This window comes from Phytobacter sp., assembly GCF_059074235.1.
On record NZ_JCACPZ010000004.1, the window covers coordinates 1 to 113,788 of the forward strand.

120 protein-coding genes, 2 tRNA genes, 1 other RNA gene, 2 pseudogenes and 1 other annotated feature (1 of these 126 cut by a window edge) are annotated in these 113,788 nt (G+C 51.8%); of the genes and pseudogenes, 44 read left to right on the forward strand and 81 right to left on the reverse strand.

Features of this window, described 5'->3' with window-relative positions; translation table 11 throughout:
• The coding region (locus AC5JPW_RS03770; protein ID WP_494238333.1) for a fumarate hydratase at positions 1-1,089 on the reverse strand (1,089 nt) is incomplete at its 3' end.
• Between the two features lie 197 nt (positions 1,090-1,286).
• Here AC5JPW_RS03770 and manA point away from each other — a divergent pair.
• Complete coding sequence (gene manA, locus AC5JPW_RS03775; RefSeq protein ID WP_494238334.1) at positions 1,287-2,465, forward strand: mannose-6-phosphate isomerase; 1,179 nt, start codon at positions 1,287-1,289, stop codon at positions 2,463-2,465.
• Positions 2,466-2,564: 99 nt separating this feature from the next.
• Entirely contained in the window at positions 2,565-4,115 is a 1,551-nt protein-coding gene (locus tag AC5JPW_RS03780) for a YdgA family protein (RefSeq protein WP_494238335.1), read from the forward strand.
• A 35-nt stretch (positions 4,116-4,150) separates the two neighbouring features.
• Here the strand turns inward: AC5JPW_RS03780 and malI are convergent, their stop codons facing one another.
• Entirely contained in the window at positions 4,151-5,179 is a 1,029-nt protein-coding gene (malI, locus tag AC5JPW_RS03785) for a Mal regulon transcriptional regulator MalI (protein WP_494238336.1), read from the reverse strand.
• 154 nt (positions 5,180-5,333) lie between these two features.
• Here malI and malX point away from each other — a divergent pair, with 154 nt between their 5' ends.
• The 3 genes from malX (at position 5,334) to add (ending at position 9,258) form a co-directional block, all read left to right on the forward strand.
• Positions 5,334-6,926: a maltose/glucose-specific PTS transporter subunit IIBC gene (malX, locus tag AC5JPW_RS03790; protein WP_494238337.1), complete on the forward strand. Its 1,593-nt coding sequence runs from the start codon at positions 5,334-5,336 to the stop codon at positions 6,924-6,926.
• Between the two features lie 48 nt (positions 6,927-6,974).
• The gene (locus AC5JPW_RS03795; RefSeq protein ID WP_494238338.1) at positions 6,975-8,147 is read left to right on the forward strand and encodes a MalY/PatB family protein; all 1,173 of its coding nucleotides are present in this window, start codon (positions 6,975-6,977) and stop codon (positions 8,145-8,147) included.
• A 109-nt stretch (positions 8,148-8,256) separates the two neighbouring features.
• On the forward strand, positions 8,257-9,258 hold the full coding sequence (gene add / locus AC5JPW_RS03800) for an adenosine deaminase (protein WP_494238339.1): 1,002 nt from the start codon (positions 8,257-8,259) through the stop codon (positions 9,256-9,258).
• A 50-nt stretch (positions 9,259-9,308) separates the two neighbouring features.
• On the opposite strand, the gene AC5JPW_RS03805 is transcribed toward add, so the two are convergent.
• A complete protein-coding gene (locus AC5JPW_RS03805) occupies positions 9,309-10,349 on the reverse strand; it encodes an oxidoreductase (protein WP_494238340.1) in 1,041 nt (346 codons plus the stop codon).
• Between the two features lie 223 nt (positions 10,350-10,572).
• Between AC5JPW_RS03805 and blr the strand changes: the two genes are divergently transcribed.
• The 10 genes from blr (at position 10,573) to nth (ending at position 18,019) form a co-directional block, all read left to right on the forward strand.
• Entirely contained in the window at positions 10,573-10,710 is a 138-nt protein-coding gene (gene blr / locus AC5JPW_RS03810) for a division septum protein Blr (RefSeq protein ID WP_494238341.1), read from the forward strand.
• Between the two features lie 244 nt (positions 10,711-10,954).
• Positions 10,955-11,170, forward strand: a complete 216-nt coding sequence (gene ydgT, locus AC5JPW_RS03815) for a transcription modulator YdgT (RefSeq protein WP_494238342.1) — start codon at positions 10,955-10,957, stop codon at positions 11,168-11,170.
• Between the two features lie 72 nt (positions 11,171-11,242).
• Positions 11,243-11,680: a DUF2569 family protein gene (locus AC5JPW_RS03820; RefSeq protein ID WP_494238343.1), complete on the forward strand. Its 438-nt coding sequence runs from the start codon at positions 11,243-11,245 to the stop codon at positions 11,678-11,680.
• 77 nt (positions 11,681-11,757) lie between these two features.
• Entirely contained in the window at positions 11,758-12,339 is a 582-nt protein-coding gene (rsxA, locus tag AC5JPW_RS03825; protein ID WP_494238344.1) for an electron transport complex subunit RsxA, read from the forward strand.
• Entirely contained in the window at positions 12,339-12,917 is a 579-nt protein-coding gene (gene rsxB, locus AC5JPW_RS03830; protein ID WP_494238345.1) for an electron transport complex subunit RsxB, read from the forward strand. Before rsxA ends, rsxB begins: the two co-directional genes overlap by 1 nt.
• Positions 12,910-15,006 carry an electron transport complex subunit RsxC gene (rsxC, locus tag AC5JPW_RS03835; protein WP_494238346.1) on the forward strand — a complete coding sequence of 699 codons (2,097 nt, stop codon included), beginning with the start codon at positions 12,910-12,912 and terminating at the stop codon, positions 15,004-15,006. The genes rsxB and rsxC overlap by 8 nt, the downstream gene beginning before the upstream one ends.
• Complete coding sequence (rsxD, locus tag AC5JPW_RS03840; protein WP_494238347.1) at positions 15,007-16,059, forward strand: electron transport complex subunit RsxD; 1,053 nt, start codon at positions 15,007-15,009, stop codon at positions 16,057-16,059.
• 9 nt (positions 16,060-16,068) lie between these two features.
• On the forward strand, positions 16,069-16,689 hold the full coding sequence (gene rsxG, locus AC5JPW_RS03845; protein WP_494238348.1) for an electron transport complex subunit RsxG: 621 nt from the start codon (positions 16,069-16,071) through the stop codon (positions 16,687-16,689).
• Positions 16,690-16,691: 2 nt separating this feature from the next.
• Positions 16,692-17,384: an electron transport complex subunit E gene (locus tag AC5JPW_RS03850; protein ID WP_494238349.1), complete on the forward strand. Its 693-nt coding sequence runs from the start codon at positions 16,692-16,694 to the stop codon at positions 17,382-17,384.
• The gene (nth, locus tag AC5JPW_RS03855; protein WP_494238350.1) at positions 17,384-18,019 is read left to right on the forward strand and encodes an endonuclease III; all 636 of its coding nucleotides are present in this window, start codon (positions 17,384-17,386) and stop codon (positions 18,017-18,019) included. The genes AC5JPW_RS03850 and nth overlap by 1 nt, the downstream gene beginning before the upstream one ends.
• Positions 18,020-18,031: 12 nt before the next feature.
• On the opposite strand, the gene AC5JPW_RS03860 is transcribed toward nth, so the two are convergent.
• A complete protein-coding gene (locus AC5JPW_RS03860) occupies positions 18,032-18,463 on the reverse strand; it encodes a CopD family protein (RefSeq protein WP_494238351.1) in 432 nt (143 codons plus the stop codon).
• 742 nt (positions 18,464-19,205) lie between these two features.
• Here AC5JPW_RS03860 and dtpA point away from each other — a divergent pair.
• Both dtpA and gstA read left to right on the forward strand, forming a co-directional pair.
• A complete protein-coding gene (dtpA, locus tag AC5JPW_RS03865; protein WP_494238352.1) occupies positions 19,206-20,711 on the forward strand; it encodes a dipeptide/tripeptide permease DtpA in 1,506 nt (501 codons plus the stop codon).
• A 108-nt stretch (positions 20,712-20,819) separates the two neighbouring features.
• A complete protein-coding gene (gstA, locus tag AC5JPW_RS03870) occupies positions 20,820-21,422 on the forward strand; it encodes a glutathione transferase GstA (protein WP_494238353.1) in 603 nt (200 codons plus the stop codon).
• A gap of 118 nt (positions 21,423-21,540) precedes the next feature.
• Here the strand turns inward: gstA and tnpA are convergent, their stop codons facing one another.
• From tnpA to anmK, 5 genes are all read right to left on the reverse strand, one after another.
• Positions 21,541-21,999: an IS200/IS605 family transposase gene (gene tnpA, locus AC5JPW_RS03875; RefSeq protein ID WP_494238354.1), complete on the reverse strand. Its 459-nt coding sequence runs from the start codon at positions 21,997-21,999 to the stop codon at positions 21,541-21,543.
• 192 nt (positions 22,000-22,191) lie between these two features.
• Positions 22,192-23,466 carry a tyrosine--tRNA ligase gene (tyrS, locus tag AC5JPW_RS03880; RefSeq protein WP_494238355.1) on the reverse strand — a complete coding sequence of 425 codons (1,275 nt, stop codon included), beginning with the start codon at positions 23,464-23,466 and terminating at the stop codon, positions 22,192-22,194.
• Positions 23,467-23,590: 124 nt separating this feature from the next.
• The gene (pdxH, locus tag AC5JPW_RS03885; RefSeq protein WP_494241115.1) at positions 23,591-24,247 is read right to left on the reverse strand and encodes a pyridoxamine 5'-phosphate oxidase; all 657 of its coding nucleotides are present in this window, start codon (positions 24,245-24,247) and stop codon (positions 23,591-23,593) included.
• 57 nt (positions 24,248-24,304) lie between these two features.
• Positions 24,305-24,628 carry a C-type lysozyme inhibitor gene (mliC, locus tag AC5JPW_RS03890; RefSeq protein ID WP_494238356.1) on the reverse strand — a complete coding sequence of 108 codons (324 nt, stop codon included), beginning with the start codon at positions 24,626-24,628 and terminating at the stop codon, positions 24,305-24,307.
• Between the two features lie 95 nt (positions 24,629-24,723).
• Positions 24,724-25,848, reverse strand: a complete 1,125-nt coding sequence (anmK, locus tag AC5JPW_RS03895; protein WP_494238357.1) for an anhydro-N-acetylmuramic acid kinase — start codon at positions 25,846-25,848, stop codon at positions 24,724-24,726.
• A 282-nt stretch (positions 25,849-26,130) separates the two neighbouring features.
• Here anmK and slyB point away from each other — a divergent pair, with 282 nt between their 5' ends.
• A complete protein-coding gene (gene slyB / locus AC5JPW_RS03900; RefSeq protein ID WP_437430451.1) occupies positions 26,131-26,598 on the forward strand; it encodes an outer membrane lipoprotein SlyB in 468 nt (155 codons plus the stop codon).
• A gap of 75 nt (positions 26,599-26,673) precedes the next feature.
• Here the strand turns inward: slyB and slyA are convergent, their stop codons facing one another.
• A complete protein-coding gene (gene slyA, locus AC5JPW_RS03905; protein WP_494238358.1) occupies positions 26,674-27,114 on the reverse strand; it encodes a transcriptional regulator SlyA in 441 nt (146 codons plus the stop codon).
• A 175-nt stretch (positions 27,115-27,289) separates the two neighbouring features.
• On the opposite strand from slyA, the gene AC5JPW_RS03910 reads away from it, so the two are divergent.
• Genes AC5JPW_RS03910 through AC5JPW_RS03920 form a run of 3 tightly spaced genes read left to right on the forward strand, consistent with a single transcriptional unit; the run spans position 27,290 to position 30,401 of the window.
• Complete coding sequence (locus AC5JPW_RS03910; RefSeq protein WP_494238359.1) at positions 27,290-27,526, forward strand: DUF1656 domain-containing protein; 237 nt, start codon at positions 27,290-27,292, stop codon at positions 27,524-27,526.
• 2 nt (positions 27,527-27,528) lie between these two features.
• A complete protein-coding gene (locus tag AC5JPW_RS03915; RefSeq protein ID WP_494238360.1) occupies positions 27,529-28,386 on the forward strand; it encodes an efflux RND transporter periplasmic adaptor subunit in 858 nt (285 codons plus the stop codon).
• 2 nt (positions 28,387-28,388) lie between these two features.
• Positions 28,389-30,401 carry an FUSC family protein gene (locus tag AC5JPW_RS03920; RefSeq protein ID WP_494238361.1) on the forward strand — a complete coding sequence of 671 codons (2,013 nt, stop codon included), beginning with the start codon at positions 28,389-28,391 and terminating at the stop codon, positions 30,399-30,401.
• Here AC5JPW_RS03920 and sodC read toward each other — a convergent pair.
• From sodC to AC5JPW_RS03935, 3 genes are all read right to left on the reverse strand, one after another.
• Positions 30,391-30,915, reverse strand: a complete 525-nt coding sequence (gene sodC, locus AC5JPW_RS03925) for a superoxide dismutase [Cu-Zn] SodC (RefSeq protein WP_494238362.1) — start codon at positions 30,913-30,915, stop codon at positions 30,391-30,393. The genes AC5JPW_RS03920 and sodC overlap by 11 nt on opposite strands.
• A gap of 78 nt (positions 30,916-30,993) precedes the next feature.
• Positions 30,994-31,890, reverse strand: a complete 897-nt coding sequence (locus AC5JPW_RS03930; protein WP_494238363.1) for an aldo/keto reductase — start codon at positions 31,888-31,890, stop codon at positions 30,994-30,996.
• A 48-nt stretch (positions 31,891-31,938) separates the two neighbouring features.
• Entirely contained in the window at positions 31,939-32,178 is a 240-nt protein-coding gene (locus AC5JPW_RS03935; RefSeq protein ID WP_494238364.1) for a DUF1289 domain-containing protein, read from the reverse strand.
• A gap of 123 nt (positions 32,179-32,301) precedes the next feature.
• On the opposite strand from AC5JPW_RS03935, the gene AC5JPW_RS03940 reads away from it, so the two are divergent.
• The 4 genes from AC5JPW_RS03940 to rnt all read left to right on the forward strand — a co-directional run bounded on the left by AC5JPW_RS03940 (position 32,302) and on the right by rnt (position 35,281).
• Positions 32,302-32,898, forward strand: a complete 597-nt coding sequence (locus AC5JPW_RS03940) for a TetR/AcrR family transcriptional regulator (RefSeq protein ID WP_494238365.1) — start codon at positions 32,302-32,304, stop codon at positions 32,896-32,898.
• A gap of 53 nt (positions 32,899-32,951) precedes the next feature.
• On the forward strand, positions 32,952-34,046 hold the full coding sequence (locus tag AC5JPW_RS03945; protein ID WP_494238366.1) for an alkene reductase: 1,095 nt from the start codon (positions 32,952-32,954) through the stop codon (positions 34,044-34,046).
• Between the two features lie 84 nt (positions 34,047-34,130).
• Positions 34,131-34,538 (forward strand): lactoylglutathione lyase, encoded by a 408-nt coding sequence (gene gloA / locus AC5JPW_RS03950; protein WP_494238367.1) that lies wholly within the window; start codon positions 34,131-34,133, stop codon positions 34,536-34,538.
• Between the two features lie 92 nt (positions 34,539-34,630).
• Positions 34,631-35,281, forward strand: coding sequence for a ribonuclease T (rnt, locus tag AC5JPW_RS03955; RefSeq protein ID WP_494238368.1), 651 nt, complete (start codon positions 34,631-34,633; stop codon positions 35,279-35,281).
• Positions 35,282-35,321: 40 nt separating this feature from the next.
• On the opposite strand, the gene grxD is transcribed toward rnt, so the two are convergent.
• Entirely contained in the window at positions 35,322-35,669 is a 348-nt protein-coding gene (gene grxD, locus AC5JPW_RS03960; RefSeq protein WP_494238369.1) for a monothiol glutaredoxin 4, read from the reverse strand.
• Positions 35,670-36,007: 338 nt separating this feature from the next.
• Between grxD and AC5JPW_RS03965 the strand changes: the two genes are divergently transcribed.
• Together AC5JPW_RS03965 and sodB are read left to right on the forward strand one after the other, a co-directional pair.
• On the forward strand, positions 36,008-36,853 hold the full coding sequence (locus AC5JPW_RS03965; RefSeq protein ID WP_494238370.1) for a C40 family peptidase: 846 nt from the start codon (positions 36,008-36,010) through the stop codon (positions 36,851-36,853).
• Positions 36,854-36,973: 120 nt separating this feature from the next.
• Positions 36,974-37,555 (forward strand): superoxide dismutase [Fe], encoded by a 582-nt coding sequence (sodB, locus tag AC5JPW_RS03970; protein ID WP_494238371.1) that lies wholly within the window; start codon positions 36,974-36,976, stop codon positions 37,553-37,555.
• 32 nt (positions 37,556-37,587) lie between these two features.
• On the opposite strand, the gene AC5JPW_RS03975 is transcribed toward sodB, so the two are convergent.
• Entirely contained in the window at positions 37,588-38,757 is a 1,170-nt protein-coding gene (locus tag AC5JPW_RS03975) for an MFS transporter (RefSeq protein WP_494238372.1), read from the reverse strand.
• Positions 38,758-38,924: 167 nt separating this feature from the next.
• On the reverse strand, positions 38,925-39,014 hold the full coding sequence (gene cydH, locus AC5JPW_RS03980) for a cytochrome bd-I oxidase subunit CydH (protein WP_494238373.1): 90 nt from the start codon (positions 39,012-39,014) through the stop codon (positions 38,925-38,927).
• 298 nt (positions 39,015-39,312) lie between these two features.
• On the opposite strand from cydH, the gene purR reads away from it, so the two are divergent.
• A complete protein-coding gene (gene purR, locus AC5JPW_RS03985) occupies positions 39,313-40,338 on the forward strand; it encodes an HTH-type transcriptional repressor PurR (RefSeq protein ID WP_494238374.1) in 1,026 nt (341 codons plus the stop codon).
• A 19-nt stretch (positions 40,339-40,357) separates the two neighbouring features.
• On the opposite strand, the gene punR is transcribed toward purR, so the two are convergent.
• Entirely contained in the window at positions 40,358-41,269 is a 912-nt protein-coding gene (gene punR / locus AC5JPW_RS03990; protein WP_494238375.1) for a DNA-binding transcriptional activator PunR, read from the reverse strand.
• Between the two features lie 113 nt (positions 41,270-41,382).
• Between punR and punC the strand changes: the two genes are divergently transcribed.
• Positions 41,383-42,582 (forward strand): purine nucleoside transporter PunC, encoded by a 1,200-nt coding sequence (gene punC, locus AC5JPW_RS03995; protein ID WP_494238376.1) that lies wholly within the window; start codon positions 41,383-41,385, stop codon positions 42,580-42,582.
• A 295-nt stretch (positions 42,583-42,877) separates the two neighbouring features.
• Positions 42,878-44,026: a cyclopropane fatty acyl phospholipid synthase gene (gene cfa / locus AC5JPW_RS04000; RefSeq protein ID WP_494238377.1), complete on the forward strand. Its 1,149-nt coding sequence runs from the start codon at positions 42,878-42,880 to the stop codon at positions 44,024-44,026.
• 41 nt (positions 44,027-44,067) lie between these two features.
• On the opposite strand, the gene AC5JPW_RS04005 is transcribed toward cfa, so the two are convergent.
• A complete protein-coding gene (locus tag AC5JPW_RS04005; RefSeq protein ID WP_494238378.1) occupies positions 44,068-44,712 on the reverse strand; it encodes a riboflavin synthase subunit alpha in 645 nt (214 codons plus the stop codon).
• Between the two features lie 225 nt (positions 44,713-44,937).
• Here AC5JPW_RS04005 and mdtK point away from each other — a divergent pair, with 225 nt between their 5' ends.
• Entirely contained in the window at positions 44,938-46,311 is a 1,374-nt protein-coding gene (mdtK, locus tag AC5JPW_RS04010; RefSeq protein ID WP_494238379.1) for an MdtK family multidrug efflux MATE transporter, read from the forward strand.
• Positions 46,312-46,359: 48 nt separating this feature from the next.
• Here the strand turns inward: mdtK and clcA are convergent, their stop codons facing one another.
• Complete coding sequence (clcA, locus tag AC5JPW_RS04015; RefSeq protein ID WP_494238380.1) at positions 46,360-47,751, reverse strand: H(+)/Cl(-) exchange transporter ClcA; 1,392 nt, start codon at positions 47,749-47,751, stop codon at positions 46,360-46,362.
• 307 nt (positions 47,752-48,058) lie between these two features.
• Between clcA and AC5JPW_RS04020 the strand changes: the two genes are divergently transcribed.
• Positions 48,059-48,135 (forward strand) — tRNA-Val (locus AC5JPW_RS04020).
• A gap of 10 nt (positions 48,136-48,145) precedes the next feature.
• Positions 48,146-48,222: transfer RNA gene (locus AC5JPW_RS04025), tRNA-Val, on the forward strand.
• A gap of 80 nt (positions 48,223-48,302) precedes the next feature.
• On the opposite strand, the gene AC5JPW_RS04030 is transcribed toward AC5JPW_RS04025, so the two are convergent.
• Complete coding sequence (locus AC5JPW_RS04030; RefSeq protein WP_494238381.1) at positions 48,303-49,358, reverse strand: NAD(P)-dependent alcohol dehydrogenase; 1,056 nt, start codon at positions 49,356-49,358, stop codon at positions 48,303-48,305.
• Positions 49,359-49,590: 232 nt separating this feature from the next.
• Between AC5JPW_RS04030 and AC5JPW_RS04035 the strand changes: the two genes are divergently transcribed.
• From AC5JPW_RS04035 to AC5JPW_RS04050, 4 genes are all read left to right on the forward strand, one after another.
• On the forward strand, positions 49,591-50,382 hold the full coding sequence (locus tag AC5JPW_RS04035) for an inositol monophosphatase family protein (protein WP_494238382.1): 792 nt from the start codon (positions 49,591-49,593) through the stop codon (positions 50,380-50,382).
• A gap of 294 nt (positions 50,383-50,676) precedes the next feature.
• Positions 50,677-50,877: a protein YnhH gene (ynhH, locus tag AC5JPW_RS04040; RefSeq protein ID WP_494238383.1), complete on the forward strand. Its 201-nt coding sequence runs from the start codon at positions 50,677-50,679 to the stop codon at positions 50,875-50,877.
• A gap of 7 nt (positions 50,878-50,884) precedes the next feature.
• Positions 50,885-52,297, forward strand: a complete 1,413-nt coding sequence (pykF, locus tag AC5JPW_RS04045) for a pyruvate kinase PykF (RefSeq protein ID WP_494238384.1) — start codon at positions 50,885-50,887, stop codon at positions 52,295-52,297.
• A 308-nt stretch (positions 52,298-52,605) separates the two neighbouring features.
• Positions 52,606-52,842 carry a major outer membrane lipoprotein gene (locus AC5JPW_RS04050; RefSeq protein ID WP_437430426.1) on the forward strand — a complete coding sequence of 79 codons (237 nt, stop codon included), beginning with the start codon at positions 52,606-52,608 and terminating at the stop codon, positions 52,840-52,842.
• A 68-nt stretch (positions 52,843-52,910) separates the two neighbouring features.
• On the opposite strand, the gene ldtE is transcribed toward AC5JPW_RS04050, so the two are convergent.
• From ldtE to zinT, 10 genes are all read right to left on the reverse strand, one after another.
• Complete coding sequence (gene ldtE, locus AC5JPW_RS04055; RefSeq protein WP_494238385.1) at positions 52,911-53,927, reverse strand: L,D-transpeptidase LdtE; 1,017 nt, start codon at positions 53,925-53,927, stop codon at positions 52,911-52,913.
• Positions 53,928-54,024: 97 nt separating this feature from the next.
• Positions 54,025-54,441 (reverse strand): cysteine desulfuration protein SufE, encoded by a 417-nt coding sequence (gene sufE, locus AC5JPW_RS04060; RefSeq protein ID WP_494238386.1) that lies wholly within the window; start codon positions 54,439-54,441, stop codon positions 54,025-54,027.
• Positions 54,442-54,452: 11 nt separating this feature from the next.
• The gene (sufS, locus tag AC5JPW_RS04065; RefSeq protein ID WP_494238387.1) at positions 54,453-55,673 is read right to left on the reverse strand and encodes a cysteine desulfurase SufS; all 1,221 of its coding nucleotides are present in this window, start codon (positions 55,671-55,673) and stop codon (positions 54,453-54,455) included.
• The gene (gene sufD / locus AC5JPW_RS04070) at positions 55,670-56,941 is read right to left on the reverse strand and encodes a Fe-S cluster assembly protein SufD (RefSeq protein ID WP_494238388.1); all 1,272 of its coding nucleotides are present in this window, start codon (positions 56,939-56,941) and stop codon (positions 55,670-55,672) included. The genes sufS and sufD overlap by 4 nt, the downstream gene beginning before the upstream one ends.
• On the reverse strand, positions 56,916-57,662 hold the full coding sequence (gene sufC, locus AC5JPW_RS04075) for a Fe-S cluster assembly ATPase SufC (protein WP_494238389.1): 747 nt from the start codon (positions 57,660-57,662) through the stop codon (positions 56,916-56,918). The genes sufD and sufC overlap by 26 nt, the downstream gene beginning before the upstream one ends.
• Before the next feature lie 16 nt (positions 57,663-57,678).
• Positions 57,679-59,163 (reverse strand): Fe-S cluster assembly protein SufB, encoded by a 1,485-nt coding sequence (gene sufB / locus AC5JPW_RS04080; protein WP_494238390.1) that lies wholly within the window; start codon positions 59,161-59,163, stop codon positions 57,679-57,681.
• A gap of 8 nt (positions 59,164-59,171) precedes the next feature.
• Positions 59,172-59,540, reverse strand: coding sequence for a Fe-S cluster assembly scaffold SufA (sufA, locus tag AC5JPW_RS04085; RefSeq protein WP_494238391.1), 369 nt, complete (start codon positions 59,538-59,540; stop codon positions 59,172-59,174).
• A 388-nt stretch (positions 59,541-59,928) separates the two neighbouring features.
• Positions 59,929-60,165, reverse strand: a complete 237-nt coding sequence (locus tag AC5JPW_RS04090; protein ID WP_494238392.1) for a DUF1272 domain-containing protein — start codon at positions 60,163-60,165, stop codon at positions 59,929-59,931.
• A gap of 171 nt (positions 60,166-60,336) precedes the next feature.
• Positions 60,337-60,975 carry a leucine efflux protein LeuE gene (gene leuE, locus AC5JPW_RS04095; RefSeq protein ID WP_494238393.1) on the reverse strand — a complete coding sequence of 213 codons (639 nt, stop codon included), beginning with the start codon at positions 60,973-60,975 and terminating at the stop codon, positions 60,337-60,339.
• A gap of 112 nt (positions 60,976-61,087) precedes the next feature.
• A complete protein-coding gene (gene zinT, locus AC5JPW_RS04100) occupies positions 61,088-61,738 on the reverse strand; it encodes a metal-binding protein ZinT (RefSeq protein WP_494238394.1) in 651 nt (216 codons plus the stop codon).
• 177 nt (positions 61,739-61,915) lie between these two features.
• Between zinT and AC5JPW_RS04105 the strand changes: the two genes are divergently transcribed.
• Positions 61,916-62,137 carry a hypothetical protein gene (locus AC5JPW_RS04105; protein WP_494238395.1) on the forward strand — a complete coding sequence of 74 codons (222 nt, stop codon included), beginning with the start codon at positions 61,916-61,918 and terminating at the stop codon, positions 62,135-62,137.
• A 342-nt stretch (positions 62,138-62,479) separates the two neighbouring features.
• Here the strand turns inward: AC5JPW_RS04105 and lpxP are convergent, their stop codons facing one another.
• The 3 genes from lpxP to ydiJ all read right to left on the reverse strand — a co-directional run bounded on the left by lpxP (position 62,480) and on the right by ydiJ (position 67,072).
• Positions 62,480-63,397, reverse strand: a complete 918-nt coding sequence (gene lpxP, locus AC5JPW_RS04110) for a kdo(2)-lipid IV(A) palmitoleoyltransferase (RefSeq protein WP_494238396.1) — start codon at positions 63,395-63,397, stop codon at positions 62,480-62,482.
• Between the two features lie 211 nt (positions 63,398-63,608).
• The gene (menI, locus tag AC5JPW_RS04115; protein WP_494238397.1) at positions 63,609-64,019 is read right to left on the reverse strand and encodes a 1,4-dihydroxy-2-naphthoyl-CoA hydrolase; all 411 of its coding nucleotides are present in this window, start codon (positions 64,017-64,019) and stop codon (positions 63,609-63,611) included.
• The gene (ydiJ, locus tag AC5JPW_RS04120; protein WP_494238398.1) at positions 64,016-67,072 is read right to left on the reverse strand and encodes a D-2-hydroxyglutarate dehydrogenase YdiJ; all 3,057 of its coding nucleotides are present in this window, start codon (positions 67,070-67,072) and stop codon (positions 64,016-64,018) included. Before ydiJ ends, menI begins: the two co-directional genes overlap by 4 nt.
• Before the next feature lie 193 nt (positions 67,073-67,265).
• Here ydiJ and ydiK point away from each other — a divergent pair, with 193 nt between their 5' ends.
• Together ydiK and rprA are read left to right on the forward strand one after the other, a co-directional pair.
• Complete coding sequence (ydiK, locus tag AC5JPW_RS04125) at positions 67,266-68,381, forward strand: AI-2E family transporter YdiK (protein WP_494238399.1); 1,116 nt, start codon at positions 67,266-67,268, stop codon at positions 68,379-68,381.
• A 189-nt stretch (positions 68,382-68,570) separates the two neighbouring features.
• Positions 68,571-68,678: antisense sRNA RprA (gene rprA / locus AC5JPW_RS04130), an RNA gene on the forward strand.
• A gap of 77 nt (positions 68,679-68,755) precedes the next feature.
• On the opposite strand, the gene AC5JPW_RS04135 is transcribed toward rprA, so the two are convergent.
• The 3 genes from AC5JPW_RS04135 to ppsA all read right to left on the reverse strand — a co-directional run bounded on the left by AC5JPW_RS04135 (position 68,756) and on the right by ppsA (position 71,806).
• A complete protein-coding gene (locus AC5JPW_RS04135) occupies positions 68,756-68,959 on the reverse strand; it encodes a hypothetical protein (protein ID WP_494238400.1) in 204 nt (67 codons plus the stop codon).
• 38 nt (positions 68,960-68,997) lie between these two features.
• The gene (locus AC5JPW_RS04140) at positions 68,998-69,189 is read right to left on the reverse strand and encodes a hypothetical protein (RefSeq protein ID WP_494238401.1); all 192 of its coding nucleotides are present in this window, start codon (positions 69,187-69,189) and stop codon (positions 68,998-69,000) included.
• 238 nt (positions 69,190-69,427) lie between these two features.
• The gene (gene ppsA, locus AC5JPW_RS04145) at positions 69,428-71,806 is read right to left on the reverse strand and encodes a phosphoenolpyruvate synthase (RefSeq protein WP_494238402.1); all 2,379 of its coding nucleotides are present in this window, start codon (positions 71,804-71,806) and stop codon (positions 69,428-69,430) included.
• 332 nt (positions 71,807-72,138) lie between these two features.
• Between ppsA and ppsR the strand changes: the two genes are divergently transcribed.
• The 3 genes from ppsR (at position 72,139) to hemP (ending at position 74,512) form a co-directional block, all read left to right on the forward strand.
• Positions 72,139-72,972, forward strand: coding sequence for a posphoenolpyruvate synthetase regulatory kinase/phosphorylase PpsR (gene ppsR / locus AC5JPW_RS04150; RefSeq protein ID WP_494238403.1), 834 nt, complete (start codon positions 72,139-72,141; stop codon positions 72,970-72,972).
• 153 nt (positions 72,973-73,125) lie between these two features.
• Positions 73,126-74,169 carry a 3-deoxy-7-phosphoheptulonate synthase AroH gene (aroH, locus tag AC5JPW_RS04155; RefSeq protein WP_494238404.1) on the forward strand — a complete coding sequence of 348 codons (1,044 nt, stop codon included), beginning with the start codon at positions 73,126-73,128 and terminating at the stop codon, positions 74,167-74,169.
• Positions 74,170-74,314: 145 nt separating this feature from the next.
• Positions 74,315-74,512, forward strand: coding sequence for a hemin uptake protein HemP (hemP, locus tag AC5JPW_RS04160; RefSeq protein ID WP_494238405.1), 198 nt, complete (start codon positions 74,315-74,317; stop codon positions 74,510-74,512).
• A 7-nt stretch (positions 74,513-74,519) separates the two neighbouring features.
• Here hemP and selO read toward each other — a convergent pair whose 3' ends face one another.
• From selO to thrS, 14 genes are all read right to left on the reverse strand, one after another.
• A complete protein-coding gene (gene selO, locus AC5JPW_RS04165; RefSeq protein ID WP_494238406.1) occupies positions 74,520-75,962 on the reverse strand; it encodes a protein adenylyltransferase SelO in 1,443 nt (480 codons plus the stop codon).
• A 61-nt stretch (positions 75,963-76,023) separates the two neighbouring features.
• Positions 76,024-76,737 carry an EAL domain-containing protein gene (locus AC5JPW_RS04170; protein ID WP_494238407.1) on the reverse strand — a complete coding sequence of 238 codons (714 nt, stop codon included), beginning with the start codon at positions 76,735-76,737 and terminating at the stop codon, positions 76,024-76,026.
• Between the two features lie 325 nt (positions 76,738-77,062).
• On the reverse strand, positions 77,063-77,527 hold the full coding sequence (locus tag AC5JPW_RS04175) for a C40 family peptidase (protein ID WP_494238408.1): 465 nt from the start codon (positions 77,525-77,527) through the stop codon (positions 77,063-77,065).
• A 76-nt stretch (positions 77,528-77,603) separates the two neighbouring features.
• The gene (btuD, locus tag AC5JPW_RS04180) at positions 77,604-78,350 is read right to left on the reverse strand and encodes a vitamin B12 ABC transporter ATP-binding protein BtuD (protein WP_494238409.1); all 747 of its coding nucleotides are present in this window, start codon (positions 78,348-78,350) and stop codon (positions 77,604-77,606) included.
• Positions 78,350-78,901, reverse strand: a complete 552-nt coding sequence (locus tag AC5JPW_RS04185; RefSeq protein ID WP_494238410.1) for a glutathione peroxidase — start codon at positions 78,899-78,901, stop codon at positions 78,350-78,352. The genes btuD and AC5JPW_RS04185 overlap by 1 nt, the downstream gene beginning before the upstream one ends.
• Positions 78,902-78,936: 35 nt before the next feature.
• The gene (gene btuC, locus AC5JPW_RS04190) at positions 78,937-79,923 is read right to left on the reverse strand and encodes a vitamin B12 ABC transporter permease BtuC (RefSeq protein ID WP_494238411.1); all 987 of its coding nucleotides are present in this window, start codon (positions 79,921-79,923) and stop codon (positions 78,937-78,939) included.
• 99 nt (positions 79,924-80,022) lie between these two features.
• Complete coding sequence (gene ihfA, locus AC5JPW_RS04195; RefSeq protein WP_001229266.1) at positions 80,023-80,322, reverse strand: integration host factor subunit alpha; 300 nt, start codon at positions 80,320-80,322, stop codon at positions 80,023-80,025.
• A 4-nt stretch (positions 80,323-80,326) separates the two neighbouring features.
• Complete coding sequence (pheT, locus tag AC5JPW_RS04200) at positions 80,327-82,714, reverse strand: phenylalanine--tRNA ligase subunit beta (RefSeq protein WP_494238412.1); 2,388 nt, start codon at positions 82,712-82,714, stop codon at positions 80,327-80,329.
• Between the two features lie 15 nt (positions 82,715-82,729).
• Positions 82,730-83,713: a phenylalanine--tRNA ligase subunit alpha gene (gene pheS / locus AC5JPW_RS04205; RefSeq protein ID WP_458043320.1), complete on the reverse strand. Its 984-nt coding sequence runs from the start codon at positions 83,711-83,713 to the stop codon at positions 82,730-82,732.
• Positions 83,714-83,764: 51 nt separating this feature from the next.
• Positions 83,765-83,888 (reverse strand) — a sequence feature (Phe leader region).
• A complete protein-coding gene (pheM, locus tag AC5JPW_RS04210; protein ID WP_001386830.1) occupies positions 83,839-83,883 on the reverse strand; it encodes a pheST operon leader peptide PheM in 45 nt (14 codons plus the stop codon). (Overlaps the previous feature by 45 nt.)
• Before the next feature lie 121 nt (positions 83,889-84,009).
• Positions 84,010-84,366 (reverse strand): 50S ribosomal protein L20, encoded by a 357-nt coding sequence (gene rplT, locus AC5JPW_RS04215; protein WP_032617738.1) that lies wholly within the window; start codon positions 84,364-84,366, stop codon positions 84,010-84,012.
• Between the two features lie 51 nt (positions 84,367-84,417).
• Positions 84,418-84,615 carry a 50S ribosomal protein L35 gene (rpmI, locus tag AC5JPW_RS04220; protein ID WP_003030583.1) on the reverse strand — a complete coding sequence of 66 codons (198 nt, stop codon included), beginning with the start codon at positions 84,613-84,615 and terminating at the stop codon, positions 84,418-84,420.
• 94 nt (positions 84,616-84,709) lie between these two features.
• Positions 84,710-85,252: a translation initiation factor IF-3 gene (infC, locus tag AC5JPW_RS04225; RefSeq protein ID WP_437430553.1), complete on the reverse strand. Its 543-nt coding sequence runs from the start codon at positions 85,250-85,252 to the stop codon at positions 84,710-84,712.
• Between the two features lie 3 nt (positions 85,253-85,255).
• The gene (gene thrS, locus AC5JPW_RS04230) at positions 85,256-87,184 is read right to left on the reverse strand and encodes a threonine--tRNA ligase (RefSeq protein WP_494238413.1); all 1,929 of its coding nucleotides are present in this window, start codon (positions 87,182-87,184) and stop codon (positions 85,256-85,258) included.
• A 257-nt stretch (positions 87,185-87,441) separates the two neighbouring features.
• On the opposite strand from thrS, the pseudogene AC5JPW_RS04235 reads away from it, so the two are divergent.
• Positions 87,442-87,777, forward strand: a pseudogene (locus AC5JPW_RS04235) (SOS response-associated peptidase family protein); the annotation flags it as partial.
• 127 nt (positions 87,778-87,904) lie between these two features.
• Here AC5JPW_RS04235 and AC5JPW_RS04240 read toward each other — a convergent pair.
• From AC5JPW_RS04240 to AC5JPW_RS04390, 31 genes and pseudogenes are all read right to left on the reverse strand, one after another.
• Positions 87,905-88,528 carry a hypothetical protein gene (locus AC5JPW_RS04240; RefSeq protein WP_494238414.1) on the reverse strand — a complete coding sequence of 208 codons (624 nt, stop codon included), beginning with the start codon at positions 88,526-88,528 and terminating at the stop codon, positions 87,905-87,907.
• A gap of 96 nt (positions 88,529-88,624) precedes the next feature.
• Positions 88,625-88,738: pseudogene (locus AC5JPW_RS04245) on the reverse strand (DUF4113 domain-containing protein); the annotation flags it as partial.
• Between the two features lie 44 nt (positions 88,739-88,782).
• Positions 88,783-89,115, reverse strand: coding sequence for a tail fiber assembly protein (locus AC5JPW_RS04250; RefSeq protein ID WP_494238415.1), 333 nt, complete (start codon positions 89,113-89,115; stop codon positions 88,783-88,785).
• On the reverse strand, positions 89,105-90,511 hold the full coding sequence (locus AC5JPW_RS04255) for a hypothetical protein (protein WP_494238416.1): 1,407 nt from the start codon (positions 90,509-90,511) through the stop codon (positions 89,105-89,107). Before AC5JPW_RS04255 ends, AC5JPW_RS04250 begins: the two co-directional genes overlap by 11 nt.
• Before the next feature lie 56 nt (positions 90,512-90,567).
• Entirely contained in the window at positions 90,568-90,804 is a 237-nt protein-coding gene (cor, locus tag AC5JPW_RS04260) for a phage exclusion lipoprotein Cor (protein ID WP_494238417.1), read from the reverse strand.
• Positions 90,805-90,912: 108 nt separating this feature from the next.
• A complete protein-coding gene (locus AC5JPW_RS04265; protein ID WP_494238418.1) occupies positions 90,913-91,590 on the reverse strand; it encodes a hypothetical protein in 678 nt (225 codons plus the stop codon).
• Positions 91,590-91,901 (reverse strand): hypothetical protein, encoded by a 312-nt coding sequence (locus tag AC5JPW_RS04270; RefSeq protein ID WP_494238419.1) that lies wholly within the window; start codon positions 91,899-91,901, stop codon positions 91,590-91,592. Before AC5JPW_RS04270 ends, AC5JPW_RS04265 begins: the two co-directional genes overlap by 1 nt.
• A 12-nt stretch (positions 91,902-91,913) precedes the next feature.
• Complete coding sequence (locus tag AC5JPW_RS04275; RefSeq protein ID WP_494238420.1) at positions 91,914-95,069, reverse strand: TipJ family phage tail tip protein; 3,156 nt, start codon at positions 95,067-95,069, stop codon at positions 91,914-91,916.
• Between the two features lie 9 nt (positions 95,070-95,078).
• Positions 95,079-95,606, reverse strand: coding sequence for a tail assembly protein (locus tag AC5JPW_RS04280; protein ID WP_494238421.1), 528 nt, complete (start codon positions 95,604-95,606; stop codon positions 95,079-95,081).
• Complete coding sequence (locus AC5JPW_RS04285) at positions 95,549-96,268, reverse strand: C40 family peptidase (protein WP_494238422.1); 720 nt, start codon at positions 96,266-96,268, stop codon at positions 95,549-95,551. Before AC5JPW_RS04285 ends, AC5JPW_RS04280 begins: the two co-directional genes overlap by 58 nt.
• The gene (locus AC5JPW_RS04290) at positions 96,268-96,972 is read right to left on the reverse strand and encodes a phage minor tail protein L (protein WP_494238423.1); all 705 of its coding nucleotides are present in this window, start codon (positions 96,970-96,972) and stop codon (positions 96,268-96,270) included. The genes AC5JPW_RS04285 and AC5JPW_RS04290 overlap by 1 nt, the downstream gene beginning before the upstream one ends.
• Before the next feature lie 54 nt (positions 96,973-97,026).
• Positions 97,027-97,743: a YnfC family lipoprotein gene (locus tag AC5JPW_RS04295; RefSeq protein WP_494238424.1), complete on the reverse strand. Its 717-nt coding sequence runs from the start codon at positions 97,741-97,743 to the stop codon at positions 97,027-97,029.
• A gap of 69 nt (positions 97,744-97,812) precedes the next feature.
• Positions 97,813-98,166, reverse strand: coding sequence for a phage tail protein (locus tag AC5JPW_RS04300; RefSeq protein ID WP_494238425.1), 354 nt, complete (start codon positions 98,164-98,166; stop codon positions 97,813-97,815).
• Positions 98,166-101,603 (reverse strand): tape measure protein, encoded by a 3,438-nt coding sequence (locus AC5JPW_RS04305; RefSeq protein WP_494238426.1) that lies wholly within the window; start codon positions 101,601-101,603, stop codon positions 98,166-98,168. The genes AC5JPW_RS04300 and AC5JPW_RS04305 overlap by 1 nt, the downstream gene beginning before the upstream one ends.
• A 64-nt stretch (positions 101,604-101,667) precedes the next feature.
• On the reverse strand, positions 101,668-102,210 hold the full coding sequence (locus AC5JPW_RS04310; protein WP_494238427.1) for a DUF4823 domain-containing protein: 543 nt from the start codon (positions 102,208-102,210) through the stop codon (positions 101,668-101,670).
• 129 nt (positions 102,211-102,339) lie between these two features.
• A complete protein-coding gene (locus AC5JPW_RS04315) occupies positions 102,340-102,828 on the reverse strand; it encodes a type II toxin-antitoxin system death-on-curing family toxin (protein ID WP_494238428.1) in 489 nt (162 codons plus the stop codon).
• Positions 102,829-102,838: 10 nt separating this feature from the next.
• Entirely contained in the window at positions 102,839-103,018 is a 180-nt protein-coding gene (locus AC5JPW_RS04320; RefSeq protein WP_494238429.1) for a hypothetical protein, read from the reverse strand.
• A gap of 313 nt (positions 103,019-103,331) precedes the next feature.
• Complete coding sequence (locus tag AC5JPW_RS04325) at positions 103,332-104,024, reverse strand: DUF6246 family protein (protein WP_494238430.1); 693 nt, start codon at positions 104,022-104,024, stop codon at positions 103,332-103,334.
• Positions 104,025-104,444: 420 nt separating this feature from the next.
• Entirely contained in the window at positions 104,445-105,185 is a 741-nt protein-coding gene (locus AC5JPW_RS04330) for an Ig-like domain-containing protein (RefSeq protein WP_494238431.1), read from the reverse strand.
• A gap of 56 nt (positions 105,186-105,241) precedes the next feature.
• Positions 105,242-105,625, reverse strand: a complete 384-nt coding sequence (locus AC5JPW_RS04335) for a phage tail termination protein (protein ID WP_494238432.1) — start codon at positions 105,623-105,625, stop codon at positions 105,242-105,244.
• Positions 105,622-105,990 carry an HK97 gp10 family phage protein gene (locus tag AC5JPW_RS04340; protein ID WP_494238433.1) on the reverse strand — a complete coding sequence of 123 codons (369 nt, stop codon included), beginning with the start codon at positions 105,988-105,990 and terminating at the stop codon, positions 105,622-105,624. Before AC5JPW_RS04340 ends, AC5JPW_RS04335 begins: the two co-directional genes overlap by 4 nt.
• Positions 105,991-106,359 carry a hypothetical protein gene (locus AC5JPW_RS04345; protein ID WP_494238434.1) on the reverse strand — a complete coding sequence of 123 codons (369 nt, stop codon included), beginning with the start codon at positions 106,357-106,359 and terminating at the stop codon, positions 105,991-105,993.
• Positions 106,360-106,432: 73 nt separating this feature from the next.
• Positions 106,433-106,810 (reverse strand): DUF7370 family protein, encoded by a 378-nt coding sequence (locus AC5JPW_RS04350; RefSeq protein ID WP_494238435.1) that lies wholly within the window; start codon positions 106,808-106,810, stop codon positions 106,433-106,435.
• Positions 106,811-106,812: 2 nt separating this feature from the next.
• Positions 106,813-107,178 (reverse strand): hypothetical protein, encoded by a 366-nt coding sequence (locus AC5JPW_RS04355; RefSeq protein WP_494238436.1) that lies wholly within the window; start codon positions 107,176-107,178, stop codon positions 106,813-106,815.
• A 9-nt stretch (positions 107,179-107,187) separates the two neighbouring features.
• Positions 107,188-108,264: a major capsid protein gene (locus AC5JPW_RS04360; protein ID WP_494238437.1), complete on the reverse strand. Its 1,077-nt coding sequence runs from the start codon at positions 108,262-108,264 to the stop codon at positions 107,188-107,190.
• A 10-nt stretch (positions 108,265-108,274) separates the two neighbouring features.
• Positions 108,275-108,715: a hypothetical protein gene (locus tag AC5JPW_RS04365; RefSeq protein ID WP_494238438.1), complete on the reverse strand. Its 441-nt coding sequence runs from the start codon at positions 108,713-108,715 to the stop codon at positions 108,275-108,277.
• A 3-nt stretch (positions 108,716-108,718) separates the two neighbouring features.
• Positions 108,719-109,912, reverse strand: coding sequence for a DUF2213 domain-containing protein (locus AC5JPW_RS04370; protein WP_494238439.1), 1,194 nt, complete (start codon positions 109,910-109,912; stop codon positions 108,719-108,721).
• A 90-nt stretch (positions 109,913-110,002) separates the two neighbouring features.
• Positions 110,003-110,680, reverse strand: coding sequence for a hypothetical protein (locus tag AC5JPW_RS04375; protein WP_494238440.1), 678 nt, complete (start codon positions 110,678-110,680; stop codon positions 110,003-110,005).
• 13 nt (positions 110,681-110,693) lie between these two features.
• Positions 110,694-111,677: a phage minor head protein gene (locus AC5JPW_RS04380; protein ID WP_494241121.1), complete on the reverse strand. Its 984-nt coding sequence runs from the start codon at positions 111,675-111,677 to the stop codon at positions 110,694-110,696.
• A complete protein-coding gene (locus AC5JPW_RS04385; RefSeq protein ID WP_494238441.1) occupies positions 111,631-113,082 on the reverse strand; it encodes a DUF1073 domain-containing protein in 1,452 nt (483 codons plus the stop codon). The genes AC5JPW_RS04380 and AC5JPW_RS04385 overlap by 47 nt, the downstream gene beginning before the upstream one ends.
• Before the next feature lie 11 nt (positions 113,083-113,093).
• A protein-coding gene (locus tag AC5JPW_RS04390; protein ID WP_494238442.1) for a terminase crosses the window boundary here: on the reverse strand, positions 113,094-113,788 show its end. The gene runs 853 nt beyond the window's last position; 695 of the gene's 1,548 nt are visible here — the last part of the coding sequence; the start codon falls outside the window, past its right edge; its stop codon occupies positions 113,094-113,096.

Below are 113,788 nucleotides of genomic sequence, written 5' to 3' on the forward strand. Positions count from 1 at the left end.
GAGGTTAACCTTGATGGCTTCACCCTCACCTGCTGCACGCAGTGATTCGGGGATAAATTTACCGGGATTTTGCTCCAGCTTTTCCAGCCAGATACCTTCACGGTTAATTTTGCCTTTGATATTGCGGTCTGCTGAACAGGATACCCCCATGCCGACCGGGCAGGATGCACCGTGGCGCGGTAAGCGCACTACACGTATATCGTGAGCGAAATATTTGCCACCGAATTGTGCCCCGAGCCCCAACTGCTGGGCTTCAAGTAGCAGTTCATTTTCAAGCTGTACGTCGCGGAAGGCCTGACCGTGTTCATTCCCCTCTGTCGGTAAACCGTCGTAGTACTTAGTTGAAGCAAGCTTCACGGTTTTTAGGGTCGCTTCAGCGCTGGTACCACCAATCACAAAGGCAATGTGGTATGGCGGACAAGCCGCGGTACCGAGGGTGCGCATCTTATCCACCAGGTAACTTTTCAGTTTACCGGGGCTCAGCAGCGCCTTGGTCTCCTGATAGAGATAGGTTTTATTTGCCGATCCGCCGCCTTTGGCAATGCAGAGGAATTTGTACTCATCGCCGTCCACGCTGTACAGGTCGATCTGCGCCGGCAGGTTGGTACCGGTATTGACCTCTTTGTACATATCCAGCGCCGCGTTTTGCGAATAGCGCAGGTTATCTTCGATATAGGTATTGTAAACACCCTGCGAGAGCGCAGCTTCATCGCCCCCGCCCGTCCAGACGCGTTGCCCTTTCTTACCCATAATGATCGCCGTGCCAGTGTCCTGGCAGGTGGGCAGAATACCTTTTGCGGCTATCTCAGAGTTTCGCAGAAACTGCAGGGCGACATATTTGTCGTTTTCGCTGGCATCCGGGTCACTCAGGATATCGGCGACCTGCTGCTGATGGGCGGGTCGCAGGAGAAATGAGGCATCATGGAAGGCATGCTGGGTCAGTAATGTCAGCGCTTTCGGGTCAACTTTGAGGATCTCCTGACCATCAAACTCTGCCACGGAAACATAATCACTACTGAGTAAATAATATTCGGTATCGTCCTTTTTCAGCGGAAAAGGATCTTGATAAGTAAAGGCTTTAGTCGACATTGTTCTCTCACTTACTGCACGATCTGGTTATTATTCGGCAGGACATCCATCTGCCACAAAAAAGCGAGTCCGCATATCCTACACAATTATTTAACAAAAACTGAGACTAGTACGACTTTTTACATGCGTTGATTACTTCAAGCGGGTTTATTGCTTTAATACCCGCACTTACGTTGAACATGATTAAGGGCGGGATAATGCAAAAACTCATCAACTCAGTGCAAAACTATGCCTGGGGAAGTAAAACTGCGTTAACGGAACTCTACGGTATCCATAACCCTGACAATCTGCCGATGGCGGAATTGTGGATGGGCGCACACCCGAAGAGCAGCTCAAAGGTGCAGGATGCCGCAGGCCAGCCGCAGTCACTGCGCCAGGTGATTGAAAAGGACAAAACCGCCCTGCTGGGTGCGGCGGTCGCCGGGCGTTTTGGCGAGCTACCGTTCCTGTTTAAAGTCCTCTGTGCCGACCAGCCACTCTCCATTCAGGTCCACCCGAACAAACAAAACTCCGAGATTGGCTTTGCAAAAGAGAATGAGGCGGGAATCCCTCTGGACGCCGCCGAGCGCAATTACAAAGACCCGAACCATAAGCCTGAGCTGGTCTTCGCCCTCACCCCCTTCCTCGCGATGAACGCTTTCCGCCCCTTTACTGAAATTGTTTCCCTGCTGCAACCAGTGGCCGGTGCACATACGTCCATCGCCCATTTTCTGCAGGAACCGGGGGCGGAACGACTGAGCCAGTTGTTTGCCGCCCTGCTCAATATGCAGGGTGATGAGAAATCCCGTGCCCTTGCCGTTCTGAAGGCCGCCCTGAACAACCAGCAGGGTGAACCCTGGGAAACCATCCGCGTCATCTCTGAGTTCTACCCGGATGACAGCGGCCTGTTCTCACCTCTGTTACTGAACGTGGTGAAACTCAACCCGGGCGAGGCCATGTTCCTGTTTGCCGAAACCCCACATGCGTACCTGAAAGGCGTGGCACTGGAGGTAATGGCCAACTCCGATAACGTGCTGCGCGCCGGTCTGACGCCTAAATACATTGATATCCCGGAACTGGTAGCTAACGTGAAATTCACGCCCAAACCTGCGGATGAATTACTGACTCAGCCAGTTAAAAACGGCACAACGCTGGACTTCCCCATTCCGGTCGAGGATTTTGCTTTTTCCCTGCATGATCTCAGCACCCACCCGGCGGAACTGGCGCAGCAAAGCGCAGCCATTATTTTCTGCGTAGAGGGTGAAGCCGTACTGAGCAAAGGCGAAACCCGCCTGGTGCTCAAGCCTGGCGAATCCGCTTTTGTCAGCGCCAATGAATCACCGATAACCGTAAGTGGTGTGGGTCGTGTGGCACGGGTCTATAATAAGCTGAACTAAGTTACTGAACTTTTTAACAAGGGTTGCTAAGATTTATTCAGCCTTTTCGTCTATCCAGGCGGGTTGTCCCGCCTGGTTTTATTTTTAGGGATAAATCGAATGAAAAAATCGCTGGTTGCTGCAGGCGTTGTGATTGCTTTGGGTGTGGTCTGGACCGGGGGCTCCTGGTATACAGGGAAACAACTTGAAGGCCGTCTCGCCGAGATGGTGACAGAAGCCAATAGCCAGATTGCCCGTGTTGCACCTGAAGCAAGTGTGGTGGTCTCCTCACAAAATTATCACCGTGGTCTGTTCTCCAGCCAGCTGGAACTGGTCATCAAACCGGTTGAAGGTAAAGATAATCCGTGGCTGAAACCAGGGCAAAGCATTGTTCTGCATGAAACGGTCGATCACGGCCCTTTCCCACTGGCGCAACTGAAGTCATTCAGTCTGATCCCGTCGATGGCCTCCGTGCATTCAACGCTGGTGAACAACGATGTCACGAAACCGCTGTTTGATATCGCTAAAGGTGAATCACCTTTTGTGGTTGAAACGCGCATTGGCTACGGCGGCGATTCTCGCAGCGACATTTCATTGCGCCCATTGAACTCTGAAAAAGAGGGTGAGAAAGTGGCCTTCAGTGGCGGTGAGTTCCGTCTCAGCGCTGACAAAGATGGCAATGTGGTGACCTTAAGCGGCCAGGCACAGAGCGCACTGGTTGATGCCGTCAATGAATACAACCAGCATGTTCAGCTCTCTTTCAACAACCTGAAAACAGAAGGGACCACCGAACTTTCCAGCTTTAATGAGCGCGTGGGCAACCAAAAACTGATGCTGGATAAACTGGCGATCGCGGTTGAGAACAAAGAGATGGCCGTGCTGGAAGGCATGAACCTGAATGCAAAATCCGAGGTCTCGACCGACAAGAAAAATATCGACAGCCAGATTGATTACGCGATTGGTAGCCTGAAAGTTCAGGGCCAGGACATGGGCAGCGGTAAACTGACCCTGAAAGTGGGCCAGATTGATGGCGAGTCCTGGCATCAATTTAGCCAACAGTATAACGCCCAGTCTCAGGCGCTGATGGCGCAGCCAGACGTGATGAAAGACCCGGTGCTCTACCAGCAAAAAGCAGCAGAAGCGTTCTTTAATGCCGTACCGTTGCTGCTGAAAGGCGAACCGGTCATTACAGTTGCACCGTTGAGCTGGAAAAACGCCAAAGGTGAGAGCGCTTTCAACTTGTCGTTGTTCCTCAAGGATCCAACTAAAACCACAACCCCTGCGCAAACTCTGGCACAGGAAGTGGATCGCAATGTGAAATCCCTGGACAGCAAACTGACTATCCCAATGGATATGGCCGTTGAGCTGATGACACAGGTGGCGAAGCTTGAAGGTTACCAGCAAGCCGAAGCCGAAAAACTGGCAAACCAGCAGGTTAAAGGTTTAGCGGCAATGGGCCAGATGTTCCGCATTACAACCATGGAAAACAACACCATTGGCACCAGCCTGCAGTACGCCAACGGGCAGGTTACGCTGAACGGCGAGAAGATGCCGCTGGAAGAGTTTGTCGGTATGTTTGGTTTGCCTTCACTGGGCGCGCCAGGTGCGGATGAACCGGAAGAGCCTGCCGACCCGGCAGAGCCTGCGCCACCAGCTGTACCGCAACAGTAATCATGAAAGCATAAGCCCCTCTTCGGAGGGGTTTTTTATGCGTTTACCACAAGGCCGGGAGACAGCACCAGATGATGCAATGTACGTTCCGGCTCTTCGACGCGTTGTAAAATCCGCTCAGCCAGCAGATATCCCATCTCTTTGCCTGAGAATGTCGCCCAGGTCACCGGAATATCATATTGCCCTTGTTCCCATGCATCGGCGAAAGCCGCCAGAGATACCTGCTGTTCAAAATAACGATCCAGACCTGATCCCGCTTGTCGTCCCGCGCGCGTTAGACCAAACCAGGCCCCCACCGCCGTCGGCCCGTTGAAACACACAATGGCATCAATAGTCGGATTATGGCTAAGCAACAGCTGGACGGCCTCTGCTGCCTGTTTCTGGCTGGCATCACACTCCACCACCCAGTCGCTATGAAACGGCAGGCCGTATTTCAGTAACGAGGCGCAGTATCCGCCCACACGCTCCGCTCTGATCAGTGATGAGCTCTCTCCACCCAGCCAGGCAATACGCTGATGTCCTTGCTGAATAAGATGTTCGGTCACCCGTTGAGCCGCCAGGGTGTTATCGGGGCGAACGGTGTCATTGTCATCGGGGGAATTCGCGCGTGAGGCAAAAATCAACGGAACGCCCGCTTCCTGAGCCCGGGCACGTAACGCCGCCCCCTGCTCTCCGGGTACACCCGCGACGATCACGCCATCCACACCCTGTGCGAGCAAGGTGTTCAGACGAGCCAGCATGTGCTCGCCGTTACGACCACCATGGAGAAGAAAGACCATTCGGCCTTCGCTTTCCAGCGCTTCGCTGAGCCCGGAGGTAGCCTCGGCATAAAAAGTTTGCGCAAGATCGCAGACAATCAGCCCCACGACCCCTGTCTGCCCACCGCGCAGCGCGGATGCCTGGCGATTGCGTACAAATCCCAATTCTTCAATTGCTTCATGCACGCGCTGCCCGGTCTGGGCGGAAATGCGTCCTTTGCCACTGAGTACCAGCGATACCGTCGTAACGGACACACCGGCGGCCAGCGCCACATCGTTGATGGTGATCTTTTTTGCTATCGACATAGAGAGGGATTAATACCAGATAAAACGATTTATCAATGGTGATAGTTATAAACCATAGGAAGGTTAAATTATGTGATTTATTTCGCACTAAAATTAGGTAAAACGTTTTATCTTTCTGCTGCATTCACCCTCACCATAAAAATCAGGAGCACGCATGTCCGGTAAGAAAAGGCAAAAAATTTCGCTTTGGGAGTTTTTTCAGCAGTTAGGAAAAACATTTATGTTGCCGGTCGCACTGCTCTCTTTCTGCGGGATCATGCTGGGTATCGGCAGCTCATTGAGCAGCCAGAGTGTGATTACGCTGATTCCGGCACTGGGTAATCCTGTTCTTCAGGCCATTTTTATCTGGATGGGCAAAGTCGGATCTTTTGCCTTTAGCTTCCTGCCAGTGATGTTCTGTATAGCTATTCCTTTAGGCCTCGCGAGAGAGAATAAAGGCGTTGCAGCCTTCGCTGGGTTTGTAGGCTATGCCGTAATGAACCTGGCCGTTAACTTCTGGCTGACCGCCAAAGGCATTCTGCCCACCACCGATGCCGCTATCCTGAAAGCGAATAACATCCAGAATGTCCTCGGGATCCAGTCCATTGACACCGGGATTTTGGGTGCCGTCATCGCCGGGATTATTATCTGGAATCTGCACGAGCGTTTTAACACTATCCGCCTGCCCGATGCGCTGGCATTTTTTGGCGGCACCCGCTTCGTACCGATTATTACCAGTGTGGTGATGGGGCTGGTGGGGTTAATTATCCCGTTGGTGTGGCCGTATTTCGCTATGGGGATCACCGGGCTGGGTCAGATGATCAATGGCGCAGGGAATTATGGTCCGATGATTTTTGGTACCGGCGAGCGTTTGCTACTGCCCTTCGGTCTGCAGCACATTCTGGTCGCGATTATTCGTTTCACGGAAGCAGGCGGGACGATGGACGTCTGCGGGCATAGTGTGAGTGGTGCGCTAACCATTTTTCAGGCGCAGCTTAGCTGTCCGACCACGCAGAGCTTCTCTGAGAGCGCGACCCGCTTCTTGTCTCAGGGAAAAATGCCGGCCTTCCTCGGGGGTTTACCGGGTGCTGCGCTGGCGATGTACCATTGCGCCAAACCGGAAAACCGTCACAAAATTAAAGGGCTGCTGATCTCCGGCGTGATTGCCTGCGTGGTCGGCGGAACCACTGAACCGCTGGAATTCCTGTTCCTCTTTGTTGCTCCGGTCCTGTACGGCATTCATGCGCTATTGACCGGTCTGGGCTTCACCGTGATGGCCGTTCTGGGTGTGACCATTGGTAACACTGACGGCAACGTCATTGATTTTGTGGTCTTCGGTATCCTGCATGGTCTGGCAACTAAGTGGTATCTGGTGCCTGTCGTCGCAGCTATCTGGTTTGTGACCTACTATGCGATCTTCCGTTTTGCCATCCTGCGTTTCAATATCAAAACGCCAGGGCGCGAGACTGAAAGCACCAGCAACATTGATAAAGCCATCAAAGGCGCAACCGGTAAATCGGGTTACAACGTGCCGGCCATTCTTGCCGCACTCGGCGGTAGCGAGAATATCACCAGCCTGGATAACTGCATTACCCGTTTACGTCTGTCGGTTAAAGATATGTCTCTGGTAGACAATGAAGCACTGAAAGCCAACCGGGCAATCGGGATTATCCAGATTAACCAGCATAACCTGCAGGTGGTGATCGGGCCTCAGGTCCAGTCCGTCAAAGATGAGATGACCGAGTTAATGAACTCCGTACACGCTTAGTCCTGCCGCCCTCACGTTGGTGGGGGCGTTTGTCAGAAGGAAAGAGGAATGTTTGATTTTTCACAGACGGTCGATCGTCATGGAACCTGGTGCACACAATGGGATTATGTGGCCGATCGTTTTGGTGAGGCGGATCTGCTCCCTTTCACCATATCCGACATGGACTTTGCCACCGCGCCTTGCGTACTTTCTGCGATGCAGACGCGACTTCAACATGGTGTGCTTGGCTACAGCCGCTGGCAAAATGAAGAATTCGGTGGCGCAGTTAGCCACTGGTTTGCCAGCCGCTTTAACACGCAAACTGACTTCGGCACATTGGTTTATGGCCCTTCAGTTATCTACATGGTCGCTGAGATGATCCGCCAGTGGTCACAACCCGGCGATGGGGTGGTGGTGCATACTCCGGCCTATGATGCGTTTTATAAGACGATTGCCGAAAATCAGCGCCAGCTTGTATCAGTCGCACTGCAACAGACAGAAACGGGCTGGCGGTGCGATATGGCCGAACTCGAGTCAGCACTGGCACGACCGGAGAATAAGATCCTGCTGCTGTGCAGCCCGCACAACCCCACGGGTAAAGTCTGGACGCACGACGAACTCAGCGAGATGGCGGCATTATGCGAACGCTATGGCGTGAAGGTGATCAGCGACGAAATTCATATGGATATGGTATGGAGCTCGCATCCGCATATTCCCTGGCAGCAGGTGGCTCTTAGTCCGTGGGCGCTGTTTACCTCGGCGTCCAAGAGTTTCAATATTCCGGCACTGACAGGTGCCTACGGTTTTATTGCTGATGAGCCTTCCCGAAGCGGTTATCTTTCTGCCCTGAAAAACAGAGACGGTCTCTCCTCACCTGCTGTCCTTGCTTTAGTCGCACACATTGCCGCCTACCAGGACGGTGCCCCCTGGCTAGACGCGCTTCGAGGCTACTTGCGTGAGAATCTGCGCTTTATTGCCGATGAACTCAATCGCGCCTTTCCACGGCTGGCCTGGCAAGTGCCTGAATCCACCTATCTTGCCTGGATCGATCTCTCTGCGCTGGGCATTGATGACAAAGCTCTTCAGCAGAAACTGATTCACCGGCAAAAGGTCGCCATAATGCCCGGTTCAACATACGGTGCCGATTTTCAGCACTTCATCCGTCTGAATGCTGGCTGCCCACGCGCAAAACTCGAACAAGGCGTAGCACGACTGATTGCCGGAATAAACGCCATTCGCTAAGCAATCATGTTGCGCAAACAACATTATTTTTGCGCAACATGCAACATGGCTTTTTATACTGGTTTCTTTTTATAATGGACAGCACTTTACCTAAAACAAGAGTGCGACCATGATTGATAACAACCTGCCTTTAACCGATATTCATCGCCACCTGGACGGCAACATTCGGGCACAAACCATCCTCGATCTTGGCCGTGAGTTCAATCTCACCCTTCCTGCAAACACGCTCGAAACCTTATTGCCGCACGTTCAGGTCTCCGCTAATGAGCCGGATTTGGTGAGCTTCCTGTCTAAACTGAACTGGGGTGTAAAGGTGCTGGCTTCTCTTGACGCCTGTCGCCGGGTCGCTTTTGAAAACATGGAAGACGCTGCACGTAACGGCCTGCATTACGTTGAGCTGCGATTCTCTCCTGGCTACATGGCGATGACCCACAACCTGCCTGTCACGGGTGTGGTAGAAGCCGTTATTGCCGGCGTACGCGAAGGCAGCAAAGCCTTTGGCGTGGAAGCGCGTCTGATTGGCATTATGAGCCGCACATTTGGCGAAGCGGCTTGTCAGCAGGAACTGGGAGCCCTCCTGGCTCATCGTGACGGCATCACGGCCCTTGATCTTGCAGGTGACGAACTGGGCTTCCCGGGCAGTCTGTTCCTGCCACACTTTAACCGTGCCCGTGATGCAGGCTGGCACATTACCGTTCATGCGGGTGAAGCAGCGGGCCCGGAGAGTATCTGGCAGGCCATTCGTGAGCTGGGCGCAGAACGTATCGGGCATGGGGTGAAAGCCATTGACGATCCGGCACTGGTGGCGTTTCTCGCCGAACAGCGTATTGGCATTGAATCTTGCCTGACATCCAATATTCAGACCAGTACCGTGGCGTCACTGTCGCGCCATCCGCTGAAAGCGTTCCTGGAACAAGGCGTGCTTGCATCCATTAATACAGATGATCCGGCAGTTCAGGGCGTGGATATTGGCCACGAATACACTATTGCGGCCCCGGCTGCGGGCTTGAGCCCTGAACAGATTCGCCAGGCGCAAATCAACGGTCTGGAGATTGCATTTTTGAGCGCAAGTGAGAAACAGGCACTTAAGGCAAAAGTCTTGCGCGGATAAATGTGGTTAACACAATCAAAGAGACGCCGCTCGAATGAGCGGCGTTTTTATCAGGTCAGACTCAGCGTCGCACGGTGCTTCGCGGATTCGATACCCAGTTCAATTAATTCCATTATTTTAATCGCCTGGCTCGCCGGGACAGGGTTCTCACCCACGCCATTAAGCGCATCGCGGATACCCGCATAGTAAGCTGGATAGTTGCCCGGCACTGTCAGCCAGGTCTCTTCTACGCGCTCTTCGCCTTCAACGCGGGTCAGCACACCATCGCGCATATCGTATCCCCAGTCTTCCTGAGGCAGCCTGGCACCGCTTTTCAGTCGTTCTTCTTGCGGATCGAGACCAAATTTCACGAAACTCCCTCTCGTACCGTGGACGATATAGCGTGCGGATTCCGCCGCCGCCAGCATTGTGCCATGCAACACGACCCGACGCTGCGGATAAGAGAGCACGGCGTGGAAGTAGTCCGTCGCCTGCGCCCCGGGGCGCAATTGTGCTAAATCAACAGTCAGGGATACCGGCAAACCAAAAAGGTCAACGGCCTGGTCGAGCAAATGCGGAGCCAGATCGTACCAGATACCGCTGCCAGGGCCGGCCTGTTCGCGCCAGCGATTGCGGATCTCAGGACGATAGCGGTCAAAGTGCGACTCAAAATAGGTGACTTCGCCTAACGCGCCGTCTGCAAAAATACCTTTGAGGGTAAGGAAATCGCTGTCCCAACGGCGATTATGGAAAACCGACAATACGCGCCCGAGGCTTTTTGCAAGTGCATCCAGCTCTCTCGCCTGTGAAAGCGTAACGGTGAAAGGTTTATCGACCACCACATGCTTGCCGGCCTCCAGCGCAGCTTTCGCCAGTGGGAAATGGGTATCATTCGGCGTTGGGATAACAATCAGATCAATTTTGGGATCGTTAAATAAGTGCTTCGGCTCAGAGACAACCGGCACACCCGGCCAGTCCGCCTTCACTTTTGACGCATCACTACTGGAAATGGCTGCCAATTCCATTCCTGCCGTGCCCGCAATAAGCGGCGCATGGAAGGTTTTGCTGGCATAACCATAGCCTATTAATCCAACACGGATATTGTCACTCATATAGCAGCCTCTTATCAGTGGAAAATCTATTTCACACCATCCATCATTCCGTCACAACGTCTGTTTAGCCTGTAAACATAACCGGACGTCCAGGAATATTCTCATGCACTAACCTTCAGTTATGAAAATTGCTGAAAAACAGATGCAGTATCTTGTCGTTATGCTTTCTCATGGGTAACATCCCACGGTTAATAAGGAAGTAGTACCAGGGAGTTGTGAACGTATGGTCTCGATTTTCAATCGTATTATCGAATTAATGGGCTGGGTTGTGCTGGGGGTTTCGACCGTTCTTTTAGTCTTCGCCAGTCATATTGATAATTACCAGCCACCAGAGCAGAGTATCATCACGCAGAAAAAATAAAGCGCGACGGTAACGCCTGCCCATTTAAATATAGCAACCCGTTGCGTATTGCCAGGCGTTACGAAGAGCGCTAATCTTCATCACCAGATGCCGTTCTGGTGTCCGATGTTACCTTTAAAGAAAATTCTTAATTAATGGCGGCAGTGCACACAGTGACAAGGGTGCCCTGATAAACCCGTTTATTATTCGACCGAAATACCCGCGAATGTTTTATTGTCTTTCTATTATATGGATAACGCTTAACATGACCGTTCAGGACTATTTATTAAAATTTCGCAAAATCAGTTCACTTGAAAGTCTGGAAAAACTGTTCGATCACCTCAACTACACTCTGACAGACAACGAAGAAATCATTAACATGTATCGCGCCGCCGATCACCGTCGTGCCGAACTGGTGTCGGGCGGCCGTCTTTTCGATATTGGCTGCGTACCCAAGTCCGTCTGGCATTACGTTCAATAGCATCAGTAGCATTCGATACATAATGCTTTATACTCCTGGCCGGAAAACCGTTTTGGGCTACGAGGAAAAAGTATGACAACGATACACGCAGAGAGAATTGGAGGCTGGCTACTTGCCCCTCTGGCCTGGTTGCTGGTTTCGTTACTCGGCCAATCAATCAGTTTAGTGTTTGCCATCCGGTTGCAATTCCCGCAATTTGTGGCGGCTATTGGCGCAGTCCCAGTGGCAAATTTGTTGATTTGGTTTATTTCATTCGCCTTTGCGTCCGCAGTCTGGTGTTACACGCTGTGGCTGGTGGTGGCTTTTTTCAAACGCCGCCGCAGCGTCTTAAAACAGATGATTATCTGGCTGCTTATCACGCTACTCCTGGCACTGAAGTCTTTTGCTTTCTTGCCAGTCTCCGACGCGATAGCGGTTCGCGATCTACTTTTTGCACTGGCTGCCACAGCGCTGATCGTGCCCTATTTTAAACGTTCTGAGCGCGTAAAACAGACGTTTGTGAACCCGTAATAACCTTACAGTTATTCAGTTGTCGCCTGCTGTCGTTTGACGGATAATAGGCGGCTTTTTTTATTTCAGGCCATCTAATGACAGACTATCTGCTGCTCTTTATCGGAACCGTTCTGGTCAACAATTTCGTGCTCGTGAAGTTTCTTGGCTTATGCCCGTTTATGGGGGTGTCCAAAAAGCTGGAAGCCGCTATGGGTATGGGGCTGGCAACCACCTTCGTGATCACGCTGGCCTCAATTTGTGCCTGGATAATCGACACTTGGTTGCTTATCCCGCTGGATTTGGTTTATCTGCGCACCCTGGCCTTTATTCTGGTTATTGCCGTTGTGGTGCAGTTCACCGAAATGGTGGTACGTAAAACCAGCCCGGCGCTTTATCGCCTGCTGGGTATTTTCCTGCCACTGATCACCACCAACTGTGCGGTGCTCGGTGTGCCACTGCTCAATATCAATCTTGGGCATAATTTCCTGCAATCCGCGCTGTACGGTTTTTCCGCCTCCGTTGGATTCTCATTAGTCATGGTGCTGTTTGCCGCCATTCGTGAACGCCTTGTCGTCGCCGATGTGCCCGCACCGTTTCGCGGTAACGCTATTGCGCTGATTACCGCCGGTCTGATGTCTCTGGCCTTTATGGGCTTTAGTGGTCTGGTGAAGTTGTAATGAATGCAATCTGGATTGCCATTGTTGCCCTGAGCGTACTTGGGCTGCTGTTTGGCGTCATTCTTGGCTATGCGTCACGCCGTTTCGCCGTTGCGGACGATCCGGTTGTCGAAAAAATTGACGATTTACTTCCGCAAAGTCAGTGTGGCCAGTGTGGCTACCCTGGCTGTCGTCCCTATGCTGAAGCCGTTGGCCTTCAGGGGGAGAAAATTAACCGCTGTGCACCTGGTGGCGAAGCGGTAATGCTAAAAATCGCCGAAATGTTGAATGTGGAGCCACAACCCATCGATGGTGACGAGGTCGCACTGGAACCCGTGCGTATGCTCGCCATTATTGATGAAGCAAACTGTATTGGCTGCACAAAATGTATTCAGGCCTGTCCGGTCGATGCCATTGTTGGCGCGACGCGCGCCATGCATACGGTCATGAGCGACCTGTGTACAGGCTGTAATCTCTGTGTGGATCCGTGCCCGACGAAATGTATTGAATTGCGTCCGGTTGAAACGACCACGGCCAGCTGGAAATGGGACCTGCACACGATTCCGGTGCGTATTATTCCCGTGGAACAACATGCTTAAGTTATTCTCCGCTTTTCGTAAAGACAAACTGTGGGATTTTCACGGTGGAATTCATCCGCCTGAGATGAAAACGCAGTCGAATCATACGCCTCTTCGTCAGTTACCCCTGGCGACGCGTTTTGTTATTCCCCTGAAACAGCACATCGGTGCTGAAGGCGAGTTGTGCGTCAGCGTGGGCGATCGTGTCCTGCGCGGTCAGCAATTGACACGCGGTCGCGGGCGTATGTTGCCCGTTCACGCGCCAACTTCAGGCATCATTGCGGCGATGGCCCCCCACTCCACCGCACACCCTTCTGCCCTGCCGGAGCTGAGCGTTATCATTGATGCCGACGGGGAAGACCGTTGGATTGAACGTGATGGCTGGAGCGATTATCGCACCCGTGAGCGTGCGGCGCTGATTGAACGAATCCATCAGTTTGGCGTCGCCGGATTAGGCGGCGCAGGCTTCCCGACCGGTGCGAAGCTTAAAGGTGGCGGCGATCTCATTGAGACATTGATCATCAATGCCGCAGAGTGTGAACCTTACATCACCGCAGACGATCGCCTGATGCAGGATTGCGCAGCACAAATCATTGAAGGTGTGCGCATCCTGATGCACATCCTGCAACCGCGCCAGGTATTGATTGGCATTGAGGATAATAAACCTCAGGCAATCTCTATGCTGCGTGCGGTGCTGGCAAACTCACATGACATTCAGTTGCGCGTTATCCCGACCAAATATCCGTCCGGTGGAGCAAAACAGCTCACGCAGATCCTGACCGGCAAACAGGTTCCGCACGGTGGTCGCTCGTCAGATATTGGCGTTCTGATGCAAAACGTCGGTACGGCTTATGCAATAAAACGCGCCATTATTGATGGTGAGCCACTCACCGAGCGCGTAGTGACGCTGACCGGTGAAAGCGTCAGCCAGCCCGGCAACGTCTGGGCGCGACTGGGAACGCCGGTGCGTCATTTGCTGGACAATGCCGGTTTTTGCTCATCAGCAGAACAGCTGGTCATCATGGGTGGTCCGCTGATGGGCTTCACGCTGCCGTGGCTTGATGTCCCGGTGGTCAAAATCACCAACTGCCTGCTCGCCCCTTCCGCCGGTGAAATGGGTGAGCAGTCAGAAGAGCAAGGCTGCATTCGTTGCAGCGCCTGTGCCGATGCCTGTCCGGCGGACCTGCTTCCGCAGCAGCTTTACTGGTTCAGTAAGGGACAACAGCACGACAAAGCCACCGCGCACAATCTGGCAGATTGTATCGAATGTGGTGCCTGTGCCTGGGTCTGCCCGAGCAGTATTCCGCTGGTCCAGTATTTCCGCCAGGAGAAGGCGGAAATCTATGCCATTGTGGAGGAAGAGAAACGTAACGCCGAAGCGAAAGCCCGCTTTGAAGCACGCCAGGCTCGCCTTGAGCGAGAAAAAACCGCCCGTGCTGAACGCCATAAACAGGCCGCAGTGCAACCCGCCGCCAAAGATCAGAAGGCAATTGATGCTGCTCTGGCCCGGGTGCGAGAAAAACACGCAACGGCAGCACAAACACTCGTCGTCCAGGCGGGCAGTACGCCGGACAACAGTGATGTGATTGCCGCACGTGAAGCACGTAAGGCCCAGGCGCGAGCCCGTCAGGCTGAAAAAGCACTGCAGGCGGAACAGGTTGTTGAGACTGATACTGTTGCCACTGAGCCAGTTGATCCGCGCAAAGCTGCGGTCGAAGCCGCCATTGCCCGTGCGAAAGCCAGAAAACAGCAGCAATCCGGCGAAACGCAAACCCCGTCACCGGTCGTTGAACCGGTGGCTGTAGAACCGGTTGATCCGCGCAAGGCCGCCGTTGAAGCCGCCATTGCCCGTGCGAAAGCCAGAAAATTGCAGCAGCAGGGCGTAACCGAAGCCCCGGCACCGGTCGCTGAGCCAGTAGCTGCAGAACCGGTTGATCCGCGCAAAGCCGCGGTTGAAGCGGCCATCGCCCGTGCGAAAGCCAGAAAATTACAACAGCAGTCCGCCCCGGCAGAGGCTGCTAATGACGATCCCCGAAAAGCGGCAGTAGCGGCAGCTATCGCTCGGGTTCAGGCAAAAAAAGCCGCACAGCAAGCTGTTAACGAGGATTAAATGGTTTTCAGAATCGCAAGCTCCCCTTATACCCATAACCAGCGTCAGACATCGCGCATCATGATGCTGGTTGTGCTCGCGACCCTACCGGGTATCGCGGCTCAACTGTGGTTTTTCGGCTGGGGAACGCTGGTCCAAATCATCATCGCTATCGCCACCGCACTCGCTGCTGAAGCGCTGGTACTGCACCTGCGTAAGCAAAATGTGAAGGCAATCCTTGCAGACAATGCCGCCCTGCTGACCGGGTTATTGTTGGCTATCAGTATTCCGCCGTTCGCCCCCTGGTGGATGGTCGTTTTAGGCACCGTCTTTGCCGTGATTATCGCTAAGCAGCTTTACGGCGGTTTAGGACATAATCCTTTTAACCCGGCAATGATTGGCTATGTGGTGCTGCTGATCTCCTTCCCTGTCCAGATGACAAGCTGGCTGCCGCCGTTTGAAATTGCCAAAACGGTGCCGGGCCTGATGGATGCCGTGCAGATCATTTTCACCGGGCATGCGGCAACGGGCCATACGATGGACAGCCTGCGTATGGGTATTGATGGCATCAGCCAGGCCACACCGCTGGATACCTTCAAAACCTCTCTGCACGCCGGTCATAGCGTCAGTGATATTCTTAACTACCCAATCTACAGCGGTGTTCTGGCCGGTGCGGGTTGGCAGTGGGTCAACGCAGGTTACCTGCTCGGCGGTGTATTCCTGTTGGCGAAAAAGACCATTCGTTGGCACATCCCGCTCAGCTTCCTGATCTCGCTGGCAGTTTGCTCGTCTCTCGGCTGGATTTTCTCACCAGAAAGCCTCGCCTCACCGCAACTGCACCTGCTCTCTGGTGCCACAATGCTGGGCGCCTTCTTTATTCTGACCGATCCGGTTACCGCTTCAACGACCAATAAAGGTCGCCTGATTTTCGGTGCACTGGCGGGATTGCTGGTCTGGCTTATCCGCAGTTTTGGCGGTTATCCGGATGGCGTGGCGTTCGCCGTATTACTGGCAAACATTACCGTGCCTTTGATTGATTACTTCACACGCCCACGTGTGTACGGCCATCGTTAAGGAGTCGCTATGCTAGATACCATGCGCAAATATGGCATGACGTTGACGCTGTTCGCGGCGGCTTCAACCGGCATGACTGCGGCCATTAACCAGTTGACCAAATCCACCATTGCCGATCAGGCTGTCATGCAGCAAAAAGCGCTCTTCAGTCAGGTATTGCCCGCTGACAGCTATAATAATGCGTTGCAGAACAGCTGTTATCTGGTGAATGCGCCTGAGCTGGGTAAAGGTCAACACAAAATCTATATCGCCCGTCAGGACGATACCCCGATTGGTGCGGTCATTGAAGCAACGGCCCCTGATGGGTATTCCGGTGTAATTCAGTTGCTGGTCGGTGCCGATTTTAAGGGTACCGTGTTGGGTACGCGAGTCACCGAACACCATGAAACACCAGGCCTGGGTGACAAAATTGAGCTGCGCATTTCCGACTGGATCACCCGCTTTGCAGGTAAGAAAATCGACGGTGCCAACGATACACACTGGGCGGTGAAGAAAGACGGCGGTGATTTTGATCAGTTTACCGGCGCGACCATCACACCACGTGCAGTGGTCAATGCTGTTAAGCGAGCAGGCCTTTATGCCCAAACGCTACCGGCCCAGCTTTCCAGTTTGCAAACCTGTGGGGAGTAACCATGAGCGAAATTAAAGAGATTATCGTCCAGGGGTTGTGGAAAAATAACTCTGCACTGGTTCAGTTGCTGGGCATGTGTCCACTTCTCGCCGTCACCTCCACCGCCACCAACGCCCTGGGGCTGGGGCTGGCGACCACGCTGGTGCTGACGCTGACCAACCTGACCATTTCACTGGTGCGCCGCTGGACACCGTCAGAGATCCGAATCCCGATTTACGTGATGATCATCGCCTCGGTGGTAAGTATCGTGCAGATGCTGATCAACGCCTATGCCTATGGGTTGTACCAGTCACTGGGGATTTTTATCCCGCTCATCGTCACCAACTGTATTGTTGTTGGGCGCGCCGAAGCCTTTGCGGCTAAAAAAGGACCTGGGTTATCCGCGCTGGATGGCTTCTCCATCGGTATGGGAGCAACCTGCACCATGTTTACGCTGGGCTCCATTCGCGAAATCCTCGGTAACGGTACGCTGTTTGACGGTGCCGATAGTCTGCTCGGTGGGTGGGCGAAAGTGCTGCGTGTCGAAGTGTTCCATACTGACTCTTCTTTCCTGCTGGCCATGCTGCCACCGGGTGCATTCATTGGTCTTGGCATGCTGCTGGCGATTAAGTATCTGATCGACGAACGTTCGAAAAAACGCCGCGCCGCGGTAGTGGCAAACGAAACAGCGCAAACTGTGCCCGGGAAGGCCTGATGAATAAAGTCAAACGGCGGGAAATTCTCACCCGCCTGCGGGACAACAATCCGCATCCCACGACGGAACTGAACTTCAACTCACCTTTTGAACTGCTGATTGCCGTATTGCTCTCTGCACAAGCGACGGATGTGAGTGTCAACAAGGCAACTGCCCTGCTCTACCCGGTTGCCAACACCCCGCAGGCGATGCTGGACCTCGGTGTCGACGGCGTGAAGGGTTACATTAAAACTATCGGCCTGTTTAACACCAAAGCAGAAAACGTCATCAAGACCTGCCGTATCCTGCTTGAAAAACACGCGGGTGAAGTCCCGGAAGACAGAGTCGCGCTGGAGGCCCTGCCCGGCGTCGGACGCAAGACGGCCAACGTGGTGCTTAATACCGCTTTTGGCTGGCCAACCATTGCTGTAGATACGCATATCTTTCGGGTCTGTAATCGCACCCATTTCGCACCGGGTAAAAATGTTGAACAGGTTGAAGACAAGCTGCTCAGCGTGGTTCCCGCGGAATTTAAGGTCGATTGCCACCACTGGCTGATTCTGCACGGCCGCTATACGTGTATTGCGCGCAAACCCCGCTGCGGCTCCTGCATTATCGAAGATTTATGCGAATTCGAGAGCAAGACAGAGCTCTGAATTCGCTGTCTTTCAGAACGGCCTGATGATAGCGAGCAGAATCATCATCGCCACTGCCACCACGACCACAGCAGTGGCCTGAGAGACCATCCCCGAAATACGGGTGCTTGTGCCCGCGGCCAGGCGGCGTAGCGTGCCGGTCAGTACGCCGTGGATCCCGGAAAGCCCCACAACCACCAGGATTTTGAGTACCAGCCAGAGGTGCGGCATCTGGCCGTGCAGAACCACCATCGCAATCCCCATCAGCCAGAGCAGGACCATTGCGGGCGAAGTGACCTTACGGCTCCACTGACGCACAAATTCCAGCATAGCGATGGGTAACGGTGCTTTTTGACTCTGTAGATGGTTACACCATCCGGCCGTCACCGCCATCACCAGAATTCCGCCGATCCAGATAATGGCCGCAATGATGTGCACAGCATTTAGCCATGGGTGTAAATTCATGGGGCAAACTCCGAAAAAATGAGAGAGATAAAGTCTGACAGTGTCGAATGAGACTGTCATCGACTACAGACATGCAAACAAAAAAATCCGCAAAAACATTGATCTGCGGCAGACTCGACGCGAACGTCGTTGTTCAAACCTTACAGTAAAAGTGGAGAAAAATCCTGGCCTTACCCCCCCAACACTGAAATGCCTTTCTTTTGACGTTATTTATTCCATCCAGCAACTCAATCCTCGCGATAAAAGCCACTTATGAGCATTCACTATGGTACATAGTTTTTTTATGCCAAAAAAATTCTACCACCGCGTGATTATTATCACATTGCTAATAATGTGTTAATTTCTTGCTTCTTCCTACGTTATCGTTTGCGCGTCACGACTTTTAATATGGCAAAAACCAACACATACAACCGAAAAATTAAATCATATTGGTCTGATTAACTGCACTTCAAGCAAAACAGCAGAATATATCACCAATTATCACCACCACCCCATCATGGATAGTGAAAAAAACTGCAATAACCACTGATGCAAAATTTAACGCTGAATAACATTTGCCGACACCGATTATAATATCGCTTAAGATAAATGTAACAGATCATTACAAAGCTCTTGCCTCAAACCCCAGGATAGTGAACATTACCCGCCGTTTTCCCTCCCGCAATAATTATAAGCGCGATAAATACTGGGAATCGCGTATCGAGTCACCCCGTTAATATGGGATGTAAAAAAAGAGGTATTTGTGTCTACTGCAAACAATAAACCAACAGAAAGCGTGAGTCTGAACGCTTTCAAACAACCAAAAGCGTTTTATCTGATCTTCTCCATTGAATTGTGGGAGCGTTTCGGCTTTTACGGTCTGCAAGGGATCATGGCGGTCTATCTGGTTAAACAGCTGGGCATGTCTGAGTCAGATTCTATTACCCTGTTCTCCTCCTTTAGCGCGCTGGTGTATGGCCTCGTTGCCATTGGCGGCTGGTTAGGTGACAAAGTACTGGGTACCAAACGTGTCATTATGCTGGGCGCAATCGTGCTGGCCGTCGGTTATGCGCTGGTTGCCTGGTCCGGTCATGATGCGGGTATTGTCTATATGGGCATGGCGGCCATTGCTGTGGGTAACGGCCTGTTTAAAGCCAACCCCTCTTCCCTGCTGTCAAAATGCTATGCCAAAGATGATCCACGCCTGGACGGTGCATTCACCATGTACTATATGTCCGTTAACGTCGGTTCATTCTTCTCTATGCTGGCAACACCGTGGCTGGCCGCACAATTCGGCTGGAGCGTGGCCTTTGCACTGAGCGTGGTCGGCCTGTTGATCACTATCGTGAACTTCGCCTTCTGCAAACGCTGGGTCAAAAACTACGGTTCCAAACCTGACTTCGAACCCGTACGCATCGGCTACCTGCTGGCCACCATCGTGGGTGTGGTGATTCTGGTGACGATTGCGACCTGGCTGCTGCATAACCAGGGTATTGCGCGTATGGTTCTGGGCGTGGTTGCGTTGTGCATCATCTGTATCTTTGCTAAAGAGACGTTTGCTCTGCAGGGTGCAGCACGCCGTAAGATGATCGTGGCCTTCATTTTGATGCTGCAGGCTATCGTTTTCTTCGTACTCTACAGCCAGATGCCGACCTCTCTGAACTTCTTCGCCATTCGTAACGTTGAGCATACCCTGCTGGGCCTTACCTTTGAGCCAGAGCAGTTCCAGGCGCTGAACCCGTTCTGGATCATCATTGGTAGCCCGATTCTGGCGGCTATCTATAACAAGATGGGTGACACCCTGCCGATGCCGCATAAATTCGCTATCGGTATGGTACTGTGCTCTGCAGCCTTCCTGGTGCTGCCGCTGGGTACCAAATTCGCCTCTGATGCAGGTATCGTTTCCGTTAACTGGCTGGTTGCAAGCTATGGCCTGCAAAGTATTGGTGAGCTGATGATCTCCGGCCTGGGTCTGGCAATGGTCGCTCAGCTGGTTCCTCAGCGCCTGATGGGCTTCATCATGGGTAGCTGGTTCCTGACCACCGCCGGTGCAAACATCATCGCCGGTTATGTTGCGAACCAGATGGCGATTCCGGAAAACGTGACTGACCCGCTGATGTCTCTCGAAATCTACGGTCACGTGTTCCTGCAGATCGGTATTGTTACCGCGATTATCTCCGTACTGATGATCGTCGCAGCACCGAAGCTGAACCGTATGACGCAGGGCGATGACAACGATGCGCAAGCCTCTGAAACCGCAGCCGCATAACGTTTAGTGCTGTACTGTCAGAGAAAGCCGTTAACTTTTCGTTAACGGCTTTTTTTTTATGCCATCAGGTAATAATCTATGCCCGAATTCAATCATCAGGAGTGAAGAATGAAACTGTTTTATAAACCAGGTGCCTGTTCACTGGCTTCCCATATCGCGCTGCGTGAAGCAGGTAAAGACATTGAACTGGCAAGCGTGGATTTGATGAAAAAGCGCCTGGAAAACGGTGATGACTTTTTTGCTATCAACCCGAAAGGACAGATCCCGGCGCTGCAGATTGACGCTGACACTCTGCTGACCGAAGGCGTAGCCATCATGCAATATGTTGCAGACAGCGCACCGCAAAGCCAGCTGTTGGCACCGGTTGGCGATCTGGAACGTTACAAAACGCTGGAATGGCTGAATTTCGTTGCCACTGAGCTGCACAAAGGCTTTACGCCGCTGTTCCGCCCGGACACACCGGAAGATTTCAAACCAACGGCCCGTGCGTTGCTGGAGAAAAAACTGCAGTACGTTGACGATACCCTGGCAAACCAGCAGTGGATCAACGGTCAACACTTCTCCATCGCCGATGGCTATCTGTTCACTGTTCTGCGCTGGGCTGTTGCGGTGAAACTGGCTATGCCTGCTGCGGGCAATATCGCTGCTTATATGCAGCGTGTAGCCGCCCGTCCGGCGGTAGCTGCAGCGATGGCGGCAGAAGGCATTTAACGTCGCCATAATAAATATCCTCCGGCATAGCCGGAGGTTTTTCAAATGCGCCTATAAGGCTCTGTTACCAGCCGCGCCCTAACAGGCGCATACGATCTGACATTTGCATCAGACTTCGCTACTTACGGCCCGTAAACGGGCTGCCCGGATAAGGGATCGATAACTGCTCCCCCATCTTATCCTCTTCAAGCTGGTGCTTTATGTATTCCTGTATCTTTGCCGTGTTCTTACCCACCGTGTCTACGTAGTACCCACGGCACCAGAACTCCCTGTTTCTGTACTTGAATTTCAAATCCCCAAACTGCTCATAAAGCATCAGACTGCTTTTGCCTTTCAGATACCCCATGAACCCCGACACACTCATCTTCGGTGGGATTTCCAGAAGCATATGAATGTGATCCGTACAGCATTCTGCTTCTAGAATATGGACGTTTTTCCATTCACATAGCTTTCTTAATATGCCGCCTATTGCTCTGCGTTTCTCCCCATAAAACACCTGTCGGCGGTATTTGGGCGCAAAGACTATGTGATATTTACAGTTCCATCGGGTGTGCGCTAAGCTCTTTTCGTCCCCCATTGGGACCCCCTTTTGATTTCTTGTTTAACTTTTGCAGTTGCCAGACCGCAAAGATGTTTTAACAAATCAAAAGGGGTTTTTATATCCGGCTCAAAGCTGAAAGCTTTACTGAACCCCCAGCCTAGCTGGGGGTTTTCTATAGACAAAAAAAGGGAGTGATTTCTCACTCCCTTCTGTTACATTCCCGCCCGCTTATTTCCAGCAGATCAGGCAGTAGTTCTTCTTACCACGACGCAACAGCGTGTAACGACCAAACAGACGGTCGCTGTCCGCGAAGAAGTATTCCGGATCAGCCTGTTTCTCACCGTTAATGGTCACTGCGTTTGATGCGATGGTTTTACGCGCCTGGCCACGAGATGGTTGCAGCTCGGAATCCACCAGCGCCTGCATCAGGTCCGCACCTTTTTCCATTTCGATCATCGGCACGCCATCCTGCGCCAGTTGTTCGAAGTCCGCTTCGCTCAAATCGCTCAGGGTTCCGTTGAACAGGCTTTCGGTGATGCGTTTTGCCGCCACCAGACCTTCTTCACCGTGCACCAGTTTGGTAACCAGTTCAGCCAGCACGTACTGCGCACGCGGTGCTTTACCGCTGTTTTTATCTTCTTCTTCCAGCGCATTAATTTCTGCAATGTCCATGAAGGTGAAGAATTTCAGGAAGCGATAAACGTCCGCATCGGCGGTGTTGATCCAGAACTGATAGAACTTGTACGGGCTGGTTTTCTTCGGATCCAACCAGACTGCGCCACCTTCCGTTTTACCAAATTTGGTACCGTCAGCTTTGGTAATCAACGGAACCGTCAGACCAAAGACCTGGTTCTGGTGCAGACGACGGGTCAGGTCGATACCGGAGGTGATGTTACCCCACTGATCGGAACCGCCGATTTGAAGCGCAACGCCGTGCAGATTGTTCAGGCAAGCGAAGTCATAACCCTGCAGCAGGTTGTAGGAAAACTCGGTGAAGGAGATCCCCTGATCGTCACGGTTCAGACGCTGCTTCACCGCTTCTTTGTTGATCATCTGGTTTACAGAGAAGTGCTTGCCGATATCACGCAGGAAGGTCAGCACATTCATGCCGCCAAACCAGTCGTAGTTGTTGGCTGCAATCGCTGAATTTTCGCCACAATCGAAGTCGAGGAACGGAGCAACCTGTTTGCGGATTTTGTCCACCCACTCCTGCACGGTGTCTTCGGTGTTCAGTTTACGCTCTGCGGCTTTAAAGCTTGGGTCACCAATCAGACCCGTTGCACCGCCGACCAGTGCGACAGGTTTATGCCCTGCCTGCTGGAAGCGTTTCAGGCATAACAAAGGAACAAGATGCCCCAAATGCAAGCTGTCAGCGGTGGGATCGAAGCCGCAATAGAGCGCGATCGGGCCTTGCGCCAGTCGCTCTGCTAACGCTTCTTCGTCCGTCACCTGGGCTACCAGCCCGCGCTCTTGCAATTGTTTAATCAAGTTACTGCTTGCCATCAAATTCTCCATTTAAAACGACTGCACCTCTGCCGGTACACGACTTTTCGCTATTTACGAAAGCTACATAGAATAAAGCGCCGGATGCAGTAGCACCAGCGCTTAACTCAACATTTTTTAGGGATTAGGGTGCGAGGCGATCAATTTTCCAGGTATCGTTTTCGCGTTGATACAAAAAACGATCGTGCAGACGGTTAGCACCGCCCTGCCAGAATTCCATTTGCTCAATACTGACGCGGAAACCACCCCAGAAGCTGGGCAGGGGCACTTCGCCCTGCTGGAATTTTTGCTTAAGCTCAAGGAACTTGCTTTCCAGGATACCACGGGCGGAAATGCGGCTGGATTGCTGGGAGACCCAGGCACCAATCTGGCTGTCACGTGGGCGGCTGTGGAAATACTTCACCACCTCCAACGTCGAGAGGCGTTCCGCCTTTCCAATGACCATCACCTGGCGCTCAAGCATATGCCATGGGAAGAGCAGGCTGATGGCCGGGTTTTTCTCGATCTGATGTGCTTTACGGCTGCCCAGATTGGTGTAAAACACCAGTCCGCGCTCATCATAATGTTTCAGCAGCACAATACGTTGGTAAGGCTGCCCGGTTTCATCGACAGTCGCAACGACCATCGCAGTCGGGTCGGCAAGTTTGGCTTCACAGGCCTGGCCCAGCCAACGTTCAAACAGTGGCAAAGGCTCAGCGGGCAGGTCATTACGGCGAAGTCCGCCTTTGGTGTATTCACGGCGCAGGTGCGCGATTTGCTGCAATTGATCGTTATCAGACATGGCATTAGCAAAATGAGTCATTAGGTGGGGCTATTGTGCGCCCCCCCTGCAAAAATCTCAACGCTGCGGGTTTTGTAGCTGACAGTTGTTCAGTACGATGCGGTCGCGCTTGTAGACCGTCGCGGTGTCTCCTTTTGACCAGAAGACGTATACACCGTCTGTATAGCGTGCACCGGAAGCGGAAAGCCCCTGGGCCAGGGTCAGCAATTTGTCGTCATAGACAAAGCTCGCCTCCTGGCGGGTTTTATTCAGCTTCACACTAAGCGGTTTTTCCTCACACTGGTATTCCAGGGTGTCGGTATGCATTCTTTCGACAAATTGGTTGTAATAGCTACATCCGGCGAGCAGTGCGGGCAGGCAAACGATGAGTATTTTTTTCATAAGGTGATTCCACGACGGTCCAGGTCCTGGAGGATGCGATTAACATCCTCCCTAAACCCCGGAGTCTAGCGTTACGTCGTCTGACTGAACGTCAGTTAACTCTGATTCTGCCGTGGATTGGCGGGGAAAATAGCCCCGAGAACCGTAGGCTGTGATGCACCAGTCACCGACGGAAGATTTCCCGGTAACCCTGCCAGCGTACGCCAGGCAAGCCAGGCGAAGGCCAGTGCTTCCATATCGTCACCGCTAATACCCGCTTCATCCGTCGTAGTAACTTCTGTACCCGGTAGCAATGCTGATAGTCGCGCCATCACCAATGGATTTCGGCTGCCACCACCGCACACCAGCAGACGATCGCAACCGCCGCTCAGCAGCACCTGCTCAGAAATGGTCACCGCCGTCAGCTCCACCAACGTGGTCTCTACATCACGAGGATCCAAAGCAGGAAAATGGGCAAGATGGCGTTCAAGCCAGCCATAGTTGAAATATTCACGCCCCGTACTTTTGGGTGCCGGTGCCGCAAAATAGGGATCGCCCAGCATGTTTTGTAGCAGCGGCAAAATCACTTTACCCCCACTCGCCCACTGTGCGTCTTTATCATAAGGCTTGCCGAGCTGTCGCCAGATCCAGGCATCCATCAACATATTGCCAGGACCGGTATCATAGCCGCGCACCGGCATATCAGGGAATAGTAGAGAGATGTTGGCGATGCCGCCAACGTTCAGCACCATACGGCGCTCTGTGGGATGCGCGAGCAAAGCATGATGAAAAGCGGGGACCAAAGGCGCCCCCTGCCCGCCAAGTGCGATGTCACGACGGCGAAAATCGCCCACCACGGTGACACCCGTGCGCGCGGCAATATGGTTGTTGTCGCCAATTTGCATTGTGTGCGGCTCATCGCCGACGGGCTCATGCCAGACGGTCTGGCCGTGGCAGCCAATCGCCACAATATCTTTCGCGGTAAGATGTTCCCGTGACATAAGCGCCTGCACCGCGTCAGCAAAGAGTTTGCCTAACTGGCTGTCCAGGCGTCCCAGTTGCGATAACGTGAGCGGCTGCCCCTGACAAACGTTAAGGATCGCCTGCTTCAGGGGGATGGGCATCGGCCACGTCAGGCTGGCTTGCTGCGCAACCATCTTGTCGTCAATCGCCGCGAGCACCACATCCACACCATCAAGACTCGTCCCGGACATCACGCCAATATAGCGACCCGATTTCATACGCCTTCCTTCGTTGTGAAACTGAGGGTTATCACTCCATCATAAAATGGTTTTCATGACTATCGATTACAAATACTTTTTAACAATCAAGTCAGACTTTACCCCGTCGCAAATCGCCGCCTCTGGCATATAATCGGCTCGTTTAAACATGGTTAAATCCGGTGTTGATATAATTTTTGTCGCGATTTGGCAGAAGACATGACCAGGAATGGCGAGATGCCATATAATTTAATCATGACGGATGCTCAACCGAGCGCGTTTTGGTGAACAGGAGATTCATAAATGATGTTACGTGCACTGGCAGTTACGCTGGTTGGTTTCACTCTGGCTGGTTGTGTTAACGATAATTCGCTCTCCGGAGACGTCTATACCGCCTCTGAAGCCAAACAGGTGCAAAATGTCACTTACGGTACCATTGTTAACGTTCGCCCGGTGCAGATTCAGGGCGGCGATGACAGCAACGTGATTGGTGCGTTGGGTGGTGCGGTACTGGGTGGGTTCTTGGGTAACACCGTCGGCGGTGGTACCGGACGTTCACTCGCAACGGCAGCAGGTGCTGTCGCTGGCGGCGTTGCCGGCCAGGGCGTTCAGGGCGCAATGAACAAATCCCAGGGCGTGGAACTGGAAATTCGTAAAGACGATGGCAGCAGCATTATGGTCGTGCAGAAACAGGGGAACTCCCGCTTTGCTGCCGGTCAGCGTGTCGCTCTGGCGACCAATGGTCGTCAGGTTACCGTCTCTCCGCGTTAATCCCTGCGTCGTGACACCCGTTTAGTCACACACTGGACGAAAAAAAAGCCTTGTATCAACAAGGCTTTTTGCTATTTAGTCTTTCGACTGTAGTTCATTGATATTTTGTTCTAACCGCGAAATCAGACCGATCAACAGTTCAAGCTCCTCGGCAGAAATCCCGGAGAGAATTTCCCCCCGCGTTTTCTTAATTACCGTTTCCATCTCTTCAATGATGGGGTCAGCTTTTTCTGTCAATTTAATCCGCTTTGCACGGCGATCGTTGGCACACGTCTGTCGAGAAATAAGACCTTTCTCTTCCAGTTGGTCCAAAGTGCGCACCAGCGAAGGCTGCTCAATGCCAATCGCTTTTGCCAGTTGAATTTGCGACTGATCGGGTGGAAGCTGATGAATGTTATGCAGCGTGACCCAATGCGTTTGCGTCAATTCCAGAGGTTTCAGGCGATGGTCAATTAATGCACGCCAGATGCGCACTAAGCGTGCCAGATCAGAACCTAATGGCGATTCCAATTTCATCTCCTTATAATTAGCTTGCTAAGTTATTATACTGATTTTAGAATAGTGTGCAGCATTTATATTTCTAAAACAAATGCATTGCTCTGCGCAGGTCGTCAGTGCTTCCTTTCCTCCTCCGCGTGATGAATCTATGCTGTAAACACGTTCCAGCGATGCTTTCAAAGGATTAAAACTCGTGACGTCACCCCTCCACGCCCCTGCGTTGCCCATGCAGGACCTGATTTTCGGCGCCTCGGTTTACTTTCCGCCGATCTTTAAAGCGGTCATGCTGGGCTTTTTGCTCTGGCTCGTTGTTCATCGCATCATCCGTGACTGGATGTACGCAGGCGATATCTGGCACCCCATTCTGATGGATCTTTCTCTGTTCGTGATTGCGATCGGTGTATCGCTCGCGATCTTGATGGCGTTTTGACTATGCAATTGAAATCATTTAAATATTTCTCAACCTTATTAGTACTGGCGGTGGCTATCGTTGCCGGATGGTGGCTGTGGAATTTCTATATGCAGTCTCCCTGGACGCGTGACGGAAAAGTTCGGGCAGAACAGGTCAGTATTACGCCGCAGGTCTCTGGAAGTATCACTGCGCTCAATGTAAAAGATAACCAGTTTGTGAAAGCAGGAGAGGTTCTGTTCCGCATCGACGAAACACCCTACGAGATTGCGGTGCTGAATGCTCAGGCGCAACTGGCACGGGCACAGACCGACCTGTCGAAAGCCAATAACGAAGCCAACCGTCGGCGCCATCTTTCACAGGGCTATATTTCTGCCGAAGATCTCGACACCGCCAATATCAATGTTAAAGCAATGCAGGCAAGCGTGACCGTCGCACAGGCGCAGCAGGAGCAGGCGCAGTGGCAGCGGGAACAAACGACAGTGAAAGCGCCGGTTGATGGCTGGGTCACCAATCTCTCTGCCCGCACCGGTAATTATGCCACTGCAGGTCAGCCTGTTTTTGCCCTGGTCGACAGCCATTCATTTTATGTCGTGGGTTATTTTGAAGAGACAAAACTACGCCATATTCGCGAAGGCGACACTGCTAACATCGTGTTATATAGCGGAAATATCACGTTACAGGGTCACGTATCCAGTATTGGCCGCGCTATTTATGACCAGAGTGTGGAAACGGACAGTGGACTGGTGCCGGATATCAAGCCGAATGTCCCCTGGGTGCGTCTGGCGCAGCGCGTTCCGGTCCGTATTCAGTTTGATACCGTGCCTGCGGACGTAACGTTGATTTCTGGTACCGCCTGTACCGTTTCAATTGGCCATTAAGCGTGAATAATCCGTTCCCCTTCCCCTGGTCAACGGCAACATCCGGTCAGTGGCGCTATGCCATTCGTAACAGCGTGGCCATGTGCCTGGCGTTGACCATCGCCTATTACCTCAATCTCGATGAACCTTACTGGGCGATGACCTCGGCGGCGGTGGTGAGTTTTCCTACTGTCGGTGGCGTTATCAGTAAAAGTCTTGGGCGCGTTGCGGGAAGTCTGATGGGGGCCTGCGCCGCGTTGATGATTGCCGGGCATACGCTAAACGATCCCTGGCTGTTTCTGTTTGCCATGGCGGGATGGATTGGTCTGTGCACCTGGGCCTGCGCCCAGTTCAGCAATAATGTGGCTTACGCTTTCCAGCTCGCCGGCTACACGGCGGCGATTATCGCCTTCCCGGTGGTTAACATCACCGATACCACCGAGCTTTGGGATATCGCCCAGGCCCGTGTTTGCGAAGTCCTGCTGGGGATTTTATGCGGCGGCATGATGATGATGATCCTGCCCAGTACGTCGGATGGCACCACGCTGCTTTCCGCACTCAAGAAAATGCATGCCCGTTTGCTGGAACATGCCAGCCTGCTCTGGCAACCAGAAACCACCGACGCCATTCGCACTGCGCATGAAAGCGTGATAGGCCAGATCCTGACGATGAATTTGCTGCGCATCCAGGCTTTCTGGAGCCATTACCGTTTTCGCCGCCAGAACGCATTACTCAACTATTTACTCCATCAGCAGTTGCGTCTGACCAGCGTCATTTCCAGCCTGCGCAGAATGTTGGTTAACTGGCCCGATGCCCCGGCAAACACACGTTCTGTTATCGAATCCCTGGTGGTCGCACTGGCGAACCCACAGACTGACTTTTATACAGTGGCGCGGATTATTGCCCCACTCGCTCCTCATAACGATCACGATTATAAGCACCAGGCCTTCTGGCAGCGTTTACACTATTTTTGTCGCCTTTACCTCAACAGCAGCCGTTGGCTGGCACGCGTCGAAAATGCCACGCCGGTGACAGAATACACATTGCCGCACCGCACTGGCCTCACCCGCTACACCGATAACACCGAAGCGCTCTGGAGTGGGCTGCGCAGTTTTTGCGCCCTGAGCCTGGTGGGGGCCTGGACGATTACCACGCAATGGGATTCCGGCTCTGCGGCACTGACATTAGCCGCGATCAGTTGCGTGCTCTATTCCGTTTCCCCCGCCCCTTTCCGTTCGCTCACTCTGCTGCTGCGTACCCTGTTTTTGCTCACCCTGTTCAGCTTTGTGGTCAAATTTGGCCTGATGGTCCAAATCAGCGAACTGTGGGTCTTTTTGCTGTTCCTGTTCCCTTTATTGGCAACGATGCAACTCTTCAAATTGCAGATGCCGAAACAGGCCGGATTGTGGGGACAGTTGATCGTCTTTATGGGATCGTTTATCTCGGTGACCAACCCGCCGGTTTACGATCTGGCGGATTTTCTGAATGATGATCTGGCGAAAATTCTCGGCGTCGCCCTGTCATGGCTGGCCTTTGCGGTCCTGCGCCCCGGTTCAGATGCGCGTAAAAGTCGCCGTCAGATTCGGGCACTGCGCCGGGAGTTTGTCGATCAGCTTAGCCGTTTGCCATCACGCAGCGAGCACGAATTTGAGTCGGTGGTCTATCATCACATTAGCCAGTTAAGTAACAGCCAGGATGCGCTGGCTCGTCGGTGGTTATTACGCTGGGGTGTGGTGCTGTTGAACTGCTCTCATGTGGTGTGGCAACTGAGAAAATGGGATGCGCGCTCCGACCCTCTCAGCCAGGTGCGCGATTTGTGCCTGAGTTTGCTGCGCGATGTGATGAGCGAACGCGGCGTTCAGCAACGTCCGCTCACCGTCACGCTGGCAGAACTACAGCGCATCTGCGATAAGCTGTCACATCATCATCAACCGGCAGCCCGGGAGCTTGCCGCCGTTATCTGGCGTCTGCACTGCTCGCTTTCACAACTGGAGCTTGCGCCGACCCAGGACTCAATCGAGAGCGTTACGACCTAATGACACCGCAGGCGTAACGCGCGCCTCCGCCACCCAATGGTTTTGGCGAATCGGACATGTTGTCGCCCCCCACGTGGATCATCAACGCTTTATCTTTCACTTCAGAGAGTTTTTTCAAACGTGGCGCAACAACGGCCTCGGTCGCCTTACCGTCGTTGTTAACGACCAGTACCGGTAAATCACCGAGGTGTCCCATGCCTTCAGGGCCTTCATGTTTGCCGGTCGTATGAGGATCAAGGTGTCCGCCAGCGGCTTCAGCGGCAGATGGTTTCCCCTCTTTCATTGCCGGTTCGCAGCTGCCTTTTGCATGAACATGGAAGCCATGCTCACCGGGAGGAAGCCCCTTTAGATCGGGCGTAAACGTCAGCCCTTTGTCGGTTTCAGCGATAGAAACAGTCCCGATGGACTGCCCCGAACCCTCTGGTGTAACAAGGTTCATCTCAACTTTTTCACTGGCCGCCTGTGCACTTGCACAGACGAACAGTGTCAACATTGCCAGACTAAAACGCTTCATAAAACCTCCGATTTTCACTTTTACCCTGTAAGTTTAACGCAGGAGAAAAGATCCACCGGAAGTCAGCGTAATCTGCGATTACGGTACGTCGTAACCCAGCGCCGCTTTACGAATGCGGAACCACTGCTGGCGCGTCATATTGAGGCTTTCAGCCACCAATGCAGAACGCACGCGCTCAATTTTGCCGGAACCGATAATCGGCAGTGGCTGCGACGGCAGACGCATAACCCACGCATAAACCACCTGCTCAATGCTCTGCGCATTCAGCTCCTGGGCCACCTGTGTGAGCTCATCACGCAGCGGCTGGAACTCAGCATCATTGAATAAGCGACCGCCACCGAGACAGGACCAGGCCATCGGGCGAATGCGCAGTTGCTGAAGTTGGTCGAGGGTGCCATCGAGCAACAGCGGCTGATTCACCGGTGAAAGCTCGACCTGATTGGTCGCCAGGGTAAACGGCAGCCGGGACTGTAGTAAGGTGAATTGAGCAGGGGTAAAGTTCGACACGCCGAAGTGACTCACTTTGCCGCTCTGATGCAGATGCAGGAAGGCCTCGGCCACTTCATCGGCATCCATCAATGGATCCGGGCGGTGAATCAACAGTAAATCAAGATGATCGGTCGCCAGATTTGTCAGTGATTGCTCTGCACTGGCAATAATATGATCGCGGTCGGTAATGTAGTGCCCAATGGCATGCTCTTTGCGCGCCGTCGTGGCGATCCCACACTTGGTGACAATCTCCATCCGACTACGCAACTGCGGCGCGAGTTTAAGCGCTTCACCAAATGCAGCTTCGCACAGATAGCCACCATAAATATCCGCATGGTCGACCGTCGTTACCCCCAGATCCAGGTGCTCTTCAATAAAGCTGACCAGCTGGCGCGCAGACATATTCCAGTCCATTAGACGCCAGTAGCCCATCACGAAACGGGAGAACGTTGGTCCTTGCGGGGCAAGGGTAATTCGCTGAACCATAACCACTTCCTCAACAATAATTTCAGGTGAGTATACGCAATTATGGCGTCAAAACAGTGAGGGTTGCTGAGGTTCTTCAGGTGGGGTGGCTTTATTCGCACGCAATTTGCGCATTAAGCGCTGCCGACAGAGACGCAGCACGTCCTGCTTTTGTACGTCCGTCATGTTCTGCCAGTTAAACCGCTCATCCCGGCTGCGCATACAGCCTCGACAGAATCCCCGTTCATCTGACTGGCATATTCCCCGACACGGACTCTGAACGGGGAAAAACTCCAGTTGCTCCGCCACACCTCACCCCTCTCTTTGGTCTCATATCTCTTATTGAAGACGGACTGGCGCTAACCTGCAAGTTCAATAAAGGCATCTATTGCTACTTGCACCAGACCGATCGGTCTAGTAGAGTGCAATTCCATGAGCAGAAACAGCGAACACGATACCCGAGAACATCTTCTGGCCACCGGCGAGCAATTATGCATGCACCGTGGATTTACCGGGATGGGGTTGAGCGAATTACTGAAAACCGCGGAAGTGCCGAAAGGCTCTTTCTACCACTATTTTCGCTCGAAAGAAGCGTTTGGTGTGGCGCTACTGGAGCGGCACTATGCGGGCTACCACCAGCGCCTGGCGGAACATTTCGCTCGCGGCGAAGGGAATTATCGCGATCGCCTGCTGGCGTACTATCGCCATACGCTCGTGCAATTTTGCGATCAGGGAATCATCAGTGGTTGTCTGACGGTAAAACTTTCTGCTGAGGTGTGTGACCTGTCCGAAACCATGCGTACGGCAATGGACAGAGGGGCAAGCCAGATTATTGCCCTCCTCGCCAGTGCACTGGAAAACGGTCGTAACGAAAAATGTCTGGCCTTCCAGGGCAATGCACATACGCAGGCTCAGGTTCTTTACGCGCTCTGGCTTGGCGCGAATTTACAAGCCAAGATTTCGCGCAGTGCCGTGCCGCTGGAAAGTGCCCTGGCCCATGCGCAAAGCATCATAGCAGCGCCTGTCTGACGGGCGTTTTTATTTGGAATTTAACTAGTCGACCGGTCTATTCAGGAGAGTTTATGTCCAGTAACATTTTTACCCCGCTGAAAGTGGGCGCCATTACCGCTCCAAACCGTGTATTTATGGCGCCATTGACGCGCTTGCGCAGCATTGAACCGGGCGACATCCCTACGCCGCTGATGGTCGAATACTACCGCCAACGCGCCAGTTCCGGCTTGATCATCAGCGAAGCTACCCAGATTTCTGCTCAGGCAAAAGGTTATGCGGGCGCACCTGGTCTGCACAGCCCGGAGCAAATTGCCGCCTGGAAAAAAATAACCGATGGTGTTCATGCTGAAGATGGCCGTATTGCCGTGCAGCTGTGGCATACCGGTCGTATTTCCCATAACTCTCTTCAGCCTGGTGGTCAGGCCCCGGTCGCGCCTTCAGCGATTGCAGCAGGCACCCGAACTTCTCTGCGTGATGCAAACGGTAATCCAACCCGCGAAGACACTTCAGTACCGCGCGCGCTGGAGACCGAAGAGATCCCAGGAATCGTTAATGATTTCCGTCAGGCCGTGATCAATGCACGTGATGCCGGTTTTGACCTTGTTGAGTTGCACTCTGCACACGGTTATCTGCTGCACCAGTTCCTCTCCCCATCTGCTAACCATCGTACCGATCAGTATGGCGGCAGCGTTGAAAACCGCGCCCGCCTGGTACTGGAAGTGGTGGATGCCGTCAGCGAAGCCTGGGGTGCCGATCGTATCGGTATTCGCGTTTCGCCTATCGGCACTTTCCAGAACACGGATAATGGCCCGAATGAAGAAGCCGATGCTCTGTACCTGATTGAAGAGCTGGGCAAACGCGGTATTGCCTATCTGCACATGTCCGAGCCGGACTGGGCAGGCGGTCAGCCATACACCGAAGCCTTCCGTCAGAAAGTGCGTGAGCGTTTCCATGGTCCAATCGTGGGTGCAGGTGCTTATACCGTCGAGAAAGCAGAAGATCTGATCGGTAAAGGATTGATCGATGCCGTGGCATTTGGTCGCGACTACATCGCCAACCCAGATCTGGTTGAACGCCTGAAGCATAAAGCGGAACTGAACCCGCAGCGCCCGGAGAGTTTCTACGGCGGTGGCGCTGAAGGTTATACCGATTACCCTTCTTTATAATCCCTCGATTGATAGCGGCAAGGATTCGCCGCTATACTAAAACTCTGTTTCGAATAAGAATTCACTCACGCAAAAGAGGATATTATGCGCTTTCTTCATACCATGCTTCGCGTCAGCGACCTGCAGCGTTCCATTGATTTTTATACCAACATCATGGGCATGTCCCTGCTGCGCACCAGTGAAAATCCAGAATATAAGTATTCGCTGGCATTTGTCGGTTATGGTCCGGAATCAGAAACAGCGGTGCTGGAACTGACCTATAACTGGGGTGTGGACAGCTATGAGCTGGGCACCGCATACGGTCATATTGCACTGGAAGTGGATAATGCCGCTGAAGCCTGCGAGCGTATTCGCCAGAACGGCGGCAATGTCACGCGCGAAGCAGGCCCGGTAAAAGGCGGCACCACTGTTATCGCCTTCATCGAAGATCCAGACGGATACAAAGTGGAATTGATTGAAGCCAAAGACGCCGGTCGCGGTCTGGGCAATTGATCTTTACGGGCGCCATCGTGCGCCCGTCGTTTTACATCTCTTCCTAAAATTTGCCATAATGCGCTGCCATTTTCCCATACCAAGAGATTCAGATGTCCGATAATGCTCAACTTACTGGTCTGTGTGACCGTTTTCGCGGTTTTTACCCTGTCGTTATTGATGTTGAAACCGCCGGGTTTAACGCCAAAACTGATGCATTACTGGAAGTCGCTGCCATCACATTGAAAATGGATTCAGACGGTTGGCTCGTGCCGGATGAAACGCTGCATTTCCATGTTGAGCCCTTTGAAGGGGCAAATCTTCAACCTGAAGCACTGGCGTTTAACGGTATTGATCCAAGCAATCCTCTGCGTGGTGCCGTGAGCGAATACGATGCCCTGCATGCCATTTTTAAGATGGTGCGCAAAGGGATTAAAGATAGCAATTGCAACCGCGCCATTATGGTTGCCCATAACGCAACCTTCGATCATAGCTTTATGATGGCGGCGGCAGAACGCGCGTCACTTAAACGTAACCCGTTTCACCCATTTGTGACCTTTGATACCGCCTCATTAAGTGGGCTGGCACTTGGGCAGACCGTGTTGTCGAAAGCCTGTGCCACCGCGGGCCTGGATTTTGATGCCACCCAGGCCCATTCCGCGCTTTATGACACTGAACAAACCGCCCTGCTGTTTTGCGAAATCGTTAATCGCTGGAAGCGTCTTGGCGGCTGGCCATTATCAACAGGCAGTGATCAGGCATAAAAAAAGCGACCCTTAGGTCGCTTTTTTTAGCGCTAAAGTATTACTCAGCACCCGGCTCTTCAGATTTGAATTTCGCCGCCGTTTCTTTGATCAACTGCTGCAGCTCACCGCGCTGATACATCTCGATGATGATGTCACAACCGCCGACCAATTCACCGTCAACCCACAGCTGCGGGAAGGTCGGCCAGTTTGCATATTTTGGCAGCTCAGCACGAATATCCGGATTCTGCAGGATATCAACGTACGCGAAGCGCTCGCCGCAAGCAGAGAGGGCCTGAACGGCTTGTGCGGAAAAACCGCAGCTTGGCAGTTTAGGAGAACCTTTCATGTACAGCAGGATCGGGTTCTCAGCGATTTGGGTCTGGATTTTTTCTAAGGTAGTGCTCATTGTCTTGCTTCCTTCAACTTCTTTCGGCAGATAGCTGTCATTGTAACGGTTCAGGCAAGCAACAGAAAATAACATTTTGTTCACCACTCATTATTTTATCTTCTGTCGCGTAAAGATTCATTGAAAATATCATTTATCACACTTGCGTAAACGCGTGATAGTTCAACAATTGAGCTTCTTCCACACACAACTGGTGATTTTTTTTGCGCTTGCTAACGAAACAGAGTCTAGATGCAAAAAGCCTATTAACTTTTCTGCTTTTTATGGATTAGAATCGACGCGGTTCTAAATCATACGCAAGCATTATTGAATGCCTGCACTTATCAGGGGATTGCTCAGTGGCGCGAATTAATACAGCTTCAATCACGCTCTGTGCTTTGTTGTTCACTACGCTGACATTTACGCCTTTAGCAAATGCTTCCGAGCAGACGCGAGGGGCTGCTGTACACAAGTCGCATGTGGTGAAAGCATCCGAACGTAAGAAAACCAGCCCGACAGAAAAAACATCAAAGAAAAGCAGTGGCACCGCCTCAAAGGCACCGGCAAAAGCCGAAAATAAAAAAGCAGCGGCAAGCAAGAAAACATCGACCGCCAGCAAAAAAACCTCCAGCACTAAAGTCAGCAAGAATACCTCCCGCCATAGTAAATCCAGCAAGTCTCCCGCCCCGGTTGTTGCTATGACGGAAAAATGCACAAAGCGTAAAGGACATAAACCGCAGTGTGTAAAAGTTAAAGGAAGCAAACCTGTTGCGATTTCTGAAGCACATAAAGTTCGCATCCAAAAGATTCAGAAAACCGCAATGTCAAAACTGATGAATCAGATTGGTAAACCTTATCACTGGGGTGGTACTTCTCCGATGACCGGCTTTGATTGCAGCGGACTGGTGTATTACGCGTATAAAGACCTCGTTAAATTCCGTATTCCCCGCACTGCGAATGAGATGTATCACCTTCGTGATGCTTCTCCTGTCAACGTAGCGGAACTGGAAAGCGGCGATCTTGTGTTTTTCCGTACTCAAGGACGCGGTACGGCTGACCATGTGGGTGTTTATGTCGGCAACGGCAAATTCATCCAGTCTCCACGTAGCGGTCAGGATATTCAGATTACGTCTTTAAGCGAAGACTACTGGCAGCGCCATTACGTTGGCGCGCGTCGTGTTGTTACGCCTAAAACCATCCGATAACCCCCCTGCCTGCCGCCATCGCGGCAGGTAACTCTCCCTTTTGCCTCCTGTTTCGATTTGCTACCCTATCCTTACATTCAATATGGTTATTGGGTGCATAAAATAATAAGGAGTGAAGCAATGTCGTTCGAACTACCTGCATTACCGTATGCAAAAGACGCTCTGGCACCGCATATTTCTGCTGAAACGCTGGAGTACCACCACGGGAAGCATCATCAGACCTACGTCACAAACCTGAATAATTTGGTAAAAGGGACCGCACTGGAAGGGGAGACGCTGGAAGCGCTCATTCTGAATACAGAAGGTGGTATTTTTAACAATGCAGCTCAAGTCTGGAATCACACGTTTTACTGGCATTGTCTGGCACCCAACGCAGGCGGGGAGCCTTCAGGCAAGGTGGCAACAGCTATAGCACAAGCGTTCGGAAGCTTTGCGGATTTCAAAGCACAGTTTACTGATGCAGCAGTGAAAAACTTTGGTTCAGGCTGGACCTGGCTGGTCAAAAACGCAGAAGGCAAACTGGCAATTGTTTCAACATCCAATGCTGGTACGCCGCTGACGACAGGCGCCACTCCGCTCTTAACTGTTGATGTCTGGGAACACGCTTATTACATCGACTATCGTAATGCTCGTCCGAATTATCTGGAGCATTTCTGGGCATTGGTGAACTGGGAATTTGTTGCGAAGAATCTCGTGGCATAAGGTGCAGGAGGGGAAACCCTCCTGCTTTTTTATTATTCCGCTGTCGCGCAGGCTGTCCGGGCAACGCCACGACCAGACAGCAATACCAACATCAGTGCCAGTGCGGCAATCACCGCTCCCGTAAACGGGACGAAGACATAACCCAGTCCACCCGAGATCACCGCTCCGCCCGCAGCTGCCCCCAGAGCATTCCCCAAATTAAACGCCCCGATATTGACGGAAGAAGAAAGTCCTGGCGCTTCGTGTGCAACACGCATTACTCGCATTTGCAGTGGTGGAACGATCGCGAAGGTCGCGGCTCCCCAGACCACCATGCTGATTGCTGCGCCAAATTCACTGCGTGCAAGCCAGGGAATTGCAACCATAATTGCGATAAGCAACAGCAGGAAGCCTTTGAGGGTGCCGGTCACTGAGCGGTCAGCCAACTTCCCACCGAGATAATTGCCCAGCGAGAAGCCCACGCCAATCAGCACCAGCATCGCGGTGATAAATGCAGGTCCAGCATCCGCAATACTGTGCAGCACCGGTGAGATATAGGTGTAGAGCGTAAACATCGCACCAGCGCCCAGCACGGTCGTGAGCAGAGCCGAAACAACCTGTGGACGCATCAGTACCGTAAGCTCTTTGCGTACATCGGGACGCTCCCCTGCACTGCCTTTTGGCAATGAAAGATAGAGACTTACCATAGCGATGATGCCGAGACCTGCGGTGGCCAGGAAGGACATACGCCAGCCGATGGTTTCACCCAACCAGGTCGCGGCCGGCACCCCACCGATATTCGCAATGGTTAACCCCATGAACATCGTTGCGACCGCACTGGCCTGTTTCTCTTTCGCCACTACACTTGCAGCGACCACCGAGCCTAAACCAAAGAAGGCTCCATGGTTAAGGCTGGTGATGATGCGCGACAGCATCAGGGTAGTGTAATCAGGCGAAATGGCCGACAACACGTTTCCAAGTGTGAAGATTGCCATCAGAAAGATCAGTGCATTGCGACGTGCGCGGTGAGAAAGCATTAACGTCATTAACGGCGCCCCTACCATAACGCCAATCGCGTAGGCGCTTATCAGCATTCCCGCCGCCGGAATCGATACATCGACACCGCGAGCAATAACGGGCAGTAACCCCATCGGCGAGAATTCGGTGGTACCAATGCCGAAAGCGCCAATCGCCAGGGCAAGCAGTGGATAATTAATTTTCATGATTTATTGACTCCGGAAATGCCGTGTCGCCGGGCGACACCGTCACAGAAGCCAAAAGTATGACATCAATCACAAAAAACAGAAGTGAGCGATTTGCGAAAAGATTATTGCGAAAAACGGGAGAATGGGAGGGAACGTCGAGGGAGAATACTCTCCCTCGTGGTAAATCAATGCAGAACCGCAGTCAGTGCACCCGCAACAATGAGGGCAAGCACAATCACGGTGGTCACTAAAGAAAACTTCAGGTCGGTACTCATCAATTTTTCTCCTTTCTTATTTCCCCACAAAAAGTGAGATAGCGCATTTTTGCATAAATAAACGTAAAAATCTTGCAGGAATTAGATTGATATACGTTTTAGCTCTTCCCCTTTTGGCCAAGATAAGACAAAATTCGACGCTAAATTTATTAGCGTACCGGCCATCGACTCCCCTCCTGACGTCCAGTGTCTTTTTCCCGGCGTAATACAGTGCATCGCGCGGTGAAAGGGTGAAGGCAGGCAAACGTTTACCTTTTGTATTTTCAGGAGCTTATGATATGGCATGGAGTGACATCTGATGGCAACGATCAAAGACGTAGCGAAGCGAGCAAACGTTTCCACCACAACCGTATCACATGTAATTAACAAGACGCGTTTCGTCGCTGAAGAGACGCGTAATGCTGTGTGGGCGGCAATCAAAGAGTTGCACTATTCGCCGAGCGCCGTTGCCCGTAGTCTGAAGGTTAATCACACCAAATCTATTGGCTTACTGGCTACCAGCAGCGAAGCCGCTTATTTTGCAGAAATCATTGAAGCCGTTGAAAAAAACTGTTTCCAGAAGGGCTACACCCTGATTTTGGGTAATGCCTGGAACAATTTCGAAAAACAGGGCGCTTACCTGTCAATGATGGCGCAAAAACGCGTCGATGGCCTGTTGGTAATGTGTTCGGAATACCCAGAATCTCTGCTGAACATGCTGGAAGAGTACCGCCACATTCCTATGGTAGTAATGGACTGGGGCGAAGCAAAAGCCGATTTTACTGACACGGTTATCGATAATGCCTTTGAAGGTGGCTATATGGCTGGGCGGTATCTGGTTGAACGTGGTCATCGTGACATCGGTGTGATCCCTGGTGCACTTGAGCGCAACACCGGTGCCGGACGTCTTGCTGGCTTTATGAAAGCAATGGAAGAAGCGCACATCAGCGTGCCAGAAAACTGGATTGTACAGGGTGATTTTGAGCCGGAGTCTGGCTATCGCGCAATGCAGCAGATCCTCGCCCAGTCTCCGCGTCCAACGGCTATTTTCTGCGGCGGCGATATTATGGCTATGGGCGCACTCTGTGCTGCAGACGAAATGGGGCTGCGCGTTCCGCAGGACATTTCCCTGATTGGTTACGATAACGTGCGCAACTCCCGTTTCTTTACTCCGGCTCTGACGACCATTCATCAGCCGAAAGATTCTCTGGGTGAAACCGCATTCAACATGTTGCTGGATCGTATCGTCAACAAGCGTGAAGTATCACAATCGATTGAGGTTCATCCGCGTTTGATTGAACGCCGTTCGGTAGCCGACGGTCCATTCCGCGACTACCGTCGTTAATTCCTGCAGTGGGAGCGGGTCAATCCTGTTCCCACAGCCATTCACGGTTCAACGTTTCACTGTCTCCTAAATAACTCAACAACCAGTTTAATGCTGGTGAAGCCTCATTCTGTTGCCACGTCAGGCAGCATGCGGCATCGGGAAACGGGTTTTCCAGCGCCAACGCCACCCACTCTCCCTTGTCCAGCCAGGGGCGCGCAAAGTGCGCAGGTACCATTCCCACGCATAATCCCGCAGAGAGGCAGGCAGCAGAAGATTCCCAGTCGGGTGCCACCACTCGTTTCTGGTTATCCAGCAACCAGGTAATACGCTTTGGCAGTGAACGGGACGTATCTTCCCGGACAAGAGAAGGCCAGTTGCGCAACGTTTCATCGCTAAGAGGGCCCGCCATTTTGGCAAGCGGATGATGGCACGCGACGACGCATTTCCAGCTCAGCATGCCCATATCCCGAAATGCATACCGCCCCCCCACGGGGATTGCTTGCGTGGCCCCTATTGCCAGTTCAACGCGCCCATCCGCCAGTGCATCCCAGACGCCATTAAACACCTCCTGGAAGACAATCAATTCAACATCACTGAAGTGGCGATAAAAATCGACAATCATCTGCCGGGTTCGCTCCGGCTTAACGATATTGTCCACGGCGATAGCTAGCTGACCACGCCAGCCATTGGCAATTTGTTGGCACTGTTGACGGGTGATCTGCATTTTTTTGATAACAGAACGCCCTTCTTTCAAAAAAAGCGCCCCAGCGGGTGTCAGTTCAACGTCACGATGACGGCGTTGAAAGAGCTCGACTGCCAACCACTCCTCCAGTTGCCGCACGGTATAACTGACAGCAGAAGGCACCCGGTGCAGCTCCTGAGCTGCACCACTAAAACTGCCATTACGCGCCACCGCATCTACCACTTCAAGAGAATATTCTGACCACATGTTGTGCCTGCAAAAATTTTGAAACCAGTGCGCAAATATTAGCGTTTCACAACGAGAGTTTCACTCCCTAGACTCTGTTTCCCTGTTCACCTGCACAATAAAGAGATATTGCCATGCAACCAGGAAAAGGATTTTTAGTCTGGCTGGCGGGGTTAAGCGTTCTGGGCTTCCTTGCAACAGACATGTACCTGCCTGCTTTTGCCGACATTCAGCAAGATTTAAACACATCCCCTGCCGTGGTCAGCGCCACGCTTAGCCTGTTCCTTGCCGGTTTTGCCGTAGCACAACTGGTCTGGGGACCGTTATCTGACCGCTATGGCCGCAAACCGATTCTGCTGAGCGGCCTGCTGATTTTCGCTTTGGGTTGCCTGGGGATGATCTGGGTACAGGATGCACGCTGGCTTCTCGTGCTGCGTTTTACACAGGCCGTAGGGGTTTGTGCCGCCGCCGTCACCTGGCAGGCGCTGGTGACCGATCACTACCCGGCGCAACGAACCAATCGTATTTTCGCCACCATTATGCCATTGGTCGGTTTATCTCCTGCCCTTGCGCCACTGTTGGGAAGCTGGATCCTTGCCCATTTTTCCTGGCAGGCCATTTTCGCCACGCTTTTTGCCATTACCGTCGTACTGATGCTGCCTGCACTGCGTCTGCGTTCAGTACCGCCTAAAGCAACCCCTGATGCTGAACCCGTGACCTTTGCTACACTACTGCGTGATAAAGCCTACCGCGGGAACGTGCTGATTTATGCTGCCTGCTCCGCCAGCTTCTTCGCCTGGCTGACCGGCTCGCCGTTTATTTTGCATGAAATGGGTTACGGCCCGGCCATTATTGGTTTGAGTTATGTTCCGCAGACTATTGCCTTCCTGGTCGGGGGTTACAGCTGCCGTTGGGCATTACAAAAATGGTCCGGCGCACGTTTATTGCCGTGGCTGTTAGTGGCCTTCGCAACCAGCGTGATCGCAACATGGGCCGTTGGCCTGGTGCCGGGTGCTTCGCTTACCGCACTGCTGATCCCTTTCTGTCTGATGGCCGTTGCCAACGGCGCGATTTACCCTATTGTCGTGGCAGAAGCCTTACGCCCCTTCCCTCATGCAACAGGCCGCGCAGCTGCACTGCAAAACACGCTTCAGTTAGGGCTGTGCTTTATCGCAAGCCTGATAGTTTCTGCCCTTATCATCTTCCCGCTTCTCGCGACCACCAGTGTTATGTTGTCGACTGTTTTGTTGTCCGGCCTCGGCTTTATGATGCAACGCCGTGAAAGCGATGGGCGTCACAACGCAGACTCTCTTGAGTCGTCAACACACGCATAATTGCACTCGCAACTATGTGACAACAATGTGATTAGCTTGCTAAGCGCTTTTGGTTGAATCAGCCGATTTTGAGGCCTATACTCAATTTCGGCTGTTCTAAAATAAAATGATGCAAGCGTTGACGGGAGCCGGATCGCTCTCGTTTCACCATGGAAGGCCTTTCTGGCAAGGGCTATCTCCCTTCCTCTGTTCTACGTCGGATATCAGCCTCACGGGTCTACCGTGATATTTCTCACACCCTAAAAGCGGCAGCGCTTTTTGACGGTTTCGATCACTTGCAGGTGATGGAGAAGTTATGAGTTCATCGTGTATAGAAGAAGTTAGCGTACGAGATGATAACTGGTTCCGTATAGCAAGCGAGCTATTGAGTCGCGCCGGTATTCAGGTTAACGGTTCTGCGGCATCGGATATCCAGGTTAAACATCCGGAGTTTTTTAAACGAGTGCTTCAAGAGGGTTCGCTTGGGCTTGGGGAAAGCTACATGGACGGCTGGTGGGAATGCGACCGGCTGGACACTTTTTTTAGTAAGGTTTTGCGTGCCGGGCTGGAAAATCAGCTTCCACATCACCTGAAAGATACGCTGCGTATCGCCGGGGCAAGATTATTTAATCTGCAAACCAGGAAACGTGCATGGATCGTTGGTAAAGAGCATTACGATCTGGGTAACGACCTTTTTACCCGCATGCTGGATCCGCAGATGCAATACTCTTGCGCCTACTGGAAGGATGCTTCGGAACTGAATGAAGCTCAAATCGCCAAACTGACGCTCATCTGTGAAAAGCTGCAACTTACCCCCGGCATGCGCGTGCTGGATATTGGTTGCGGTTGGGGTGGACTGGCGCAGTTTATGGCGCAGCACTATGGGGTGAGCGTGGTGGGCGTGACAATTTCAGCAGAACAACAAAAAATGGCACAGGAACGTTGTTCTGGTCTGGATGTTGATATTCGCCTACAGGACTATCGCGATCTTAATGAACAATTTGATCGCATTGTCTCTGTTGGTATGTTTGAGCATGTTGGTCCGAAAAACTATGCGACCTATTTTTCCGTTGTTGACCGCAACCTCAAAGCCGACGGATTATTTCTCCTTCACACGATTGGGTCAAAAAAAACCGACCTGAGTGTTGATCCGTGGATTGACCGTTATATTTTCCCGAACGGTTGCCTGCCTTCTGTACGCCAGATTGCTACCGCCAGCGAATCTCATTTCGTGATGGAAGACTGGCATAATTTTGGTGCGGATTACGATAAAACGTTGATGGCGTGGTATGAGCGTTTTCTTAATAGCTGGCCGGAAATTGCAGATAACTATTCAGAACGCTTTAAACGCATGTTTAGTTATTATTTAAATGCCTGCGCCGGTGCTTTTCGCGCGCGGGATATTCAACTCTGGCAGGTGGTATTCAGTCGGGGTGTTGAACATGGCCTACGCATAGCACGTTAATTTAAAAATAAACCCCGAACAGTCGGGGTTTATTTTTTAGCTTATTCTTCGCTGCTTATCGCTTTTACTGCCGCAGCTTCTTTAGCTGCCAGTACGCGCTCAACGGTATCGACCACTGCCTGGGTTTGAGGGTCAATTTCGATGTTCACCCGATGCCCCAGTTTTTTGCCACCCAACGTGGTACGCTGCAATGTTTCAGGAATCAGATGTACGCAGAAACGCGTCGCCGTCACTTCCCCGACCGTCAGGCTAATCCCATCAATGCCAATAAATCCTTTATAGAGGATATATTTCATTAGGTCCGGATCCTGCACTTTGAACCAGATCTGACGATTGTTTTCAGACGTGAGAATCTTAGAGATTTCAGCGGTAGTCATAATATGGCCGGACATCACATGCCCGCCAATCTCGTCACTGAATTTCGCCGCACGCTCAACGTTTACAGCGTCACCAATGGCTAAATCGCCCAAATTGGTAATACGCAGCGTCTCTTTCATTAAGTCAAAACTGATATGACTGCCTTGTATATTCGTCACGGTCAGGCAACAACCATTATTGGCAATAGAAGCCCCTGTCTCGATGCCCTCGAGCATGTGCTCGGGTAACTCAACAACATGCGTGCGGAAATTCGGCTTATCATCGACAGACACCAGTTTTGCCGTGCCCTGTACAATACCAGTAAACATGCCACTACTCCTGTATCTCATTTTCACGGTGTAACCGTTTTCTGAAAGCACAATAACAGGTGGAAATTCATGTTGCCAGCCCTGGTAACCGACGGATTCTTTTTTCACTAGATAATTGGCTAATCCCCGCTACAATAGTCTGGCTTATTCCCCTGCTCCTCCTCTTGCTGCCAGTTAAGGCGGCGTTTTAATCTCTCCAATAACAACAATATGTAGGTGTTCGCAGTGCAGAAGTACTTCACAGAAGCGCGCCAGTTATTAGCACTGGCTATCCCGGTGATGATTGCGCAAATCGCCCAAACCGCGATGGGATTCGTCGATACCGTTATGGCCGGTGGCTATAGCGCAACTGACATGGCGGCTGTTGCCATCGGAACCTCCATCTGGTTACCGGCTATTCTCTTTGGTCACGGACTGCTGCTGGCTCTGACTCCGGTTATTGCGCAACTCAATGGTTCTGGACGCCGCGATCGTATCGCACATCAGGTACGTCAGGGGTTCTGGCTGGCTGGGCTGGTTTCCATTCTGATCATGGTGGTGCTATGGAATGCAGGACATATTATTCATGCCATGCATAACATCGATCCACTGCTCGCCGATAAGGCCGTTGGCTATTTGCGCGCACTGCTATGGGGCACCCCTGGCTATCTCTTTTTCCAGGTTGCACGTAACCAATGTGAAGGGCTGGCGAAAACGAAACCTGCCATGGTGATAGGTTTCTTTGGCCTGCTGGTGAATATTCCCGTCAACTACGTCTTTATTTATGGCCACTTTGGCATGCCAGAACTCGGCGGTGTCGGCTGTGGTGTGGCGACAGCGGCAGTGTACTGGGTAATGCTTGCCTGCATGCTTTCCTATGTTAGGCGCGCAAGAACCATGCGGGATATTCGCAACGACAGCCGTTTTGGTAAACCTGATGTGGACGTTTTAAAACGTCTGGTACAACTTGGTTTACCTATTGCGCTGGCTCTCTTCTTTGAAGTCACGCTTTTTGCCGTGGTGGCATTGCTGGTTTCGCCACTGGGTATCGTTGATGTTGCAGGGCACCAGATTGCACTCAACTTTAGTTCTCTCATGTTTGTTCTCCCGTTATCGCTTGCAGCCTCGGTCACTATTCGAGTGGGATATCGCCTCGGACAAGGCTCAACCATTGATGCGCAAACAGCGGCACGTACAGGGCTGGGGGTCGGCGTTTGTATAGCGGTGATGACTGCGATTTTTACCGTATCACTGCGCGAGCATATTGCTTTGCTTTACAACGATAACCCCGAGGTCGTGATTCTTGCTTCACAGCTTATGATGCTGGCAGCTATCTACCAGATATCAGATTCTATTCAGGTGATCGGCAGTGGTATTTTGCGTGGATATAAAGATACGCGTTCCATCTTCTTTATTACCTTTACTGCCTATTGGGTTCTGGGGCTGCCTTCAGGGTACATTCTGGCATTAACTGATTTGGTGGTTGAACGCATGGGACCCGCAGGTTTCTGGATGGGCTTTATTATCGGCCTGACCTCCGCCGCCATTCTGATGATGTTCAGAATGCGCTTTTTACAACGTCAGCCTTCGGCAAAAATTTTGCAGCGTGCAGCACGCTAACCCACCATAGCCGCCTGATGGCGGCTATTTTTGCTGCCCTTCCTCATCTCACTTTACTGCCGCCTTTTCACCTTGATTAGCCAGCGTGCGGGCGAGGATTGAGGAATAAAGCGGCTTCCCACCCGCGAATTGCGCAAGCAGTGTCGCCCCCAGGCAAGTGATAATCATCGGCAAAATCAGCTGATAGTTGTCAGACATTTCCAGCACCAGTACAACGCCCGTGAGCGGGGCACGGACCGTTGCAGCAAACAGCGCTCCCATACCTGCAATCGCGAAGGTCGCAGGATCGAGCCCATAATGTGGAAAAAGCGTACTCATCGCCACACCGAACGCGGTCCCGAGCACTGTACCCAGTGCCAGCAGAGGCGCAAAAATTCCTCCTGGCGCTCCTGAGCAAAAGCATAATAAGGTGGTGAACAACCTGACGATAAACATCGCGAGCAGCGTGTAAAGGGGAAGATCGCCTTTCGCAACCTCCGGAATCAATTCGAACCCGCCGCCTGAGCCCGGCGCGTAAAACAACGCCAACAGACCGCACCCGCCACCAAGGCAAGCCCCAGTTATGACAGCCCGCCAGGTGCGCCCGGCATAGAGTCGCTGAAAGGCGTCCTGGAATACGAAGACCAGACGATTAAACAGGACACCAACCAGCCCAAACAACATCCCCAGCACCAGATAGAGCCAGAGGGTGTTAACCTGTGCGTTCGGCAACTGTCCAATGGCAATGACTGCCGTTTCGCCATTAAACAGTCGAAAAACGATGCTTGCCATAATCACGCCGATGAAAACGGCTTTAATGGAAATCAGGCTATAACGAAACTGAGGCCGCATTTCTTCGATAATGAATAAAATGCCTGCCAGCGGGGCATTAAATGCTGCAGCAAGACCTGCTGCGGCACCCGTTGCCAGTAAGGAGTGGCGAGCTTCACTGCTCTTAACCCCCAACATATCCGTCACTAATCGCCCGATGTTACCGCCAATTTGTACCGTTGGTCCTTCCCTGCCCAACACCATTCCAGAACCCAGCGTACCGATACCACCGAAAAATTTCACCGGCAGTACTCGCCACCAGCGGACAGGTCTTAAATCCTCAAGCGCCCCTTCTATTTCTGGAATACCCGAACCGGAGGCCTCTGGCGCATATCGACGAACCAAAAAATACCCCACTGCGGCCAGTACTGCCGAGAGCATAAATGCACAAAGATACATCCCCCACTCGGGGATGGAAGGAATAGCGAGAGTTTGTACCCGCAGATGCTGTACCGCTGACACCGCGCATGCAAAGACCACGCCAATACCACCCACCATTGTGCCAACGAGCCCCGCACATATAAGGACGGCCAAAGGTGTTTTGTCTCGAAAGAGTAAAGCCTGCAACATTCTTTTTTTGCCACGTTCTGATTCGGGCATTTGTACTTCAGAGGAGGAACTGTCGATCATTGAGATTTTGAATAGATAGTCTTCAGTAGGCTTAGAGTGTATTCCCCTTCAGGGGTAGAAACAAAAATCAGATGTTCATGAATATTTCTCGCCGGCATAGAAATTGCCAGTGTAAAAGTCATTTTCACTTTCTCTTCTTGCGCAAAAATGCACTTTGTCTAAAAATTCTTCTTTAACATCAGTAAACTATACCTTTTATGTATAAAAGTTCTGCAATCGTGAGGTTTCGGTAAGAAAATTGCCATTTTCCGCTTGCCACATCCCCGCCCTGCCGCTAATATTCGTCCCCGTTGTCAGGCACAACAATGCGTTCATAGCTCAGTTGGTTAGAGCACCACCTTGACATGGTGGGGGTCGTTGGTTCGAGTCCAATTGAACGCACCATCTCTTCAGTGCGTCCGTAGCTCAGTTGGTTAGAGCACCACCTTGACATGGTGGGGGTCGGTGGTTCGAGTCCACTCGGACGCACCATTTCATGTAGTCTCCGTTTTTTCCTTATTTAAAATAATAAAAAAGCCCCGGTTTTCACCGAAGCCTTCTCTTTTTGCTCGCTACGCCGTTAACGTCTGCATATCGATCACAAACCGATATTTCACGTCACTTTTCAGTAGACGCTCAAAGGCGTCGTTTATTTCATCCATACGGATGATTTCTGAATCGGCAGTAATGTTATGTTCGCCACAGAAATCCAGCATCTCCTGCGTTTCAGCAATGCCACCAATGCAGGAGCCGGAAACCGAGCGGCGGCCCAGTAGGATTGGCAACGTGCTGACCGCCGGTTCGATATCCCCCAACAAGCCAACAAAGACCAGAGTGCCATCCAGCGTCAGCGTTGGCATGTACGGATTGATGTCATGCGCATAGGGTACGGTATCGATGATGACCTCATACTGCCCTTTCACCGCCTCCATTTGCGCCGGGTCGGTCGACAATACGACATGTTTTGCCCCTAACTTGCGTGCATCGGTTTCTTTACCCGGTGAGCGGGTAAACAGCGTGACGTCGGCACCGAGCGCATGCGCCAGTTTCAGTGCCATATGCCCCAATCCGCCCAGACCAATCACCGCCACTTTACTCCCGGCTTTTACACCCCAGTGACGCAGCGGCGACCAGGTGGTGATCCCCGCACACAGCAGCGGCGCAACGACTTTAGTGTCCAGGTTTTCTGGAATACGTAAAACGAAGTCTTCACTACAGGTAATGGAACGCGAGTAGCCACCGTATGTCGGCAGATGGTCATGGCGATCCACACCGTTGTATGTCTGAACGTTACCCTCTTCACAGTACTGTTCCAGCCCCTGTTTGCAGGAGGAGCATTCACGACATGAATCCACCATACATCCAATGCCGACTAAATCACCGATGTTAAATTTACTTACCTTCGGACCAGTACTCACAACGCGGCCTATGATTTCGTGACCCGGCACAATCGGATACTGGCTGAACCCCCAGTCATTACGCGCCTGATGAAGATCAGAGTGGCAAACGCCACAGTAGAGAATGTCTATAACCACATCGTCAGAACGGGGATCCCGACGTTCAAAATAGTGCGGTGCAAGTGGTGCTTTATTGGATTGAGCGGCATAACCCAGGACTTTAATTGTCATTTTTCTCACTTCCTCTTTTGTCACTTTGGAAAACGAAGACTGCCGTTAAGTGTGGTGCAAATCAGTATCCGTTGCCCGGCCACTGACCGCTTTGCACTTTCTGTCATTCCCTGGAACAGACAATAGCGCATGATTTTCAGCCTAAGGTTGAAAGAGTGAACAAAAAAATGCAGTATCGAGCATGATCGAGCAAAATATCATTCCATCGTCTGACATTCTAAAGGACAGAATAATGACCTATACGATCCCCGACATTGCCTTCCTGCACGAACTAACTGACGCCGCAGACAAACAAACGCTGCCGCGGTTCCGGTCGCAGATGAATCTGCACGTGGGCAGCAAACCGAAAGAAGGCTATCGCTTCGATCCGGTCACGGATGCCGACAGAGAAGCGGAACGCGTGATGCGCGCCATCATTAATGAGCGCTATCCTGACCATGCCATTATGGGGGAGGAATTCGGCATGACTGGCTCCGGCCCTCTGCGATGGGTACTCGATCCGGTTGACGGTACGCGCCCTTTCCTGTGTGGTTTGCCGGTCTGGGGAACGTTGATTGGCCTGACTGTAGAAGGCCGAGGACATCTCGGTATGATGGGCCAACCTTTTACGGGCGAACGCTTCTGGGGGGATGGGAAGCAGGCGTGGCGCAACGGTCCGCAGGGACTTGCGCAAATGCAAACCCGCAGCGATATCACGCTCGCGCAGGCCATTCTTCACACCACCTCACCGGAACCGATTGGCGGAAGCCCGGATGTTAACTTTACCGCACTGGATGATCAGACCTTGATGACTCGCTACGGGGGTGAGTGTTATGCAATGGCGATGTTGGCAGCCGGGCAGATTGATTTATGTCTGGAATATGCCCTGCAACCCTATGATATTGTCGCGCTTATCCCCATTATTGAGCAGGCAGGTGGCGTCGTGACCACATTAAGTGGCGATCGTCCGGAATCCGGTGGAAAAATTCTCGCCTCCGGTTGCCCACGTCTGCACGAAGAAGCTCTGCGTATTCTGAATAGCTAAATCGGTTAAGCTTTCCGGCATTTTTCGCCGTTTCTTACGTATTTGTTTCATGGTTGTTGGCAGTAAGAAACGGCTAAGTTACAATAACTTCCGTAACCCGAACTACGCTTTTTGCAGGTAGAGGATTTGGTTTGCCGTCAATCCCGTAAATTCAAATTTGTGCGAACTTAACACGTTGATAACACTTCGTTGTGAAACTGCACAGATGACTTTTGAAACAGCGTTTTCATTTTCCTTTTGCCACTTTTTCGTCGTATAATAGCCGCCTATTCACTCTTGAATGGTTTCAGCTCATTGAACTGTAAATATCTCACATCACATCGCTGTATACCCGGTTGGGCTGAAACACGGGCACACTTTATTACTCTGCACGCTTTTTTGATGTCACCTATCCTTAGGCTGTGGCATCGCAATTTTCGCACTACAGGCTTTACTCCGGCGCTATGCGCGCACCGGAGCGTGATTTCCATATCCCTCTCTCAACTTAAAGACTAAAACTGTCATGAAAAAGACCAAAATTGTTTGCACCATCGGTCCGAAAACCGAATCCGAAGAGATGTTGACCAAAATGCTGGACGCTGGCATGAACGTTATGCGTCTGAACTTCTCTCACGGTGACTATGCTGAACACGGCCAGCGCATCCAGAACCTGCGCAACGTGATGAGCAAAACCGGTAAAAAAGCGGCGATTCTGCTGGACACCAAAGGTCCGGAAATCCGCACCATCAAACTGGAAGGCGGCAATGACGTCGCGCTGAAAGCGGGTCAGACTTTCACTTTCACTACCGACAAAACTGTTGTAGGTAACAACGAGACTGTTGCTGTTACTTACGCTGGCTTCACTGAAGATCTGCAGGTTGGTAACACCGTTCTGGTCGACGATGGTCTGATCGGTATGGAAGTGACTGCCATCGAAGGTAACAAAGTTGTTTGTAAAGTTCTGAACAACGGCGACCTGGGCGAGAACAAAGGCGTTAACCTGCCAGGCGTTTCTATCGCTCTGCCAGCACTGGCTGAGAAAGATAAACAAGACCTGATCTTCGGTTGCGAGCAAGGCGTTGACTTCGTTGCAGCGTCCTTCATCCGTAAGCGTTCTGACGTTGAAGAAATTCGTCAGCACCTGAAAGCGCACGGCGGCGAAAACATCCAGATCATCTCTAAAATCGAAAACCAGGAAGGCCTGAACAACTTCGACGAAATCCTCGAAGCCTCTGACGGCATCATGGTTGCACGTGGTGACCTGGGCGTAGAAATCCCGGTTGAAGAAGTGATCTTCGCGCAGAAAATGATGATCGAGAAATGTATCCGTGCACGTAAAGTGGTTATCACCGCGACGCAGATGCTTGACTCCATGATCAAAAACCCACGTCCTACTCGCGCAGAAGCGGGTGACGTAGCGAACGCCATCCTCGACGGTACCGATGCAGTAATGCTGTCTGGCGAATCCGCTAAAGGTAAGTACCCGCTGGAAGCTGTGACCATCATGGCAACCATCTGCGAACGTACCGACCGCGTAATGACCAGCCGTCTGGACTTCAACAATGACAGCCGCAAACTGCGTATCACTGAAGCCGTGTGCCGTGGCGCTGTTGAAACTGCCGAGAAGCTGGATGCCCCGCTGATCGTTGTTGCGACTCAGGGCGGTAAATCTGCTCGTGCAGTACGTAAATACTTCCCGGATGCCACCATTCTGGCACTAACCACCAACGAAACCACAGCTCGTCAGCTCGTGCTGAGCAAAGGCGTTGTGGCGCAGCTGGTTGAAGAAATTGCCTCTACCGATGACTTCTACCGTCAGGGTAAAGAACTGGCCGTACAGAGCGGTCTGGCACAGAAAGGTGACGTGGTTGTGATGGTTTCTGGCGCACTGGTGTCCAGCGGCACCACTAACACGGCTTCCGTGCACGTGCTGTAATAATAACCGGACAAATTTCCGTGATTAAAAAAGCGCCTCAGGGCGCTTTTTTTATTTATCTGAAATGAGTTCGAATAAAAAAGCAAATCGGAATTCACTATTTAAACTGCCTATTATCTAAGATGAATCCGATGGAAGCTTGCTGTTTTATCACACTTTTTTTAACGTTTTATTCAAAGTAGGTGTTTCTTTGAGCGAACGATCAAATTTAAGTGGATTCCCATCAAAAAAATATTCTCATCCTAAAAAACTTTGTGTAATACTTGTAACGCTACATGGAGATTAACTCAATCTAGAGGGTATTTATAATGAATCGTACTAAACTGGTACTGGGCGCGGTAATCCTGGCTTCTACTCTGCTGGCTGGTTGCTCCAGCAATGCTAAAATCGATCAGCTGTCTTCTGACGTTCAGACTCTGAACGCTAAAGTTGACCAGCTGAGCAACGACGTGAACGCAATCCGTTCCGACGTTCAGGCTGCTAAAGACGACGCAGCACGCGCTAACCAGCGTTTGGACAACCAGGCTACTAAATACCGTAAGTAATAGTACCTGTGTTGAAATGGCGCACATTGTGCGCCATTTTTTTGCCTGCGATTTACCTCTTCCCTGATTTACTGCATCACCGTCGTTCCTTCATCATCTTCCTGTGTTACTGGCTTTGCCGTACTGTTCTGAACCGATAAAACACCTTGTGCTGCCACCGAACCGTTTTTATTTGCCGGAATAGAGATCGGATATCCCGCACGACGATCCAGCGCTTTATCAATCAATGCCCGGTCACCACCGCCCTGTTCTATCGCCCCTGCCAGATTGGCAGAGAACGAAATCGGCAATGTCTGTGGATTCTCTTCCAGCGCCTGTGATAGCGGTCGATGAACCTCTATGTAGTGGCGTCCATCCGGTTCAACGGCATATTTCACCGGTTCATTGATGATAGCAACCCGCGTTCCGGTAGAGACCTGAGAGAACAATGTCTCTATATCTGAAGCATTCATACGCATACACCCCGAACTTGCGCGTAAACCGACGCTGTCAGGCGCATTTGTACCGTGAATGAGATATTCACCATGTCCAATGCCTAATCGCAGTGCAAAGCGTCCCAGGGGGTTATTTGGCCCTGCAGGCACAACCGGCGGCAATGTGATGCCATTCGCAAGTGAACGCGCACGGATACCTGCTGTCGGGGTCCAGGTTGGATTGGGGATTTTTTGGCTGATGCGTGTCACACTGACTGGCGTTTCAAGCCCAAGTTGCCCAATCCCCAGCGGGAAAACCTGCACAATGTTTTTACCAGGGGGGTAATAGTAAAGCCGCAGTTCAGCAAGATTCACCACAATACCTTCACGTGGGGTATCAGGAAGCAGCATCTGCGAAGGAATGGTCACCACGGTTCCCGGTGCTGGCACCGGCGCAATGGTGTTGTTGGCGGCAAGAATCAGCATGGCCCCGGTATCAAATCGACGGGCGATGGCCTGGAGATTTTTATCTCCTGTCTGCACAGTGTAGGTTTGATTTTGCCCGATAAGGCGACTGCCTGTTGGAGGAAGCGGATAATCCACGGCCCAGGCGCTCTGAATGGCGCTGTACGCGCCGATAAGACTTATTATGATAAGAGACGCGCGTTTCATGCTAAAGCTCCTGTATTCACGGCATATGCCGAAAGCTGAAAAACCAGCGAGGCAGTAAAACCACCTCGCGTAACAGGATGAAAGCTGTCTTTTGAGTTTAGCTAATGTTGGCGGCTTTGGTGCGAATTGCGCGAATCATCGCTTCAAGCCCTTGCGAACGCGAAGGCGTAAGGTGTTGAGTGAGGGACATCTTTTCAAACCACGGACGTACGTCGAAGGCCACAATGTCCTGCGATGTCATCTGCTGATAAAGAATGAAGACCACCGCAATCAGCCCTTTCACGATAGCGGCATCACTGTCGCCCGCTAATTCAATGACCCCCTCGTCATTACGGTGCATGACAATCCACACCTGACTTTGGCATCCCTGAATAATATTGGCGGGAATATGTGCACTTTCGTCTAACGGCGATAACCGCTGGCCCAGTTCAATAATATAAAGATACTTCTCCTCCCAGTTCGCACAGCGCGCAAAGTTACGCAGGAGTTTCTCTTTATCCGGTAATACAGCCATCTTCGCCTCTCTTAGCCCAGCAACTGATGAATACGTTTCAGGCCAGCCACCAGACGATCCACCTCTTCTTCCGTGTTATACATCACCAGCGACGCACGGCACATTGCTGGCACATGATAAAAGGCCATCAGCGGCATCGCACAATGGTGACCCGTCCGAACGGCAACGCCGTAGTTATCGAGGAAACTGCCCACATCGTAAGCGTGGTGTTTACCCAGGTTGAACGCAATCACGCCCAGACGCTGAGCCGGGCCATACAACATCAAATCCGGCACCTCAGCCAGCGCTTGCAATGCGTAATCCATCAGGGATTGCTCATAGCGGGCAATATTGTCTATCCCCAGCGCACTGACGTACTCAATCGCTGCACCCAGGCCGATAATGCCGCCGGTATTCGGTGTACCTGCTTCGAAGCGCCACGGCGCTTTCGCATAGGTGGTCCCTTCGGTCAGGCTTACGGTGGCAATCATTGAGCCTCCACCTTCCCACGGCGGCATGGCCTGCAGGATGTCTTCTTTGACATACAGCACGCCAATGCCGGTCGGCCCGTAAAGTTTGTGCCCGGAGAAGACGTAAAAATCACAGTCCATCGCCTGCACATCGACCTGATGGTGCATAACAGCCTGCGCACCATCCACCAGCACTTTCACACCATGTTGATGCGCCAGAGCTATCATCTCCGCGACCGGGTTCTCCGTACCCAGCACGTTAGAAACCTGGGTGATGGCTAAAAGACGGCTGCGTTCATCCAGCAGTCCCGGCAACACATCAAGTTGCAACGTGCCATCCTGGTTGAGAGGAATAACGCGCAGTTCAGCGCCAACGCGCTCACACAACATCTGCCACGGCACAATGTTGGCGTGATGTTCCATGGCGCTGATGATGATGTTATCCCCGGCACTCACCTGGCTGTCACCCCAGCTGTTTGCCACCAGGTTGATGCCTTCCGTGGTGCCACGGACAAAGACCAGCTCTTCCGGCGAGCGGGCATTCAGAAAACCCGCCACCTGCTCGCGCACTTTTTCCATGCGCTGCGTGGCTTCGGCGCTCAGCGTGTGGATGCCACGGTGAACCGCGGCATAGCCCTGACGATAAAACTCAGCTTCAGAGTCGATAACCTGGGCCGGTTTCTGCGCACTGGCGGCACTGTCGAGATACGCCAGTGCCACGCCATTAACTTCACGCGTCAGAACCGGAAAGTCGGCGCGTACGCTGTGAACAGAAAAACTCATGCGATGCCTCCCGCAAGACGTTGGCCGATACGCGCCAGCACCTGCTGCCTGAGCACTTCGTCGCCGATCGCTTCGGTCAGTTCAGCGGCAAAGGCAAAAATGATCATCTGCTGCGCAGCCTGCTCGTCAATACCACGGGAGCGCAAATAGAACATCTGTTCATCATCAATGCGACCGATGGTCGCACCGTGACTGCATTTCACATCGTCGGCGTAAATCTCAAGCTGCGGCTTGGTATCCACTTCCGACAAGCGCCCCAGCAACAGGTTGTTGTTGGTCATCTGGCCGTCGGTTTTCAACGCATGTTGCGCCACGTTGATCAGACCATTGAAGACTGCACGCCCTTTGTCATTGACGATGGTCTTGTGCAACTGACGGCTATTACAGTAGCCCTTGTTGTGCTCAAGCCAGGTACGGGTATCACAGACTTCTGATTTAACCGGCATCACCAGGCTGTTCATGCGCAGCGTGGTGTTCTCACCATTGAGTTGCGTGCTGGTGTTGTGACGCACCACCGCACTCCCCAACAGGAAACTGTGGCTGTCGGCTGACGCATCCCCCGCCAGACGAATGTCGTTATGGGCGAAGTGGTAGCTCAGCGGATTTTCAAAAGCCAGCTTGAAGTGGTGCAAATGGGCATTCGCCGCCACATCCATGGTGAAACGTGCACCAGTGAAATGACGATGACTGTTCAGGCTGACATAGTGCTCATAGACCGTGGCTTCCGCCCCTTCGGCCAGCGAGATGTGGTGGCGGTAATGCGCCGTATTCATCTCTTCTCCCTCCACACCCTGCGTCACATGCATCAACAACAAGGTTCTGGTCGGGCGCTGATTGCGCGCGACCTGAATGTGGGTCACGGTCTGCGCCAGACTTTCCGTCAGGTGCAGGAACACATCCGGCTGGACGGGGGCCGCCAGCGGTTGACGCTCGTCATTGATGGAAATCTCAAAACCAGAGCCAGTGATATCGTCACTCAACTGTGCATTGAAAATACCATCAACAAACACCAGGCGCAGCGCATCAACCGGCAGCGCCAGCGTCGTGCACTCGGCCTGCGTCAGTGCGCCAGAGCGGGCGACAAACTCGCTGTTAAGCAACCCATCAAGCGGCGTGTATTTCCAGTTCTCATGCTTGCGTGTTGGCAAACCGAGACGCAGCATTTGCTGAAGATGCTGCTGCGCTTCTTCGGAACGTGCCCCGCCCTGCATCTCAAACAGATGATGCCACTGCTGCAGCGCGTTACTGCTGTTCGGTAAGCCAGCCATACCCCTGCTCCTCAAGTTGCTTCACCAGCGAGAAATCACCGGATTTAACGATACGGCCCTGATACAGCACATGCACAAAATCTGGCTTGATGTAGTCAAGAATACGCTGATAGTGGGTGACGATGATGAAAGAACGCTGTGCATCACGCAGGGAGTTAACCCCGTCGGCCACGATTTTTAAGGCATCGATGTCCAGCCCGGAATCGGTTTCATCCAGAATGCACAGATTCGGCTCCAGCACCGCCATTTGCAGGATGTCGTTACGCTTTTTCTCACCACCCGAGAAACCCACGTTGACCGAACGAGTGAGCAAATCTTCCGGCATTTTCAGCAGCTTGATTTTCTCTTCCATCAGATCCTGGAAGTCAAAACGGTCCAGTTCGTCCTGTTCGCGGTACTTACGCACGGCGTTAAGCGCGGTTTGCAGGAAGAACTGGTTACTGACACCGGGAATTTCTACCGGGTACTGGAACGCCATGAACACACCTTCACCGGCACGATCTTCCGGTGAGAGTTCCAGCAGGTCTTTGCCTTTGTACTCAACACTACCGCCAGTGACTTCATAATCTTCGCGCCCGGCAAGGGTGGCCGACAGCGTACTTTTACCCGAGCCGTTCGGCCCCATGATGGCGTGTACTTCTCCCGGGCGAACCTCCAGGCTCAGGCCTCGCAGAATCTCTTTGTCTTCAACGCTAACCTGCAGGTCTTTAATACTTAACATGTTTGTTCCTTAATCCTTAACCGACGCTGTGTTCAAGGCTGATAGCCAGCAGTTTTTGCGCTTCGACGGCAAACTCCAGCGGCAGCTCGGAGAACACGTCCTTACAGAAGCCATTGACGATCATCGAAATGGCGTCGTCTTCACTGATACCGCGCTGCAGACAGTAGAACAGCTGATCTTCACCAATGCGCGAGGTGGTCGCCTCATGTTCCAGTTGCGCAGTATTGTTACGGCACTCGACATACGGGAAGGTATGGGCGCCACAATCCGGGCCGATCAACATGGAATCACACTGGGTGAAGTTACGTGCGTTAGTGGCGCTTGGCATGATTTTGACCAGACCACGATAGCTGTTCTGACTTTTCCCGGCAGAGATCCCTTTCGAGATGATGGTCGATTTGGTGTTTTTACCGATGTGGATCATCTTGGTGCCGGTATCGGCCTGCTGATGGCCGCTGGTCAGCGCAACAGAGAAGAACTCACCTATGGAGTTATCCCCGCGCAGAATGCAGCTGGGGTACTTCCAGGTGATTGCCGAGCCGGTTTCCGACTGGGTCCAGGACATTTTGCTGTTTTCACCTTCGCATAACGCACGCTTGGTGACGAAGTTCAGGATCCCACCGGTGTTGTTGTCCCCCGGGAACCAGTTCTGCACGGTCGAGTACTTCACTTCTGCATCGCGATGGATAATCACTTCAACCACCGCGGCGTGGAGCTGATAGCTGTCGCGCACCGGGGCTGAACACCCTTCGATGTAGCTTACATAGCTGCCTTCATCCGCCACCAGAATCGTACGTTCGAACTGCCCGGTTTTCTCCGCGTTAATACGGAAATAGGTAGAGAGTTCCATCGGGCAACGGACGCCTTTTGGCACATAGATGAACGTGCCATCTGAAGCCACTGCGGCGTTGAGAGCAGCAAAGAAGTTGTCGTTAGAAGGCACAACGGTCCCGAGGTACTTTTTCACCAGTTCCGGGTGGTCATGAATGGCCTCACCGAAAGAGCAGAAAATGATCCCCTGTTCCGAGAGTTTTTCCCGGTAGGTTGTCGCCACGGATACGGAGTCAAAAATGGCGTCGACTGCCACCTCTTTCCCTTCACGTACCGGCACACCGAGCTGGTTGAAGGCCTCTTCAACCTCTTCCGTCAGCCAGGCATTAGCATTGGTTTGCTGCACTGCACCCGGTTGCGAAGCGCAGGTATCATCGCAGCTGCCGCAGGACGGCGCGGAGTAGTAGCTGTAGTCCTGATAATCCAGTTTTTCGTACTGGGCTTTCAGCCAGTGCGGTTCTTCCATTTCGAGCCAGGCGCGAAACGCATTCAGGCGAAACTCCAGCATCCATTCTGGTTCATTACGTTTTGCTGAAATAGCGCGCACCACATCTTCATTGATGCCTTTCTCCAGTTCATCAGTGTTCAGCCGGGTGAAGAAGCCCTCTTTGTAGTTGAGGTTCCCGGTCCATGTTTTGACATCGTCAGTTGCTTCAGTATTACGAGACATAGTACCGCCTATACCCCAAAGCTTTCGCCGCAGCCACATTCGTTCTGGGCTTTCGGGTTATTGAATTTGAATAACTGGTTTAACCCTTCACGCACATAGTCCACTTCGGTCCCGTCGATAAACGGCATCGCCTGAAGGGGGACATAAAGTCGTGCACCTTCATTTTCAAACAGCAGGTCATCTTTGGCAGGTTCACTGACCGTATCCAGCACGTAACCAAAGCCTGCACAGCCGGTTTGCTTGATGCCCAGACGCACGCCTAGCAGGTCGGGTTGTTTGCGCGTTAAAGCGCGAATATGCTCCGCAGCAGCGGGCGTCAGGGTCAAACCACGCCAGGTAAAATCGGCCGGGTTAAATGTTTCTGATTGCGATTCCATGGGTCTACCTCATGTCATGAAGCCTTAAAGGCATAACACTATGTTAGTGATAACGATTATCACTTCAACCTCTATTCCGAAGGGTTATTGATGCTCTGACCGTTTTTTAGACACCTGTATTAAGCATAGACCCTGTCTGCGGGCTTTACAGGCAAGTGAAGAATTGTTTAATGAATTGATAAATAATGGCTATTTTTAGCCTGGCGCCAAAAAAAGGAAAAGCATTAAAGATGCATAGGCAATGCCTATTTTTAAGATAGCCAGGAAAATATCTGTGCCGCACGGGAGGCCTGCGGCAGCAAAAAGATACCTGCGTCACAAAATCGCCTTAGCTATTATCCTTATTTTTTAAGCGGATAAGAAAAATATCGCGCGCAGAAGGGATGTTTTACGCACAACCCTGCGGTTTAAACACACGCGTGACTGACGCGGGATTGTTAACCAGTTTTGCTAACGGGCGACGTGGTCGGCTTACCAGTTCTCCGCCGCAGTTTGGGCAACGCATTGCCAGTTTTGTCGCACAATCCAGGCAGAATGTGCATTCAAATGAGCAAATCAAGGCATCGGGCGAGTCACCCGGCAGGTCGGTGTTGCAACATTCACAGCCTGGTCTTAATTCCAGCATGCAGCGCTCCTCAAAATTGGCATCAGGTAAAGGGATGACACGATCAGAAATAGCAGGTTTGAAAACAGGCGAACAGCCATTTTCCTGTGTTATCAGAGATATTAATAATGACCTGCGATTGAAAACAAAAAGGCCCGCCGAAGCGAGCCTTGTCAACATCATCGACGGGAATCAGGACTGCAGGGTCGCCAGGCGGGCGGCAAAGCCCACAAACAGCAAGCCAATCAGTGAATTGCCTAATTTCGCCAGACGCTTTTTGGTTCTGACCAATTGCGTCACATAGGAGCCCGAGACAATCAGGAAGCTGAAATAGCACACGCTGATCATTTCCAGCGTCACGCCGAGAATAAAGAACGACATACCTGGGTTGGTGTAATGGATATCAATAAACTGCACAAAAAACGATACATAAAACAGAATCGCTTTCGGATTTGTCAGGCTCAATATCAGCGAACGCTTGAAGATATCCCCTTTCTGGACTTCATGTTCCTCACCCGCTTTTGCCTTGCGAAACAGCGTGCTGTAAAGCATTTTGAGGCCAAGCCAGAGCAGATAGAACGCCCCAAGGTAGCGCACAATGTTAAATAACACGGGCGTGGTTTTAATCAGGGTCGCGACCCCGGCATAGGCCAGGAACATTAAAATCGCATCGCCGAGAAAGACGCCTGCCGCCGCGACGTAGCCATTTTTCAGGCCACCGGCAATACTGGTTTTCAGGACAAAAAAGGTATTTGGCCCAGGAACTAAAATGATGAAAATGGCACCGATGAAATAGGACCAGAAGCTAATCACACCATATTCGGCAAACACATTTCCTCCTTGAGATACCTTTAGGCTCGTAATTGGGCGCTTATGCTACAGAAAGCACGGACATAAAAAAAGCCCGCCGCAGCGAGCTTTGCATAAACCCTGAGTTGACGCATCAGTGATGCAGCATCTCGTCGACCACTTCTTCTTTCTTCAGCTGGTACGGATAGTAGGTCGGCCAGTTGTCCATCTCTTCCAGCAATGCAGCCTGAGAGGTATTGCCCATGAAAATATGGTAGTGCGCAGATTTGCGTGGCCCGATAGTGTGATCGCTGAACTGCACAAATTTAGGTGCCTTGCTGCTCGCATCCTTACATTCGAACAGGTAGCGAACACCTTTCTTACCGGACACGTAGTTGAGAATTTTGTAGCCGGCGTAGTCATATTTACAGCTGCTGACGTTTTCGCCCACGTGGAATTCCATCACCCCGTTTTCAATACCGATGGTGTCCACATCTGTGGCATAGCCTTTACGGTAATACGCTTTGATCTCGTCGAAGGATTTGCTTTTATCTTTCCCGGCCTTCTTTTTAAAGACAGGGTCGAGGTCGCCGCTGGCCAGATAAGGGTAAACGGACTGCCACACCCCCTCCCAATCCGCCAGGCTTCTGTCCTTCACATCCTTATTATCAAACTCACCTTCTGCCGCTTTCTGCTCTTTTTCGGTTAACGGCGCGCCGTGAGAGTGGTGATCATGCGAAAGTGCCTGACCGCTGATCAGAAGTGTACCCAGAGCGACTGCTAATTTTCCAAAATGACGTACCAAAATATGACCCTCTTTCATATTAATGAGCTGATAATGTTATATTATAACATAACGCATATCAATATAATGTCATCAGCCATTTTTGCGAGAGCCTACGCCTGACATTTTCACCATTGCCTGCTATAAAGCAGTGGTTAAGTTTTAACCATTGTAGCGCTTATGATGAGGTCATTTTCCATGTCTATTGCTAAAGCACACAGCTTGAATCAAGCCTATCAGATGTTAAATTCCGGCAAGCAGAAAGAAGTAGAACTGGCGTTTGACGTTGATGCCGATACCTTTTTTCAGCTCTCTGCAGAATATTGTGATGACGGGGCAAAGATAACCCGCCACGATAATCACTTCGTTATTAAGCTTAAAAGCATGGCCATCCCCGCCCTCGACGAAGGCATGGCGTAACAGAAAATTCGTTTAACGGGGATTTTCTGACATCCATTTTTGGCATTGTGTGCGGTTGTCACACAGACGTTATATTTCTCGCGTTTAATACCCCTGCGCCATACGACAGACTCTCATATCCGGTGAGTCGTCTTTAAACGTTGTTACTCTTTTGATGATGATAGCAATGCCACTGCTTTTAAAAATCAGGCTAATACATAATCACCTCCCGGCTTAATGCCGGGATTTTTTTATCAGGTGTAGCGGGTTTTACTTCAGAAGGGGCAAAAAGGCGGGGTGTTATTTTAAAGCGAATGTGTTGCTGATTGCCCAATCCACATTAAGCAGACTGGGCATGTTCATCTACAGATATAACGACGCTTCACCAATCGGACGAGTTTTAAAGCGGCGGTGGATCCATAAGTACTGTTCCGGCGCACGAAGAATTTCACGTTCGATAACCTGGTTAATATAACGCGCGGCTTCTTCTTCATTTTTTACCGGATAATCTTCCAGCGCTTTACCAATATAGAGCTGGTAACCCGAGCGGTCGGCTTTGCGCACCATAGTGACGGTCAACATGCTGGCCCCTGACAGGCGTGAGAGCACATAAGTTCCGTTAGTGGTTGCCGCATTCGGCACGGAGAAGAATGGTGCGAAGGTGCTGCCCTTACGCCCGTAATCCTGATCAGGTGCGAACCACACCGCTTCGCCTTTTTTCAGTTCACTCACCAGGCCTTTCAGGTTACGACGGTCAATCATCGATTTATTCGACCGCATGCGACCGCGGGTTTGCACCCATTCCATCAGCGGGTTGTTATGCGGGCGATAAGTCGCCATCATCGGCTGACAGAGGCCCATCACACGGCCCCCCAGCTCCAGTGACATAAAGTGCACCCCAACTACCATCACCCCTTTATGGCTTGCCTGAGCCTGCACCAGATTCTGATAGCCCTCGACGTCAAACCAGCGGCGTACACGTCTGTCTGGCCAGAACCAGGCCATGCCCGTTTCGAATAACCCCATGCCTAATGACATAAAGTTTTTTTCGATCATGGCGTCACGCATCGCTTCCGTCATATCCGGGAAACACAATTCAAGATTACGTCGGGCGATACGCTCGCGACGTTTCAGAAAGCGACGGGAAAGTTTGCCGATGGTTTCACCCAGACGGGATAAAACAGGATAAGGCAGCTGCACAAGCAGCCAAAGCAGACCTAACCCTGCCCAGGTGACCCAGTGACGAGGATGTAAAAACGCCAGTTTAAATGAACTACGCATAATGATTACCTTAAAGCCGTATAGGAGTAGCGCTTAAGGAAAAAATGAATCCTGTCATTAGGTCTTTATGCGTTACAGCGTCTCACTCCAATAGATGGTGGTGCTATGGGGTGTTTCAGCCCGCAATATAGCACAATGGGATAAATAGCTGCGTAAAGAAAGATGAAGATAGTATGAATTTTTACGACAGGTATTACCTGTCGTAACCGGTTCAAATTACCGCAGTAGTCAGACGTGATGAGCAACAAAGTTTCCCCTGCTCATCAAAGATATCAACCTGCCAGACCTGGTGTCGCCCACCTGTATGAAGGGCGCGACAAATGCCGCGCACGCGCCCGCTTTTTACCGAGCGAACGTGGTTGGCATTGACCTCAAGCCCCACCACTTTATGCTCACCTTCCGTGCATAAATAGCCAGCAACCGAGCCGAGGGTTTCTGCCAGCACCACCGAAGCACCGCCGTGCAATAAACCAAACGGCTGATGGGTACGGCTGTCCACCGGCATGGTCGCTTCCAGCGCATCATCACTGATGCGCTCAAAACGAATGTCCAGTAAGCCGACCATATTGCCCTCCCCCATACTGTTGAGGGCTTCGAGCGTGACCGCACGTTTCCAGATCATCCCATGATCTCCAGTAAGGCTTGCAGAGGATGGCGAACACCGTTTCCTTCCACGCGCTTCACCTGACTACGGCAAGAATAGCCCGCCGCCAGACAGCGGCTACGCGGCAATCGCTGCATCGCCTGGTGCCAGGAAAGTTCATAGATCCCCAGCGAGTTCGCGTGGTTTTTCACTTCATGGCCGTAAGTACCCGCCATACCGCAGCAGCCCACACTCACGTTTTCCAGTTTCGCCCCCAGACGGGCAAAAATACCTGCCCATTGCCCCGGCGATGTGGGTAATGCCGTCACTTCCGTGCAATGACCAAACAGGTACCAGGACTCGCCGCTCACATCGCGGGATTCGATATTTTCAAGGGCTGACGACAGCCATTCATGCACCAGCATCACGTGGAAATCACCACGTTTGTCGCCCAGCACCTGTTTGTACTCATCGCGATAGCAGAGCACCAGCGCCGGATCGACCCCCACCATCGGCATCCCCAGTTGCGCAACCCGATTAAGGAAGTCTGAGGTTTTTTGCGCCGTTTTTGCAAAGCGGTGCAGGAAACCTTTGATGTGCTGCGCCTTGCCGTTAGGCGAGAACGGTAACACCACCGGCTGTAAGCCCAGTTTTTCAACCAGACGCACAAAATCAGCAACTACCTGCGCGTCGTAATAACTGGTGAACGGATCCTGCACCACCAGCACCGTTTTGGCTTTCTGCTCATCACTGAGCAATTCAAGCTGTTCAAGTGTCAGGTTGGCCGTCGCATGCCCTACCATTTGTCGTTGCAAAGAGGGAGCAGAGAGCAGCGGCAGATCCACCATACCGATATGTTTTTGCGACAGCGAACGCACCCACGGCTGGCTCATAAAGAAGTTGAACGTCTTCGGCGCCCGCGCCATCAGCGGGGCATAACTCTCGACCGTTGCCACAAGGTGATCGCGCATCGGGCGCAAATAGCGTGTGTGGTAAAGCTGTAAGAAACGGGAGCGGAAGTCCGGCACATCAATTTTGATTGGGCATTGCGTTGAGCACGCCTTACAGGCCAGACAGCCGGACATCGCCTCTTTCACTTCGTGAGAGAAATCGTACTCGCCTTTACGGGCATGCCAGCTATTGCGGGTTCGTTCAATCAACGTGCGCAGGCTGGCCCGTTTTTCCGGCATCTCTTTTTCGAGCTTAACCGGGTCAACACCCCGGTCGGCGAGCAGACGTAACCACTCGCGCACCAGCGTGGCACGGCCCTTCGGTGAGTGAATACGGTTGCCGGAAATTTTCATCGACGGACACATCGGGCTTTTCGCATCGAAGTTGAAGCACAGGCCGTTGCCGTTACACTCCATTGCGCCGCGCCATGACGTACGCACGGAGATAGGGATTTGTCGGTCGAAGTTGCCACGCTTGACATCATCGACCTGTTTCATTGGCGCATCGACCCCCTCAGGCGGGCAAATCTTGCCAGGGTTAAGTCGGTTATCCGGGTCAAATGCCGCTTTGACTTTGCGCAATTCAGCATAGAGTTGCTCGCCAAAGAAGGCCGGACTGTACTCAGCGCGGAAACCCTTACCGTGTTCACCCCATAATAACCCGCCATATTTGGCGGTCAGCGCAACCACATCATCAGAGATCGTTTTCATCAGGATCTCCTGCTGCGGATCGCACATGTCGAGGGCCGGACGCACATGTAACACGCCCGCATCCACGTGACCGAACATGCCATAGCTCAGGCCATGGCTGTCCAGTAAGGCACGGAACTCAACAATGTAATCTGCCAGATGCTCAGGCGGCACACAGGTATCTTCGGCAAACGGAATCGGTTTTGCCGCCCCTTTAGCATTGCCGAGCAACCCTACGGCTTTTTTACGCATCGCATAAATGCGCTCAATGCCCGCGAGATCATCACAAAGCTGCCAGCCAATAACGCCGCCTTCACCTTGCGTCATCAACATGTCCAGACGCTCACAAAGCGCACTCACCTGGCTGTTGATCAGTTCAAGGTCATCACCGGCAAACTCAACGATATTCAGGCCGAGCAAGGTTTTATCCGGAACATCAGTAATCAGCTCTTTAACCGAATGCCAGACGATGTCTTCACGTGCGAGATTGAGGACTTTTGAATCGACGGTTTCGACCGACAGCGCCCGCGCATCCACCATAAAAGGGGCATTGCGTAGTGCAGAGTCGAACGAATCGTATTTTACGTTGACCAGACGACGCACCTTCGGCAGACGCGTGATGTCCAGTCGGGCTTCGGTAATAAAAGCTAAAGTCCCTTCAGAACCTGTCAGTACACGCGTCAGATCGAATTCAGTCATCTCATCATTGAAGACGTGCCGTAAGTCATAACCGGTCAGAAAACGGTTTAACTTGGGGAATTTCTCAATGATCAGTTCGCGATTTTCGCGGCAGCGCTCGTATACCGTCCGGTAAATACGCCCAGCATGGGTATTGGCTTTGCCCAGCGTTTCGGCCAGTTCGACCGGCACGGGCTGAGTATCAAGAATATCGCCACCCAACAGCACCGCCCGGACACCCAGAACATGATCGGAGGTTTTACCGTAGACCAACGACCCCTGACCGGAGGCGTCGGTGTTGATCATCCCTCCGAGCGTGGCACGGTTACTGGTGGAAAGCTCCGGGGCAAAGAAGAAGCCATAAGGTTTAAGATACTGGTTAAGTTGATCTTTAATCACGCCCGCTTCGACCCGCACCCACCCTTCTTCGGGGTTTATTTCCATAATGCGGTTCATGTAGCGTGACATATCAACGATGATGCCCTGATTCAACGCCTGCCCGTTGGTGCCTGTACCACCACCACGGGGAGTAAAAATCAAGGACTGAAAACGTTCTTCCGCGGCGAGGCGGGTAATTAAAGCGACGTCGGAAGTGGAACGGGGAAAGACGACCGCATCGGGCAACAGTTGATAAATACTGTTATCCGTCGCCATAGTCAGCCTGTCGGCATAACTCGTGGCGGTATCGCCTGTAAAACCTTGTTGCTCCAGTGCCTGTAAAAAATTCAGCACCAATTGAACGACGCCCGGTGCCTGAGAAATCTGTGGGATCATTACTCTTGACCCTGCCTGACTGTTAGAGTTGTGAATAGTTAATCGTTTGCTTGCAGCGTCCACCGTTGTATCACATTTTTTTCTTATGCGCCCACCAGAATTACGGGCAGAATCAGACTGTCTAAAAACGCTGAAATCATTAATCATTATCATTCTTGATTTCGCATAACCCTTTAAAAGGTGAATACGTCTTATGGCCTTTAAACAGCAATCCAGGGATGTACCGCAGGTCATGCTGTCGGTACTGTTCTTAGCCCTTATGATCGTCGCCTGTTTGTGGATCGTTCAGCCCTTTATCCTTGGCTTCGCCTGGGCAGGGACAGTGGTCATTGCAACCTGGCCAGTTCTTATTCGCGTTCAACGCATCCTGTTTGGACGCCGCTCACTCGCCGTCATTGCGATGACGATTATGTTGACGCTGCTGTTTATTATTCCGGTTGCACTGCTTATCAACAGCCTGGTCGATACCAGCGGGCCTGTCATTAACGCAGTGACCTCCGGTGAACTTACCCCCCCCGATCTCGACTGGCTCAACAGTATTCCCCTTTTCGGCGATAAACTTTACAGCGGCTGGCATAGCCTTCTTGATATGGGTGGCAGCGCCATTCTGGCGAAAGTGCGCCCGTATGTGGGAACCACTACCACCTGGTTCGTGGGGCAAGCGGCGCACATTGGTCGTTTCATGCTTCATTGTGGGCTGATGTTGCTGTTTAGTGCACTGCTCTACTGGCGGGGCGAGCGCGTAGCGGAAGGGATCCGCCACTTCGCTTTCCGCCTGGCCGCAAAACGAGGCGATGCCGCCGTACTGCTGGCAGGACAAGCCATTCGTGCCGTCGCTCTTGGCGTAGTGGTAACGGCGCTGGTGCAGGCCGTGCTGGGAGGAATTGGTTTGGCTATCAGCGGCATACCTTATGCCACACTGTTTACGGTCATTATGCTCATGACGTGCCTCGTGCAACTGGGACCGCTTGTGGTTCTGGTGCCAGCGGTAATCTGGCTTTACTGGAGTGGCGACTCAACCTGGGGCACGGTGCTACTGGTTTGGAGTTGCGTGGTCGGAACGCTGGATAACTTTATTCGTCCGATGCTGATTCGTATGGGCGCAGACCTCCCCCTGATTCTTATTCTCTCCGGGGTTATTGGTGGTCTTGTTGCCTTCGGGATGATTGGTCTGTTCATCGGCCCCGTGTTGCTCGCCGTGAGCTGGCGACTCTTCTCCGCCTGGGTGAATGAAGTCCCGGCCCCCGGGTCAGAACTCAACGACGCATTAGCCCCGTCAGAAGAAGAAAACTCCCATTTGCCACACTAGATACACGGCGGGGAAACCCGCCTTCCTTTCTTACTATTAAGCGCTGCTAATCATTTATTTTATCCGCAGTACGTCGCGACGCCGCCTGCGCAGGTATTTGCGCCATATCTCCCGCAAAATCTTTACAGTCGTTTAACTAATGAGACGAATCTGATCGACGCAAAAAATCGAGATGCCTACTATTAGGTCACGGTTATAAATCAACGCATTGATTTATAAGCATGGAAATCCCCTGAGTGAAACAACGAATTGCTGTGTGTAGTCTTTGCCCATCTCCCACGATGGGCTTTTTTTTAGGCAAAAATCGCATCACAAACGCCTTATTACAGACACGCGCGTTTAATGTTTTCATCGCCACCCCATCCACGCTTCACTCACATCTCCCTGTTCATTTTTGCCATGACCACCCCACATTCATCCATAAACAGATTATAAGCGATCTCAGTGTTAGCCTTTAGCGCATACTCTCCGGCCTCACACAGGTGAGAAAGGGCCAGAGAATAGTCTTGCTCTGACGCTTTAATCTCACCGAGTCTTGCAATTACGGCATGCAGATTATCGACCTGCCAGAAATGCATATAGCCACCTTTCATTACAGTGTTCTACCGAAAATCCCTTAATTTGCTGCATCTTTTGCCGCGCAATAACCGTTATCCACCACCGCACCTATTGGCAGATAATCCATAACCAGATGTGCCGTGGAGGTGTCTTCACCGTGGCACGCTTTAATATGTTCGTTGTAAGAAGCGCAGCCCGTAAGACCCACGCAAGACAGGATGGCTAAAGCCATTAACAGACGTTTCATCATTTTTCCTCAGAGAGTTTTTACAAGGATTATTCAAACGCTTAGACTAAAAACAACCTTCAATAAGTCATTATTAAATCAATAAAAGACTTAATAAAGAGTGGTAATTGTAAGCCTGCGAATTAATAAATCTCTAAGGAAAGCGTGCTAAAAAACAATTTGTATCATTCAGCCAACTATTTTGTTCAGACATAAAAAAAGCCCCATCTCCAATAAGAGATGGGGCTTTTTAAGTAGAAACTTATTTGTTTAGTTCAGCCAGGCTTAGCCAGGTTTGTACAACCGTATCCGGGTTCAGCGAGAGGCTGTCGATCCCCTCATCCATCAGCCACGCAGCAAAGTCTTCGTGGTCGGAAGGCCCCTGCCCGCAAATACCGACGTACTTGCCGTGTTTCTTCGCCGCACGGATCGCCATGGAGAGCAGCGCCTTAACCGCATCATTGCGCTCGTCGAACAGTTCAGATACTACACCAGAGTCACGATCCAGACCCAGAGCAAGCTGCGTCATATCGTTTGAGCCGATAGAGAAGCCATCGAAATACTCAAGGAACTGATCCGCCAACAGCGCATTCGACGGGATCTCGCACATCATGATGATTTTGAGTCCGTTCTCGCCGCGTTTGAGCCCCTGACGCGCCAGTTCCTCAATAACAGCTTTGGCCTGGTCGACGGTGCGAACAAACGGCACCATGATTTCCACGTTGGTCAGGCCCATTTCGTTACGCACGCGTTTAACAGCATCGCATTCCAGAGCAAAGCAATCGCGGAAACTGTCCGCCACATAGCGGCCGGCCCCACGGAAGCCCAGCATCGGGTTCTCCTCCTCTGGCTCATAACGCTCACCACCCACCAGGTTGGCGTACTCGTTAGATTTGAAGTCAGAGAGACGCACGATCACCCGTTTCGGGTAGAAGGCCGCACCCAGTGTCGAGATGCCTTCCGTCAGACGACCGACGTAGAACTCTTTTGGCGAATCGTAACCCTTCATCAGCTCACGAATCTCATTTTGCAGCTTCGCATCCTGCGAGTCGAATTCCAGCAGGGCACGAGGATGCACGCCGATCATACGGTTGATGATAAATTCAAGACGCGCCAGCCCAACGCCTTCGTTTGGCAAGCAGGCAAAATCAAATGCCCTGTCCGGGTTACCGACGTTCATCATGATCTTCAGCGGCAGCGACGGCATTTCATCAATGCTTGAGCTTTTCACGCTAAAGTCCAGCATCTCGGCGTAAACGTAACCGGTATCGCCCTCGGCGCAAGAAACGGTGACTTTCTCACCCTCTTTAATACGCTCTGTGGCATCGCCGCAACCAACAACAGCAGGGATCCCCAACTCACGGGCGATGATCGCCGCATGACAGGTACGACCGCCGCGGTTGGTGACAATCGCCGAGGCTTTTTTCATGATCGGTTCCCAATCCGGATCGGTCATGTCGGTCACCAGCACATCGCCAGGCTCAATGCGGTTCATTTCGCTGATATCGTGAAGCACTTTTACCGGACCCGCACCAATACGTTGGCCAATCGCACGGCCCTCGGAAAGGATTTTGCCTTGCCCGTGCAGCGTATAACGTTCCATGACCTTGCCACGCGAACGCACGGTTTCCGGACGCGCTTGCACAATAAACAGCTTGCCGGTATGGCCATCCTTCGCCCATTCGATGTCCATCGGGCGTTGGTAGTGCTTCTCAATTTGCACGGCCTGCTTCGCCAGCGCCTGTATTTCGCTGTCGGTCAGGGAGAAACGATCACGCTCGGCCTGCTCAACGTCTTCGATACGCACCTGCTTGCCATGCTCCTGGGTTGGCGCATAGACCATGCGGATCTTTTTCGATCCCATGGTACGGCGCACAATGGCCGGACGATCGGCAGCAAGCGTCGGTTTGTGAACATAGAATTCGTCCGGGTTAACAGCCCCCTGTACCACCATCTCACCCAATCCGAAAGCGGAAGTGATAAACACCACCTGATCAAAACCAGATTCGGTATCAATAGAGAACATCACACCCGCCGCGCCGATATCTGAACGCACCATGCGCTGTACGCCCGCAGAGAGTGCGACACCACGATGGTCATAGCCCTGGTGAACACGGTAGGAAATCGCCCTGTCGTTAAACAGCGAGGCGAAAACATGTTTCACCGCCACCAGCACGGCATCATAGCCCTGCACGTTCAGGAAGGTTTCCTGCTGCCCGGCAAAAGAGGCATCCGGCATATCTTCAGCCGTTGCTGAAGAACGCACCGCAAATGAAGCCTGCTCATCGTCAGCCGACAGCTTCGCATACGCCTGGTGAATAGCGTCTTCAAACGCTGGCTGGAACGGCGTATCGACAATCCACTGACGGATCTGCGTACCGGCTTTCGCCAGTTCAGTCACGTCATCAATGTCCGTTTTATCCAGCAGGTCATAGATGCGCTGATTCAGACCGCTTTGTTCCAGGAACTGGTTAAAGGCATCGGCAGTGGTCGCAAAACCATTTGGCACGGAGACACCCATACCTGACAGGTTAGTAATCATTTCACCAAGGGAGGCATTTTTGCCTCCAACTCTGTCTACATCATTCATGCCGAGTTGGTCATACCAAAGCACCAGCGGAGACGAGCCATTATTGGACATCGAAACAATCCTTTTGTGATATTTGAATGGGTAATTAACGCTCGGACTACGAAATCATCCTGGCATAATTATTCTGCTGAAAAAAACGGTGAATCGTTCAAGCAATTTTATTTTTTACCTTTTCGGACAGTTTACCGCCGTTTTTTAAGGTATTGATTATCATCGCAGCAACAAAACCATTCTGTTCATAAGCTCTTAATAAAAATGAACTCTACTTTTCATTTTAAATAAAAATAGTGTTTCATTTTAAAAAAAGGAAAAAGCCTCTACGCAGATGTCGGACTTTAATTTATGCTTTCAGATAATTACCAATGACTCTCAGGATGCGCAAAATGGACAATGCTGTTGATCGTCAGGTGTTTTATATTTCCGATGGTACCGCTATCACTGCAGAAGTATTAGGCCATGCGGTGATGTCGCAATTCCCGGTATCCATAAACAGCATCACGCTGCCGTTCGTTGAGAATGAAAGCCGCGCCAGAGCAGTGAAAGACCAGATTGATGCTATCTATCAGCAATCCGGGATACGTCCTCTGGTGTTTTATTCCATTGTATTGCCAGAAATCCGCACGATTATTTTACAGAGTGAAGGATTCTGTCAGGATATCGTTCAGGCACTGGTCGCCCCCTTGCAGCAAGAATTAAAATTAGATCCCACCCCTATTGCGCATCGCACACATGGGCTAAATCCAGGCAACCTCATTAAATACGATGCCCGTATTGCTGCTATTGATTACACACTGGCGCATGATGATGGTATTTCGTTGCGCAACCTCGATCAGGCTCAGGTGATTTTACTGGGTGTTTCTCGCTGCGGAAAAACACCAACCAGCCTATATCTGGCAATGCAATTCGGCATTCGCGCAGCGAATTATCCGTTTATTGCTGATGACATGGATAATTTGGTTTTACCTGCCTCCTTAAAGCCGCTTCAACATAAACTATTTGGTCTGACCATTAATCCTGAGCGTTTGGCTGCTATCCGTGAAGAACGCCGCGAGAACAGTCGCTATGCCTCTATGCGACAGTGCCGCATGGAGGTAACTGAAGTTGAAGCCTTGTATCGTAAAAATCAGATCCCCTGGCTGAACAGCACCAACTACTCCGTAGAGGAAATCGCCACCAAAATTCTCGACATTATGGGGCTCAGTCGCCGAATGTACTAATAAGCTAGTACATGAGTAATGATTTTGCTATCATGCAGGCCTTGAATGTGACACCTATCACAACCTGCTATTGAATTCAGCAGGGATTGGTTTAAGGTGTGGCATCGCCTCCGGCATTTGGCCGTTTGAGCACAAAATTTTTTGAGAATTCTGATGAATAAAACCGATGAACTCCGCACTGCGCGCATCGAAAGTCTGGTGACCCCAGCCGAGCTTGCGCAGCGCCATCCCGTGACCCCAGGGGTCGCGGAACATGTCACGCAATCCCGACGCCGTATCGAAAAAATTCTTAATGGTGAAGACAAGCGCCTGCTGGTCATTATTGGCCCATGCTCCATCCACGATCTGGATGCGGCTATGGACTATGCCCGCCGCTTGCAGCGTTTGCGCGAGAAGCACAGTGCGCAACTCGAAATCGTAATGCGCACCTACTTTGAAAAACCACGTACAGTCGTTGGCTGGAAAGGGCTGATTTCAGATCCGGATCTCAATGGGAGCTACCGCGTTAACCACGGTATCGAGTTAGCGCGCAAGTTGCTGCTGGACGTAAACGAACTCGGCGTTCCGACCGCAACCGAGTTCCTTGATATGGTGACGGGTCAGTTTATTGCTGACCTGATCAGTTGGGGAGCGATTGGTGCACGTACGACTGAAAGCCAGATCCACCGTGAGATGGCCTCAGCCCTCTCCTGCCCGGTCGGATTCAAGAACGGAACCGATGGCAACACGCTGATCGCTGTCGATGCGATTCGCGCTTCCCGCGCCAGCCATATGTTCCTCTCGCCGGATAAAACCGGTCAGATGACGATTTACCAGACCAGCGGCAACCCTTATGGTCACATCATTATGCGTGGGGGTAAAAAACCCAACTTTTATGCCGAAGATATTGCCCGCGCATGCGAAACGCTGCGGGAGTTTAATCTCCCGGAACAACTGGTGGTCGACTTCAGTCACGGGAACTGCCAGAAGCAACACCGTCGCCAGTTGGACGTTTGCGATGATATTTGCCAGCAAATCCGTGCGGGTTCAACCGCTATCGCCGGTGTGATGGTTGAGAGTTTCCTGCAGGAAGGGACGCAAAAAATCGTTGCCGGACAACCTTTGGCCTATGGGCAATCCATTACTGACCCTTGTCTGAGCTGGGAAGATAGCGAGACATTGCTGGGTCGACTTGCCGCCGCAGTATCTACACGTTAATCCGCTTCAGTGCCTGCCACAATGGCGGCAGGCACTGCTCCATGCATCCATTAACCTTATCATTTCTATGAATAATACTTGCCGTTACCCGGTCAATTCATTGATAATGATTATCAATGTAACTTGACAATTATTGCGATCACTTATGTTGAACAGGGATAATCCAACAGATCAGGCTGAGCCTCCCTCGGCGAATGCCAACCCCACCACGATTCTACCCACTGACCGCAGAATCAGCAGTCATACCCTACTCGGAGAAGCGGCCCGGATCGTGATTGAGCATGAAGGCCAGGAATATCTTTTACGTCAAACGCAGGCAGGCAAACTTATCCTGACCAAATGAGCCGACCTTAACTCGAACAACTCACTTCGAGATGCTTGCCCCAGTCCGGCGGGCGTTTAGCATAATCATCATTGCGGTCGCGGTAAGGTTCGCGCAGCGCCGCATGAAGGCGACAGAGTTCACCGGTATCCCCTTCTTCAGCACGTTCAATTGCACGTTGTGCCAACCAGTTACGCAACACCACCGCAGGGTTGACGCTCTGCATAGCCTGCTGACGTTCTGCATCAGCCCTGTTTTCCCCTTGCAAGCGCTCGCGATAACGCGCATACCAGCTATCAAACGCGCTACGGTCGATGAATTCATCACGCAGCAGTGAGTGTGCGTCATGTTGCTCTCCATGACTTAACAGGCGGAAGGTGCGCGTGTAATCGCTTCCTTCACTGACCATCAGTGAGAACAGCTCGCTTAATAGTTCGTTGTCCGCTTTCTGTTGTGTGAAGAATCCCAGCTTCTGGCGCATTAACGTGCCATATTCTGCCAACAGTACCTGCTGATACTCATCCAGAGCCGAATTCAACGCATCGACATTGATAAACGGTGAGAGCGTTTGTGCCAGGCGCTGCAGGTTCCACAATGCAATGGTCGGTTGGTTATCGAAACTGTAACGACCCTGGTAATCAGAATGGTTGCAGATGAACCCCGGCTGATAATCATCAAGGAAGCCAAAAGGACCGTAATCCATCGTCAACCCGAGGATCGACATGTTGTCCGTATTCATTACGCCATGAGCAAATCCCACGGCCTGCCAGCGCGCAATAAGTTGCGCCGTACGTTTGACAACATCCCTGAACCACTGCACGTATTTGTCCACATCATCTTTTAAATGTGACCAGTGATGGCGGATAACGAAATCAGCCAGCTGGCGGACTTTTTCCGGTTCACGGCGGTAGTAGAAATGTTCAAAATGGCCGAAACGCACATGACTTTGCGCAATACGCATCATCATCGCGCCGGGTTCAGTACGTTCCCGATAGACGGGCGAATCACTGGTGACCACCGAAAGCGCCCGTGTCGTTGGAATTCCCAGCGCGTGCATTGCTTCGCAGGCGAGACTTTCACGCAGCGTCGAGCGCAGAACAGCACGTCCATCCCCCATACGGGAATATGGTGTCAGCCCCGCCCCTTTCAGATGCCAGTCCAGGGTCGTGCCATCCGGCAATTGCTGTTCACCCAGCAGAATGCCTCGGCCATCACCCAATTGCCCAGCCCAGGCACCAAACTGATGCCCACTGTAGACCTGCGCCAGTGGCGACATACCTGGAAGTAGCGTTTCGCCCCCCCATACGCCCGCCCCGGAAGGCGGCGCAAAGAGCGACGGTGCAATCCCCATAGTTTCTGCAAGTGCCTCGTTGTGCCAAAGCACACGGGCATTTTGCAAAGGTGTCGGGGAAAGTTCGGTATAGAATCCTGGCAGCTCATCGCGCCAGCGGGTAATAAAAGACAGGGTCATGGTTCCTCCTGTCTTTATTGTAGTGTGTTTGCGGAATGTTAAAAAGGGGTTAAATCATGCATCAAACGTGCACCAGGCTGGTGATCATTGGCACAGTTACAGCAGGCCAAAGCTCCCCTTGCATAGCGCTGAACTGATAAGGCGCGACCCGCTTGAGCGTTTTTTCGTCATCAATACCTGCAATCATGACGGAGCGGCAATAAGGGGCAATTTGCGACACAATGGCCCGCATAAAAGGCTCAAATGATCGCGACGTCAGACGCTGATGAACAAAGTGTTTGTCCAGTGCGACCCGGCTGAAGAGGCCATCAAAAATGGCTTTAGAGGTAATCGTGCCCGCGCCAAAATTGGCCAGCACAATAGAATACAACTCACATAAACGCGCAAGCTGAGGGTTATCACGCCCACTATTTAAATCAGGAAAGTTTTCATTGATGGTGAGTTCAAGAAACGGAAGTCTGGCAATCGTCGCTGACAGTTCTTCATCTGTAATGAGTGCATCGACAATTTCAGGAGAAATATTTATCCAGGCAATCAGCTGATGCTGAATAAAAAAAAGCTTACACGACTCGGCAAGTGCCAGTTGTTCTTTGAATAATGTCAGTGCGTCTGCAGTATTCAGACGCGGCAAAATAAGCTCAACAGGGGCGCGAACATTGCTCGATACCCCCATAAAATTGACCACAATTTCCAGCCCTACAAGCATGCCAAAACCACTACGGGCTGGCAGGAATGAAAGCTCTGAGCAGTATGTGTCATCTAACGATACGATCATTGCGCCAGCCCCGAATGATGGGTGAGATCCGGCATTGAAAAATAAATGCGAACACTCTCAACGTAGTTGATTTTGATAAGCCAGGCTTCATCATTTTCCATTATTTTTTGGAATTCCTTTTACTACTTCTTTTCAGCTTATCCTGGATATATTGTTCCCGCCAGAGCCGCCCTCTCCCGGGAAGCCTCTTTTCGGTAACGAACAGTTAAATAAGAAATCTTGAAGAAATGATGGATTTTATGCGGAATGTATAACTAAATTTGCGTTTAGTGCATTAATAAGGCGGGTAGGAGTGCCCGCCTTGTTGGGTATCGTGCAGAACAGATCAAATCCGGCGGGCTTGCCAGAAATTTTTCCGCCAGTAGACGTTATCCAGGGAAGAGCGCATGACGCCCTGGCTGGTCGATGCATGGATAAAGGCATTGTCCGTGTCATAAATTCCGACGTGTAACCCGTTATCTCCGGACCCTGTTTTAAAAAAGACCAGATCCCCTGGTAACAGATCGTCTTTGTCGATCCGTGTACCGATGTCTGCCTGCGAACGCGTGTCGCGAGGCAGCACAAGATTAAACTTGTCACGGAAGGTCATCATTACAAAACCGGAACAATCCACACCATTGCGACTCATTCCTCCGTAGCGATACGGCGTGCCCCGCCAGGTGCGGAGTTGATCATTCAACCCGGCAATTACGGTGATGGAATCCGAAAGACGAGCATTAGGTGGCGGTGCCCTATGGCTGCTACACCCTGCAATAATTAATGTTGCAACCAGAACAAACCAGATGCGCATTCTGGAAAACCTCTTTTATCGTTATGCCTGAATAATTTAGCGCGTGAATTAACTATCGTGCAAGTGAGGTTTACCGTTATATCTCCGGGATGAGCATTCGATGACCAGCCATATCAAGACGTCGGAACGGGATACCGTAGGCGCGCGTGAGATTTTGGGGTGTCATGACGGCGTCCCGACCCCCTGATGCCAGCAGTTGCCCTTTGCTGAGAAGCCAGGTCTGGTGCGCGTGACGCAGCGTGTGATTAAGGTCGTGGCTGCTCATGATAACCGTTATGCCAGCCTGCACCAGGCTGCTAAGAAGCCGATCGAGCGCGGCCTGCTGCGCCACATCCAGACTGTTCATCGGCTCGTCCAGTAACAGAAGCTGCCCGTCAGCATTCGCGGCAGGATGGATTTGCAAAATAACGGCCGCCAGCCTCACCCGCTGCCACTCACCACCAGAGAGTTGGTTTACCCCGCGGCCTAACTTATCGTTAAGGCCCAGCGCCTGAGCGATGTCATAACTCAGCGCATCCTGAGGGGAACCGTGCTGATGCAAAGAGAGATAGTGCCAGACGGGCATCGCAAATGGCGGAGTTTGCTGCTGGGCCAGATAAGCACGATAACGAGCAAGCCTTGAGGCTCCCCATTCATCCAGTTTTTGACCGTTGAAGAGTATGTCCCCTGCACCCTGGGTTATTCCTGCCATTCGGGCAAGTAAAGTGCTCTTCCCTGCTCCGTTAGGGCCAACCAGATGCAGCATTTCGCCTTTCCTGACCGAGGCCGTGACTGGCCCCAGTCGGCCTGCATCCTCCACGTTGTGAAGTTGCAGTAGGGTCATTATTTTGCCAGTGCCAGCTTGATGGCTTCCATCAGAATAGGATCTTCTGGCGTCATGTCCGGGGAGAAGCGCTGGATGACCTGACCGTCACGTCCAATCAGGAATTTTTCGAAATTCCACAGAATATCGTCCGGATAAAGCGGTGCACGCCCTTTGCTTACCATACGCTCGTACAGACCGCTTCCTTCCGGCGCAACGGCTGTTGGTGCCGCCGCGATCAGTTTCGCGTACAGCGGGTGGCGATTATCACCGTTTACATCGCCCTTCGCGGTCATCGGGAAGGTCACGCCGTAGGTTGTGCTACAGAAGGTTTTAATCTCCTCTTCGCTGCCTGGCTCCTGCCCCATGAACTGGTTGCATGGGAAGCCCAACACGGTGAAACCGTCTTTCGCCCATGCCTTCTGAATGTTTTCCAGTTGCTCGTATTGTGGTGTCAGGCCACACTTTGATGCGACGTTAACGACCAGCACAACCTTACCCCGGTACGTTTCCAGCGAAGTATGTTCGCCATCAATCGTTGTAATCTCAGTATTCAGAATATCCTGGTGCATAGCATCCTCTCAGTTTTAAAGACAGGTCACGGGTCTTAGCGCCCGGCCCTGGACATTAATAATAGCCAGATAAAAACAGGTGCGCCCAATGTGGCGGTCACCACACCGACGGGTAATTCTGCCGCGTTGAGCGCCAGACGTGCAACGACATCCGCGAAAAGCAATGTAATCGCTCCTGCCAACGCTACAGCGGGCAACAGTACCCTGTGGTCAGTCAGCCCGCAGAGCCTTAGTATGTGGGGTATCACTAAGCCAATAAACCCAATGGAGCCCGCCAGCGCAACGCTCACGCCAACCATCCAACCTGTCGCCACCACCAACAGATTACGCCAGAGCCGCATGGGTAATCCAAGCTGGCGTGCTGAAGTCTCACCCAACGCCAGTATATTCAATGGTTGAGACTGGAAACATATCCAGATCATGACCGGCGTCAGCGCCAGCATCAGCCAGCCCTGCCGCCAGTCCACACCGCCAAAGCCGCCCATCATCCAGTACATTAACTGGCGCAGATCGAACGATGTTGAAAAATAGATGGCCCATGTCATCAGTGCACTACAAATGATACCCAGCGCGACACCAGCTAACAGCAAACGGCTGGTTGATAACTGTCGGCGAGCAAAATGTAGCAGGATGAGCGTTACCACAAGCGCTCCGGTCATAGCACTCAGGCCTAATGACCATTCAGGTAACATGCTACCACCCAGCAATACTGCCGCAATCAGCCCTACACCCGCGCCATTAGAGACACCGAGTAAACCGGGTTCAGCGAGTGGATTTTCAAATAGCGCCTGCATGATAGCGCCGGATAAGGCCAAAGCTGCGCCGACCAGGATCACAGCCAGTGTCCGTGGCAGACGGATTTGCCAGACAAACAGTTGTCCGTTGGCATTTAACCAGTTTTCAGGTGAAATCCACTGGTCACCGGCGCACAGGCTTACCATCACAGCAAGCAATAAAAAGAGAGCCAGACCCACCAGCCATCGGCCGTTGCGACGCCGTTGGCGTTCAGCATATCTCTGCATGGTTTTCGTTAATTAATCGTTAAGACGGTTGATTTTAAAGATGATAACGCAGGCTGGAAAGAAAAAAGGCCGCTAAGCGGCCTTTTTAGTTAGATCAGATTATTCTTCTTTAGGCGAAGCGTTTTCGACACGGCTTTTTAACTTCTGACCGGGTCTGAAGGTCACCACACGCCGCGCTGTAATGGGAATATCCTCGCCCGTTTTCGGGTTACGACCCGGGCGTTGATTCTTATCACGCAGATCGAAGTTACCAAAACCGGAGAGTTTTACCTGCTCACCGTTTTCCAGAGCACGACGGATCTCTTCGAAAAACAGCTCTACCAGTTCTTTGGCATCCCGCTTGCTAAGCCCAAGCTTATCAAACAGATATTCTGACATTTCAGCTTTTGTAAGCGCCATAGGTTCAATCCCTCAATGATGCCTGGAATCGCTCTTTTAATGCCTCTACACATTTGGCGACGGTAGCGGCAATCTCCTCTTCTTCGAGTGTACGGCTGGTATCCTGAAGGATCAGGCTGATGGCGAGGCTTTTATACCCCTCCGCAACGCCCTTACCGCGGTACACGTCAAATAAGTTTACGCCAACTACCTGATTTACGCCAACTTTCTTACATTCGGTCAAAATATCCGCCGCAGGGACATTTTCAGCCACTACAACAGCGATATCACGACGGTTTGCCGGGAAGCGAGAAACGTCCTGAGCCTGAGGAACCACGCGGTCTGCGACCTTGTTCCATAACAATTCAAAGACCAGGGTGCGACCATTCAGATCAAGTTTACGTTCCAGCTCCAGATGCACCACACCAATGAAACCAACATATTCATCTTTCAGATAAATCGCGGCAGATTGACCAGGATGAAGCGCTGGGTTTTCTGCTTTACGGAATTCAATGGCCGACAGTTTACCCGTCAGATCCAGAAGAGACTCAAGATCGCCCTTCAGATCGAAGAAATCAACGGTGCCTTTCGCCAGGTCCCAGTGCTCTTCATAGCGGTTGCCGCAAATGGCACCGCCCAGCATCACGTCCTGACGGATGCCCAGAGGAGCCTGGGTATCTGGTACGAAGCGCAAGCCGGTTTCAAAAATACGCACACGGCTCTGTTGACGGTTCTGGTTATAAACCACAGTACCCAACAAGCCCGTCAGCAGCGACAGACGCATGGCCGACATTTCGCTGGAGATCGGGCTTGGCAGGATTAAAGCTTCTTCACCCGGGTGGATCCACTGCTGCACTTTCGGGTCAACGAAGCTGTAGGTGATCACTTCCTGGTAGCCTTTGTCGTTAAGCAGCGTTTTCACACGCTTGAGCGACAGATCGGCTTCACGGTGTGAACCCATCACCAGACCCGCCTGGACAGGCGCATCCGGAATGTTGTTGTAGCCGTACAGACGGGCAACCTCTTCCACCAGATCTTCTTCGATCTCCATGTCGAAACGCCAGGCTGGCGCAACGGCTTGCCACTCGTCCTGGCCTTCAGTCACCTGGCAACCCAGACGTTTGAGGATATCAGTGACCAGCTCATCAGCAATATGGTGGCCAATCAGACGATCCAGTTTGCTGCGGCGCAGGCGGATGGTTGCGCGTTTTGGCAGAGTGGCTTCGTTGGTAACATCAATAACCGGACCGGCTTCACCACCACAGATGTCGATCAAGAGGCGAGTTGCGCGTTCCATTGCTTTATATTGCAGCTCTGGATCCACACCACGCTCATAGCGATGAGACGCGTCCGTGTGCAAGCCATGGCGACGCGCACGACCGGTAATGGAGAGCGGGCTGAAGAACGCACACTCAAACAGCACATTCTGGGTTTCATCATTCACGCCGGACTGCTCACCACCGAAGATACCGCCCATCGCCAGCGCTTTGCTATGGTCTGCAATCACCAACGTATCGGCTTTCAGTTTGGCTTCGGTGCCATCCAGCAGCACCAGGGTTTCACCCTCTTGTGCCATACGGACCACGATCCCGCCTTCGATACGATCTTTATCGAAAGCGTGCATCGGTTGGCCCAACTCAAGCAGGACATAGTTGGTAACATCAACGACAGCATCAATGGAGCGAATACCGCAACGGCGCAGTTTCTCTTTCATCCACAGCGGGGTCGGTGCTTTAACATTAATGCCTTTAACGACACGGCCCAGGTAACGCGGGCATGCGTCCGTTGCGTCCACGCGGATCGGCAATGTGTCAGCGATAGTTGCCGCTACCGGAGTAAATTCAGGCTCAACCAACGCAACTTTGTTCAGTGCCGCAACATCACGGGCAATACCGACGATCCCAAGGCAGTCGGCACGGTTCGGTGTAACGCTGATTTCAATGGTGTTATCGTCAAGCTTCAGGTATTCGCGGACATCAGTACCGATCGGTGCATCTGCAGGCAGTTCAATAATGCCGCTGTGATCTTCGGAAATACCCAGTTCTGAGAAAGAGCACAGCATCCCTTCTGACGGCTCACCGCGCAGTTTTGCTGCTTTGATTTTAAAATCACCCGGCAGTACTGCACCGACCGTTGCAACGGCCACTTTCAGCCCCTGACGACAGTTCGGCGCACCACAGACGATATCTAACAGACGCTCACCACCGACATTAACTTTCGTCACACGCAGTTTGTCTGCGTTGGGGTGCTGACCGCACTCAACCACTTCACCTACAACCACGCCGTTGAACGCACCCGCAACTGGCTCAACGCCATCCACTTCCAGGCCAGCCATGGTTATCTGGTCGGAGAGTGCTTCGCTGTCGACCGCCGGATTAACCCACTCGCGTAACCACAGTTCACTAAATTTCATTATTCTGTCCTGCCCTTATTTAAACTGTTTCAGGAAACGCAAATCGTTTTCGAAGAATGCGCGCAAATCGGTCACGCCGTAACGCAGCATGGTCAGACGTTCCATACCCATGCCAAACGCGAAGCCAGAGTAGACCTCCGGGTCAATACCAACATTGCGCAGCACGTTCGGGTGCACCATGCCGCAGCCCAGCACTTCGAGCCATTTGCCATTTTTGCCCATTACATCGACTTCAGCGGAAGGTTCAGTGAACGGGAAGTAGGACGGACGGAAGCGAATCTGCAAGTCTTCTTCAAAGAAGTTGCTCAGGAAATCGTGCAGTGTCCCTTTCAGGTTGGTAAAGCTGATGTTGGTGTCAACAATCAGGCCTTCCATCTGGTGGAACATCGGGGTGTGCGTCTGGTCGTAATCGTTACGATAAACTCGGCCCGGTGCGATGATGCGGATCGGTGGCTGCTTGTCTTTCATGGTACGAATCTGCACACCCGAGGTCTGGGTACGCAGTAAACGCGTGGCATCGAACCAGAATGTGTCATGATCAGCACGTGCCGGATGGTGGCCCGGAATATTCAGCGCATCGAAGTTGTGGTAGTCATCTTCAATTTCCGGCCCGGTTGCTACAGTGAAACCCAGTTCACCAAAGAAGTGTTCAATACGGTCAATCGTGCGAGTAACCGGATGCAAGCCACCGTTTTCGATGCGGCGGCCCGGCAGGGAAACGTCAATGGTCTCAGCGGCCAGACGGGCATTCAGCGCTGCGTTTTCTAAATCGTATTTACGCGCATTTAGTGCCTGTTGGACCTGTTCTTTCGCTTCGTTAATGACGGCGCCGGCTGCCGGGCGCTCTTCTGGCGGCAACTCACGTAGTGTGGTCATCTGAAGGGTCAAATGCCCTTTCTTACCCAGATATTCAACGCGTACGTTATCTAACGTGGCGACATCTGAGGCATCATTAATGGCTGCCCGTGCACTGGCAACCAGCTCTGCGAGATGTGACATAGTTTTCCTCGATATGTCCTTGTTATTGGACTTTTTACTTAAAATTCAGACACAAAAAAAGCCTCCTGTTGGAGGCTTTTGGCGTTAATTTTCCGTTTCTTCTTTCACGCACTAGCCTCCCGGATTCAGGTGCTAAAGTAAAAAAAGAAGCGGAAAATAGCAGCATTCATGCTTGCGTTACCTTGTGTGGTAAAAGAACCGAACAACCGTTATTGAAATGGGTCACCGGGTAAATGTCAACGTAATGGTGGTATTGAAACGAAAAAGAGGGAGACAAGCTCCCTCTTTTAACTGGCTTATGCCAGTGCTGCTTTCGCTTTTTCGACCAGAGCGGTGAACGCTACTTTGTCGAATACTGCGATGTCAGCCAAGATCTTACGGTCGATTTCAACAGAGGCTTTTTTCAGGCCATTGATGAATTTGCTGTAAGAAATACCGTTCTGACGTGCTGCTGCGTTGATACGCGCAATCCACAGTTGACGGAACTGACGCTTACGTTGACGACGGTCACGGTAAGCATACTGACCTGCTTTGATAACAGCCTGGAAGGCAACGCGGTATACGCGAGAACGCGCACCGTAGTAGCCTTTAGCTTGTTTCAAAATTTTCTTGTGACGTGCACGGGCAACTACACCACGTTTTACGCGAGCCATATGTGCTCTCCTGTATCTATTCTAATTAAAAAGTTAAAAAACGTTAACGACTTATGCGTACGGAAGGCACGCGATTACCAGACCCAGATCGCCTTTAGAAACAAGGCCTTTTGGACGCAGGTGACGTTTACGCTTAGTAGATTTTTTGGTCAGAATATGACGCAGGTTTGCGTGCTTACGCTTAAATCCACCACCACCGGTTTTTTTGAAGCGCTTAGCAGCACCGCGTACGGTCTTAATTTTTGGCATTTTAATAACTTCCACTTCGCATTGTTAATAAACGAAACAAAGGCGAACAAATCCTGTGAAGCAATAGCCCCACAGGAATCGCTACTTGAAGGCCTTACTGTTTCTTCTTAGGAGCGAGCACCATGATCATCTGGCGGCCTTCGATCTTCGATGGGAAGGATTCGACCACTGCCAGTTCACTCAGATCGTCACGGACGCGATTAAGCACTTCCATACCAATCTGCTGGTGAGCCATCTCACGACCGCGGAAACGCAGCGTGATCTTAGCTTTATCACCCTCTTCCAGAAAGCGTACCAGGCTGCGGAGTTTTACCTGGTAGTCGCCATCGTCGGTGCCAGGTCGGAATTTGATTTCCTTGACCTGAATAACTTTTTGCTTCTTCTTCTGTTCCTTAGAAGACTTGCTCTTTTCATAAAGGAACTTGCCGTAGTCCATGATACGACAAACTGGCGGTTCGGCGTTAGGGCTGATCTCAACTAAATCTACTCCAGCTTCTTCAGCCTTTTCGATAGCTTCTCTCAGACTCACAATACCCAGCTGCTCACCTTCCAGACCAGTTAAGCGAACTTCCTGGGCGCGAATCTCGCCATTGATACGATTCGGACGTGCCGTTTGAACTCGTTTTCCGCCTTTAATACCTTATTCCTCCAGTTGTTGAAGACTGCGGCTGCGAATCTCTTGTTGCAGCTTCTCAATCACTTCACTTACGTCCAGGCTGCCCAGGTCTTTACCGCGGCGGGTGCGAACGGCCACTTTGCCAGCTTCCACCTCTTTATCACCACAGACCAACATATAAGGGACACGACGTAAAGTGTGCTCGCGGATTTTAAAGCCAATCTTCTCGTTTCTCAAGTCCGCTTTTACACGAATGCCCGCATTTTGTAATTTACGTGTCAATTCGTTGACATATTCGGCTTGAGAATCAGTGATATTCATCACCACAACCTGCACTGGTGCCAGCCAGGTTGGGAAGAAACCGGCAAATTCTTCGGTCAGGATGCCAATGAAGCGCTCCAGAGAACCGAGAATTGCACGGTGAATCATCACCGGAACCTGACGTTCATTGCTTTCGCCTACGTATGAGGCGCTTAAGCGCTGTGGCAGGGAGAAGTCCAGCTGTACGGTACCGCACTGCCATGCGCGATCGAGGCAGTCATATAACGTAAATTCAATTTTCGGACCGTAGAACGCACCTTCACCCAGTTGATATTCAAACGGGATGTTGTTTTCTTCCAGTGCGACTGCTAAATCCGCCTCAGCACGATCCCACATTTCGTCGCTGCCGATACGCTTTTCAGGACGAGTGGACAATTTGACGACGATCTTCTCGAAGCCAAAGGTGCTATACATATCATAGACCAGTCGAATACACGCATTAACTTCATCACGTACCTGCTCTTCGGTACAGAAGATGTGTGCATCATCCTGGGTAAAGCCACGAACACGCATCAGGCCATGCAACGCGCCTGATGGCTCATTACGATGGCAACTACCGAACTCAGCCATACGCAGCGGCAGATCGCGGTAGGATTTCAGCCCTTGGTTAAAGATCTGCACGTGGCCCGGGCAGTTCATTGGCTTGATGCAATATTCACGGTTTTCAGACGATGTGGTAAACATCGCATCTTTGTAGTTGTCCCAGTGGCCGGTTTTTTCCCACAGCACACGGTCCATCATGAACGGGCCTTTCACTTCCTGATACTGATACTCTTTCAGTTTGGAGCGAACGAAGGTTTCCAGTTCACGGAAAATAGTCCAGCCATCGTTATGCCAGAACACCATTCCCGGCGCCTCTTCCTGCATGTGATACAGGTCGAGCTGCTTACCGATTTTACGGTGGTCGCGTTTCGCCGCTTCTTCCAGGCGCAGCAAATAGGCATTCAGCGCTTTTTTATCTGCCCATGCTGTACCGTAGATACGCTGCAGCATTTTATTATTGCTGTCGCCGCGCCAATAAGCACCAGCGGTTTTCATCAGTTTGAAATGATGGCAGAAACGCATATTCGGCACGTGCGGACCACGGCACATGTCGATGTATTCTTCATGATGATACAAACCCGGTTTATCATCATGGGCAATATTTTCGTCAAGAATGGAGACTTTATAGCTCTCACCGCGTTTTACGAAAGCTTCACGCGCTTCATGCCAGCTGACTTTTTTCTTGATAACGTCGTAGTTTTTCTCAGCGAGCTCGTGCATACGCTTCTCGAGCGCGTCGATGTCTTCCTGGGTCAGCGTGTGGTCGAGGTCAACGTCATAGTAGAAGCCGTTATCAATGACCGGGCCGATGGCCATTTTGGTATTAGGCCACAGCTGTTTAATGGCATGACCTAAAAGGTGCGCACATGAGTGACGGATGATTTCCAGACCGTCTTCATCTTTTGCAGTGATGAGAGATAAGGTTGCATCCTGCTCGATCACATCAGATGCATCAACCAACTCGCCGTTCACACGACCCGCAATGGTGGCTTTCGCCAGGCCCGGACCGATGTCCAGAGCAACGTCCATTGGACTCACAGCATGATCAAAATGGCGTTGACTGCCATCAGGAAGAGTAATTACTGGCATTTCATATCCTTAATTCGCAGTGGTGACCCACACGTAAGATCACATGCAAAATCATATTTCAAATTACTATCAACAGGTTAGAGAAGGTTTTCATCTTCACTCTGATAAATGTGTACATTCATGTGTACTAAATATGAAATGTACCCTTCACTTCTGTCGATAGGCTCACCCCCGATAGTACACGTCTAATCAATCCGTTAAAAGTTTAGTGTTTATGTGACAGCCGTCATTTGCCTGATACCTATACTTCTCATTTAATGTGCGGACGATTCGCTCAAGCGCAGACGCGTGAAGAATACCTTACCTACATGGCGGACGAAACCGATAGTGATATTGCCTATGACCCCGAACCAATCGGGCGTTACATGGCCGCGTATGCCACAAAGGTCTTGCTGCTGAGCGGACGTGACGAGCAATTACATTTAGATCCAGTTCACTGGGGACATGCGACCGGTTAGTGGGATATGCCCGCATTGATAAGTGTACGCGTCGAAACGGTGCCCACCAGCAGAATGTTAAAACAGTTATGGCAGCATGATCGGGCGATTGTGTTCGCTGACGGATGGTTTGAATGGAAGATGGAAACGGAAGAAATAGCGAACAATCGTACAGCACCGGCTGAAAGGTTTATCTGGCACACTTTTTCGTGTGCCGTTGATAGTGTAAAAAAATCAAGATTCACATTTAATATTTAGCATCGAGTGGTATTTTTTAAATACATCACTTCTGCTCTACACAACTATATTTAGAGCCATTTACTTTTAACATTTTTCCATTTATCCCTTGAATTTCTTTTGCACCAGGATAAGCAAACATCATGAAAAATGATATAAACAAGCAAATAACCGAGAAGACTACAACATACAGAACCAGAGAGTTATCCAACATTCCATCATAATAAATCTTTACAGGGGCTATGGCATACACAAAGTAGCCTGCCGCCGTAACCCAAGAAACAACCCGCCTCCTCCTGTAAGTTTTATCCACTAAGAAATAGAAATGCTTACCATCGTATTTTAAATATCTACTTAGAACTGCCAACCTCCTGGCAGTCAAATTTAAATCACACCTATTAGATATGTATATTAATTTATCTCTTGTGCTGTCATTGGACACCCCTATTAATTGGGTCATTATTTTCTTTCTTAACAGCTTAGTAATAAATTGTTTATCTTCGACACCCAAATGCTCGCCATACTCTTTGTAATAATTCCTAAGCTTTATTATCTTACCACTTCGCAACAACTGATAAACATATTCTAAGGTTTTCCATACAGCGGCGATCACCGGCAATGCCGTGACTATTGTCTTCCATAGCTCATCCTTTAACAACCACTCACTCATCACCCACTCCATCATAACCACATGAAACCTATGTAACATATATCATGTGAAATTTTCAATTCAACTTACGATGAGTAAATCTAAGAATCTTGTTGTTTACCGGAGTGAACGCATTTCCCTTTTCATCTGCCATTGCTGCTGGATGCCCTGACCTGCGAAAAATAAAATCCCAAACCCATCGTTAGCGTTTAAATGATCCAGCAGTCTCATTGAGACTTATCTGCTCTAGGATGCCGCGTAGTTATCGGAAAATATTATTCGGACGGAGACTTGGGCCAGTGAATGTCTGGTGCATTAGATATGTCGACAGCTTTAACCGCTTTGATATACAGCATCCACGCTTTCAACGTGACTTCGTCGTCTTCTGATAGCATCCCCAACGCCAGTTCGGTACGCCAGTCGGCGGTTACTTCGTTTGCTTCCGCCAGCTGTTGCACGCGCTGCGATTCGGCATCAGCAATGTAATCCGGCGGGAATGTCGGCTGTTCGCCCTCTGCCAGAGACTCACCAGGCAGCAGGTCTTCCTCCGAGTTTATTGCACGGAAACTGCGCCCTGAAACCGCCCAGTACTGAATATTACCTGGCATATTTGTAACCTCCGACATCGACATAGAATCCACTGCCTCCAGATGGCGTTGATATGTACTTGTAATATGTGTTTGGATAAGACTGAATTGCGAAATCAGCAACAATCTTCGAACCCGGCGCTATAGAAACAGTGTATGCGTCATTGTTGTTTCGCGGATATATAACTGCGGCTCCGCTTGATGCTGTGTTTGGGAGTGCGGCACGAAACTCAAACGCTGTAACTGGCACCCTACCTACAAGCGATATAGCAACAAAATCGGTTGCTGTACCGCCAGCCAGGACACGACCATTATCGTCCCAGGAGCTTTGATAAATACACTGCCCATTTTGTAGGGTTTGAGTGAATGCCGCATTGGAGGGTGACGTCCTGAAACTGCCAATATAACGCCTGGTAGCATCACCCGTCTTCTGATGTGCCGGGTACGCGTAGGCTACAGGGGCCGTAGTGCTCACTTCCAGCACGACCGCCGGTACGTTATTGCTATAGAGATACAGGTGATACCATGTGTTAGCAGTTAACGCAGGGAAAGCTGCGGTTAGGCCAGCAGTCACTTGTGTAACGGAACCATCAGGTAATGCAAATGCACCAACACCTACTGTAATACCGGATGCTGTGATTGATACGTCAAGGCCCCGAATGAATGATGCGAGGTTTACCGCACCAGCCGCGCCGATATTGCTGCGCGCCGCTGCCGGGTTCGCCACATCACTGAGGTTGAGAGCCTTTTTTAGCTGGTTATCCGGGTTTGCCTGCTGGGCTGCGTCACGGGCAGCTTCAGCAGTAGCCTTTGCCGTTACTGCATCCGTCTTAGCCTGCTGGGCGGCGGTGTTAGCCGCAACAGCACCGCCAGCAGCATTGGATGCGGTCTGCGCGTCAATATGCACTTGAGCGGCCTTTCCATCGACTTCGAGTCGGTCCGCCGCCACCTGCTGCGCATCGGCATTAACCTTGTCAGCCAGGGTCTGCAGCGCAACCGGATCAATGTCAGCCAGCAAGTCCGATATTTTTTTCCAGCTCGGCCCGTTGAATGTGGAACCGTCCGGCAACAGAACGGTGATATCGCCGCTGGCACTAAACACAGCCTGCCAGTTGGATTTGTCGTAGTTCTGCGCACGCAGCGCCTGGGTAACCTGCGCCACCAGCTCGGCGGTAACCTGGTTTTGCGTTGCGCGCGGCACAGCATTCCACGCCAGACTGGCCTGAGTGGGACCAGTGTATTTGTTGGTCAGTGTTAATGCCGTATCACTGCCGACCGATTTAACCGGCAACGTGTAGGTAATGCCCCCTACGGTTGCCACAACGAAATCACCCGCAACCAGATCGGTGGTAAACGCGGTGCCGGTTCCGATAACAGCGTCTGAGCCGTTGGTCAGTACTATGGTTCCTGCTGACATAATTTCTCCAGACAATAAAAAACCCGCCGGAGCGGGTTTATTTGATTAGGTTCTGCTTATTTACAGGTTGATACGGTGAAGTTGTTTTTATTCACCCAGCGCCAGTTAAACGGATAACCGGCTCGATATTCAATTTGATTCGCGACCGTTCGGACACCGTAAATTTGTACGGTCTGAGGCAGACCGCCAAGCATTGCAGTCGCCTCGCAGACAGGTTTCTGTTTTTCAAGGATAGAACCAGAACACGCAGACAATAAAACCACACCCAGCAGGACAATTAATTTATTTTTCATTCAAATACTCTCGGCGGTGTTAATTGATGAAAATTAACCCAGCAGCGGGAATATATAAAATAGATTTAATAGATCAATTAAGTGAAAACGATCGATTAAAACGATCAATTAATCGTAGGCAGCGGTATTAATCGCCGTCAAAATGCAGCGTGTATCAGTGTATCCAGCAGGGTTACCGCCGGGAGCCTGGTTTGCCGCAGCTGAAAACCTGGTCACTCCACCTGAATTATTCGCGCAGGTGTAAGTCATGACGTTCACTATGACTGGCTGCCCTGCGCCTGCATTAATCTGAAACAGAGTTGTGCCGTGAATCTGAGGGCAGACAGCATAGCTCCCAGCCAGGGTAATATCCATCCCGATCCCTGACTGATTTGCGATAGCAGGGTTTCCGATGGTAACCAGGTCTGAAAGCACTCTGGTCTCATTGGTAAGAACCAGTTCACCAGCGCTATTCCATATTGCAATCCCCCACGCTGGTGCTGTCTGCGGGAATATTCCAAACACATATACCGTCATCACGAAATTGTTATTCTGGTATGTGTATCCGCTCGCAGAGATTGAGCCATTCCCCTTTGCCGTACCAAGTGTCACACCGTTGATATTGCACTTAACAAAGACCATTGCAGGCCAGGCATTATTCCAGGGAATAGTGACCGCGGCGGCTTGACCATTACCAGAGGCGGATGAATTAACCACATACTTGCCGTAAAGAGCCATAGGAGTAGAGATTGGCGTAACAAATGGCTGGCCGCTGCCAGTTGAAAGTAAAACTCCAAAGTCTGACATTATGCGGTCTCCAAAAAGACAACCATCTCAATCGCGTTTGCAGGGTAGTTGCCACCACCCACATCAGTTGCGGGCGTAATTGTGATCGTGTTTCCGCTTGCCACAATTCTGCGAGCAATATTTACATTGTTGCCATTCGAAAGAGTGAGGGCAAATCCCACTTTCATTCCTGCCGGAACGTTGGCGAATGAATAAGTACCAGTATTTTGCCCCTCAGTCAGACTAATGGTTTGTATTACGGATACAGGCTTAATGCCATAGTTGTTGTAATTCCCGGCTGCGTCCCACGTGGCAATACCAAAGTCACTCACTATCCCTCCCCCTTAATTCCAGGTTCCGGTTATCCGTCCGATTTGTACCCGAACACGTCCGGCAGAATCCCTCACCGTTATTTGATCATTAGTCTGTTTCATCGAACCACCAGTACCGGTGCCGAAGTTAAGGAATGTTCCGTCCTTCCCAAGGTGCCATCCTGATACGTTGATGCTGTAATTATTCGACTGGATATAGTCGCCAATTTTCGCGTTTGTAATGCTGGCATCCTGGATTAATGCACTGGAAATAAATACCTGTCCGTTCGATACAAGGAATGCTGCCTGGTAATTACCCGGTTCACTCCCCGAATAGATACCGAATTTATCCGCTGCAAACACGACAGTGGATTTATATGTGTCACCATCAGGCTCGATGGACATCCCGAAACCAGTATTGTATTTCACCCCCGCACGAACGATACCCATGTTCAGGGTATAGGACGCTTTGGCTGATCCATCGCTTTTCACTTCGGCGGTCATTTTCTGGTTAACCGCCGCCACCAGCTCACCATCAGGCCCGATTTGAGCCTGAACATAATCAGCGAGCTGCGCGAAACTGCCGTCAAGATTTGCGACCGTGGTAGTGACCGTCATCACCTCGGCCTTCACTTCTCCGTACTGGGCGAATTGCCGGTCTACAGAGGCATTGTTATCCAGGGCAACCTGCAGAACACCTTCCAGATTCGAATCCACGCCGTTCTGCAGGTTTTCGAACGCCGTCGAGTCTCTGATAGCCTCGTCGATGTACTCAATCATGCCGGGGATGTCGGCGGATGCCTGGCCGGAAGCTTCAACAAACGCAGACACGCCGAACGCATTTTTCGTGCGCACGTACATGTAATAGGTCGTGTCGGCTTTTAGGCCGTGGAGGTTCCACTGGCTGGACCTACCGAGGAACTGCGTCAGATCCTCAATCTGGGCAGCATCGATGATCTGAGTTTCGCCTGCATACCAGAATTCAAACGTGGTATCGGTCGTGGAGGTAACACGCATCACCGGCACAACATCCGCTGAGAATATACCTGGCGTCCATACAATCCCTGACGGGGCCAGTGGTGCGCCGATAATCAGGTTGACCTGCGTCTCTGCCCCCTTCATACCGTTCTCGTTACGCCCACGCACGCCCAGCGTGTAATTCCCGGCATCCAGCCCATAGATGTCGTAACGGAACTGGTCAGTTTCATACTGATCAACGACAGCACCAGATTCCGAGTAGACGTAAAGTTCGAACACCAGTTTCTTCGTCGTGGTCGCGGTTTCCCACGTCGCGGTAACCTGCACCGTTTCGCTATCCACGTTAATGATGCGCAGATTTTCGATGTTCGGGACTCGATACCCGTTCAGCGTGTCACTGGGGATCTCAAATACAGCCCCCTCATCCACAATGGCCTGTTTATTGGGGTCGTGCCGGGCAGCACTGATGCTGTAAACGGAGTTGTTGTCCGCCTCCTCGATGCTGAGAATTCGGAACAGTCGCGTCGCCAGGGTTGTCGTGGAAATCGCAAACACGGTACCGTCACGCACCCAGGTTGGCGCAGTTTTTAGCGTGATAATGCGACCGGCTACACTGGCGATTTCGTGCTTAACGAACTTCCCGTTCGATCCCATCAGCGACATGTTGTCACCGGAGCCCGCCAGGGTGGACACGTCAGCATCGACGGTTATTTGCACGCCGTTGTGCGACAGAATTCGCCCGCCAAGCCGCGTGCCAGCGTAATCATTATCCATCACCTCAACGATATCGCCCGGTGTAAACGCAATGGCATCACGGGCCATCTGAAAGGCGACGCGGTTGGTCTCGCGTTTAGCCGTTTCCAGCATCCATTTACCAGCTCGGTACGCCTGTCCACGAGAAGTACAGCCGAACGCCTCAAGCGTGGTTTCGTTGTACCGAAACCGGGCGATCAGTTCATCATCAGAGACATACTCTTTGACCTGTTCCCAGCCGTTGTCAGGATCCGTCCAGGACACGACAACCGCGTTATAGCGCTCGCTCTGTTTGGCTGAACTGTATGAGAAATTACCATCGACCACGCTGGCGTTCGTGACTACCGCAATCGGGTCTTGTGGGGCATCAATGAGCACGGTCAGGCGCATGCCATCCCACAACGCTATGCCACGACACATTCCGGCTATTTTATCCAGAATGTCACGCGCGCTAACCTGCTCGGTGATGTACGCGTTCAGGGTCAAGCGAGGCTCTTTGCCGCCATAACCGTCATCAACGAGCTGATCGCAATACTGCGACAGGATATACATTGCCCCGTCGTCGACGTCGACATACCCCGCGCTACGCGCCAGCCCGAAACGCGTGTTCTTTGCCAGTTCGCGAAATATCCAGGCCGGGTTGCTCGTCCAGGCCTGTTTAAAACCTCCCGTCCAGAGCCCGGTGTATGTGCGGGTCATGGGGTTGTAATTATCCGGCACTGAGACAATCAGCCCACGGAGGTGATACGTGCGGGAAGGTGTGTCCGTGTATTGATCGCGGTCAATCACCGCGCCGCACACCGCCGAAAACGGATAATTCAGGTTATCGTCGGTGATTTCGCTGTAGCTGTTCCAGATGGTCCCGTTAGTAAGCAGATCGCTCGCGCTGTCAGGCGTAATACGGCGAACGCGAATATCGAAGGGCTTGCTATCAGGCGCGTCAATAACGTGCGCCTCGAGGTATTCGCCACTGATTTTCCCGGTAATGGTGACCGTTTTCTGAATAACCCACGGGCCGCCAGATGATCGGGTCTCAAGAACCAGAATTACGGAGGTGTTTTTCTGGTTGCCTTTCTTGTCCTGCTGAACAAGACCGGACACCCCGACGTTGAAACGAACGCGGGTAACGTCAACGTCAGTCACCGCACGCACCAACGGAGTATCAAAGGTCACATCGTTATTGATGATCGTGGTCGCTTCAATCGCTGAGAAGCCGTTAATCGGGCTTTGAAACTCAGATCCCGGACGCCAGGCCACGCTAACACCGTTGATATTCACGGTACCGTTTGAACTTGTCACCGGCGTTTTGTTTAACAGGAAAGAGGATAAATGGGACTGGTCTACCGGGCCGTAGATTGGACCTTCGCTGATGAGGTCGAGAACACGATAGAACTGTTTGGATTTGAGGTTATCGTCGAGAAGTTTGGGAGTGCTGCCGCCACCGCCGCCTGAAGACATATTGCCACCTTAGCTAATTGATTCAGTCCAGTCCTGGTTGTTCGATGTGTCGATGCCCAGTGAAATTACGTTCGAACCCACCACCATTTCACCCGCGAGAATAGGTACGGGCTGGCCCTGCCCGACCCGGTTTTCAGCACTGGTGAACGAGTTGTTGGTCAGCGTGTTGCTTTCCGCTGCCTCCGCAGAGTTTTTGCTTTTCATGTTGCGGGACATGTAGACCGAGTACGCAACGGATGCGACCGTTACGGCGACAGCAATCCAGGCTGCGGCAGCCGCGGTAATCGCCCCCTCGACCACGGGAACAAACAGGACCACCGCACCATCGTCCAAATGCCGGTCCAGATGCCATTGCATAGCCGATGTTTCTACATTTTCACCTGCAACCCGAATGCGGAGTTTTGTTCGGAGAAATGCCTTCTTAAATTCCCGATCCTGAGCCAGCAGCAAACGTAATCCCTGCGCAGGGGTTTCTACGTTCAGTTCGACCTTGCGGTAAAATCGGCGTAAATGCCCTGCAAATTTAAAGATGAGCACTGTTGATGCCTCCAGATAGAGTGCGTCTGCCTGACGTACGCCAGGCGATAGGGTTCCCGGCGGCTAAGGTGTCCGGCGTGGTCGTGGTGAAGCACCATGTTGTTATCCAGCAGAATCATTGCGTGGCACGGGTCCGCTCCGGGGAATGGCTGGCGGAGTATGATGTCGCCGGGCAGGGCCTCGCTTGCGCGTACCTCGCTAAAGCCGTTGGCGGTCATGTTCTTCAGATAGAGGTTTTCGCCACGAAGCCACCAGCCGTTGGTGCGTTCGAAGTCCGGCAAGTCAATCCCGCAGAGGTGATAGGCGTCGCGGAAAAGCGTGTAGCAGTCCATTTCGCCGTGCACGAAACGACGCCCGAGCAGATGCGGTACCGGGCGAAACTTTCTCACCACGCCATTGCAGGCCAGCCACCACGGCAAGCCGGTTAAAACCTGAGAATGCCGATCGGCACCAGAGAGAACCGGTACAGTCAGGGGGTGAGAGTGGAAAACTGCCGTCACCTCTCCTTCATCCTCAGCAGCCAGCCAGTCGTCATCACTGATGCGAAAATGGAGGGCTGGTTCAGGATGTACATTCCGGCAACGGAATAGCCGATCGTCATCGATGATCAACCCGCACACCTCATCCTGCGACGAGGCCGCATACTCGAGTAACTCGTGCATCAGGAAACCTTTTGAGAGCCGGGGAAGCTGCTGATTGGCAGTACTGACGGGCGCGGGTAGCGCAGCCGGCAACCTGTTTTACGGTGTGAGCACTTATCCAGAGCCGGGTTGCTGGTCGGGTTATCACGCTCGTCCGCTACAGCCGGGCCGCTGTAATTGCACCCGGTACCGCGATATGCCCACTGGCAAACGTCAGCAAGGATGGTGCGCCCAGGGACAATGGCGTTGTCGCAGTCGACAGGCGTCGACAGGCTGTAGGTCACCTGCTCGAACGTTTCTTCGGTCACTTCCTCCACGACGTAGCGGCTGACGGCCTCCTGCGTCGGATCCGCATCAGGGTTGCCGTTGGGAAAATTAACAGCGTCGAGGTGCTTAACCGGAACCTGCCGACGGGTAATCACCACACCCAGCATGTCATCAAAGTCAGAGTTGATGCCGGTAATCAGCCCGGTTACGTTCGCCACTGCCATCGAGGGGCGGGCGTACGTCCCTTCGTTCTTGATTTCGAACCCTTCGACGGCAATCGGGTAAGCCTGGTAAATATTGCCCTTCCAGATAACGTTCCCGTAAAGCCCATTTGTTCCTGAGTGGAACCGGAGCAGGTCGCCGCCGTAGGGCTGCAAATCGGCTTCAAATAGGTCGATAAACGCGCCGACGCCAGCATCAACGCTTTCGATAATTAGCTCTGGTGGAATGTCGCGCATGGATTTCTCCAATAAAAAAGGCCGCACGCGGCGGCCCTATAGGTAAGCAGGAACTTAATAAAAAATTGTCTTTATGTCAGCGTGAAATTTATAAACACTCTTTTCCTTGATAAACCGATAAACTAAATCGCAACTTACCGGGCTTCTATTTTCATACTTACATGACAGTTCCGTCTGACTTTCGCCAATTAGAGAGCCATCCGACAGGCCAAGGTAATCCAGCGGTTTATTAATTGGGTCGTGGTAGGTTGTTTTAGTTTCGTCAACCAACTTACCAGCCATCAGAACTTTTATTATTGACTCCGAGCCATCCGGCTTGTAGGAAATATGATAATCCTTTCCTGGGATATCATCCTTTATTGTGACAATTGAGCCTTTTTCATCATATGAGAAAGCAACCAAATTGCGACTACCTTCTGTTTTTTTATTTAAAATCAAGCAGATTTTATCCAAATCGAATACTACTTTCTCATTATTTTCTGTCCCAACTATTTTATCCTTTTCTCGCTTAAGACTCACCACCCCGACTGGCTTACCGGTTACTTCCAAATTTTCCAGACAGCCTTTGTCATCAAACTTAATCAAAACATCCTGGAAGTTATTCCCCCCATTGTCCTTGATAACAAAATGTGTTTCTTTCACATGCCCTTTTATTGGTTCAAAAGTATACAGCATTGCAAAAAGTTTCATGTTGGATTCGGAGTATTTGTTATCTTCGAAACATCCTGCTAATAAGAATACAGATAATAAGATGGCTATTTTAAACTTCATTCAAGGGTTCCTTTCCCGTAACGCGTTATTTAATCTACAGATTACTACTGGCTTTTCCCAATGTCATCACTATCGTGGCACCTGTTCAAACGTAGCCGTCAGCTCATGAAGGCCACCTGTTTTGGTCAAATTCCATGACCGACAGACAAACAGAGCCTGCGTTCCCGTGCTCGAGGGTGTCCAGTAAAACGACTCGACAGCCATGCGTGCTATCAGAAATGCTTCGGCTTCACGCGCAGCGTTTGGCTTATTGCACTTGCTGTCATCCACTCCCTTGAACGTCAGGGAGTATTTCGGCATAAGGGGATTAATCCCCTTAGTCTGCCGCTGTTCGTAACCATCGCCGAGTTTAACGACGGCTACGTTAGGCGAGTTCTCAACGGCGTAGGCCTTCTGAGGAGACCAAGTGAATGTTTCTGGCATTAGCGTTTTGTCCTAGGCTGAATGAGCCCACCGGGGCGTGAAGACTGGTCGCTGATGTGGAAGAGTGCCACTCGTTTCATCATCCCTTCCATCTGCTTGATCGTGGCATCATCAATACCCCCAGTAGTGTTGATTTCAAAACTGACATGCTGAACAACGCTTGCCCCAACCCCACCTCCCTGCATATCCCGGTTACTGATAACGCTACCGTTATCGCCTGGAATCATGTACTGGCTGCCATTCGATGCCTTGAAGATTTCGGGCTTTCCGCCCTCGCCCACCCGGTACATCGAGTTAGCTGATACCGGGCCGCCGTGCTCGCGGGCTCCTGCGACTGCCATGCCCTTTGCAACCAGCATTGAACCGGCATAAGCAGCCTGACCAACCGCCGCCGCGCTGCCGTAAGTGGCAATGGAGGCGCTCATTGCTGCTGGCGCCCAGGCTGAAGCCGCCGCCGTTGCCTGCGCCATGGTAGAAGCGAGAGATGCAGCCGCTGCGGCCTGGCCCATTAGCTGAGCCTTAACCCACTCAATGCCCATCTGCACAAGGCTGGTGATTACGCTGTTCAGTATCGTTGTTCCGATATTGGCGAAGGCTTCCTGGAGGCTTTGTGTGCCATTAATTAGGCCCGTCAAAGCGCTCGACGCACCGCTCTGAAGCCCTTCAAGAGATGACGCGAGCAGTTCATTCGCCTGGCTCTGGTTACGGTAAATTTCCCACTGCGCGGCGATTCGTTGCTGCTCATATTCAGTATCCGCAGCTGCTCGAAGCGCCAGGGCGTTTTGGTGGGTCATTACTCCCTGCTGCTCAAACTGCTGGATGAGCGAAAGTTCCTGGGCGTGCTGATTGGCGAGGCGTTGCACCGGGTCAACTTCAGCAACAGCAGACTGAGCGGGAGAGACAACCTGTTGCGCCCGTATTTTCGCGAGGTTTACCTGGTGCTGTTGTTCCAGTTGCTCGCTGGTCTGGTTATATTGCTCCTGGCTGATTTTCTTCGCATCCAGAGCAGTTTTCAGATCAAGCATGTCCTGCTTATAGGAAGCGTTTTCCTTCGTTTCAGGTAGAAGCTTTTCAGCGGCGGCCTGAGCTCGAATCGCGTTGGCTGTATCCCATTTTTGTGCAGCATATTGCCCGGCCAGAGCGATTTGTTTTTGGCTTGCACCTTTACCGAGTGACTGCTGGGCGTTCAGAATGGCCTGCTCGCGGCTTAATGCGCTCGTGGAGTCCGCCGAGAGATCCGTCTGTTGCTTCAGGTTTGCCAATTTTTTAGTAATAGACTCAGCCTGACTTGCAGATCGTTTGCCTTGCGATTCGGCCTCTGATGCCGCTTTTTTCCTTGCCTCCTCTGATTTCTGAAGGTCAAAGTTTTCACCCGCCAGGCGCTTCGCCGCTGCGATCTGGTTTGGGTTGCTTGTTGCTTTTGCGGCCTCAATCCCCGCCTTCGTCACTGCCCGAAGTCGCTCGTCCTGTATTTTTAACAGGCTGTTTTGTTCTTCCAAGTTAAGGATGACTTTGTCACCGGCCTGAGTCGGCGGCGATATCTCCAGTGCGCGCGGATTGAAGTTCTGCCCCGCCTGATTGGCACGGTTAATCTCATTTGCGGTAGCGCCAAACGCTTTCGCAACAGCACCCTGAACCTGCTCAAGAACGGTGCCCTTTTCGATCAGCCGGTCATGAACCCCCATCGAAGTGAGCATGTTGTTTGTCAGAGTTCGACTTGCTTCGGCGGCAGTATCTTCGGTTCTGGCTAATTTATCCCTCGCGCTTTGCAGATCCCTTGTTTTTCTCGCCAGTTCATCGGATACCTCACTCTGTCGGTGAGCAAATTCCGTACCCTGCCCCATTGAATCCGCATATTGTTGAGCGGCAGGGGTGAATTTTTGATACCTCTCAGTCAGTTTATCAACGTCATTTTGAAGGTCTGAAATATTCTCTTTTTGCGCCCGAATTGATACGTTTGCATCAGCGATCGAGCCCCGCAATGACGTATTGCTCATCGTAGTCATTGATGAATTGAGCTTATCCAGCCCGTCAGCAAAGGCGATCGCCTCCTCTCTGGCCTGCTGGGATTTCTGCCAGAAGTAGAAAATTGCAGAAGCCGCAAGCATCGCGGCACCTGCTGGACCGCCAATCAGTGACAGCGCCCCACGTGCAAGACCAATGCTGACGGATGCCGCTCTTGCAGCAACTGCTGCGCGAGCTGACGCCGCTGCCTGAGCGTCTTCGGCCAGCTTGTTTTGAATTGCTGCAGCGGTTGCTCGGCTTTTTGCCGCCACCAGCGCATCCATGGCTAGCATCTCAGCAGCACTTCCTCTTGCGACATTATATTCAGCCTGAGCCAGCGCCAGTGCCGACATGGCAGCCTCTTTGTCCGCAACGGATTTGCGCATGGTTGCGTTGGCGGAAACCATCGCAGCCTGCGCTGACTGAAAGTCCGCTAAGATTTGCTGCCTTGACGCGGCGATGCTTTGTACTTTAGCCGCTGTACCCTGGGCAAGCGCCCCAACATAGCGGGCACCGATGATGCCAGCGAACACCAGCGCAGCAGTCGTGCCCGCATCGATAACGCCTGCCATTTTGTCTGCGTTCTGGCTGAATTTCAGCATCCCATCGGCAGATGCGATCAGGCCGTTAGTGAACTGCTGGATAACGCCGGTTTCATTTTCGAACGCCACCAGTAACTGCGTGATGGCAGTTTTAATACGCACACTGGCGTCGACGAGGTTGTTTGACATCCCTGCAGCAGCGGCGGAGTTTGCTTCCAGTGACTGGCGCAGGCCTTCCGTAAGTTGTTTCGCGGTCAGTTGCCCGGCAGCGCCCAGTGCACGCACCTCTGCACCCGTCATCTTGCTGGCGGCGGCAATATCACCAATGACTGAAGGAATTGCGGTTGTCAGCGTTTCCCACTGATCCGCCGCCACCTTGCCCGTGTTAATGGATTTTGAGAAAGCATCGATTGCCGCACCAGCCCGGTCAGCAGATGTGGCGTTTTTGACGAACGCGTAAGACATGGAGTCCTGCACATCAATAGTCTGGCTGGTTTTGTACTGCATGCTACGCAGACTATCAGCGGTACGGATGTAAAGCTCCTGCGCTTCCTGCAAGGAACGATAAGTTCCGTTAGCAGTCGTCAACAGGCGCTGTTGCACCATCTGAAACTCAGCCTGGCTGGACGTTGCCATCTGTACGCGCTCAGCCATTTCCTGGTACTTCTGAACCATCTCAGCCATTTCACGAAGCGCTGATGCGGCGATCACCCCTTTGATTGCCGACGTCAGTTTAGACAGGCCGGTATCGAGGGTGTCGGCAGCCTTAGTCGTCTTGTTAAAGCTGCGCTCCATGTTGTCCAAGGCTTTATCGGCTTCTTGCTGACCTTGTAGTAGCGGCGCTACGTCAGCGCTTATCTCATAGTAAATATCGCCAACGTTAGTTGTCATTCGTGATCTCCAGGCAATAAAAAACCCCGCCGGAGCGAGGTTTCTATCTTAATTTCGTTTAATTTTAATAGAGGGTTGAGACATAGGCGTTAACTGGCTTAGGTAACAAGTCTTGTGGATGATCGCCTCCGAATGATGCAAGCTTACTCTTGCCACTGATGATCGTTGAAGCAACGCGAGTATTAGATTCTGCGTTATAAACTGTTATTTTAATCTCTATGCTGTCAGGTATACCTGACCATTCAGTGGCTCGATCTTCCCAGTGCAATATCTGCGGGACGACATAATACCCGCGACCAAGTTCATGTCTATTCTTTAAACATTCAAGGCCTGCACAATCTTCATATACAGTGACGTTATCAGTATGACGCAAAAATGCCGCTCTTAACGCTGTTGCAGTGGCAAACCCTGAACCGGAATAAGTTCGCGTTTCATACGTTCCATCAACAGGCTTTGATATCGCTATTGGAACATCTTTAATCAACAATTCCGAACTTTTCTGGATGTTATTTGTGTTGTAATTTGCCGAACAACCCACAAGTGAAATCGCCGCCATAAGCATCAAGAATCTCTTCACATCCCTATCCCCGTCGGTAAAAGTGATCACATCCTACCCAGGAATAGCACAAGCGCAACGGCTACGCTGATTTGACGATATCAGAGGGCAAAGCATAGGTGAGCTTAATCGTAAACATGAATGGTAATGAAACGTGTTACTTGAGCTGATATGGTAGGATCAGGCTGGTTTTGTATAGACCACGTTTATAGTCGTTACATCTACAATCAGAAAAGCTGAATTCGTGCAAAGGTTTCTGGCGTCGTAGGGTCTTGACCAGTAACAAAGCCAATTTTCCAGATCTTCAAGCGTGTAGTCTTTACAAGCTAAACCTTCCGCCATGGTGACTACATCATCTCCGGGCGAAGTTAACTCATAGCCGTTTAACAGCAGGAATATATATCCTGCCATCATGGCCGTACGCTTATTGGCATTGGCAAAAGGATGGTTTTGGATGAGACTCTCTATGAGAGCAGCGGACAACTTAAACATGTCATCCGTCTGCTCATAGTATTTGACCATACTGGGGCGAGATTGAGATGAACCAAGATTATTGAGGTTTAGTACCTCAATCGGTTCATTTGGCGTCTGCGTCTCAATGAGGTTTCTGTTAATGAAAACTAAGTCATCAACAGAGAGATAGTTAATTCCTTCAACGCTCTCAGCCATAGTCAGTTAGTTAAACCTTTGAAAGGTCTTCCATTGCTTTTTCATACCGAGCAAAACCAAAATCAAATGCGTTTTTGACTTGATTAGCATGAGAACAATCTGCACTAACCGCAGCTCGTGGTGACGCAATCGCGTTTTTGTCACGAGGCGGAATGTACAAACGTTCTGCCTTTTTCAGTGCGTGACTCATAATCGACCCCTTGAAAATTAGCACTAAAAAGTAGTGCGTGAACAAACCAAGACTCACAATCCATTGAGCCTTAGCGCAACAACCGTGGTTTTATTTAGTTCATTAAATACCATCGCACTTTTTTGAGCAATAAGATTACTGTCAAGTTGCCGACACGTTCGACGAAGATCTGAGCCCCCAGTTTGAATTTTTACCGACGTTTTCGACGAAGTTACCTCAAAGGTAATATCAACTTGACATCATATTCGCGTTAAGTGGTTTTACGTTCCATTGTGTGCCAATGCGTTCCAATGCGTTCCAATAGCACTTTTTGCTAAAAAATGGACCGATCTGAGCGTTCTTTCGCCATTCGCCGCGCCTTCTTCGCCAGATAATCATCAGCCACCGCGTCGTACTCTTCTTTAGTGAAGCCTTTCTGGTCAGGATATTTTGCCGCTATCAGCAATTGAAACTCGGTCATCGTTAGCTGCTCGGCTTCCGACCTACTCATCCCAAAATGATTTCGCGCAGCGCTTATGTACTCGAACGCGTTGAATTCACTGGTGACTTCATTACTTTCGTGCCGTTGCAACTTACGCACCTTCGCTTTCCCGATGATGCCGTGGGCGATGAGGTGCCGCGCCATCAGGATCATGTCACCGGCGGGCATTGCACCTTTTCGGTACACGAATGCCCACCGCCCGGAGCGACCGGGGATTATCTCGCCGACCAGCCTGGACGCGTCGCGGTTGCAACAGGCCGTCAGAACGGACATCGCGGCCAGGAGCGCCTTTTTACCGACTTGCTGGCGCGTGATGTAAGCAGTCAGCCAGGCGGGGATAAATCCGTAAGCGGCATAGCCTCGCTCCAGCAGCGGCGTTATTTCGTCGCTATGAAGGTCGTAGAACGCCTGCACTATATCCCGCGGTTCGCTAATGCGCGTCATCGCTGCGAAGGACGGCGAAAAGAAGTAATCCTCTTCTTCGGCGGTAATGAGGCACTCGCCGATCTCTTTGTAAGGTGTCATGGGTTATCTCAGGCAATAAAAAAACCCCGCCAAAGCGAGGTTTTTTTGGAATAAAGACTCTTAGGATAGTGGTGCTTGACCAGCGCCTGCTGCTAGGGTGACTGACGCCCCTAGAGTTACTACTTGTGCTGTTTCTAACGCGGTTACTACCATTGTTTGGATTTCGTTTGGTTTTTTCATGTCTTCGTTTCCTTTTGTTGGGTTGGTGGATGTGGATGTGATTTTGTTTTTGAAGTAACCGCATACAGAGCCGATTACGAAACACACACCCGCCGCAGCAAGCCAGAGAGTTGAACTCTGTACACCACCTAGCCTAAGAAACCTTATTCCGAAGTCATGCTAACAGAATCTTACAGATTAATCAATTGACATGCGCCAGACAACATGATCGCGGGCATTCAAACATGCCCGCGGTGATAATTACGCAGTGATTGTGATAGCGCTAGACCCGTTTTTTGCACCGTCATTGGTAATGAATGTGATAGTTGCTGTACCGGTTGCTAGGCGCGTTACAAGACCGCTGGAATTGACCGTTGCTTTCGTCTGATCGGAGGATGTCCATGTGCCAGTCTTGTCACTCGCATCAGTTGGCAAAACGCTAGCTGTGAGCTGGACAGTAGTACCAACAGCTCCCGTACTCGTCGAGGGTGTAACACTGATGCTTGCCACTGGTACATAAGCATCAGTGTCGATTACCTGGATGGTATCGGCTGCCGCCACCTTAAATTCGGTGGAGAACGTAATGATGTCGTTGGTACCACCGTCGGAGCTGAGCGCGTTAATCAGCATATAGCCGATGAAGGTAATGGGCCCGAACTCCATCCTCAACCACAGGGTCGGCTGGCGCGCTGCTTGGATCTCACCGTTGAAATACTTAATCAGACGGCCGACACCGTACTGGTCGAGTTTGTCGTTCCGGCGAACCTCACCTTCAAAGGAGATGGTGAAATCGGCATTCGTGACGATGTTTTCGACATAGCCTTTGGTGTCATCGGCGTCCGACGTAACGCTGTTCGGCGAGAAATCGAAACCCTTGCTAATACCGGCGGCCAATGCTTTCCACTCAGATTCCAGGGGGAGTGTGTCGGCGCAGCCATCAGCAACTTCCACAACGATCGCACGGCCAAACAATTTCGAATTGTCGGTTTGGCAATTAGCCATAGTCTTACCTCTTTAAATATATAAAAGGCCGCCATATGGCAGCCTGGTGATGTGGCTTACTCCCCGTAGAGGCAAGCAAATTGAAGGCGGAAGACGATCCGCCCATCTTCGGTCAGCACTGGCGGTGGGATGCCGCCCATGTTTTCGATTTGCCCTACGCAGCTGTCGCCGATTGGGTTGTCCTGCACGTAATCGATAATTCTCTGTACCGCTTCAGCGGTGTCGGTGCGCTTGTCCTTTGGCCCTATAACGTCGACCAACACGTAATGATCTGCGCCGAGGCCTTTGCGAATGGGTGTGCCGCCATTGGGCCGGAAAACGATAAACGCATCTGTCGCCTTCTTCGTGTCCTCAAAGAAGATCAACTGGATAATGCGCCCGTCGGTAAGACCTGCTCTTACAAAGAGGTTCCTGACTCGCTCGTACATTGATGGCGTCATACCGATAGCTCCTTGTGCACGACGGCATCAATCTGAGCACGCATATCGTCGAAACCCTTGCGTAAAAACTCTTTCTCAGCCGTAGAGCGCCGGAATTTCTGTTTCACATTAGGGTCATGAACTGACAGCGCATAATTAGCTGAATAGCCAACGCGGCCGGTAACCAGGACGCCTTTAATCATGATTTCCCGGAACTGGCTATTTATCAGCGTCGATGTGTCGATTGGCGTGTACAGGGCAGCCTGAGAACTACCGATAATCAGCGCTGACTGAATGGCTCTGGCAACTTTGCGCCCGGTAATGTCCTCAATCAGGCGATTCAGTTTTACCTTCGCCTGAGATATACCGCGAACTTTACCGCCCATTTAAACCCCCGTTATCAGCGCATAGTCATCCGCGGTTCGCTCGAACGTGTCGGCGTATCTGATGACCTGCAAAATCTGGTCAGCACCAGCAATAAGAGGATCTGCTTCTGTCGATTCACCGATGAAAATAAAATCACCGGTTTCTGTCGCAGCATACTCAGTCCAGAAGGTGTTCTTCACCACCACTTCATTTCCGAGGTTGCCCAGCGATGCCGACACCCCAGCAATTTTTCGCGATAATCCCCCCTGATAATCGCAGTCGATGACCACTGGCGAGGTATAACCCAGTGGATCGCCGGATTCACTTTTGCCCAGGCTGCGCCAGATGGTGGCCTTCGCCGTATAGGACCAGCTTGCTAACGAACTCATAGCGCGTAATCCTCATGCTGCCACTTATCTTCATCAGCCGGTTGGGGCTTCTGCTCCTCTTTCGGCTCAGACATTAACAACCTCCCACAACATCGAAGAATCCGACGGACGCACCAGAAAGCGGCAGTTCGCCCAGGCAACCGTTCTTGTCCCACAACAGAATTTGCGAATACAGGTGATCTGTACCGGCACTGTCATAAGCAAACGAACGAGACGCGCCAGATGGAGCAGACTGCGACGAAATCTTTCTGGCGCCGGACAGGGCCGCCAGTCGTGCAGCGGCATAGATGAGAAGCAGCTTTTGAAGGCCTTCAGTGTACCCGGCACCGTCCATGCACGGTGCAGTAGCGCTGACCTGGTCGATTAGCAGTTGGAGGATAGAGTCAGGGACGGTGAAGCCCAATTCACCCATCAGAGGCTTAACGTCATCCAGCGTGATTTGGGCTGCCATGGTTATTTCGCCTTCTTCTGAACGTCGGCCAACGCGGCGACAGCTTCGTCAGCGCGCTTGGTTTCAGCGGCCAGTGCATCAGCATGCGCCACGTCTTTCTCGGCTGCTGCCTGCTGCAACTGCTGAATCTGCAACAGCGCGTCATCCAGTTGTGCCTGAAGCGCGCTGGTTTCAGCGGCCAGTGCATCAGACGGAGTCGATACTTCGAACTGAAGTTTTACGCCCTTCTCTTTCGTCTCCTCAGCGTTTCCAGCGGCGATCCATTTCTCAGCGATCGCATCGTCAACGTCATAGGTTTTACCAACCTCCAGTTTCTGGAAGTTGGCACCGGCAAAGAGGTTTGCAGCCAGAATCTTTACGAGTGCCATGTTTTATCCTTAGCTAGAAGCGTAAACGACAGAGAAATGACCGCTGATGTCCTGCTTAACCATCAGACCCGCAGCACCCCAGGTGCGCCAGATATAATCGCTGTTGTAGAACTGGCGTGGGTCGGCAACGGTGCCGAACGCCTGCCCTACAATGGGAGCAATAACACCTGCCCCCAGCGGCACAATCATGATCTGGTTCCCGGTCAGCTTGGCATCTTCTTTGATGTCTTTAATACCGGAGAGCTTCTTAATCTCTTCCAGAACAGTACGCAGGGAATTCACATCAAAATACTGCTCCCAGTTCGACATGATTTCGCTGGAGACGTACCAGGTCTGCTCACCGTACTGATAGTTCTGCAACTTCAGCACATCGCGCAGAAGGATTGCCTGCGCACGCAGGGCTTTCGGGTCGGTGCTGGTCGCGAAGTTGAAGGTCAGCGTGATTTGAGCAACACGCTCATCAGCGCGCAGACCTTTCCAGGTTTTATCGTCGAACTTGATGAAGTTGCCTGCTTTGTCGCGGAAACCGCTCCAGATGTAGTCCACGTACTGACGGCGAACATCATCAACAGAGCCGGACTGAGCGTCTGCCAGCGAGGCCAGTGCAGAGCCTTTATTGAAAACCGGATCACGCCAGTTGAACTTAAAGCCACTGTCGTGGATTGGCACCATCGTACCGTCGAAGGTGTAGCTTTTCGCATCCAGAGCCGCGCCAATCTGGCCTGACATGGAGGTGTGAGCCCAGCCACGACCGCCGGTACGTGCGTATTCATACACGGATTCTTCCAGGCGAACAGAGCGTGACAACGGCATCAGGTCGTTCAGCAGCGTAAATTCCGTTGTCGGCTGGAACTCAGCCAGCACGGTCTGATCATACGCACGGTACAGTCGACGGATATCATCGACCGCGTTCACTGCATCCAGCGTCGGGGCATTGGCGGCTTCACCACGCACGCGGGTGCGCGCAATGAAATCCGCTACAGCCTGAGCGCTGGCATTACGGGCAAACTGCAACTCCTGAAACTGAGCGGTGTTCGCCTCAAGGTTTCGGGTCGCCGTTGCTTGTTGGGTAGAAAATGCAAACATTCGTTGATCCTTACTTAATGACAACGCGCAGGAGATCGCCTGCGGTAGCAATGGTGTATGCGCGGTCCTCTTCGACATAAGCGCGGACAGATTCACCAGCGGCGGCGACTTTTACGCGGCCATTAACAACAGACAATGGCTGGCCCTTCGTATAGGTACCGGCTACCGCTGGCACGTTGAAGAAGACGCCCGGTGTCGGATGCATCGCAACAACCCAGTCGCCAGCGGCGATGGAGTCATCCACGGTCTTGCAGCGCAGATAGTCGTAGTTCGCCACATACAGAATGGCGTCCTCATCCCCTGCAACTGAGGCGGTAAATTTCCCCGCTGCATTATCGAAAAAGCCGATAGTGCCGGGCTTAGTCTCAGCCGCCGCGGCACCTTCACGATGTAGCTGCGGGTTTGCAAAGATGCCGCCCGCATGAATTACGTGCTTTCCGTCTTTAGCCATTTCTTACTCCGGCATTTCGCTGAATGATTCGTTGCTGTTCACCTGGCGGAATGCACCGTTCAGGCCCGTGGATTTCTGGCACTGCGCGTAGAAGCCTTCCAGCGCAGCGCCGTCGAGAGCGTTAACCGCCAGGTCATCGAGGCCGAACTTCGCTTTTACAGCAGCGCGCATTTCACCTTTCGCTTTGTCAGCGTTGGCGTTGAACTGGCTGTTGAGCGCGGTGACCTGCTCAGTGAGGGCTTTCGCCCAGGCGGGCATCTCTTCGCTGTTGGTGGCCTGCTCTTTAGCCTTCTTGTCGTCCGCTTCTTTCTTTTCGCGGGCGGCTTTTTCTTCCGGCGTTTCTTCCTTCGTTTCGGCGTTTTCCGCCAGCATCTGGTTGTACGCGTCCATCAACTCGGCATCGGTTTTACCGTCAACCGGTTTTCCTTTCGCTTTCAGCGCATTAACGATGAGCTCTTTCATCGGGTCTGTTTCCTTCTGGGTTGAGTCGCTGTTGGCGCTGAAAAACGCCTTTAGCTGGTTGAAAAATGATTTGAATGAGGGGTCTTGCGGTTCTGGAGACTCTGAATCAGCAAGGTTCACGACTTCGATTTCAAGCTCTTCACCTTCGGCATTAACGAATATGCCGACACCTTCCGTTGGGGTACCGGCGCCCGGTTCGTCGAGCAGCACCGCCACGTGGTCAAACATCATGTTGGTGGCGATTTCGTTGTACTTTTTGCCCTTCGACTCACCGTTGGCGGCGATGCCGGAATACAGCAGGCCGGTGGAAATGTGGATCGGGTCAGTGTTGGTACCGGCTGCCATCTCATCCAGTCGGTTAACGAGGCGCTTACCTTTCTCGCTCGACTCGGCATACTGGCGGTCAACGTACATATCGCCGCTGACTTTGCCGTCTGAGTGGGTGACGTTCTGGAACCAGGACCCGACGTGGTAGTTGTTGACCGCCCGGACGTCACGCGCCGATACATGTTTGCCGTCCACCTTCGGGTGGCCCAGCGGCATCGGGTTGCGCTCAAGCGTGTTGTAGGACTTCTCGATTTCTGCTGCCGGGTACAACCGCCGGTTCATCACAATATCGTCCACGACAGGCGTGATGCCTCGAACCACGATATGTGGTTTGCCGTCGATAATTTCAGTGGTGATGTTTGACGCGGAGTTGACGACGGTCAGCACGTTAACGCGATTGCGTTTCATGCTGGTCCTCATTGGTGGATTTCAGACAATAAAAAAGGCCGCCGGAGCGACCTTGGAAGAATTTAAATCCTAATTAAGTCATTGGAAAAACTAATCAATCACATCAATAGTGAATTGGTATTCGGACATCATGTCATCATAGAAATCCTCATACCAATGATAGTGCTCACTATGCTCTTCTTCTTTTAGCCATCTATTTAATAGTGCACGCAGTTCATTAATAAGCCTATCCCTCCAATAGCTTGATGGGACATAGATTCGAGTAAATGCAAACTTCACACTTCCTATGGTAGATGCATCTACTATCTCGTTTGGGCCAGTAAGATGAAGTTCGCTACGGTTAACCCTGACCTCTCGCTCCCATGAAAAATCCGTTCCATATGGAGCTTGTGGTGTCCTAATAAGGGGTTCATGCCTCATCCATTTCCATAAATCCTCGGGGGGCAGTCTCCTCGCACTTTGTTCGGAGCAATAAATGACATGCTCACCGCCAATTCTGTATATGTCTTTTTTATAAAACTCGAACCCAAACGGTTGATATTTTGATTTATCATCAGACATGAACCAGACAGGGGTTTCAGTAAAACAAATGCAGCTGTGTCCATGCTTGTGGCCCAAAGATTTACCAGACCTCAAGACCAGGTCGTCTAATATCAATATTAAGGTGTTAAATGCATCTTCGTATTTTTCATTCAAAATGGTTTGGGAGCTTCTACTGGACTTGATCCAGTGATAAACAAATGCTGAGCTATCTCCGCGCTTAGCCATACAACCTCCTGAATTAATTGTATTCAGGATGCCATTGCTTACGCTCTTTCGCCAGCTTATCCGCCAGCCCTTCGTTGAAAATACTGCCGTCGTCGTTGAGCAGCACTGGTATCTGGCTGCAATAGCAGTTGTACCGGTTGCCATCTACCGCATACCAGGCACGCACATCCTCTGTTGTTCTGACTTTCCCATGCCAGAAAGCGTGGCCTACACGCGTAGTTGCCTTGAGTGCTGACAGATGGAGCAGCCCAGTATTAAGCCCCAGGCGATCGGCAGCCCAGTCTGTTTCGTTCCATTGCGCCTGGCGCAGCGCACCAACCTGTTCTGTCTGCGCGATGGTCTTGGCTTTCCCCATCGACACGTCGAGACGCTTACTGACAATGCTGGCCGTCTCGCGAGGGTTCACGCCACGCCCAATGGCATCGGCAATGACGTTTGCAAGATCTGCGCGTGACGTGTCACTAATACCTTTCCAGTCGCTGTATGTGCTGATATAGGCGCTGGCTATCTGGTTTTGGTAGGCCGGGCTGGACAGAAGTTGCAGCAACGTTGTCTGGCGGGCGTAGGCCTGCGACTGCACTGACAGGTTAGTGAAGGCGTTGCGTGTACCACGTTCGTATTCGGCAGAGACATAATCCTGCGCCCAGAGATTCTGGCTGCCGCCATCCATTAGCGCATCATCCAGGATGGTCTGAACAATCTGGAGCAGGTCAGCAAGCTGCGCTGCCGACATGTCGTAGATGTAGCGGCCAGCGTTGACCTGATACAGCGAAGGCTCTGCGCCCTCGTTGTTGCACATCAGCCAGGACTGTTCGCCGTTGGCCTCTCGTTGCCGCCCGGTCAGTCGCTGGTCAAACAGCGTTTTCAGGCGGCGCTTTATCGTCAGATAGCGTTCATCGATGTCACGAAACATCCGCCCTACCTGACGCGCTGACTGTGTAGGGTCCGCTTTATTGCGTGGAACGATTGGCGTCCCGATTCGGGTCTGCACTGTCATCATCATCTGTCAGCGGATCCTTACCGGGTGGTTTTGCGTTAGGGTCTGGAGTTGTCGGCTCCTTACGCGGTTCGAGTTCGCCGACGGCGCGGACCTCGTTTTCATCGACCACTGGTGTGCCGAAGGCTTGCTGAGTTTTCTGCGCCACATCAGCCATGACCGCCATGTTGGCCAGTTTTTCTTTCTCACTCGGGGCCAGCAAATCTGACCAGACCAATGACACCTCACCGGACGCAGGAGGATCGATAATGCCGACCATCCAGAATCGCTCAATTACGCGGGTGATAACGTCTGACTGGAACCCCCAGCGGCGACCGTTACAACGATTCGCCCAGGCCGTTTTGTCCTCTTCCGAGGCGAGATTCCCCGTCTGCTTGCCAAACATAATGTTGAACGGACATTGAATTGTTGAAGAGAACGAGTTTGCAGAAACTGTCCAGCTCGGCGTTGGGTCGGCGGCGGTTACAGATAGTACGGAGGGCGTGCCCGCCTGCATGACCAGGGCTGCGTCGGTACCGCGGTTCATTTTCGCAACCTTGTCGTTCAGCGCTTCGCCAAGATCTTTGTAACCAGCATCAATGGCCGCCTTTTTCAGGGCTTCCATGTTCGTTTCTTTTTCGAAGGCGATCCCCAACTGTCGGCTGGCGTTCTTCAGGAAGCCCTCGGCACTGCCGCCCTTCGTTTTCTCGATGTCCAGGAGGTCGTTATAGCCTGCCTCCAGCAGCGGAATACCGGAGAGGATGTTGTCATCCTCAGAACCTTCACAAAGCAGAATGATGCGATCTGGATGCACCTGAACAGAGCGCGGGCTGCTGTAGGTTCCCTCATTACCTATGGGTTGCTCATTGAACTGGTAGCTGACAGGCTGTCCGTAGGTTTCAGACCAGGTGTCGATATCGAGATTGCCGGGCTTTATCTGCGGCTCCCATGCGGGGATAAGCTTCACCAGCGCTTTGCTACCGAGCTTTTTCACCACATCGGCATCAATTGGCTCGCTCCAGTCCCGACTGTCACGCACCTGAATCAGCAGCGCGGAATAACGGCCGATCATATTGCGGCGATCGGCATCTTTAATTTTCGCCCAGTGCTTCTTCATCAGCTTAGTAACGGCTTTTTCCCACGCCGTCGTGGCTGTAGATTCCCTGTCTTCGTCGCCATCAATGATGGTGGGCAGATCGACCCAGCAAGCGTCGAGCAGCTTGTGCACTGCCGAGAAGCCCGTCGAACCACGGCGGTACTGACGGTAGAAATTGTCGAAGGTGAGCGTTTCCGGATAACCGAACTCATCCCATAGCTTCGTGCGCTTCACGTTGCCATTACGCCCTGCATACTGCATGCGCTGTCGCCCAACAGCATCAGCAAGGGCATTAACGAGGAACTGTTCCCCGGTGCTTAATTCACTCACTGATGAGCTCCTTAGAAGAAGATAGCCCCCACCTGAGCAGGTGAGTGCAGTACGCGGTAACGTGTTGCATCCCAGTCGTGGTCTTCCTGGGTGGTATCAACATCGTCAGGCTTTTTGTCGTCACGAACTAAAACAGGGATACGGCTAATCCAGCCACGACAGTGATCCATTACGTAGAAGGCTGGCTTTTCGGGGATACCTGATTCCATCTTTTTGGCTTCAACAACAGCCTCAAGCATGTCGGCAAAGAGCGATGCGCCATTGATACGTGAGCCAGGTTTCTTGTCTGCGGGTATCCATTTTACGCCCTGCGCTTCCATTTTTTGCGCAATCGACAGTTCGTTATCGCCAGTATTGAAAATCGCACCATCAGCAGGGCCGGGAATGACGCTACTGCATATGCCTGGAACAATGTGCATCTGGCCTTTGCCCTGCACTTCCTCCGGCTCGTCTATCTCCTCGCCCATCAGCCGCTTATCAATCCAGTCCACGCCCTTAGCAACGTTCGTCGAGGACATATTCAGGCCTTTGTTAAGTTCGTCTGGTGGACAGCCATACCATTCGCCAATCAGAATCAGTGATCCGGCAGGCGGGCAGAACTGACGACCGTCCGGCAGCTCTGCGGCGGTCCCATCGGCACGCGCCCACCAGAGGTTGGAGAACGGCTTCGATTCGCCCCAGTCGTGTGAACGGTCAACCGTCCAGC

Bases quoted from the DNA above. Each gene is read 5' to 3' on its own strand.
- manA (WP_494238334.1), top strand. From the start codon at position 1,287: ATGCAAAAACTCATCAACTCAGTGCAAAACTATGCCTGGGGAAGTAAA.
- menI (WP_494238397.1), bottom strand. From the start codon at position 64,019: ATGATCTGGAAACGTGCGGTCACGCTCGAAGCCCTCAACAGTATGGGG.
- AC5JPW_RS04185 (WP_494238410.1), bottom strand. From the start codon at position 78,901: ATGCACCAGGATATTCTGAATACTGAGATTACAACGATTGATGGCGAA.
- AC5JPW_RS03975 (WP_494238372.1), bottom strand. From the start codon at position 38,757: ATGAAAATTAATTATCCACTGCTTGCCCTGGCGATTGGCGCTTTCGGC.
- AC5JPW_RS04005 (WP_494238378.1), bottom strand. From the start codon at position 44,712: ATGTTTACTGGTATTGTACAGGGCACGGCAAAACTGGTGTCTGTCGAT.
- malI (WP_494238336.1), bottom strand. From the start codon at position 5,179: ATGTCGATAGCAAAAAAGATCACCATCAACGATGTGGCGCTGGCCGCC.
- AC5JPW_RS03860 (WP_494238351.1), bottom strand. From the start codon at position 18,463: ATGAATTTACACCCATGGCTAAATGCTGTGCACATCATTGCGGCCATT.
- cor (WP_494238417.1), bottom strand. From the start codon at position 90,804: ATGAAAAATAAATTAATTGTCCTGCTGGGTGTGGTTTTATTGTCTGCG.
- rsxG (WP_494238348.1), top strand. From the start codon at position 16,069: ATGCTAGATACCATGCGCAAATATGGCATGACGTTGACGCTGTTCGCG.
- ppsR (WP_494238403.1), top strand. From the start codon at position 72,139: ATGGACAATGCTGTTGATCGTCAGGTGTTTTATATTTCCGATGGTACC.
- AC5JPW_RS04345 (WP_494238434.1), bottom strand. From the start codon at position 106,359: ATGAGTTCGTTAGCAAGCTGGTCCTATACGGCGAAGGCCACCATCTGG.
- AC5JPW_RS04340 (WP_494238433.1), bottom strand. From the start codon at position 105,990: ATGGGCGGTAAAGTTCGCGGTATATCTCAGGCGAAGGTAAAACTGAAT.
- slyA (WP_494238358.1), bottom strand. From the start codon at position 27,114: ATGAAATTGGAATCGCCATTAGGTTCTGATCTGGCACGCTTAGTGCGC.
- AC5JPW_RS04265 (WP_494238418.1), bottom strand. From the start codon at position 91,590: ATGTCAGACTTTGGAGTTTTACTTTCAACTGGCAGCGGCCAGCCATTT.
- sufS (WP_494238387.1), bottom strand. From the start codon at position 55,673: ATGAGTTTTTCTGTTCACAGCGTACGCGCCGACTTTCCGGTTCTGACG.
- AC5JPW_RS04305 (WP_494238426.1), bottom strand. From the start codon at position 101,603: ATGACAACTAACGTTGGCGATATTTACTATGAGATAAGCGCTGACGTA.
- sodB (WP_494238371.1), top strand. From the start codon at position 36,974: ATGTCGTTCGAACTACCTGCATTACCGTATGCAAAAGACGCTCTGGCA.
- sufD (WP_494238388.1), bottom strand. From the start codon at position 56,941: ATGGCTGGCTTACCGAACAGCAGTAACGCGCTGCAGCAGTGGCATCAT.
- rsxC (WP_494238346.1), top strand. From the start codon at position 12,910: ATGCTTAAGTTATTCTCCGCTTTTCGTAAAGACAAACTGTGGGATTTT.
- AC5JPW_RS04290 (WP_494238423.1), bottom strand. From the start codon at position 96,972: ATGCGCGACATTCCACCAGAGCTAATTATCGAAAGCGTTGATGCTGGC.
- AC5JPW_RS04325 (WP_494238430.1), bottom strand. From the start codon at position 104,024: ATGACACCTTACAAAGAGATCGGCGAGTGCCTCATTACCGCCGAAGAA.
- thrS (WP_494238413.1), bottom strand. From the start codon at position 87,184: ATGCCAGTAATTACTCTTCCTGATGGCAGTCAACGCCATTTTGATCAT.
- AC5JPW_RS04255 (WP_494238416.1), bottom strand. From the start codon at position 90,511: ATGTCAGCAGGAACCATAGTACTGACCAACGGCTCAGACGCTGTTATC.
- AC5JPW_RS04135 (WP_494238400.1), bottom strand. From the start codon at position 68,959: ATGCATTTCTGGCAGGTCGATAATCTGCATGCCGTAATTGCAAGACTC.
- AC5JPW_RS04315 (WP_494238428.1), bottom strand. From the start codon at position 102,828: ATGGCTGAGAGCGTTGAAGGAATTAACTATCTCTCTGTTGATGACTTA.
- ydgT (WP_494238342.1), top strand. From the start codon at position 10,955: ATGACCGTTCAGGACTATTTATTAAAATTTCGCAAAATCAGTTCACTT.
- sodC (WP_494238362.1), bottom strand. From the start codon at position 30,915: ATGAAGCGTTTTAGTCTGGCAATGTTGACACTGTTCGTCTGTGCAAGT.
- AC5JPW_RS04295 (WP_494238424.1), bottom strand. From the start codon at position 97,743: ATGAAGTTTAAAATAGCCATCTTATTATCTGTATTCTTATTAGCAGGA.
- rplT (WP_032617738.1), bottom strand. From the start codon at position 84,366: ATGGCTCGCGTAAAACGTGGTGTAGTTGCCCGTGCACGTCACAAGAAA.
- pheT (WP_494238412.1), bottom strand. From the start codon at position 82,714: ATGAAATTTAGTGAACTGTGGTTACGCGAGTGGGTTAATCCGGCGGTC.
- AC5JPW_RS04335 (WP_494238432.1), bottom strand. From the start codon at position 105,625: ATGACGCCATCAATGTACGAGCGAGTCAGGAACCTCTTTGTAAGAGCA.
- ydiJ (WP_494238398.1), bottom strand. From the start codon at position 67,072: ATGATCCCACAGATTTCTCAGGCACCGGGCGTCGTTCAATTGGTGCTG.
- AC5JPW_RS04140 (WP_494238401.1), bottom strand. From the start codon at position 69,189: ATGATGAAACGTCTGTTAATGGCTTTAGCCATCCTGTCTTGCGTGGGT.
- ydiK (WP_494238399.1), top strand. From the start codon at position 67,266: ATGGCCTTTAAACAGCAATCCAGGGATGTACCGCAGGTCATGCTGTCG.
- malX (WP_494238337.1), top strand. From the start codon at position 5,334: ATGTCCGGTAAGAAAAGGCAAAAAATTTCGCTTTGGGAGTTTTTTCAG.
- AC5JPW_RS03820 (WP_494238343.1), top strand. From the start codon at position 11,243: ATGACAACGATACACGCAGAGAGAATTGGAGGCTGGCTACTTGCCCCT.
- AC5JPW_RS03915 (WP_494238360.1), top strand. From the start codon at position 27,529: ATGCAATTGAAATCATTTAAATATTTCTCAACCTTATTAGTACTGGCG.
- tyrS (WP_494238355.1), bottom strand. From the start codon at position 23,466: ATGGCAAGCAGTAACTTGATTAAACAATTGCAAGAGCGCGGGCTGGTA.
- AC5JPW_RS04105 (WP_494238395.1), top strand. From the start codon at position 61,916: ATGTCTATTGCTAAAGCACACAGCTTGAATCAAGCCTATCAGATGTTA.
- pdxH (WP_494241115.1), bottom strand. From the start codon at position 24,247: ATGTCTGATAACGATCAATTGCAGCAAATCGCGCACCTGCGCCGTGAA.
- AC5JPW_RS04170 (WP_494238407.1), bottom strand. From the start codon at position 76,737: ATGATCGTATCGTTAGATGACACATACTGCTCAGAGCTTTCATTCCTG.
- rsxB (WP_494238345.1), top strand. From the start codon at position 12,339: ATGAATGCAATCTGGATTGCCATTGTTGCCCTGAGCGTACTTGGGCTG.
- AC5JPW_RS03850 (WP_494238349.1), top strand. From the start codon at position 16,692: ATGAGCGAAATTAAAGAGATTATCGTCCAGGGGTTGTGGAAAAATAAC.
- selO (WP_494238406.1), bottom strand. From the start codon at position 75,962: ATGACCCTGTCTTTTATTACCCGCTGGCGCGATGAGCTGCCAGGATTC.
- AC5JPW_RS04350 (WP_494238435.1), bottom strand. From the start codon at position 106,810: ATGGCAGCCCAAATCACGCTGGATGACGTTAAGCCTCTGATGGGTGAA.
- AC5JPW_RS04030 (WP_494238381.1), bottom strand. From the start codon at position 49,358: ATGACAATTAAAGTCCTGGGTTATGCCGCTCAATCCAATAAAGCACCA.
- nth (WP_494238350.1), top strand. From the start codon at position 17,384: ATGAATAAAGTCAAACGGCGGGAAATTCTCACCCGCCTGCGGGACAAC.
- sufE (WP_494238386.1), bottom strand. From the start codon at position 54,441: ATGGCTGTATTACCGGATAAAGAGAAACTCCTGCGTAACTTTGCGCGC.
- ihfA (WP_001229266.1), bottom strand. From the start codon at position 80,322: ATGGCGCTTACAAAAGCTGAAATGTCAGAATATCTGTTTGATAAGCTT.
- mliC (WP_494238356.1), bottom strand. From the start codon at position 24,628: ATGAAAAAAATACTCATCGTTTGCCTGCCCGCACTGCTCGCCGGATGT.
- rnt (WP_494238368.1), top strand. From the start codon at position 34,631: ATGTCCGATAATGCTCAACTTACTGGTCTGTGTGACCGTTTTCGCGGT.
- AC5JPW_RS04090 (WP_494238392.1), bottom strand. From the start codon at position 60,165: ATGCTGGAATTAAGACCAGGCTGTGAATGTTGCAACACCGACCTGCCG.
- AC5JPW_RS04355 (WP_494238436.1), bottom strand. From the start codon at position 107,178: ATGGCACTCGTAAAGATTCTGGCTGCAAACCTCTTTGCCGGTGCCAAC.
- pheS (WP_458043320.1), bottom strand. From the start codon at position 83,713: ATGTCACATCTCGCAGAGCTGGTTGCCAGTGCACGGGCAGCCATTAAT.
- sufC (WP_494238389.1), bottom strand. From the start codon at position 57,662: ATGTTAAGTATTAAAGACCTGCAGGTTAGCGTTGAAGACAAAGAGATT.
- aroH (WP_494238404.1), top strand. From the start codon at position 73,126: ATGAATAAAACCGATGAACTCCGCACTGCGCGCATCGAAAGTCTGGTG.
- gloA (WP_494238367.1), top strand. From the start codon at position 34,131: ATGCGCTTTCTTCATACCATGCTTCGCGTCAGCGACCTGCAGCGTTCC.
- ppsA (WP_494238402.1), bottom strand. From the start codon at position 71,806: ATGTCCAATAATGGCTCGTCTCCGCTGGTGCTTTGGTATGACCAACTC.
- AC5JPW_RS04050 (WP_437430426.1), top strand. From the start codon at position 52,606: ATGAATCGTACTAAACTGGTACTGGGCGCGGTAATCCTGGCTTCTACT.
- AC5JPW_RS04360 (WP_494238437.1), bottom strand. From the start codon at position 108,264: ATGTTTGCATTTTCTACCCAACAAGCAACGGCGACCCGAAACCTTGAG.
- rpmI (WP_003030583.1), bottom strand. From the start codon at position 84,615: ATGCCAAAAATTAAGACCGTACGCGGTGCTGCTAAGCGCTTCAAAAAA.
- sufA (WP_494238391.1), bottom strand. From the start codon at position 59,540: ATGGAATCGCAATCAGAAACATTTAACCCGGCCGATTTTACCTGGCGT.
- AC5JPW_RS04320 (WP_494238429.1), bottom strand. From the start codon at position 103,018: ATGAGTCACGCACTGAAAAAGGCAGAACGTTTGTACATTCCGCCTCGT.
- AC5JPW_RS04285 (WP_494238422.1), bottom strand. From the start codon at position 96,268: ATGCACGAGTTACTCGAGTATGCGGCCTCGTCGCAGGATGAGGTGTGC.
- AC5JPW_RS04365 (WP_494238438.1), bottom strand. From the start codon at position 108,715: ATGGCTAAAGACGGAAAGCACGTAATTCATGCGGGCGGCATCTTTGCA.
- hemP (WP_494238405.1), top strand. From the start codon at position 74,315: ATGTTGAACAGGGATAATCCAACAGATCAGGCTGAGCCTCCCTCGGCG.
- AC5JPW_RS04370 (WP_494238439.1), bottom strand. From the start codon at position 109,912: ATGAAACGCAATCGCGTTAACGTGCTGACCGTCGTCAACTCCGCGTCA.
- AC5JPW_RS03780 (WP_494238335.1), top strand. From the start codon at position 2,565: ATGAAAAAATCGCTGGTTGCTGCAGGCGTTGTGATTGCTTTGGGTGTG.
- AC5JPW_RS04035 (WP_494238382.1), top strand. From the start codon at position 49,591: ATGACCTATACGATCCCCGACATTGCCTTCCTGCACGAACTAACTGAC.
- AC5JPW_RS04175 (WP_494238408.1), bottom strand. From the start codon at position 77,527: ATGCGCATCTGGTTTGTTCTGGTTGCAACATTAATTATTGCAGGGTGT.
- cydH (WP_494238373.1), bottom strand. From the start codon at position 39,014: ATGAGTACCGACCTGAAGTTTTCTTTAGTGACCACCGTGATTGTGCTT.
- lpxP (WP_494238396.1), bottom strand. From the start codon at position 63,397: ATGCGTAGTTCATTTAAACTGGCGTTTTTACATCCTCGTCACTGGGTC.
- AC5JPW_RS04380 (WP_494241121.1), bottom strand. From the start codon at position 111,677: ATGACAGTGCAGACCCGAATCGGGACGCCAATCGTTCCACGCAATAAA.
- pykF (WP_494238384.1), top strand. From the start codon at position 50,885: ATGAAAAAGACCAAAATTGTTTGCACCATCGGTCCGAAAACCGAATCC.
- anmK (WP_494238357.1), bottom strand. From the start codon at position 25,848: ATGAAATCGGGTCGCTATATTGGCGTGATGTCCGGGACGAGTCTTGAT.
- AC5JPW_RS04240 (WP_494238414.1), bottom strand. From the start codon at position 88,528: ATGAGTGAGTGGTTGTTAAAGGATGAGCTATGGAAGACAATAGTCACG.
- AC5JPW_RS04275 (WP_494238420.1), bottom strand. From the start codon at position 95,069: ATGTCTTCAGGCGGCGGTGGCGGCAGCACTCCCAAACTTCTCGACGAT.
- grxD (WP_494238369.1), bottom strand. From the start codon at position 35,669: ATGAGCACTACCTTAGAAAAAATCCAGACCCAAATCGCTGAGAACCCG.
- punC (WP_494238376.1), top strand. From the start codon at position 41,383: ATGCAACCAGGAAAAGGATTTTTAGTCTGGCTGGCGGGGTTAAGCGTT.
- gstA (WP_494238353.1), top strand. From the start codon at position 20,820: ATGAAACTGTTTTATAAACCAGGTGCCTGTTCACTGGCTTCCCATATC.
- AC5JPW_RS03930 (WP_494238363.1), bottom strand. From the start codon at position 31,890: ATGGTTCAGCGAATTACCCTTGCCCCGCAAGGACCAACGTTCTCCCGT.
- rsxD (WP_494238347.1), top strand. From the start codon at position 15,007: ATGGTTTTCAGAATCGCAAGCTCCCCTTATACCCATAACCAGCGTCAG.
- rsxA (WP_494238344.1), top strand. From the start codon at position 11,758: ATGACAGACTATCTGCTGCTCTTTATCGGAACCGTTCTGGTCAACAAT.
- blr (WP_494238341.1), top strand. From the start codon at position 10,573: ATGGTCTCGATTTTCAATCGTATTATCGAATTAATGGGCTGGGTTGTG.
- btuD (WP_494238409.1), bottom strand. From the start codon at position 78,350: ATGACCCTACTGCAACTTCACAACGTGGAGGATGCAGGCCGACTGGGG.
- purR (WP_494238374.1), top strand. From the start codon at position 39,313: ATGGCAACGATCAAAGACGTAGCGAAGCGAGCAAACGTTTCCACCACA.
- AC5JPW_RS03945 (WP_494238366.1), top strand. From the start codon at position 32,952: ATGTCCAGTAACATTTTTACCCCGCTGAAAGTGGGCGCCATTACCGCT.
- AC5JPW_RS03805 (WP_494238340.1), bottom strand. From the start codon at position 10,349: ATGAGTGACAATATCCGTGTTGGATTAATAGGCTATGGTTATGCCAGC.
- ldtE (WP_494238385.1), bottom strand. From the start codon at position 53,927: ATGAAACGCGCGTCTCTTATCATAATAAGTCTTATCGGCGCGTACAGC.
- cfa (WP_494238377.1), top strand. From the start codon at position 42,878: ATGAGTTCATCGTGTATAGAAGAAGTTAGCGTACGAGATGATAACTGG.
- AC5JPW_RS04250 (WP_494238415.1), bottom strand. From the start codon at position 89,115: ATGCCAGGTAATATTCAGTACTGGGCGGTTTCAGGGCGCAGTTTCCGT.
- AC5JPW_RS04375 (WP_494238440.1), bottom strand. From the start codon at position 110,680: ATGGCTAAGCGCGGAGATAGCTCAGCATTTGTTTATCACTGGATCAAG.
- clcA (WP_494238380.1), bottom strand. From the start codon at position 47,751: ATGATCGACAGTTCCTCCTCTGAAGTACAAATGCCCGAATCAGAACGT.
- add (WP_494238339.1), top strand. From the start codon at position 8,257: ATGATTGATAACAACCTGCCTTTAACCGATATTCATCGCCACCTGGAC.
- punR (WP_494238375.1), bottom strand. From the start codon at position 41,269: ATGTGGTCAGAATATTCTCTTGAAGTGGTAGATGCGGTGGCGCGTAAT.
- tnpA (WP_494238354.1), bottom strand. From the start codon at position 21,999: ATGGGGGACGAAAAGAGCTTAGCGCACACCCGATGGAACTGTAAATAT.
- AC5JPW_RS03940 (WP_494238365.1), top strand. From the start codon at position 32,302: ATGAGCAGAAACAGCGAACACGATACCCGAGAACATCTTCTGGCCACC.
- AC5JPW_RS03795 (WP_494238338.1), top strand. From the start codon at position 6,975: ATGTTTGATTTTTCACAGACGGTCGATCGTCATGGAACCTGGTGCACA.
- AC5JPW_RS04330 (WP_494238431.1), bottom strand. From the start codon at position 105,185: ATGGCTAATTGCCAAACCGACAATTCGAAATTGTTTGGCCGTGCGATC.
- AC5JPW_RS04300 (WP_494238425.1), bottom strand. From the start codon at position 98,166: ATGCCAGAAACATTCACTTGGTCTCCTCAGAAGGCCTACGCCGTTGAG.
- sufB (WP_494238390.1), bottom strand. From the start codon at position 59,163: ATGTCTCGTAATACTGAAGCAACTGACGATGTCAAAACATGGACCGGG.
- slyB (WP_437430451.1), top strand. From the start codon at position 26,131: ATGATGTTACGTGCACTGGCAGTTACGCTGGTTGGTTTCACTCTGGCT.
- btuC (WP_494238411.1), bottom strand. From the start codon at position 79,923: ATGCAGAGATATGCTGAACGCCAACGGCGTCGCAACGGCCGATGGCTG.